This is a genomic window from Candidatus Njordibacter sp. Uisw_039 (assembly GCF_047730075.1).
Classification (GTDB): domain Bacteria; phylum Pseudomonadota; class Gammaproteobacteria; order Pseudomonadales; family Balneatricaceae; genus Njordibacter.
In genome coordinates this window covers 1072672-1188014 of the sequence record NZ_CP159831.1, presented here as the reverse complement: position 1 = coordinate 1188014, position 115343 = coordinate 1072672, and the positions used below count along the sequence as shown (strand labels likewise).

The window sequence follows — 115343 nt, the reverse complement described above, 5'->3', positions numbered from 1 at the left end:
ATTTCTTCTGTCATGTTGATTGCCTGCGCCACATCCACGGTTACAACTCGCGACACGCCTGCTTCTTGCATGGTGACACCTAATAACTGAGTCGCCATTTCCATAGCGATTTTGTTATGGCTAATATAAATAAACTGCACCTGGGCTGACATTTCTTTAACTAGCCGCGCATATCGCTCCACGTTAGCATCATCAAGAGGGGCATCTACTTCATCTAACATACAAAAAGGAGACGGGTTAAGCTGAAAAATAGAAAAAACTAAAGCGATTGCAGTTAAGGCTTTCTCTCCACCTGACAGCAGATGAATACTGCTATTTCTTTTGCCTGGCGGCTGCGCCATGATGGTGACACCCGTTGTAAGCATATCCTCGTCGGTAAGTTCTAGGTAAGCGCGCCCACCACCAAAAACTTTTGGAAATAATACATTTAAACTCTCATTTACCGTATCAAAAGTTTGCTTAAATCGTGCTCGAGTTTCTTTATCAATTTTATAAATAGCTTGCTCTAAACTATCCAATGCTTCAATTAATTCATCGTGCTGATGATCAAGAAATGTTTTACGTTCTTGTTGCAGTTTATATTCTTCAATAGCTACTAGGTTAATTGCCCCTAATCTCTTAATACGACTTTGGCACTGTTCCAGTAAATGACTTAATTGCAGTTGATTAATTGCCTCAGGTAGGATTTCAGCAAGCTTTTCTACCAGTACATTTTGCTCCATCATCGATTGTTTAATATGATCGGAGTTTACTTCTAACTCACGCTCAATTAAACGCTGATCTTGCAGCAGCGCATCGCTTTGCTGAATGTCATGTTCTTGCTTTTGTTGCTGTTGTTCAAGCTGACGTATTAACTGCTCCACCTGATTAATAGCATGCCGCCGCTGCTCCATGGCAGTCTCTGCATTTAACCTAAGGATCAGCAAAGCATCTAACTGATCGGTAAGGCTTTGCGCAGTATCATCTTCAGGGTGTTGTTGGTTGCCCCCCCTAGACTGAATTTCGGCTTGTTTATCCCGCCACTGGGTACGCTGCTCATGCAATCGCTCCACAGATCGTCTCAAACTAGTAATTTGCGCCAACACACTGTCCATTCGCGCCTGCACTTGAATCACTAGTTGTTGTTTGTGATTGAATTCGAGTTTTGCTTGGCCCAGCTGAGTTTCAATGGTTTCTTTTTTTGCCTCTAATTCTGGTATATTCAACTGTGCACTTTCCAACACCAACTGGTGCTCACTCAATTCCTCTTGCAGCAATGCCATCTCTTCGTCTAAGTGCTGCAAGCGCTGAATTTGTTCTTCGATACGGTGCCGTAAATTTTGTTGTTGCAACAGGCCTTGTTGACTTTGTAGCTGCAATAACGCCAATGCTTGTTGATGTTGTTGGTACTGGTTTTGGCCAAGCTGCCATGTTTGACGCATTTGGCTTAACACCTGTTCTGCTTCCAAGGCGCCTTCTCGTGCTTGTGTTAGCTTTGCTTGCGTATCTTGCTGAAGCGAGCGTAATGCCTCTTGTTGTGCAGCTAAAGCTTGAACCTGGTGCTTACGCCCTAACACTCCAGTAGTACTACCTTCTCTTGGGGGAGTACGAACCCAACCATGTCCCAGCCATAGACCGTCAGGTAAAACCACGCTGCCATAGACTGGCAAACTAGCCAATAGATTTTTAGCTTCATGGCAATCGTTCGCTATGTGCACTTGCCCTAACAAACCCTCTAAGCCAATAGGCACATCTACCTTATCAAGCAAAGTTGGGTAAGCGGTCATTGCAGCTGCAGGCTGTCCATCCAGGTGAGGCACCAACAATGTTAAACCTCTAACATCAGACAACTGGTCAAGGCTTTGATCAGGCAATTGAGCCAACAAATATCCTCCCAGCCAGTCTTGCAATACATGCTCTGTGGCTGCTTCCCACCCAAAGTCCACCTGCATAGTATCAATAAGCTTCTGACTCGCTTCTGCATGCCACCCCAGTGGTAACTCGGCTGCACCTTGTTCAGCTTCTTTTAGCAATAACTGCAAGGATGAGAGCTGACCTGCTAACATGCCCAACTCCTGCACTTGTCCGTCTAGCTGTTCCTGCTGCTCACGTTCCTGCTGCCTTAAGACTAACAGCTTCTGTTCCAAGGTTGACAGCTGCTCAGTCAAAAGATGTTGCTGTTGCTGTTGCTGCTCGACCTGCGCATCTAACAGGTCCATTTCTTCATTACTTGGAAGACTCAAGCCGTCCAACTCCGTTTCGCTTGCTTGCCGATCTTTTTGCACTTGGGCAGCTTGTTGCTGTTGATGTTGCAACCCCGTTATAGCCACTTCGATAATTCGTTTTAAGTTAGCTTGTTCAACACTTTTTTGCTGCCATAGCAGTTGCCAATTTTCACGATGTTCTTCCTTTTCTTGCAAGCTGGTCTCTGCTTCAAACAACTGTTCAGAGGCTAATTCAGAGTCTAATGCAAGCTGATCTTGCTGTTGGCTTAGGTGATTGAGTTCTTTACCATCTGTAGCACATGCTTCTTCGATACGGCTCAATTGCTGCTGCGCCTCAGACGCATCAGCCTGCCAACGTTGCTGTTGCTGTTGGTTGTGCTCTATGCTTTGTTCCAAGCGCGCAATGTCTGCACCCAAACTATAAAACTCACCTTGTTGCTGGGTGAAGTTTTCATTAAGCAGCGCCAAGTCGTCTTTTTGTACATCTAATTGCGCTAAACGGGTACCCTGTTCACTCCGTTGCAAAACAATTTGATCTTTAATACGGCCCATGCCAATACGCTGGTCTAATAACTTTTCTCGTAACTCCCGCCATTGCAGCGTCGCCAGCTGAGACTTATGTTGACGTTCGTTTTGTTTTAATTCTGTGTATTGCTCTGCTGCTGCTGCTTGCTGCTTGAGGGTCTCTAATTGGCGGCCAAGTTCTTCTCTAATATCTTGCAAGCGTGCTAAATTTTCTCTGCTGCGGCTGATGCGATTAGAGGTATCACGTCGACGTTCTTTATAACGCGAAATACCAGCCGCCTCCTCAATGTAGATGCGCAATTCTTCAGGACGTGATTCTATCAAGCGAGAGATCATGCCCTGCTCGATGATTGAATAGCTACGGGGACCTAAACCTGTGCCCAAGAACAACTCCGTAACGTCTCTTCGACGGCACTTTTGACCATTCAAAAAATAGGTAGATTGCCCTTCACGGGTTACCTTTCGCCGAATGGAGACTTCGTTGTAGCTGGCAAATTCACCAGCCAAGGTACGATCGTGGTTATCGAATACTAGCTCAATAGTGGCTTGGCCAACAGGTTGCCGACTAGAGGAACCGTTAAAAATAACATCCGTCGCATTTTCTCCACGCAGGTTTTTGGCGGAGCTTTCTCCCATCACCCAACGCACAGCATCGATGATATTAGATTTTCCACAGCCATTGGGGCCAACAATAGCACACAGGTTGCCTGGCAAGTGGACCTTAGTGGGATCAACAAATGATTTAAAACCAGCTAATTTGATGCTCTTTAGGCGCATCTATGGGCTCTCTAACTTGATGCTATTTAGGCGCATCTATGGACTCTGTTATTATTGTGGGTGGTAGGTTACTTCAGTATTTGATCTATGGTCAAATAAACTGTTTTATCTTCTGCAATGGTCACAACAAGGGTTTGACTGACCAAGTCTCCAGGCTTTTGGCCCGGCACTCCCGCCATAGCAATGTGTGCACTAAGGTTTAAGGTTTGATAATCAGCCAAGCGGGTGCCCTTTTGAAGCGCCATAGCATCAGTTAACAGTACATCTAGCGGTAGGTTGCCAGGGTTTAGTTTGGTTGCAAATAGTGGCATTGCTCTTTCAGCCTGTTTGGCATATACAAATAGCACAGCTTGCTGTGACCCAGGTATCGATAACCCGTTGGCTAAGGACACCTTTATGGGCAAGGCCACACCTAGGCCCTGACTTGGGTCTTCAGTAAGCATTTGCTGTGCACTATCGATGCCAGCTTGAAGTGAGGCTTTACCCTGACCCTCGCCTGCCCTAGGCAACGCACGCTGCCAAAATTGTATGGCTGCATCATAGCTTTCGTTCTCAAAGGCTTGAATGCCTAGCAAACTCAAAGCCGAGACATCCTTAGGGTCCTGCGCCATAGCTTCAGCTATAGCTTGGTTAACCAGCTGACTAAATTCGCCTTCGTCAAAAAACAAAGCCTGGGCATATTGACCAAGTAACGCAGAATGCTGACGGCTTCCAGTCTGCACGTAGTTTAACGCCTGCTCAAATGCAGCAATACCTAAAGCGGTTTGTTCCGCTTGCATGTAACTATTGGCCAATAAATACCAACCTTCTGGATTATTTGGTCGCTGTTCCAACTCACCCTCAAGACTGCTAATTAAAGGCGGCAATGACGTTGCAGACGCAGTAATTGATCGGGTATTTTGCAAGTTAAAACTCTGTTCCAAGCTGCTATAGGCTCCAAGCTGAAAGTAAGTCAGCAATCCAGCAACAGGGATCACTAATGCGACCAACAATAATAATAAACCACCCGCATTGTTAGGGGAGCTCAAGGGTAATGCGGAGTCTGATGTTTCTAACAATAGAGTACGCTGCATTTCAGCTAAACCTTGATCGTAGTCACTACGATTGATCTGTGCAGATGCAAGCTCTTGCTCTAGTTCCATTTGTTTAACGCGATAGAGCTCTACCACAGCGTCATTTCTATTGTTAGATACGGCCGAGGTTGGCAAAGGCCGCCACCAAGCCCACAGTACAAAGCCACTTGTCAGGCACAGTAAAAGAGCAATAGCAGCCCAAAGTTCAATCATTATTTAATCCCTACTTGGAGGCTGGTTATCGGCTAGAAGTTGATCCAATTGTTGTTGTTCCGAAGGTGTTAACATGGCACCTTGGTTGTGGGTTTTACGACCAAAAAACCATAGCGCCCATAAGCCAATAAGCACCATGCCAAATGGCATAAGCCAAAGCACCATTGTGGCTTTGTTAAACGGTGGGTCATACAAGATAAATTCACCATAACGCTGCACCATAAACTCAGTAATCTGGCGATCAGTTTGGCCTGTATTAATTAACTTTTGTACTTGTGCACGAAGGTCTTTAGCAATTATCGAATCTGAATCAGCTAAATTTTGATTTTGACATTTTGGACAACGCAAGACCGTGGTTAAGTCCACAAATCGTTGAGCCATTTCTGGTTCTGCAAATTCGTATGATTTAATATCTGCTTGGGCCAATGGCAATACAGCACTCGCCAAACAGAACAACATACTCGCTAAAGCAGCCTTAAACATCAGTTTGTTGCCTCGAGCAATTTGAGGTACTTACTGCGCAATGGCGGCCAAGTGCGCTCATTTAGTTCACCAGTTAGTTTATCAATCACCACGCCTTGTGCATCAATTAAGTAAGTTTCTGGTGCACCTACCACTCCAAGGTCAATGCCCAGGACACCTTTCGGATCAGATACAGAAAATACGTAAGGGTTACCTAATTCTTTTAACCATTGTTGTGCGGCAGTAAGCTGGTCGTGGTAATTAACCCCAAAAATCCTTACTTTTTCTTGTTTAGCAATACCAACCAAAAACTCATGCTCAGCACGACATGTGGGGCACCAAGTGGCCCATACATTGATTAGTGCTGGCTGACCAAGCATGTCAACTTGAGTGACATTTTTATTTGGCAACATTAGTGTTGGGGCATTAAATGCTGGAAGTGACTGGCCAATCAAACTTGATTCAATGTTATTAGGATCTTTGCCAATGCCTTGGTACAAGAACAAGCCTAGCGCAAAGGCCATTAGCATCGGTGACACAATCAATAATCGCTTAATTGTTGTGGTCATTGTGGAACTCCCTCAATTGGTAATTTTCTTCGCCGATAACGTTTATCCCATACGGCTAGCAATCCACCTAATGCCATCATAAGTGCACCAAGCCAAATTAGCCGAATCATAGGCTTTATATGCAAACGCATCGCCCAGGCACCATCAGCCAGCGGCTCTCCCATAGCCACATAGATATCGCGGTTTAGGGCTGGGTCTATCGCCGCTTCTGTCATGGTTTGACCTCGGCTAGTATATGTCCGTTTTTGGGGTAACAAATTAGCAACCACCTGATCATCTCTAACCACCTTCACTTGGCCCTCAAGGGCTATATAATTTGGACCTGTAACATTTTGAACACCTTCAAAGGTAAAGTGATATTGACCAAGAGTTGCTTGATCACCGATGGCCATACGTAAGTCTTTTTGTACCGAGTAATGGCTTACAACGGCAATCCCCAAGGCGGTGACACCGATGCCAACATGGGCCAATAACATGCCATAATAACCAGGATTTAATTGCCGCAAACCTCGCCACCACGTCTGGTGCCGCAACCTCCTTCTCAGATCCACCCAGGAAGCTAATAACAGCCACGCCAGTAGTGCTGCGGCTAACGCTGTTGAGGGATTAAATGTGCCGTTATAAGCATATGGAAATACAATTCCCAGCACCATCGCTATAAGCGCTGGCGAGCGTAATAATCGCCATAACTCATTAGGATTTATTCGTTTCCATTTAGAGCCCAAGCCTAAACCCATTGCAACAATCAGTAACACCATTAAAGGTACAAAAGCCGCATTGAAATAAGGTGGACCTACAGAAATTTTTCCACCACCCATAGCATCCAGGAATAAGGGATAGAGTGTGCCAAGCAACACCGTTAACGCAGCAATTACCAGTATTACATTGTTCGATAACAAAAATGTTTCACGGGACCAAAAGCGATAACCCACTCGGCTCTCTACAGTAGTGGCACGTAGAGCAAACAGCAATAAGGATCCACCCACTGTGATGGCCAGTAATACTAATACAAAGTAGCCACGATCTGGATCTGATGCAAACGCATGTACCGAGGTGAGCACACCTGAGCGCACCAAAAATGTACCCAACAAACTCAAACTAAAGGCTAGAATAGCCAGCAATAATGTCCAATTTTTGAACAATCCTCGTTTTTCTGAAACTGCCAAAGAGTGTAATAAAGCCGTGCCTACCAACCATGGCATAAACGAAGCATTCTCAACAGGATCCCAAAACCACCAACCACCCCAGCCGAGTTCATAGTATGCCCACCAACTCCCTAGAGCGATGCCTGCTGTTAAAAATGCCCATGCTACACTTGTCCATGGTCGCGACCACCGCACCCACGCTGCATCATAGTGGCCGTCTAAAAGAGCGGCTATAGCGAACGCAAAGGCCACAGAAAAGCCAACATACCCCATATACAGCATGGGTGGATGAACAATGAGACCAAAATCCTGTAACAAAGGATTTAAGTCTGCGCCTTGCAGGGCTGCTTCTGGCAATAAACGCCAAAAAGGGTTACTGGTGAGCAGGGTGAAGGAGATAAAACCCACACCTATCATACCCATCACCGCCAGAACGCGAGCCTGCATAGTCAAAGGTAAAGTTTTGCTCAGTAGACTTACCGCCATAGTCCACATACCAAGGATTACCACCCAAAGTAATAATGAGCCTTCATGACCTCCCCAAACCGCACTCATTTTATATTGCATGGGTAACGCGGTATTTGAATTCTCAGCCACATAACGCACACTAAAATCATCTTGGGCAAAGGCAATCATCAACATAGCAAAGGCAATAAGTAACATGACACCAAGACCCACGGCCAGAGGTTTAGCACTAAGCATAAGACGCGTTTGGCCAGTATATGAGCCTAGCATAGGCAAAAATCCTAAGCTCATTGCTAAAAATAAGGCCAGTATTAGGGCCACATTTCCAATTTCTGGAATCATTCGGAGTCCTCTTTTATAGCTTGAGTAGTTGCTGACTGAGGCTGTGCTTTCGTTGTCACTAAACTCGCAGACTGAGCCTCATTTAATGCTTGAATCACTTCTGGTGGCATGTAGTTTTCATCATGTTTGGCTAATACTTCGTCGGCTAAAAAAACACCATCATCATTGAGTTTACCTTGGGCTACAATGCCTTGGCCTTCGCGGAACAGGTCCGGCAATATCCCTGTATAGTCTACCTCAACATCTTCCACAAAATCAGTAATAATGAAGCGAACTTTTAAACTGTCTGGGGCACGCACTAAACTGCCCTCTCTTACCATTCCACCAGCCCTGATACGCTGATGTGCAGGTGCCTTACCTTGAACCATATCCGAGGGAGAGAAAAACAGATTTATATTCTGTGACAGTGCATAAAGCACCAAGCCTACAATCACACCCACACCCAACAACAGCCCGAGGATGAGTAGCAGCTTATTACGTCTTTTAGGGTGCATCAACATGGTTGTTTGCCTTTCAATTACTGGTTACGTCGGACGAGGGCTTTAGCTTGTTTCAGCGCCTTCAAATTTTGGCTTCGCGCATGCCATATGTTTATGCCTAATAGGGCAACAAATAGCCCATAACAAGACCAAACGTAAGGCCCATGCCCTGCCATGTTCAATAACGCATCTAAAGATTCAAAATACATAATTATGCTCCAGTGATATCTCGGTGCTGAGCCAGCCAACTTGTACCACTTTGAGTTTGTAATATTTGCGTCCGAGTGCGCATCAAAACTACTAACGCGAACAGACAGTAACTACCTAACACAGTTAACAATAAGGGCAAATACATATCGGCAGGCATACTTGGCTTTGAGGTTAAAGTAAAACTAGAGCTTTGATGCAGAGTGTTCCACCATTCCACAGAATATTTGATTATAGGGATATTGATGGTACCCACAATGGCCAATATGGCCGTGGCTTTGCCAGCAACTTGACGCTCGCTTATGGCTTGATTTAACGCCATTACCCCGGCGTACAGAAAAAGTAGCACTAAGGTAGAGGTTAGACGTGCGTCCCAAACCCAATACGCTCCCCAGGTTGGTTTACCCCAAATCGCACCCGTTAATAAGGCAATTATGGTGAAAGTTGCACCAATAGCTATACAACTGCGGGCAACCATAAAGGCTAGTTTCATCTTCCAAATAAGGCCGATTGCACCAGCAACAGCCATGCCTAAAAATATAGACTGTGACAAAATAGCCGCTGGCACATGCACATACATAATACGAAAACTGTTACCTTGCTGATAATCTGCTGGTGCATAGGCCAAACCCCACACCACACCCCACGTCAGCAGCACAAACGCCACAACTGCAAACCATGGCTGCAAGATACCCCCAAAGTCATAAAACCACTTAGGTGAACCCATCTGATGGAACCAACGGGGCATGCGCCATATAGACTGAGTCATAAATACCATCTCTTTAAATATATTTTTTTTCATTGCTTTATTTTATAGCTTTAAAGCCGAGCCTGCTGCCCAAGGCGTTATCATTAACGCAAATACAAACATAGCGGCTAATAAGGCGATGTAGCCATCTACTGCCATGCCCTGTGCCGCAGCAGCTACACTAGAAGAGCCAAAAATAATCACTGGCACATACAAAGGTAAAATAAGCAACGTGAGCAACATACCACCGCCCCTCACTCCAGTAACTAATGCAGCACCTATAGCGCCTAACAAACTAAGGGTTGGGGTGCCTAAAAGTAGGCTTAACATCAAAGCAGGTACAGCATGGGTTGGTAAAAACAACATAGTTGCAATTAAGGGTGATATTAATATTAAAGGTAACCCGCTCACCAACCAATGTACAAACACCTTGGCAAGAACCAAGGTCCAACTAGGATATGGGGCTAACAACAACTGTTCCAAGCTACCATCGTCATGATCCAGCTTAAATAACAATTCCAAAGATAATAGTGTCGCTAACATTGCCGCCACCCAAATCACGCCAGCTGCGACTTCAGATAAGAGTGAAGCTTCGGGGCTAACACCTAAAGGAAACAGCGCTACCACCAACACAAAAAACACCAGTGGGTTAATCATTTCTGCAGGCTGTCTAGCAACCAGTAATATGTCACGACGCACGATTGCCAACATAAATTTGATCATGTTAAAGGCCTATCTTCGCTGTAGGGACATTTGGATTATAACGGAGCATATTGACTCAAGTCTAAAATCTTAACTTGCGGCAAGCTTATTTCTTGATGACTGGTCATCAATACTGCACCACCTGCAAGGGTATGTTGGTTTAACCAATCCTGCTCGTCAACTATGCCTTGTTGATCAATTGATGTAAAAGGTTCGTCCAGCAACCATATATTGCCTTTACAAAGGTGCAACCGAGCTAAAGCCACTCTACGTTTCTGACCCGCCGATAGTTGCGCAACGGTATTCTCTTCGTAACCCCTTAGTCCTACTTTTTCTAGGGCAGCATATCGTTGCTGCTGTGTTGACGACCCATCTAACCCTGCTAACCAAGATAAATTTTCATCAGCTGTGAGCTGTTCTTTGAGACCCAATTTGTGGCCAATGTAAATCACCTTGGTCGCATGCCTAGGGTATAGCACCTTACCTGTATCCACTGGATGCAGGCCTGCAAGCTGGCGTAATAAGGTGGTTTTTCCTGCACCATTGCGACCTTTAATATGCCACAATTCTCCGGCCTTAACGGCGAAATTAAGGCCGCTATACAAAACTCTTAAATCCCTTTCACAAGCTAAATCGTCGGTACACAAAAGATGGAATATGGCAGAAGACGGAAAGGACACTAATCGCTAACTCATTTATATTAGGGAGAGTTATTATATCTGTTTGAGAGGAAAATGCGAATAAAGTTAAGCTACACAATAACCAACGTATAACGCACACCATTGTAATTCTGCCATTCCTCATTTCCCGTCGAATGTACTGGGCCAACAATAAGATCTACCAACACAGATTGCTGGGTTTGTTTGAGTTTAAGACTGTGGCCCCGCCAACTGCTTAGGTCATATGGCACTGCCGAAACGGTTAGGAATGCTCTCAAATCCAATAACACTTGGTCGCTATGTTTTTCGCCTTGCCAATGGGCACCACCCATTGCAATTAAAGGGCCGCATATGGCCTGCATACCCGATAAGTCTGCCAATGGCAGCAACAGGTCTTGCTCACCCACCTTAACCTGTAAACAGGCCTGGGGTTCGAGTGAGGGGATTAACCCTTCATCACTATTACACTCATCATCATGGGTAGCATCTGAGGGCATTAATAGCCCAGACAAGTAGTCCATGAGAACAGAATCATTTTCCTTTACCATTAATTCTCTCGCGACCATTGGGGTATTTGCTGTCGCTTTCGCTGCAACTGCGTAAGTAATAAATCATAGGCCTGAACACCACGGGCTAAATGGTTATACTCGCTGGGCACCTTGCCAGCCGAACTGGCATTACGGAATTGTGTATCAATGGGAATGAGTGCATGGGAGACTCGCTCACCAAATTCTGCCCGAATGATACGTAAACTCTGGATTGATGATTTAGTGCGACGATCGTACATGGTTGGCAGCACTAGCGCTTGCAATTGTTGGTGGCGTGTCTTTAATACTAAATCTAAACTTTTAGACATCCGCATCAAGCCCTTAATAGCAAGAAACTCAGTTTGAACCGGCATCAACAATAGTTCACATGCTGCTAGCGCATTAATCATAGCCACACCCAAAATTGGTGGACTATCAATAAGCACATAATCAAAGGTGGATTTTACTTGAACCAAGGCTTGCTGAATTATTAGACCCATACCTCCCAACTGCCCCGCTTGGCGTTCAAGGGCAGCCATGCGGCTACTGGCGGGAAGCAGGGTGAGATTATGCAGGTTAGTAGTAATAAAGAGCGCGGCAACTTCTTGCTGTGGGTTAACAAACAAATCGTAAACAGAGTTATTTATGGTATCTGGATCTAACCCAAAATAACTAGTAAGGGAACCATGAGGGTCCAGATCGACCACCAAAACCTGATGGCCTTGCTGGGCTAGAAGCCCAGCTAAAGTAACGACAGTAGTAGTTTTTCCTACCCCACCCTTTTGGTTAGCTACGGCCCATACTTGCATAGTCATTAAAATCCAGTACGTGGCTTTGGTAAACTACACAAATCCAGTATTTTTTGAGAAATTTTTGACAAAGGCAGTTCAAATTGAACTGCACCCATTTGCTTAGCTGCCCTAGGCATGCCAAAAACCACGCTAGAAGCTTCGTCCTGACCCACAGTTTGGCAACCAGCCTCACGCATCCGTAATAAACCTTTAGCACCGTCGGCGCCCATGCCAGTCAAGATAACACCTATCGCAAGGCTACCGACTTCCTTAACTACAGAATCAAACAATACATCCACCGACGGCCTATGCCTGTTAACTTTTCCCGTATGCAAAATTCTACAAATATAACCACGGCCCCGACGACGAACGGTTAAATGAAAATTTCCCGGTGCCAAATAAGCATGTCCGGGCAATATTTCGCTGCCATCTATGGCTTCCATTACCGTCATTGCAGACACTTCGTTTAGGCGTCGTGCCAAAGAGGTACTGAAGGTTGGTGGAATATGCTGAGCTATAACAACAGGAGGTGAATCAGCTGGCATAACAGACAATATTTGGTTTAGTGCTTCAGTTCCACCTGTAGAAGAACCTATCGCAATAATACTACCTGCTTTGACGACACCTGGATTAACTGGCTTTTTTAGTTGCTTACTATCGTCATCTGCTCTAACAAGCAAACTACTTTGAGCCAATGCATTAACATTAGCCAATGAAGCCATTTGCACTTTTTCTATCACTAGCATAGAAAACTTATCGATACCCCAGTCTTCTTGTAGGGTAGATTTAGCTACATAATCGAACGCACCCAATTCTAATGATTTGAGTGTGGCCGTAGCACCTTTTTCGGTAAGGGTGGAGACCATTACCACGGGCATCGGGCGCAAACGCATCAAATTGCGTAAAAAAGTAATGCCATTCATTTTTGGCATCTCAATATCGAGCGTTAACACATCTGGGTTGAGTCGCTTTATTTGGTCACGCGCCTCATAAGGATCTTCGGCTGTGCCAACCACTTCCATTCGTAGATCGCCATTTATTATGTCCGTCAGTAACTTTCGCATTAGTGCCGAGTCATCAATAACTAATACTGATATCAACTTCAAGAGTTAACTCTCCAACTGCTAAAAAAGGATAATGTCACCATCACGAGGCACCTTCTTAATATCTTGTAAATACGCAGCTTCACGACGCACAACTGTTGCTTGGTTAGTGCTGTGTAGTTTGCGCACTTTTACCTTACCTGTGTGAGGAAAGTAGAGCAACTTTCGAGGAAATCGATCGCCTACGTCATGAGCAGCTACCGCAATGCCCTCTTGGTGTAAAAAATTAAATACAAAATCAATATTGCGCTTGCCAATATCTATGGTCATTCTATCTAGCACTTTACCGCCACCAAATAACTTTACTTCCAAATCTCTTTTATTACCACCGTACTTCAGGATTTCATTAATCAGTACTTCCATCGCCCAGTTACCATACCGGGCTGCGGTTCCACCTAAGTCCAACATCGACACACCAGCCCCAATTTGCGGCAGCATAAAATGGTTCATACCGCCGACATTAGTTTTGGGGTTACGTATACAGGCCGAAACACATGATCCCAACACGGTCGTGATCATTTCATCTTTTCCAGAAACGTAAACTTCACCAGGCATCAACTTCGCTGATGAAATCGCCATGGCGTTATCCCAGTATCGCGTAATACCTTCAAAGCCTTTTAGGGCCAACGGCAGATCGCGGGGCTGGCCTGGCCCTGTCATTTAACTTTCCTGTATACGGTGTGGCCAACAGAGGTAAAACGATCCGACAGCTTATACATGCTTTCAGAGTGGCCGATCACTAAATAACCTCCTGGAACTAACATATCGGCAAACCGGTCAAACAGTAATTTTTGCGTGGGCTTATCGAAATAAATGACCACATTGCGACAAAAAATCATGTCGAACAGTCCTGACATAGGCCAACTCTGCAACAGATTAAGCGGTTTAAAAAAAATCGTGCGACGTAGACTTTTTTTTACCTGAACTTCATTTTTCCCATCAGTTGCTAGTTTGTCAAAATGTTGTGAAACTAGTTTCGAGCTAAGGCCACTAACACGGTCCCAGGCGTAGACCCCTGCTTTACCTTGAGCCACTACATTAGTATCTATGTCCGTCGCCAGTATTTTTGTATCCCACTGGCTGGGTATTTGGTTGCTTAGGGTTATGGCAATCGAATAAGCTTCTTCACCCGTAGAACAGCCCGCTGACCAGATCCTTAGTTTTTTCCTATTTGTACCAGACTTCCACTCATCAATCGCAGTGTTTTTAATAAAGTCAAAATGATGAGACTCACGAAAGAAGGACGTTAAGTTGGTCGTAATAGCATTAACAAAGTGTGTAAATTCAGCACTTTCTTGTTGCAGGGTCATGGTTAAATAATCATCAAATCCATGACAACCAGTTTTTCGAATACGCCTAGAAATACGGCTGTACACCATGTCTTCTTTAATATTTTTTAATACGATACCTGAGTGTTTATAAATCACTTCACTTATGGTTGTGAAGTTCTTTTTTGACATTTGAAATTGACGGGCATTAGGGACCATTTTGGATGTTTCTTTAATAAGCTGATTCACAATAACCATCTTCCTTGATTGTGGCCAATAGCAGCAGGCTAAAGGTTATTTTCCAAGTACAATAATCGTTCGCTATCTAAAAGAATAACCATTTTCCCCTTAACTTCAGTCAATCCCTCGATAAACTCACGACTAACGCTTTGATTAACACTTGGAGGTGGTTGTTTATCTGTGGGTGATAGAGTAAAAACGTCTGACACCGAATCAACTACGATGCCCATAATACGATTGACCCTTTCAGTAGTGACTTTAAGCACAATTACTACGGTGTTTTCATCGTAGTTAGAGTCTGACAATTCAAACAGTATACGTAAGTCTATAACGGGCACGATGGCCCCCCGTAGGTTAATTACCCCACTAACATAAGCTGGTGCATTGGGGATAGGAGAGACATTACCCCAACCACGAATTTCCTGTACGTTAAGTATGTCTACGCCATACTCTTCATCTTGCATAAGAAAGGTGAGATATTGCAGCTGATTTTCAAAATTTTGTTCATTGGCATGATCTGCCAAAGAGGCCGTATGCTTTAATAAACTTTTTGTATCTTCTTGCTTGGCAGTGCCCATTAATATTCTCCTAAGCTGCTGCGTCAGTCATTTTTTTTGCGGCGGCAATATCATTACCCGCTAAACTGGACAAACCTACAGCATCTACGATCATTGCCACAGTACCGTCACCCAAGATAGTAGCGCCTGAAACACCCAGAACGCGTGTGTAATTATCTTCCAAACTCTTAATCACTACTTGTTGTTGCGCTAACAACTCATCAACCACAACGCCAATTTTTTGCCCTTCAGACTCAACCACAACAAGGAGGCTACCTTGCAGAGTCCGTATTTCTTGACGTAAACCAAATAGCCGATCTAAATGAAGAATTGGAATATACTCTTCACGCAAGCTATATACATCACTGCCACCGGCGACATTGCTCACCTTGTTTCCATCAATTTGCAAAGATTCACTAATGGACACGAGTGGAAAAATATAAGTTTGGTCAGCAACAGTCACTAACTGCCCATCCAAAATAGCTAAAGTCAAAGGCAAACGAATACGGAAAGTGCTACCCACTCCCATTTCTGTTGACACTTCTACAGAGCCGTTAAGTTCCTGAATGTTGCGTCGAACAACGTCCATACCCACTCCACGACCTGACAAATCGCTGACTTTTTCCACGGTTGAAAGCCCTGGAGAAAACAGAAGCTCTAACTTTTGTTCTTGAGTTAATTGGTCTGACTCGCCTACGAGACCATTTGTACGCGCCTTGGCCAACAATCGTTCCGTATCAATACCACCACCATCATCAGTCATTTCGATAACAATATTGCCGCCTTGATGAAAGGCATTTAATACAATGGTACCCATTTCCGGTTTGCCTGAGGCTCTGCGTTGTGCAGGCATCTCAATACCATGATCTAAAGCATTACGAATCAAATGAACCATAGGATCACTGATTTTTTCCATTACTGTTTTATCCAGTTCTGTATTTTCACCACTCAGTTCTAACTGAACCTGTTTGCCTAACTGGATGCTAATGTCCCTGACCATACGAGGCAAACGGTTGAAAGTAAAACTAATAGGCAACATACGAATACGCATTACACTGTCTTGCAGTTCTCGAGTATTTTGCTCAAGTTGCACCAAACCTTCACGTAAGTTGACAATATGTTCGTCAGTTATACCATCACCTGCAGAACCCATTTGGCCTAACATGGACTGGGTAATTACCAGTTCACCCACTAGATTAATTAGGCTATCGACTTTGTCGATACCCACGCGTATAGAGCTCGCTTCAACTTTAGTGGACTTTGCTTTGACTGGGGTTTTAGCTTGGTCAGTCACTGTCACAGGAGGGGGAGACTGATCGGTGGACTCGGGGGGGCTAGGTAGTTGCAAGTCATCCAAACTAGGTAACGGACCTGAGGGCATAACTAAACGTTGCCCAGAGGTGGCGGAATTTTTTACTTTGGAGTCGTTAGGCTGATCTTGGGACTGGCTAGAAACGGCAGCTATTGAATCTTCCAGTATAGGTGTGATGGACAATTCACATTCATCCTCAACCCACTCGAACACTTCTTCGACATCGTCAATTGCACAAGTTGTCAGCAGTTCTATAGTCCAGGACAAATAACAATTATCAGGCACCAATACTTGCAGTGGTGGTAATTCAGTGGCGTCTGCCGCGGTTTTTATCTCTCCTAGCGTCGCCAACTCTCGCAACATTCGTACCGGGTCATTACCGCCTTTAAGCATGTCTAGTTCGGGTTTAAAATAAATTTTAAAGCCAATTTGTTGCCTACTAGCACCACGTTCTCGTTCATCAAGGGCTGAATCGTCATTAGTTTCAATGGTTTCCCCAACCACTGGCTCACCAACACTGGTATCCATTTTCACTACTTTAGCACTATCAGCATAAGTGCCTCCATCTAAGACCGCCTGAAACACTCCAGCTAATTCATCGGCACGCTGCGTGTCCAGCTCTTGTTTTGATTTCAAGGCCTCCAGCAGCTCCCTTAAACAATCAACCGACTGTAAAAACAGCTCAATGCCATCTGCATCAAGAGCCTGATCGCCATCACGAATCTTATCCAGTAACGTTTCTAATATATGAGTAAATTCAGTAACTTGCACAAACCCAAAGGTACCGCTGCCGCCTTTTATGGAGTGGGCAGCACGAAAAATGGAATTAATTTGTTCGCTGTCCGGGTTATCCACATCCAACTCGAGCAGCGATGCTTCCATTAACTCGAGGCCTTCAAAGCTCTCCTCAAAGAAGACTGCATGAAATTGGCTGAGATCAATACTCATGTCATAACCCTTTTATGATCTAGATGTGGACGACTAAACCAGCTGTCTGAAGTCTGCCCTTAAAGCCAAAGTTGCTTAGCCAATTACTTTTTTGATAGTAGCAAGCAGTTTATCAGGGTTGAATGGCTTAACTACCCAACCTGTGGCTCCAGCACCTTTACCTGCCATTTTTTTGTCGCCAGATGTCTCCGTGGTCAACATTAAAATTGGCGTGTATTTGTAAGCTTCTAACTGACGTAGTTCTCTTACTAACTCGATACCATCCATCACCGGCATATTAACATCACTTAAAACCAGATCAAATGATGCTCCCTTGGCAAGGTCTAACGCTTGTTGGCCGTCAGCAGCTTCAACGACTTCATAACCAGCGCTTTGCAAGGTAAACACCACCATCTGGCGCATTGACGCAGAATCGTCTACTGCCAGTATTTTTGTCATCGATGTAACTCCATTATAAAATAAATTAACTTAAGCATCATCAAACCTAACATGCCATTAGTAGGTAATTAAAAACTCTACTTTAACCCAGTTCTTGGCTTAAGCCTGATACTCGGATTAACTCTTGAATAGTTTTTGGTACATTAAATAACGCCACGGCCACATTTTTTTCAGCACAGCTTCTTTTAAATGCCCATAACAGTTGCAAACCTGCGGCATCAACCCGCTCTAATTGAGAGGCATCGATCATCACTTCGTTATCGGCCAACCCTGCATCTGCAAGGCGTGCAGACCAAACACCAACTTGGGCGATAGTTAATTCCGTTTCCAACTGAATAGTTGCAGAGCTGCCCATAATATTTACCTATTCTAACTTATCAAACTGAACATTAACGACCCCTATAGGTGATAATCAATGGGTGAACGACTACTGATGTTTAATTTAACGTGAAAGAAACTTAAATACCATTCAAAAACAACACATTATAAATTATGTCAAAAGACTAACTGAACACTTTAAACGGACATAAATAATGGCCGTAGTGATCGCATCACCAAGGGCTGTGTGGCGCCCTAACACGGGCACATCTAAACCTTTAGCAATAGCCTCAAAAGACAAATTAATTTGACAATCGACGCCACCCGTAAGTTGAGTCTTGTTTCGATACAAGTCCATCACGTCAACATATCGATTAGGCATCCCAAAATCAAACAACGGCCTCACATATCGATCTAACACAGCCAAATCGTAGCCTATGTTATACCCTACAATCGGACGGTTACCTATAAATTTAAGCATTTTTTCTAATGCCTCTACCACTGGTAAACCTTCATTTAGATCCATTCGGCGTAGTTTGTGGACCTTTACAGAATCCCTGGGCAAGTCTTTAGGCGGAGACAAGGTTAGGCATAATTTTTCGCTGCTTAATACCCGATTACCTTTAATAACCACCGCACATATAGACAATATCTGTGCTTTAGAAACATCTAAACTTGTTGTCTCAATATCCAAGGAAACCAGCTCTTCCCCCTGGTAAGGCTGAAAAAGATACAGCCACCGACTTTTCAGCCGACGCACCTTCCATACATCTTTAATACGTCGTATACGGCGTTTAATCATCATAAGCCCAAACCTAAACGATACCTTAAAGATAAGTGTTTCTTAAAATCTTTAACCACCTGAAAGGACTGCCTTAACAAATCCTTTTCTAAACGATCCAAAGCACCCAAATCAACATCATTATTGAGATCCTCTACGCTGCACTCCTGCTCCTGTTGATTTAGATGGTGGGATAAGCGAAACCACTGTAATAACGAAAAAGACTCCATCAGTTCACTGCCTAAACGCTGGGGCAGTACACCAAGCTTAACTAAACTTTCAATACGCTTATAGGTGTTAGTTTCCGCCACCTGGTATTGCATAGCTAGCACACGCACACCATGTACGATGGGGAAAATTCCACCCTTTTTAACATCAACCCCAGCTGCTCGATCTCTAATGCCACCCAAAAAGTTCAACGGTGTTTCAAATACCAATGCCACTTCCGCAAACGACGACAAAAACCGCTGCTGTTGCTGCAACTCTCTTAATAACCAGTTGCGACTGGTCTTAAATAAGGCTTTATTGCCTGCCACTGGGTATGCATCCATTGATATTGCTAAGTTAAGTAAACTATCACTGTCGGCCTTAGCAACCCAGTCACGCATCCGCTGAGTCCATGTACTAATGGGCTGCACCCAAAATGGATTATTCACCATCACCTGACCAGGGCACTTTGGATATCCTAGTCCAACCAACGCCTGAGTATAATGTTCCAAAGTTTGCTGACATTCAGGCCAATCTAGGCTGTCGCGCATAATGAGGCCGTTGTCTTGGTCAATTCTTACAATCTGTTCACCACGGCCTTCACTGCCCATAACCACCAAACACACATGAGGCAGTACGTTTTCTGGGACCACTAGATTAAACAACTTCGACATTAGCCTTTTATTAAGTGCTGCCAGTAAGTCCATGGCAAAACGAACTTTGACGCCTTGAGCGTATAGTGACCGAATTAAGTTACCCATATCTCCTGCAGCAGCCTTAAGTTCATCAATACTGGTGGCACGTTCTATACGCAATCCAACTACATGAGAGTGGCTTGAAAAATAGCTCAAGGTGTCCGCCAGATCAATAATGCCATGCAATTCGGAGCCTTGCATGACCACCACCCGATCAATTTGGTGGAGTGTCATTAAAATTAACGCATTAAAGAGGTAATCACCAGACTCAACAGTAATAAGCCGGTAATTGGCAATAACCTGCACATCCGCAGTCACTGGGAGCTTGTCTAATACAATCGCATTTAACAAATCTGTGCGGGTCACTATGCCATAACGTTTACCACGTTGCACCAAAGCACAATCAATCTGCTGGTCACTCATAAACTGAGTGGCATACTCTAAATCAGTGCCCTTTGGCAATAACGAGGCATCCCGCATACACGAACTGTCTATTCGGGCGAGCATAAACTCTGTCATGTTTAGTGAATCATTTTTTTGCTCTAACAACTCATTTTGTAATGACAAATTCTTATTAAAGAAACCACCAAAACTAGCATTACGATAGATAAGATCCAGCAGAATTTTGGTAGGAAGTATGTAACAAATGGTTTCTTCATCTGCCACGAAGTCATGAATTGCACTGCCACGTAAAGCCGACCATGCTCCAAAATAATCATCATTGGTATAGTGCACAAAGGTATGCCCATGGCGCTTATCCACGCTCTGCACATCTAGCTCCCTAACGCAGCCTTTAAGAATGATGTACAAGCCTTCTGGTACATCACCAGTACTGATAATTACTTCACTAGCTTGATAGTAACCAATATCAAGATTATCTTGCAGAAGCGTGTACTCGTCTTCGTCTAACAAATTAAACGGCAAGACATCAGCATTAAACGTATTGCTAGAGTGCATGATTCACCAAAAGACACCCATAAGAACTACCCTGTTGATCAATAGTATGCAGAGCCATTATTTCGTGGCACACGAATATTTTGCACAATTTGCTGAATATGTTTAGGCGGCTCAGGTGTTAGATGAGCCACCAGATAAGCCACAATAAAGTTCAATACCATACCTAAAGCGCCAAACCCTTCAGGGGATATTCCTAACAACCAATGCTCCGGTTCGCCTCCCATAAACTTAAAATAAACGATATAACATAGGGTGGAAATCAAACCTACCAGCATACCGCTTATGGCGCCATATTTATTCATCCGTTGGTAAAAAATACCCATGATGATAGCAGGAAAAAATGACGCACAAGCTAACCCAAATGCCAAAGCCACCACAGCAGCTACATAGTCTGGCGGATGCATACCCAAGTATCCAGCGATAAGCACCGCCACCATGGCTGCCAAGCGCGCAGCCAAAAGCTCTTGCCCATCAGTAATTTGCGGCCGAATAGTTTTTTTCAATAAATCGTGGGATACGGATGTCGCAATAACCAGCAACAATCCAGCTGCCGTTGATAATGCCGCAGCCATTGCGCCAGCGGCAATTAGGGCAATCACCCAGTCTGGCAGCTCGGCTATTTCTGGGTTAGCCAACACCATAATATCTGGATCAACGTATATTTCATTAGCAAAGGGTTGTACTTGTGGGTCAAACTCTCCACTACTTGGGTTAACCACATGACGTTGATTAAAATAAAAGTTCCGCGCCACTTTATCGTCTGCAGCACCCCAATAAATAGGCTTATGTTGACGGCCAGTAAAGGCGTCTCCAGCAGCATATTGGGTACGACCGTCGGCATTATGGTCATACCAAGCAATCAAACCCGCGTTCTCCCACTTTTTGAACCACTGGGGCATTTCTTCATATGGCGTGCCTTTGTTGTCTGCGCCGTTAACAGTTTCAATGAGGTTGATGCGGCCAAAAGCCGCCACCGCTGGTATAGTGGAATAAAGTATTGCAATAAACACTAGGGCCCAGGCTGCTGATATACGAGCATCTCGAACTCTAGGAACAGTAAAAAAACGCACAATGACGTGAGGCAATCCAGCCGTACCAAACATCAAGGCGGCGGTAATAAAAAACATATCTACTTTGCTTTTACTGCCTTCCGTAAAGCTTGCAAATCCGAGCTCCGACACTAAACCATCTAGATGATCCAATACTGGCCGACCATTGTCTAACGTCGCTCCTAAACCAGTTTGAGGCAATAGATGCCCCGTCATTGAAAAGGTCAAGAATAGTGCAGGAACCGTAAAAGCAAAAATCATCACACAATACTGAGCCACTTGCGTGTAGGTGATGCCTTTCATACCCCCTAACACCGCATACACAAACACTACTGCCATACCAATCATGATGCCAGTATCTATTTCTACCTGTAAGAAACGCGAGAAAACGATGCCAGTACCACGCATCTGCCCTGAAATATAAGTGAATGAAATAAACATAACACAGACCACCGCCACTACCCGCGCCACATTAGAGTAATAGCGATCGCCAACAAAATCAGGTACTGTGAATTTACCAAATTTTCGTAAATAAGGCGCCAACAATAGCGCCAAAAGCACGTATCCACCGGTCCAACCCATAATGTATCCACTGGCATCATATCCAGCAAAAGAGACAATGCCCGCCAAAGAGATAAATGACGCAGCTGACATCCAATCAGCTGCTGTGGCCATGCCGTTAGCCAAAGGTGTAACGCCACCACCTGCCACATAAAACTCTCGGGTGCTGGATGCCCTGCTCCAAAAAGCGATGGCAATATAGATAAAAAAAGACCCTACCACAAACAAGTAAGTGAGCTGTTCTAGGCTCATGTTGAATTCCTATTATTAATAAACGAGTAATTGACCACAACCATTACAAGGGCTTATTCGTGCACATCAAACTCATTGTCGAGGCGGCTCATACGCACTGCATAACCTATAGTCAGCACACAAAAAACCAAAATACTCCCTTGATTAGCGAACCAATAGCCCAGTTTAAATCCAAACAAATTGAATTGGTTGAGTTCATCAACAAAGACGATGCCACATCCGAAGGAAACCGCAAACCAAACTACTAGGTAGGAAAAGATAATTTGTAAATTACGGCGCCAATATTGCTCTGCGCTACTGGAATCTTGTTTCATAATAGGCCTTTTTTTATTATTTTTTTTAGGGTTACAATAATAACCATTTGGGGGGTTGAGGGCAACGACATTGTTGACTAAACACTATAACTATGGCTAATCTCTAATCCATAAAAAAATCATTAGACTTTAGTATAGAAACTCAGATAAAAAACATAGGTATATGATTTAAATACACTTTAACAAAAAAAGTTTTAAGGCATAAAACTAGCTAGCGTGTTATAAATACCCTGGGTCTCTTCATCCTATTTTTATACAGTAGGCATAACATGCTCGACATTTGGGTCATTCTATTCATTTCATTAGCCTATGTAGGTTTGCTATTCGGTATCGCTTACTACGGCGACAACCGCCGTCAACATGGTTCGAAATTACTCAGCCAACCCGTCATTTATAGCTTATCCTTAGCAGTATATTGCACTTCTTGGACCTTTTACGGCTCCGTATCACGGGCCACCCAAGGCTGGGACTTTTTATCTATTTACCTTGGCCCCATAGTACTTTTTATCTTTGGCTGGGGCGTAGTTTATAAAATAATAATCATTGCCAAACAAGAGAACCTCACCACCATTGCAGATTTTATCGCATCTAGGTATGGCAAAAGTCGTAGCTTAGCAATCGTCATTACAGTGATGGCTACCTTTGGCATACTTCCCTATATTGCCTTACAGCTAAAAGCCGTGGCCCAAAGTTTTACTATTATGGTGTCAGGTGGTGGCAGCGACGACTTTGGTTCTAGCAATACGGCATTAGTGATAGCCATATTAATGGCCGCATTTGCGATTTTATTTGGTACCCGTCAAATAGACACCAGTGAACACCACCGGGGTATGATGTTAGCCATTGCCTTTGAATCGATCGTGAAGCTTGTAGCTTTTGTTGCGGTAGGCATTTTTGTGACGTTTAGCTTATTTAATGGCATTGGTGACCTCAGCAACCATATAAACGACAGTGGGTTGCAGCAAAAACTAGATGACTTCAACCCATTAAGAATTAGTTTCCTCACCGAAACTTTGCTGGCTTTACTAGCTATGCTTTGCCTACCTCGACAATTTCAGGTGGGTATTGTTGAAAACACCAACCCCAATGACTTGCATACAGCGCGGTGGTTATTTCCTCTCTATTTAGTCATTTTCTGTATTTTTATGCTCCCTATTGCTGCGGCTGGCAACTTTCTTTTTGACGGCCTGGGCATCGCCACAGATACCTACGTATTAATGGTCCCACTTAGCCAGGGGGCCCACAGTTTAGCTACCTTAGCGTATATCGGTGGCCTTTCCGCTGCCACGGGCATGGTTATTGTTGCCACAGTTTCTATAAGTACAATGATTTGTAACGACATCATCATGCCTGTGATCTTCCATTTATCACCGCTACAAGCATCTGAAGATAAAAACATTGGTCGCTTATTGCTGAGGGTTCGCCGCGTGGTCATTATTGCTATGTTACTGGCAGCCTATGGCTATTTTTTGTTGATCGGCGACGGCAAAAGCTTAGTATCTTTGGGTTTAACGGCGTTTGTTGCAGTGGCCCAATTTGCCCCAGCGCTGATTGGTGCCGTGTTTTGGCGCCAAGGTAATCGCTATGGAGCATTAGCAGGCCTAGGTATCGGTTTCACCGTTTGGATTTACACCCTTATGGTTCCAAACCTCAGTGGTCTAGGATTTGATACCTTAAGTTTGGTAGAGCAAGGTCTATTTGGTTTAAGTTGGCTCAGGCCCACGTCTATGTTTGGGCTTAATGGGTTTGACCCAATCACTCACGCCACTTTGTTATCCCTGAGCTTGAATACGTTGGCCTTTGTATGGGTATCTCGATTGACTCAAACCGGCTTGCAAGATCGAATTCAGGCCGACCATTTTGTCGATTTAAGGTTAAGCCACTCTATCGTCACCCCTGAGACTGGTTTCGAAAACACTCGCTTTAGTGACCTTCAAATCCTTTGCGAACGTTTTTTGGGATCAAATCGCACCCATGAGGCCTTTCACCAATTTTCCCTTGCACAAAACCGAGAACTTAACCCCAACGACCCCATAGACCAACCTCTAGCCACCTACGCCGAACGTCTGTTAGCAGGTATTATCGGGGCATCCTCAGCACGAATCATTGTCGCTTCTAGCTTGCTGGGTACTGAAATGCACCTAGGTGACGTGGTATCCATTGCCGACGAAGCTTCAGCCCTTTACAAATTTAATCGTTCCATGCTGCAATCCACAATTGAACACATTGACCAAGGTATCAGTGTTGTGGACAAAGACATGCGCTTAGTGGTTTGGAACCAACGTTATCAAGAAATGTTTCAATTTCCTGAAGGTCTTATTACCATCGGCAGGCCTATTGTGGACGTCATTCGGCACAACGCTATTAACGGAGACTACGGCGCAGGAGCCCTTGAACAACGAGTTGAACAGCGACTAAACACCCTGCAACAAGGCATTACCAATACCCACCTGCGCTATAGAGCTGATGGTGCAGTGTTTGAAGTACGAGGCAATGCCATGCTAGGAGGTGGATACGTAAACACCTATATGGATATCACCAACCATAAACGTACCGAAGCTGCCTTAAAAGAAACCAACGAAACCCTAGAGCAGCGGGTAGAAGACCGCACCAAAGCGTTGGTAGTGGCCAACGATCAATTAAGCCGAGCCAAAATAGGGGCCGACCAAGCTAACCAAAGTAAGACACGATTTTTAGCAGCTGCCAGCCATGACTTAATGCAACCTCTTAACGCAGCAAAATTATTTTCTTCGTCTTTGGCGCAGCAGCATCCTACGGGCGAACTAGCCAATACCCTGCACCACCTAGATGATTCCTTAGGGGCTGCTGAGGAACTCATCAGCACTTTGATTGAAATTTCTAAGCTAGATGCAGGCACTCTTTCTCCCAAACTGAGCCATTTCCCAATTGACAAAATGTTACAGAAACTAGCCGCTGAACTCACCTTGTTATGCCAACAAAAAGGCATTCAGTTTAGCTACGTCCCATGTCATGCAACGGTTCACAGCGATGAACAACACTTACGTCGGATCGTGCAAAACTTTCTAACTAATGCCATGCGTTATACACCAAAAGGTAAAGTCCTACTGGGCTGCAGACTAAAGCAAAATGCCATCGAAATTCAGGTTTGGGATACGGGAATCGGCATTGCCCCACAAAAGCTCAATGAAGTATTTGAAGAGTTTAAACGCCTAGATCACCCTGCCACCCATAGTGTAAGGGGGTTTGGCTTGGGACTAGCTATAGCTGACCGTACTGCCAGATTATTAGATCATCCTTTGACGATCAAATCGTGGCAAGGTAAAGGTAGCTTATTTGGCATCATTGTACCTCTCGGCGATCGCCAAAAGGTTGTCACTAAAGCCACAACAAATAACCAATACGGTGGTGGGGAGGGAGGTCTAACAAATATGACCGTGTTGTGTATCGACAACGAAACATCCATCCTGCTGGGAATGAAGCAATTATTAAGTGGCTGGGGGTGCACAGTAATAACTGCCCTTAACATGTCTCAAGCATTGCAGCACCTAGTAGACGCAGACGTACAGCCTAATGTTATTTTAGCCGATTATCACTTAGAGCAAGGACAGACGGGTACGGCTGCTATTGCTAGGATCAGGCAAGTTTACCAAAGCCAAATACCGGCTATTTGCATTACTGCGGATCGCACTGAAGAAGTGGCTAAGTTTATAGCAGACGAAGATACGCTGCTACTGAACAAACCCTTAAAGCCTGCAGCGCTTAGGGCCACCCTAAGCCGCCTAAGGTAAAAACTTACTTAACAGGCTGATCTTGAGGGTGTTCAATACGTAAATGGCCAGCCATAATCACTGCCTGAGTTCTGCTATATACCCCAAGCTTGCGCAATATTGCGGTTACGTGGGCCTTAATAGTAGCCTCCGAAACACTGAGTTCATAAGCTATTTGTTTATTAAGCAAACCTTCTGTAAGCATTACCATCACCTTAAACTGCTGTGGTGTTAAGCTAGATAGCTGATCGGCAAACTTACTGTCCTGGGCATCCATTTGTTGGTTTACTTCTGGTAAGTCTGGCGGCAGCCATTGGCCGCCGTTAAGCACTATCTGAATAGCGTCAATAATATCTGTCATAGAAGACGACTTAGGAATAAAACCGGCTGCACCAAAATGCATAGCACGGTGAATGACACTGGCCTGTTCATTGCCTGAAACCACCACCACTGGCACGCTTGGAAAATGCGTACGCAAGTAAATGAGTCCAGAAAAGCCATTGGCACCAGGCATATGCAGATCTAACAGTACCAAGTCTATTTCATTACGCATTTGGTGTTCTAAGTGTTTCAGGTGCTCTGCTTCTAACACGTTAGCACCTTCCACTTGAGCACCAATAGCCTGAGTTAACGCCACCCGAAACAACGGATGGTCATCAGCTACGATAATGGTGTAGCTATTAGACATAAACGCACCTCCTAAAACATGTAAAACACTATTAAGCTATTTGGTGCAGCGATTATCAATGAGCTCAGTCACCACACTTGGGTCGGATAAAGTCGACGTATCCCCCAATTCACCATAATCGTTCGCTGCTATCTTACGCAATATACGACGCATAATTTTTCCTGAACGAGTTTTTGGCAAGTTAGGTGAAAATTGGATTAAATCCGGTGTCGCAATCGGACCAATCTCTGTTCTGACCCACTGCCTCAGTTCCTTCAGGAGTTCAGGGCTATTATCAACGCCATCTTGCAAGGTGACATAACAGTAGATACCTTGACCCTTAATTTCATGGGGATAGCCTACCACTGCAGCTTCACACACTGACTTGTGGGCGACCAAAGCACTTTCTATCTCAGCCGTGCCCATACGATGACCAGAAACATTGAGCACATCATCCACACGCCCTGTGATCCAATAGTAACCGTCTTCGTCACGTCGTGCACCGTCACCTGTAAAGTAATAGTTTTTAAAGGTTGAGAAGTACGTTTCTTCAAACCGCTCATGGTTACCCCAAATAGATCTGGCCTGGCCTGGCCAACTGTCTTTAATAACAAGGTTGCCTTCAGTTGCACCTTCTAGCTCACGGCCTTCATTGTCGACAATTGCTGGTTGTACACCAAAAAATGGCAAGGTTGCTGAACCTGGCTTAGTATCCACAGCCCCTGGCAACGGCGTAATCATGTGCCCACCAGTTTCCGTTTGCCAATAGGTATCAACTACTGGCACATCACCCGTGCTAAAGATGCGCCTATACCAAAGCCACGCTTGTGGATTTATAGGTTCGCCCACACTACCCAGAACACGAATACTAGACACATCAGAGCCTGATAAAACATCATCGCCATGTTGCATCAACGCACGTATAGCCGTTGGGGCTGTGTAAAACTGATTAACCTTGTGCTTTTCAATCACTTGACCAAAACGTGCATTAGTTGGATAGTTTGGCACACCTTCAAACATTAGTGTGGTGGCGCGGTTAGCCAGTGGCCCGTAAACAATATAACTGTGGCCAGTAATCCAACCAACGTCAGCGGTACACCAATAAATATCACCTGGCTTATAATCGAATACCATTTCGTGAGTCATGGCGCTCCAGACTAAATAGCCTGCCGTGGTGTGCTCTAACCCTTTAGGCTGACCGGTAGAACCCGAAGTATAAAGAATAAAAAGCGGGTCTTCTGCCGCCATCACTTCGGGCTCATGATAGGTGGCAGCGGGAGCAACAATATCACCATACCAAACGTCTCGGCCTTGCACCCAATTGATATCAGCCCCCGTGCGTTTAACCACGATTACTGTGTCCACACAATCAACATTGACTAGACCGGCATCTACGTTAGCTTTAAGGCCAATTGTTTTGCCGCCACGCAAGCCTTCATCAACGGTGATGACGATATTGCTATTAGCACCTTGTACTCGGCCAGCAATAGCATCAGGAGAAAAGCCACCAAAAATTACTGAATGTACAGCACCAATGCGAGCACAAGCTAACATGGCCACTGCCACTTCCGGAATCATTGGCATATATAAGGTGATGACGTCGCCTTTCTTCGCTCCTTGGGCCAGCAGTGCATTACTAAACTGACACACTTCCTGATGCAATTCTCGGTAACTGATATGGCGCGACTGACTTGGATCGTCGCCTTCCCAAATAATGGCAATTTCTTCACCATGGTTTTCTAAATGGCGATCTAAACAGTTCGCGGCCACGTTCAATTGACCGTCTGCATACCACTCTATGGAGACATCGTTAGGTGTAAACCGGGTATTCTTAATTTTAGTAGGCGCCTTAATCCAGTCAAGTCGCTTGCCCTGCTGGCGCCAGAATTCTTCTGGTTCTGCAACAGACTGTTGATACATCGCTTCACGTTTTTGTTGGTTCAAACCAGAGGTTTGAGCAATCAATGCATCTGCTGGATATGTCTTCACTTCACTCATTTAATGGTTCCTAATTTGTAGGGCAAGAGGTTTAACCTACTATTTATATCAAGTTGTGGGCCATATTAAAATACTACTTTGGCTTAATATTGGTCTTCATCTGCTAAACTTATCTTGCCTTGCGTTAAGGCATACGCCATCATTTGATATTATCTACTCTAATTATTATCCCTAATGCCTATGATCGATCTAAGCCTAGCGTTATTTATTGCTGTTGAAACATGTCCAGAACCACCTTACTACCCCATTGTAGCAGCTTGGACCCTGCCCGATGGGAGTATTAAGTCTAGCCTCATTTTAGCGGATGACAACTGGCCGCCACACCTGTGTTATAGCGATCATATCAGTGATGAAACCGTCACTGCCCTAGGCCACTCAGTAAAAGACGTTTTATTGGAGATGAATGACGACTTAGATGCCAGTCATGTGGTGGGCCATGGTGATTTCTCACCAGCCCAAGGCCTAGAACATTTAGTGGACGCGTTGGATATTGAACTAGCGTTTGAAATCTCCACCAGCCAGCAAGACATTAGGGAGCTTCTCGGCCATGACTGGCGTGATGAATTACAGGATTTAGCCCATGAAACGGGCTTAGACCTATTACAAGCCGAAGACCAAGTGCGGCTCATGCAACTGTGTTGGGCCAGACGTAGTGATATACTCTAGAGCTTTTTTATCAAGCCTACTTTTACTGTTAGTGAGTGCATGCAGCACCATAGGCGGAACCACTGGTAAACCGCACACGCCAGATAACGTGTGCGGTATTTTCGCGCAGTTTGAAAGCTGGCAAACCAGCGCCATTGCTTCTGAACAACAATGGCACATTGATCAGTCTATTAGTATGGCGTTCATAAAACATGAATCAGGTTTTAATGCCACAGCAAGACCGCCCCGCAAAAGGATATTAGGCATTATTCCAGGCCGCCATCTTTCCAGTGCTTATGGCTACCCCCAAGCAATTAACGGTACTTGGATATTGTACAAACAACTGACCGGTCATAGCGATGCTCAACGTACTAATTTTAACGACGCCATTGACTTTGTAGGCTGGTATAACAAGCGCTCCGTGCGTCTCAATAAAATACACCCAAACGATGCTTACAATCTGTACTTGGCTTACCACGAAGGCAATGGTGGTTTTGCCAAAAAATCCTACTTGGCTAAGCCCTGGTTATTAAACGTAGCCAAAAATGTTGCCAATCAAGCGCAGCGTTATCGCAGCCAGCTAGATTTTTGTTCACCTAAAAGTTAACAACGGATTTATTCATGATCGTGCCTTGGCAAAATATAAATGCAGATACTTTAAACCACTTATTAGAAGAGTTCGCTAGTCGCGATGGCACAGACTATGGCGCTTATGAGACCAGCTTGGCAGATAAGGTGGCTCAGCTGCAAATACAGCTACAACAAAAACGAATCATCGTGGTGTACAGTGAGCTCCATGAATCCGTAAATATCGTACCTGCCGAACAGTTTACTGACTAATCTGCTATTAGCTGATGTCAGCCACCTTTGCGAATAAGGTACTGGTACTGAGAGTCTGCTTCTCCCTGCTCAATTAATTCGTGGCCTAAAAACAAGCAAAATTTAGGAATATCTCGGGTCGTTGAAGGATCTGTAGCCAGCACTTTAACTACATCCCCAACTTTAATATCTTTAAAGGTGCTGTGCAGCATCATTACGGGCTCTGGACAAAATAGCCCTGTGGTGTCTAATAATTTGTCGATGTTGTGGGAGTCTTGCATCACTATTTATACTCTGCAATTACCAATGTTCAAATTTGGCCGTCATCAATTTAAACTCATTTACACCTAAGTGTCTCTGCATTTTAACGTGCACCGAGCCCATAGCTCAATGTCTAATACCGATCGTTCAATAGCCTGAATTTGACTATAGGGTGAAGCTTTAAACGGTTTAAAGCTATGGTCCACATCAGAAAGCCAGCACAAGTCGATGTGTGCAGGCAATTTGTAACCCAATACCTCATCATAACAGCCCAAACCATCTCGAGTACCCTGAACAATTAGCCCTGGTTTATGACTGGTTAACAGATGCTCTACTCGTAACGTTTCTGGTTTTCGCTGGGGGTGAAAAGGATAACCTAACGCAAACCAACCCAAAGCGTTTGTCTGTTCCACTATCAAACTAGCTACACGACCTCCCAAAGACTTACCCCCTATAATTAAAGGATCAGGTAAGGCCAGTTCGTTGAGCAATGCCAGTAACTCAAGTTCGAGCTTAGCTACTGCTGGCGGCGGCCGCTTAGTACCTGTCAGTTGGATTTGTTGCATATAGCCAAAATTAAACAAATACACGGTGAAGTCTTTTGAGACCATTGCAGCTACTACAGACTGCATAAACTCATGATTCATACCTATACCAGAACCATGAGCAAAAACCACATTAACCGCACCGGAACCATATTTCTGCACTGGGCCAAAACCTGTTTCAATACATTCCATAAACAACCCTTAAATGATACAAAACAATTAGCCAACAATAACGCCATCACATAGAACAGCTGCAGCTGCTTTAGCAATGGCCTCTGGTGCAGACAAGTATGTCAACTACTCCAGCACTATTACTTAGAGATGACTTCAACTTGATTCAAGTAGGATTGCGTAAAGCCCAACAAACCCATACTATCATGCAGCGAAACTTGACCCGGGCGCTGCTGTACAATTTAATCGCACTGCCCTTAGGCACCGCAGCCATTATTCCTCCTTGAGGAGTCGACATTGGTATGTCTGTGAGTACATTAATTGTTGTACTCAATGCCACGCGTTTTAAATCGATAAAACGCATTATAACAAGCACACAAAGGATTCATAATGAGCGACACCACACTCGTAAGCGCAGAACAACTCACCAGCCTAATACAAAGGGTGGTTGCCAGCCGCGGCTTTAATGTAGATGACCAAAACACTGCAGGCCACCGAGCTACTTTTGCCATGCAACACGGCTTGGCCAACAGCGATTTATTAGAAACCTCTTTGGCAGGCTTAGATGCCAGCATCCGAGCACCTAAATTACTAGTAGAGAGCAAAGACAGCCTTATTTATGATGCCTTTGGCCAACCAGCTTTAGTGCACATTGAAGCCATCTTTAAACATGCCGTAGACAAAGGCATCAACGAAATCCGTATACACAAAACAGCCTGTGGTGCTTTTGCAGTGCCTGCCATTGCCCGTTACTTAGAGCAACACGGAGCAAACGGTCAAAGCGTATGTATCTACTTCAACAACTTAGAAGGTGGCATGCGCCGTTTTGACCTAACATCACAAGGCCATCTACGAGGACTGCTGCAGCCGAGGGAACGTGACCTAGCTTGGAACGAAGTGCGCATTACCATAGGCCCCGCTCCAGCAGATTGCAAAACTGTTGCTGGCACTTCAGACATAGAAGCGTACCGCACTCGTAGTGATACTAATGGCATAGGAGTGCGCACCACGCTATGGAATCGCATGCAAGAATTGGCGGCAAGCCACTAACAGACTGTTGTATGGGCATATGCTAGGTGCTTAAAACGCTTCATCTTAAGTACAAACACTAACTGCAGGTCACTTTTAGGCTTTCTAGCCCTGCAGGGGGAATGATGTTGCGTTTTTTGAACTTGGGTAAACATATAGCTAGTTTAAATCTACCGCATATTTTTTAAGCAGGGCCATGGGCACAATCTCCAAAGCCCTGATATGGGTACTTTGAAGATATAGTCTTGGAGCCATACCATTTTTCTCTGCCTCTAACCATCGCCCAGCGCATACACACCAACTATCTCCAGGTCCTAAGCCTTTAAAATTAAATGCAGGCACAGGGGTAGATAAATCATTTCCTTTAGATTTTGAATATTCTAAAAACTCCTGCGAAGTTTCGATACAAACTGTATGAGAACCAAAGTCATCTTTACACGTATTACACGCGCCATCTCGGTAGAACCCAGTGATTGGATCTATTCCACAGATTTCTAATTTTTCACCAAATACGTTAATCGGTTCATCCATTTTCATTATTCTAATACCTTTGTTTTATAACTAATAGAAAACTAACGCCTAAATTTTTGGTAAATTCAAGTGCATTAGAAAGTGATTCCGAACATGCACTTGTTACGAATTTACTATAAATCGCGCTGATAGCGAGCCACCATGTCTGCTTGAGCTTCTGGCGTATCATTTACTGAAAGTTGGTCATTCATCATTTTCCCAATAGTCGGAAATGCTGCACGATCAACCTTTGATGAAGATGCCCACAGTTCCGAACGCATTAACGCCTTGGCACAATGCAAAAACACTTCCTTAATGGTTAGCTCGATACACGTTTTTGGAGGGTTAGGATAATTGGAAAATAAGTTTAAATATTCAGCTGAGGTGGAAATACGAGCCATCCCATTAACTCTGAGTGTTTCGTCAACGCCTGGTATTAAAAACAGGCAACCAAGATCACCCGTTTCAACGATATTAACGAGGCTATCTAAGCGGTTATTACCTTTTCCGTCAGGAAAAATTATGCAATTCTCGCTCAACACTTTAACAAATCCAGGCTTTCCCCCACGGGGAGAGCAATCGACTAAACCAGTTTTCGAGCGGCTAGAAATAGTGACAAATGGAGAGTGTGCTATAAAGTTAATGGAGTGCTGCTCTAACGAAGGTAGCTGTTTGTCTTTAGCACGCCCCTTTGGGATGCCATAAATTTCTCTAAGTTGTTTTTCTGATTCAATGTACATAGCTATCCATGATACTTAACAGTCTATTTACTAGGCTCCTTAGCCCAACACCATGACTTCATCATTATTAGAGCGGCAAATTGAGCAGTGCCAAATCCACTTCTTCACATACTTGCTCATTACTTAAGCGTTCTGTTTGTTTAAAGTTGTGCAGACGGGTATCCATAAGGTGAGACGGCACTACGTTTTGGAGTGATTTAGTCATACTTTCTATGCGACCTGGGTGATTTTTTTCCCAATCTCGCAACATGGCTTTAATGTGCTGGCGTTGAAGGTTATCTTGGGAGCCACATAGGTTACAGGGAATAATAGGGAAGCCCTTCAGTTGTGAGTACTCTTCTATGTCTTGCTCACGGGCATAAGCCATTGGACGAATTACAGTATTTAACCCATCATCGCTTAATAAACGCGCAGGCATAGCTTTAAGCTTGCCACCGTGGAACATGTTTAACAACAAGGTTTCTAAAATGTCATCGCGGTGGTGGCCTAAGGCAATTTTAGTAATACTGCGTTCTTGAGCAAAGCGATACAAGGTGCCACGGCGCATACGCGAGCATAAACCACAGGTGGTTTTGCCTTCTTCAATCACAGATTTCACCACACTGTACGTGTCGCGCTCAATAATATGAAAATTCACACCCACTTGATCTAGGTATTTTGGCAATATATGTTCTGGGAAATCGGGTTGTTTTTGGTCTAAATTAACAGCCAGTATATCAAAATCGATGGGGGCACTTTTTTGTAGCTGCATCAATATGTCGAGCATGGCATAAGAATCTTTACCACCAGACACACACACCATCACCTTGTCGCCCTGCTCTATCATGGCGTAATCATCGATGGCTCGGCCCACGTCATGGCGCAAACGCTTTTGTAGCTTTTGTTGACGTTTAGCATGGTCCTGAGCATTAACTTCTGGATAGGTCACGAGGGTTACCACATTAAATCATCTGGAATAACAAAATCTGCATAAGGATCATCTTTATCTGCAATGGTATCTGTTGCAGACTCAGCACGAATAATGAAGGTATCTGGTGCACGTTCTTCAATACGCAAGGCAACGTTTGCGGGTACCACAGAATAGTGATCATCTAACCCCACAATAACCAGCGAGCCACGGCTTAAGGCAGCTTGCTGCATGGCGTTAACGTATAGTTTTTTAATAGCTTTACCATCAACAAAATTGTAGGTGACTTCACCACCCGTTAAGTCTAGTCGACAGCGTTCTAACATTTGTTTAACTTGAGCAATCACCGCTCGGTCTTGATGTTGCGCGTCACGCTGGGCGTTCAGTTGTTTAGAGCGACTTGCTTGTGCTTGTTTTTCGCTAAAAGCACGTTGCGCTGCGGTTTCGCCCACATCAACACCTTTGCGCACATCTCGAGTTTGTTTCTTTTTTGACTTAGTAGCTTGCTTAGATTGCTTTTCGTTGGCCAAACCGGCCTTTAGCAACTGATCTTGTAAACTGGCCATTAATGGCTTCCTTTAGAATAATAGTATAAGCCTTTTCGGCTGATTAATAATTTTACCATAGCTGACTAGGTGTGTTGTTGAATTAAAGCTAAAAAGTCATCCCCGTAGCGGTCTAGTTTCTTTTCACCCACACCATGTACGTGGCTCATCTCCAAAAGCGACTGAGGTTTTGCATGCAGCATTTCTAACAAAGAAGAATCACTAAAAATCACGTAAGGTGGTACCTTTTGATCTTGTGCTAAGGCCATACGCAACTCCCTGAGTAACTGCCATAAATCCATATCGACATCGGCTATTTGAAGTCGTGCTTTGGCTGCTTTTGGTGTCTTAATAGACACCTTACGATCAAGCCGCAGTTGTAACTTTGCCTCACCTTTAAGTAACGGTCTGCAAGGTGGTAATAAGCGCAAACCACCATAGTTTTCTGGATCACTTGACACTAGGCCCAAAGCCAGCAGTTGCCGATACACCGAACGCCATTGTTTTTGGTCCAACTCCTGACCTAATGCGAAGGTGGATATTTTGTCATGCCCTGAGGCTTTAATTTTGTCTGTGGGCTTACCCATTAAAATGTCGATTAAATGGGCTACGCCATAGCGTTGGCCGCTGCGGAAAATACAAGATAGTGCCTTACGAGCCACTTCGGTGCCATCAAACGTAGCTACAGGTTCTAAACAGTTATCACAATTGCCACAACTACTGGAAGAGGTTTCGTTAAAATAGCTTAGAATGGCTTGCCTGCGGCAATGGGTAATTTCACACAAGCCTAACATGGCATCCAGCTTGGATTGTTCTGAACGCTTAATACCCGCGTCCATATCTGTTTGTTCTAGCCGTTGTCGCAGCCACATTACGTCTTGGAGGCCGTAAACCATCCATGCGTCTGCAGGTAAGCCATCACGCCCAGCTCGGCCTGTTTCTTGATAATAAGATTCAATACTTTTGGGTAAATCTAAGTGCGCCACAAAACGTACATTAGGTTTATCAATGCCCATACCAAAAGCAATGGTCGCCACCATCACTAAGCCTTCTTCATTGAGGAATCGCTGTTGATTATGAGCTCTTTTCTCTGGTCCCAATCCTGCATGATAAGGCAAAGCCGCAACACCTTGCTCTACCAGCCAAAGGGCCGTTTCGTCTACCTTTTTGCGCGACATACAGTATACGATGCCAGCATTACCTTGGTGCTGTAGTTGCACAAAGTCCAATAACTGTTGCTTACCTTTTTGCTTTTGCATTATACGGTAACGAATATTAGGCCGATCAAAACTGCTGATGTATTGTTGCGCTTGGTTCAGGCCCAAGCGCTTTACCATTTCCTGCTGCGTAGGCCTGTCTGCAGTGGCAGTGAGCGCCATTCTAGGGATATGTGGGAAATTTTGTTGCAAACATTCTAGCTGAAGGTATTCGGGCCTAAAATCATGCCCCCATTGAGACACACAGTGAGCTTCATCAATGGCAAATAACGCCACCTTACAAGACCTCAGTAAATTCATACATGCATCAGTCATCAAACGTTCAGGCGAGACATAAAGTAAGTCTAGATGGCCATTCAATGCTTGTTGTTCTATTTCATCCTGCAGCTGCCAATCAATACCAGAATGTAACGCCTGCGCATTCACTCCCAGTTGTTGCAAGCTGGATACTTGATCTTGCATTAATGCAATCAAAGGTGAGATCACTACCCCAACACCCTCTCTAATGAGTGCTGGGATTTGATAACAAATGGATTTGCCACCACCTGTGGGCATTAACACTAACGCATCGCCACCATCGATGACATGTTGGATTACGTCCAGTTGGTGGCCACGAAAATATTCGTAGCCAAAGAGGCTGTGCAGGAGCTGTTGCGGAGTGTCATTCATGGCGCGCTATTATCCTCGAAGGTAGCGCTACTGTCACCCTTATAACAAGCCTAGATGTGACTCAATGGCAAAAATGCAAGCTGGCTGACGACACAGCCTGCCCAGACTGGACTAGGCGCCTAGTTTGGTAGCTGTTAATGCCTACCATGAGTTACAATGGCTGACATTTACTTGATTGAGTGACACCACATGTCCAGCACTCGCGACCCGTTAACGGATAGCCAAATAGACCAGCTCGATGCATACCTTTTGTCAGACAAGGTGCAAGAAGAAGCCCTAGATTACATTGCCCTCCATGGTTACCTTTGCGCCTTGGCCATCAGTCCAGCGCCTATGTCAGAGCATGACTGGTTAGAGCAAGTTATGGCTGAAAAACCCGTTCTAGAAGACAGTGCTGAGCGCCATGAGATGCTCAACTTAATACGCCAAGAATTTGCCTTTTTGCAAGAATGTTTAGAATCTGACCAAGACATTGATCTGCCATGTGATCTCACCCTAGAACTAGACCAAGAAGACGATTGTTTACTAGAATACTGGGCTCAAGGATTTATGGAACTTATATTTAGCCAAGAAGATGTTTGGTTTTCTGAACAAGAAGAGGATGTAGCTGAATGCTTATTACCTTTCATGTTAGCAGCTAAATTAGATGAAGACGAAGAACTTGAAGAATTACGTCGCCAGCCTGAGTTTTGCCAACAGTTGTGTGAGCAAATTCCAGAATTACTACAAGATTTGTATTTGTTGTTTCGCGTACCTACCGACAAACCGAAAAGTGGTTACTCTGGCAAAAAAGCTTCGGGGCCAAGCAAACACTAAGACTCCCTAAATCTGGACTGTAAGCTTACCTGCGGCTAACAACCAGTGCTGATTACACAATTTAGTAAGGGCGTTGTCTTGATGGCAAGAGAGTAAAATGCCGGTGCCACGCTGGTGCAGGTCTTGCAGCATCTCTTCAATGCGCGTCACCGATCCTGTGTCCAAGTTACTGGCTGGCTCATCAAGCAAAACTAATGAAGGATCTAATACTAAGGCCCTAGCCAAAGCCAAGCGCTGACGCTCACCACCAGAAAGCAAATGGGCTTGACGATATTGCAAATGATCTAAGCCCGCCCAAGCCAAAGCTTTATCCACTTTCTTAGTATTTTTTTCCCGTCTCATACGTAAACCATATTCCACATTACTGCGAACATCCATGTCGAAAAGGTAGGTGTTTTGATGTAAATAGATGACGGCTTGTTGACGCACACTTTCCCCTACTATAGGAATACGCCTAACTTGACCTGAGGTAGGTTTTTGTATGCCAGCCATGATTTTCATTAAGGTGGACTTGCCTGCCCCGTTAGGACCATGCAGGTGCACTGCATCTTTACTAACAAGTTGCAATTTATCGATGACAAACAAGTCCTGTTCACCGTACCGATGACAAATTTGATCTAGCTCTAAGCGCATTAGGTGCCATGCCTCAGAACGCGACTGTGACTCTGCATCCAGCCTAGACTTACATTAAGTGTCAAAGCCAGCACCAAAAGTACAATGCCAAGGGCAACGCCTTGTACAAATTCACCTTTGCCTGTTTCTAGGGCAATGGCGGTGGTGATATTACGGGTGTGATGCAATATGTTGCCGCCCACCATCATGGCACTTCCCACTTCTGCAATAATACGCCCAAAGGCTGTGACCACTGCTGCAAGTAACGCAAAACGCACTTCAAATAATAATGTAATGAAGGCCTGCCACGGATTAGCACCCAGGGTTTTGGCAGTTTCTAATACGCGGTGATCTGCGGCTTGGAAGGCACTTAAACTCATTGCCACCAATAATGGAAAACACAAGAGGATCTGGCCAATAATCATGGCTGGTCGAGTGAATAGAAGGTTGAGATCACCCAAGGGACCAGCGCGGGACAAGAGCATATAGAGCACCAGTCCAACCACTACAGTAGGCACTGCCAATAAACTATTTAGCACACTAATGGCAGCCCAACGGCCAGGAAAACGAAAATAAGCCAACATAAAGCCCGTGCTCAATGCTGGCAATAAAGCAATCAATAAAGCGCTGGCCGAAACACTAAAAGACACTCCAACGATCCCCCACAGTTGAGGATCTCCACTCAAGAGTTGGGCGATAGCAGTACTACATGTAGTCCAAAGATCATTCATTGCGTTAGTTATTTAGCCGAAGGCACAAATAATACCTCACCATTAATACGGAAATTTCCAATCGCCTCTTGGCCTGCTGAACTCACCAGCCATTGGGCAAACTCACGAGCCGAATTGATATTAGCGTGACTATGACGTTTAGGGTTAACCAACATCACCTGATATGGATTAAGTAAACGTGGGTCACCTTCAAGTACTAAGGTTAATTCAAGCTTATCTTTTAGAGCCAACCAGGTACCTCGGTCGGTCATGGCGTAGGCACCCATTTCAGAGGCCATTTGCAAACTGTGGCCCATGCCACGGCCAGACTCAAGATAACCATCAAAATTTGGCAATGCACCAAGGTGTTGCCATAACTGCAATTCTTTTTTGTGGGTGCCTGAGTCATCACCACGAGAAATAAAACGCTTGTTAGATGCTGCTATGAGAGACAGGCCATCGGTCACCGTCTGGGCTCCAACGACGTTTGCTGCATCTTCTTTCGGGCCCACTAGCACAAAATCGTTATACATAACCCTACGAGCTTCAATACCAAAACCTTGATCAACAAAACGTGCCTCTGCAGAAGGTGCATGAGTCATTACTAAATCTACATCACCATTCTCACCCATTCTTAATGCTTTACCAGTACCTACGGAAATCACTTGCACCTCGGTATCACTAACTTGGGCATAATAGTTTAATAAATAATCCAATAAACCTGAGTTGTAGGTGCTGGTGGTAGTCGCCAATCGAATGCTGTCGGCCAATGCTATACCGCTTACAAAGATCAACACAGTGACTAACACAGATCGCATAAGCAGTAATTGCAGATGTTTCATGGTGTCTTATCTACTTAATAGCTGGAAGGTCATAATTAGTTGTACCCTGTTGCCCGCGTTGACGCAGGAAATGGTCCATTAAAGTTAACGCCATCATCGCTTCAGCGATAGGTGTAGCACGGATACCTACACAGGGATCATGTCGGCCTTTGGTAATCACTTCCACTGCATCGCCATGAATATTGATGGATTGCCCTGGCAAATGTAAACTTGAAGTTGGCTTAAGGGCAATTCTGGCAATAATATCTTGGCCACTGCTTATACCACCTAAAATTCCACCAGCATGATTGGATAAAAAACCACCTGGCGTCATTTCATCACGGTGCTCTGTGCCACGCTGGGCAACCACTTCGAAGCCATCACCTATCTCTACACCTTTAACGGCATTAATGCTCATTAGACCATGGGCTAATTCAGCGTCTAAGCGATCGAATACAGGCTCACCAATACCTGCGGCTACGCCCGTAGCAACAACGGTAACTTGTGCACCAATAGAATCACCCGATTTACGCAATGCATCCATGAACTGCTCAAGTTCTTCAAGCTTATCGGCTTGACCACAAAAAAACGGATTATCATTGACAATATCAGGTTCTGGGCAAGCCAATTTGATCGGGCCTAATTGCGATAAATAACCACTAATAGCAATACCGCGGCCAGCTAAAAATTTCTTAGCTACGGCGCCGGCGGCAACTCGCATAGCTGTCTCGCGCGCTGACGATCGGCCACCACCTCGATAGTCACGTACACCATACTTATGCATGTAGGTGTAATCGGCATGAGCAGGGCGAAACTGGTCCTTTATGTTGCCATAATCCTTAGATCGTTGGTCAGTGTTTTCAATCATTAGGCCAATAGGAGTCCCTGTAGTTCGGCCTTCAAACACACCTGATAAAATACGCACTTGGTCAGCTTCTCGGCGCTGGGTGGTGTGTCTTGATTTGCCTGGCTTACGGCGATCTAAATCAACCTGTAGGTCAGCCTCAGTTAACTCAACACCCGCAGGGCAACCATCAATTGTAGCGCCTAACGCTGGGCCGTGGCTTTCACCAAAAGTAGTGACCGTAAATAACTTACCGAAGGTATTACCAGACATGGACTTTTTACTCTAGAATTTTACAGGCTAAATTATAGCTGGTTAGTGGACTCAGCCGCAAACAATGGACTTATGAACGAGATTGATACCACGCATTAAATCTTTCCTGGTACTGTTTACATTGGAGCCCTGTGAGGCAAAAAACACCATTACCACCTTGACTGAATTCAAGCCACATAAACGGTATCTCGGGTAAAGCGTGTTGCAGTGCTACTTCGCTATTGCCTACTTCAATCACAAGAAGGCCTTCTTCTGACAGCCAATCTGCAGCTTGTGACAAGATCGCTGCCGTAAGGTCTAAACCGTCATCACCTGAGACCAGTGCCAATTTTGGCTCGTGGGAAAATTCTACAGGCATGTCATCGTAGTCGTTGGCATCCACATAAGGGGGGTTGCTAACGATCAAATCGTAGTATTTGGGGGGTAGACCAGAAAAAATATTAGAATCAAACACTTGCACCCTATCACCCACATCATGATCGTCGATATTTTGCTGACTCAGCAATAATGACGCTGGTGCAATGTCCACCATATCTACATGAGGAATATCCATGTGCAAGGCCATAGCAATACCAATACAACCACTGCCACAACACAGATCTAGAGCAGTTTTCGGGGGCTGCATAATAAAAGGTGAAAAATGTTTAATAATGAGTTCTGCTATTGGAGAACGAGGGATAATGACATCCTCATTAACCCTAAAGGGGATGTCCGCAAACCAAGTTTCACCTAACAGATAAGGCAAAGGCAACCGCTGTTGAATACGTTGATCTAACCAATCCTGAACCCGCAGTAGCTGCTCATTAGTTAGCACCATTTGCAATTGATCTTTTTGTGTTTGCAGCGACATACCGCAGGCTCCCAACACCAAAAAAACAGCCTCATCCCAAGCATTGTCAGTGCCATGACCAAAGTAAACTTGAGCTCCAATAAGCGCAGCTTCCACCGTTTCTATGGCCTGTGATAGTCTAGTGGTCATTGGTTTTTTTAATGAGAATAATTTAATGTCGCCATTGTAAGCTAAGCCTTGTCCCGATACCATATTGCCATGAATACAAACTGCGTTACTCAAACATGAATTCCTCTTCGGACCAAGACCCACAAGACTCAGCGCCAGAGTTAAAATTTGGAGCTGTGTTTGGTGAAGCTTCACCGTTAAAAAAAACTGGCCGCCAAACCACACCGGCTGTTATGGGTGCAGATGCCCAAAGTACGGCTGCCCGCAGAGCTGCTGCAATTGAACTTGTACAGGAAAAAGCAGCCCTTGGGGAGCAAGGGTTTGAAATGGTTCAATCGGAACAAAGTATTACCTATTCTCGGGTAGGGCTAGACGGTGGTAGCCTGCGCCGGCTCAGCAATGGGCATATGCGTCCAACCCTCACCCTTGATTTGCATGGCTATCGAGTAGAAACAGCACGGGATTCCGTATGGAACGCGGTTAAACACGGTCAAGCCGAAGGAGACCGCTGTTTGCTCATCATTCACGGCAAAGCTGGAGCGGGTTATAGAGACGAAAATGGTGAACTACGCGGCGCAGGCCAAGCCTTAATTAAGTCCCATGTGAACCACTGGTTGCAGCAGCTAGATGCTGTGCTAGCCTTTACTTCTGCCCTGCCGCAAGATGGTGGCACCGGTGCGTTATATGTATTACTTAAAAAGGTCCAAAAAAGAGGGTAATATAGCAGCTTAAGCCTTTACCTTAGCCACAGCTTCAAGTATTGTGCGCGTAAAATTTGAACTCTCTTTTATTATGACATTAATAATAAGAGCAGCAACGAAATTAGCTACGAGAAGGTCCATGGAAAAAGCATACGAAAAAATCCTTACCAGCATTGGCGAAGACTTAGATCGTCCAGGCTTAAAGGACACCCCTAAGCGGGCTGCTAAAGCCTTTAAGTTTCTTAATAACGGCTACGAAAAAAACCTTGATGACGTCATTAATGGTGCCCTATTTCCATCAGATAACGAAGAGATGGTTATCGTTAAGGACATAGAGCTATACTCTTTGTGTGAACATCACCTATTACCGTTTATTGGCAAGTGTCATGTAGCCTACTTGCCTTCGGGCAAAGTGCTTGGTTTATCGAAAGTTGCGCGAATTGTAGATATGTTTGCTCGGCGGTTACAAATTCAAGAAAATATGACCAAACAAATTGCTGATACTATTATGGCAGTAACGGATGCTAAAGGGGTGGGCGTGGTTATTGAAGCACAACACATGTGCATGATGATGCGCGGTGTACAGAAGCAAAATGCGAGTATGAAAACCTCAGTACTGCTTGGTAAATTACGCGAAGATGCACGCACTCGTGCAGAGTTTTTGACGTTAATTAAATCTTAATCAAATTTTTTGTTTGGCCTGCAGTGCCTCTTGCGCTGCATGTCGGCCAATTTCTATCATTTCTTTAGCTCGATAAAGTTCGAAGAAACTACAGGCGTTGCGGTCTATTTTTACCTCAACATCTGGTTCATAACCTGCCATTTTGTATTTTGCCATGGTCGCCTGCATGGTTTCAAAACACTGATTTAGCATTTCCATCTTATTCCATTGTAAATGACTACGCTGACTTTTTGAGGCGTTTACACTGGGTTCTTTCCAGTCATCACTATAACCCACCATATTAAAGTTTGAGACCTGAATAGGATGAGAGTTTTCGATATTGATATTTAAATTAACCGCAATAATTAAATCAGCCTGATCTGCCACTGTAGGCATAATAGGTACAGGGTTAAGTAACCCCCCATCCACCAAAAAGCGATCTTTCTCTGTGACAGGCATAATCATGCCAGGCACTGCAACACTAGCTCGTATTGCGTCCATCATCTTGCCAGACTGAAACCACACTTCTTGTTGTTTAACTAAATCTGTAGCGACCGCAGTGTAAGGTATTGGTAGGTCCTCAATCAACTGATCGCCTACTAAGTCTTCAAGTATGGCGTAGGCCTTTTCACCACGAATAGCACCCATGGACAACAACGACATATCCACTAAACGAAACACATCAAAACGAGACAAGCCTGAAACCCACTCAGTAAATAAAGGCAACTTACCAGCAGCGTACATGCCACCCACCACTGCACCCATAGAGCACCCTGAGACACTTACAATGTCAAAGCCTTGTTCTTCTAATACTTGGATCACGCCAATATGGGCGTTACCTCGGGCACCACCACTGCCCAGTACTAATGCCACGGTAGGCATGCTTATTGTCCTTTCTAGTTGTCCATTCCTTGGATCATCTCTAGGTGTAAATACACCTTTCTATTGCCGCGTTCAGTGCTATAAAGGGCATAATAATTTGGCCCATTCGTGGTGTCTTGTTTTAGAGCGGCGTATGATTGCTCACTGTCTAAACCATATAACCGCGATTGATGGAATACCTGATTTGCCCACTGATTGCTAGATCCACAGGGCCGACCGTGGCATTGATAGATCACTTTTGCGTCAAGTGTTAGGAGTTCTTCTAGGGCTTTATCATGGGCCATTTTAGCACTTACACCAGGTATCATTTCCCAAGTATAGGTCATGAGTTGGCCCGACAAATACGAGTTATATTCGGCACCAATTACACCATTAACCTTACGCATAGCACTGGTGGGTAGGATGTAGTATGGTGCGCTTAATTGTGTCTGCTCAATCAAACGGCTGTTTTCAGTGACGGTTAAAGTAACCTCTGCTTGAGCAGATAAAGACACACAAAGGCAACAGATCAAAACTTTAGCGTTGCCTGTTAAACGAGAAAAAATAGCCATATAATTTAACCTTATGGATGAAATAAATGTGTCAACCTAAGACACCCTGCCGCGGCCATCTCACCTTCCAATAAAGCCATAGAAGCTGGCATCATTGGCTCTCCTAAGTACTCATCAGCGTGACAAAAATGGCCAATCAAACCACTAATCAAAGGTTGATGGGTAATTAGAACGATGCCTTCATGTTGTTGCGCCAACAAGAATTTTTGCACTTGAGCGACCTCACTGTGCGGGGTAATACAATCGAGGGATCGCAAGCTTAAACCGTGTTGTTTATAAGTGTAGTTCTGCAGCAACAAAGAGGCCGTTTGCTGTGCCCTAACATAAGGGCTAACCCAAAGGCCGGTGAACTCATGCCAAGGCACCACTGGATTTTGGCTTTGTTGTATGACTAATGTACTACCCCGCTGGGTAAGTGACCGCTGAGCATCAGTGGTGGCATTGAAGCTTGCCTCACCATGACGCATCAGCAGCAATTTCATTAGTCTTCGGACTGCGGCAAATCTTCTGGCTCTGGCCAATCACTAAATGGAAAGGGTTTGCTTTCAGTTTGGTAAGACAAGAACCGATAGCTGTGAAGAATAAAGCGCCCTAAACTATTACTAAACTGCAGTATTGTATGGTGGCTGGATTCATTAAATAAACGATACAGAAACTGGCCAGCAACTAATAGTGTCAATATCGACGCTGCAATTTCTACCAACAACAAACTCAGCAACATAAACACTAAGCGCAGCCAAAAGGCTTCTGATGTCAGGTTATTTTTAAATGCTTGCATAGTTTTTACTCTGTTAGCTCCAATGCTTTTAACATAGGGGCTATTCATCCATATTTCAAGTGATTAACTTCGTTTTAGCACAAACTCAACATCTGAATTTTGATCTCGTGTCATGAGCGATTGTGCAACAGTAGAAACATCTGCACCTTGGTAAACTAATGCATAAAGGCCATCTACTAAAGGCATATTAATCTGTAACTGATCAGCTTTTTTCTTCACTAAGGCGAGGGTATTTACACCTTCGGCAACCTCTCCCAATTCGGCTATAGCCTCATCTAGGCCTTTACCTTGGCCTAAGGCGTAACCTACCCTGTAGTTCCGGCTCAAAGGAGACATACAGGTAACAATTAAGTCTCCAACCCCAGCCAGACCTAAGAATGTCATAGGGTTAGCGCCCATGTGCACCGCTAAGCGGCTCATTTCGGCCAAGCTACGCGTTAACAACATACTGCGAGTATTTTCGCCCATGCCCATAGCTGCACTAAGACCCGCAGCAATGGCATAGATATTTTTTAGTGCACCACCTAACTCCGTGCCGTAGCGATCATTGCTAGCATACACACGAAAAAAATGGCACTGCAATATGTCCTGTACTTGCTGACGTAGAGCTTCGTTATCACTAGCAATTACAGTACCTGTTAAGTGTTTAGCTGCCACTTCTTTTGCCAAATTTGGACCGCTGATCACACCAATAGGGTTATCAGGAAAGTAGACTTCTAGCACCTGGCTCATCAATAAAAAGTTATCTGGTTCAATACCTTTTGCCGTCGTAACCAAGTATTGCTGTGGGTTGATGTAGGCTTTAGCGTGCTCTAGTAAGCCCCTAAAGGCTTTGCTTGGCACCGAAAATATAACCGTGTCTGCATTACTAATGCACAAACTGAGATCAGTGACGATTTCTAGGTCTGCATGCAAATCTAGCCCAGGCACGTAGCGAGAGTTAACACGTGTTTGACGCATTTCTTCGGCTAGGGCTTGGTCACGTAGCCACAGACGTACGGGGAACCCATTATGGGCGACAATATTAGCCAATACTGTGCCAAAACTACCGCCGCCAATCACAGCCACTCGATGTTGAAAATTCATTGAGATTCCTATTACACTAGCAATGCACTAGGTGTAGGCTCACAGTCTAAACGTTTCCCCAACATTATTTCTAGATCAGGGATTATAAAAGCATCGTCTTCGGAGGCAAAACTAATGGAAATTCCAGAGGCACCTGCACGGCCTGTGCGCCCAATACGGTGCACGTAGTCTTCTAACTCTTCTGGTAGGTCGTAGTTAAAAACATGGCTCACTCCATCCACATGAATGCCTCGGCCCGCCACATCTGTGGCCACTAAAATAGGCGTATCACCACTGCGGAATCGTTCTAAGGTTTTAACCCTTTTTACTTGTGCAACTTCACCCGACAAAAGTGCACTTTTTATGCCGTCTTTCTGCAATTTCTCGGCCAAATCCCGGGTAATGTGGCGCCGATTAGCAAAAACAATGGCACGTTCTACGCCCATAGTTTTTAGACAATTGAGTAACACTTTATATTTATCAGCACGGGCTACAGAGTAAAAACGTTGCTCAACAGTCGCCGAAGCCAGTTCATCTGACTCAATTTCTACATGCACTGGGTTAAAAGTCCATTGCTCCGCTAAGCGTAATATCTGCTCACTAAAGGTAGCACTAAATAACAAAGTTTGGCGATCTTCTTTGTTTGGCGTTTGGCGTAAAATTGCCCGCACATCGGGGATAAAGCCCATACTCAGCATACGATCTGCTTCGTCCAAAACAACCACCTCTACTTCACGCAGATTGACATGGCCTCGGCGACAGAAATCTAACAATCGACCCGGTGTAGCGACCATGATGTCGGTGTGCCGTTTTTGTAATTGCTTTTGCTGAGCTTCAAAATCCATCCCACCAACAAGTTGCTGTACGTTGACATCACAAAACCGGGTAAGGTCTTCAGCATCACTGGCGATTTGCATCACCAGCTCACGGGTTGGTGCAATAATCAGAGCTCTTGGGGTGCCTAAGCGACGTGGACCTTCAATAGGAAAGTCTAAAAAATCGGTAATCATACTGAGTAAAAAAGCGGCAGTTTTACCCGAGCCAGTCTGGGCTCTACCAGTAACGTCTTTTCCGTCCAAAGATTGCGGTAAGGTTAGTGCTTGTATGGGACTGCAATATTCATACCCCAGGGCTGCAACACCTTGCATAACTTGGTCAGGTAAGTCCAAATCATGAAAGCGTGTTTTACCTTCCTCTTGCGGGACGACAAAATCGTCCAGTGACCAGTTCTGATCAGTGGCTTTTGAATCATTTGATTTCAAGGTGAATTTCCATTGAGAGGCGAGCACGCCCTAGTAAGATAAACTACAACGAAGCAGTATAGAGAGTTTAAGGCCATTACACAAAACACCTTGATTAGCCTTAATGGCTTATTAATCAAACCGCCGTTCATAAGGCGGTAAGGCCTGCAAAAGTTGTTGACCATAACGTTTGCTGAGGATACGCTTATCCAAAATAGTAATACGGCCTTTGTCGTCTTCTTTACGTAACAAACGACCTGTGGCCTGGACCAACCTAACACTTGCTTCGGGCACCGACAGTTCAGCAAAACTGTTACCACCAGACTTCTCAATCCACTCAGCAAGGGCAGATGGTACTGGGCGATCTGGCACCGTAAATGGCAACCGCGTTATAACCACATGAGTTAAATAATCGCCAGGTAAATCGATGCCTTCTGCAAAACTTGCCAAGCCAAACAAAACACTGCCTTCACCGTCATCGATACGTTTTTTATGCTGATCCAATAAACGCTGTTTAGAAGACTCACCTTGTTGCAAGATCAGATCTTGCCACTGCTCTCCAATACCTTCAAATACCAACTGCATCACCCGCCGTGAGGTAAACAATACTAGGCTAGCTTCAGCTTTATTTAGCTGGGCTTTGAGGCCTATAATTAGATGATCTACAAACACGGCCTCAGGCCCTGGTTCAATCGCCTCTTTAGGTACACATATCTGCGACTTGGCAAAATCAAAGGGACTCGCAAGCGCTAGCATGGTGCTGTGTGGATTTATCCCTGCGTGAGTTATTAAGCGGTCAAAGCGACCAAGGGCGGTAAGCGTAGCGGAAGTTAATAAGGCGCCATAACAACGTTGCCATAAATTCTCCTGTAAAAGTTCAGCAGCCATTATTGGGCTTGCTGAGAGTTCTAAGTCTACCCGCTCTGCTGTTTGCCAATACTGTAACCAGCGCGCCATAGGCACCTCGCCCTCTTGGTCTACTTTGGCATAGGCTTGCCATAACCCAAGTTGCTGCTCAGCATTTTGTTGTAATACCCCAAACGCCGCTAGGTAGTTTTCAGCTTGATCTTTAGGCAAGCCATTTTGGTCTCCTTTAACAACATCATCCATCATTTCATGTAATGCACCCAAATCTCTAGCCAAGCGTGCACTACTTAAGCCCATATCATGGCAAATTTGAACTAATTCAGACGGAATTATACCCTGTGAAAAACGATAATTTTCTTGTTGCTGATAACCATCCTCTGGCCTAAACGCAGACTGGTCTAAAAATTGTTCTAAACTAACCAATTGCAGCTCTAGTCCTTGTACATGGTCTTGAACCTGCCCACTAAGCTGTGCACCCTTACCTCCACCCTGCCATTCCTTTAAAAACTTTTTTAAGCCAGAGCGCGTTTGTCCGTACCAGCGGCTAAGCTGGCGAATACCTTGTTGGTGGGTGAACTGCTTTAACGTTTTATCAGCCAAATGATGGCCTTCATCAAAAATATAAATAGTATCTTCTGGCGCTGGCAAAATAGCACCACCACCTAGGGCTAGGTCTGCCAAAACTAAGTCATGATTAGTAACAATGCAGTCGGCCTGTTCTAGGCCTTCTCTAGCTTTAAAGAATGGGCACTGACTAAAATGGCTGCAACGTCTATTAGTGCAGCCTTTGTGGTCCGTTGTGATGGGTCGCCAATGATCTTCTGCCAAAGGGTCTTTCCATGCATCGCGGTCGCCGTCCCATTGGTTGCTGCCAAGCTGCACCACCATATCTTTGTACAATACTTGCTGCTGACCATCTAGTTTGAGTGCCAACTCGTCCTCAAACAAAGCTTGCGTGGGGTCAATAGAAGCGTTTTGAGAGAGCGCTTGATCCAGCCTAGATACACATAAATATCGTCGCCGACCTTTAGCTAAACGAAAATCAAAATCATAGCCGCCGTGTTTCTTAAGCGCCGGTAGGTCCTTTTGGACAATTTGTTCCTGCAGGGCAATGGTGGCCGTAGCGATCACCAACTTTTTTTCTAATGCTTTAGCAATCGGCAAACACGCTACCATATAAGCTAAGGTCTTGCCCGTACCTGTGCCAGCCTCTACTAAGCAAACTGGGTTATCGTCGCTACGGTGGCCATCACCATCAGTTTTAATTGCCAAAAAATGGTTAGCCACGGTCGCTATCATCTGCTTTTGGCCCCAGCGAGGCCTTAACTTTAACTGCTTAACAAGCTGGCGATAAAGTTGTTGGATATGTGGTTTTACAGCAGCAGAATCAGACACGTAGAAAGCTCATAGTTAGCATCAAGTAATCGGCGATAAGAGTACACCATTTTTGCCACAAAAGCTGACAGTAAATAGGCTAACAAAAATAAAACTTGCCAGCGGCAATAATACTGGTATTATATACAGTAACTGTACAAACAACCAGCAGACTCACTTTGTGTTAGGAGCAAGTAATATGATTAAGTTGACCCCCCGCCAAGATCAGGTACTCGACTGCATTCGTAGCTATATTATCGACACAGGTTATCCGCCAACTCGAGCAGAAATCGCAAAGGAACTCGGCTTTAAATCACCAAATGCTGCGGAAGAACACATTAAAGCCCTCGCCCGAAAAGGTGCTATTGAAATCATACCAGGGGCTTCTCGTGGCATACGAGTACCAGATATGCATGAAGTCGACTTGGGCCTACCAATCATTGGTATGGTGGCAGCCGGTAGCCCACTGCTTGCGCAAGAACATATTAGCGACTATTGTGCCATCCCAGAAAACTTATTCTACCCAAAGGCAGACTATTTGCTTAAAGTTAGCGGTATGTCCATGAAAGACATAGGCATTTACGATGGCGATTTATTAGCTGTACACAAAACAGATCAAGCACGAAATGGACAAGTTGTGGTGGCGCGCCTTGATGATGAAGTCACTGTGAAACGTTTTCAACGCAACGGTAACCAAGTACAACTTATCGCAGAAAACCAAGATTTTTCACCTATTGATGTCGATCTTACGCAACAGCACTTAAGCATTGAAGGTTTGAGCGTTGGTGTTATCCGCCGCGGCAACTAGACGTAAAACAGGAGCAAAATTATGTGGCAGCAAGAGCAGCAAACCGACAATAGTATTGATGGTATTTTGGCTGAACATCAACTAGACCTATGGGCTCAAGAAGACCAAGCACATGTGCAGAATTTGAGCCACATCACAGAAATAATTATGCGTGGTGAGTCCTGGAACAATGTACAGATGTTATTGCCATTGCTTGCACAACTAAGCCACGATCAGCGTTGGTTGGCTTGGGTAGCACCCCCTAAGTTATTACCTAAAGCCCAACTAAAGGCTGCTGGGTTTGACTTGAATAAAATTATTTTATTAAAGCCTGATGCCCAGCACGACACTATGAGTCTTGCCCACCAAGCTCTAAAGAGTGGCACTTGTCATGCTGTTATTAGCTGGTTTGGCGCCCTTGCTGATGATCAACTTAATGACTTAGCCCAAGCCGCAGAGCTCGGCAATAGTCGCGCTTTTTTGATCAGGCACCAATAGTCCGGTACTAAACAGTCATCTCCGTTTCAAAAAACTTCTGTAGTAATTTGTGGGTAGTCTGCGCATCGTCACTGCCCGCAAGTTCGCGGATGGAGTGCATTGCAAAAGTAGGCACACCCAAGTCCAGAGTCCGCACACCTAGTTGAGCTGCAGTAATTGGCCCGATAGTGCTGCCGCAACCCATATCACTGCGCACCACAAAGGTTTGGATTGGCAAATCCACTTGTGCAGCCAACTCTTTCACCATTGCACTGGTGACCGCATTGGTAGCATAGCGCTGGTTTGCGTTGACCTTAATCACTGGCCCCTGATTTAACTTAGGCCCATGTTGGTTGTCGTGTTTATTGGTAAAATTAGGATGTACCCCATGAGCATTGTCTGCGGAAATAAAAGTGGACGCATTTAATACTTGATGCAACAGTTCAGCCGTTGGATAAATACGCTGCAACACAGACATTAAGAAACTACCCTGAGCGCCTTCTGCCGACTGACTTCCCACTTCTTCGTGGTCATTACAGATTAATAACATGCCTTGATCCGTTTGAGCACCAATCATTGCTGTTAACCCTATATAACAACTCAACAAATTATCTAACCGAGCAGCTGCCAAAAATTCTTGCTTTATTCCCACTAAGGCAGGGGCCTGAAAGTCGTAAAAACTCAACTCATAATCAATCACCTGATTAACTTTGTGACCATTAGCCTTTAACTCATCTGCAAGCAGCGAACGCAGGCTAAAATCATCACCCAGTGATTGGCCTAATAGAACTGGCAAATCTGTTTGTGGGTTCACACTATGGTCTTTGTTAGCTTCTCGGTCTAGGTGTATAGCTAAGCTTGGAATACATGCCACAGGGCGTTTAAAATCAAGCAAATGTCTTACCAGCTGACCTTTAACATCCCGGCTAACAACCCGGCCCGCCAAAGACAAATCACGATCAAACCATGGATGTAATAATGCACCACCATAAACCTCAACACCCAACTGCTGATAGCCTTTACGTCGTATTTCTGGGTTCGGCTTAACCTTCAAACATGGGCTATCCGTATGAGCACCCACCATGTGAAGGCGTTGCAAAGCATTTTTTTGGGGCAACTGGAAGGCTAATATGGTTGAATCATTGCGGGTAATAAAATAGCGCCCTCCCGCCTCTAACTGCCATGTATCTGACACATCAAGTTGGCTGTAGCCAGCCGCTCTGAATTGGCTCACCATTGAAGCTACTGCATGAAAAGGAGTGGGTGAATCGCTAATAAAACTCATCAATCCGTCAAGGTAGGTTCGTTGTGGCATAATGTTTCTTATTCCATTGTTTTAAAGGTTTAGCTTTGTCACATTCTGGGTTGCAAACGTAACGATTCTGTAAAGCATTAGTAAATTACCTTACATTGACCTGAGACGTTTGAAAAACTCACTAAAATTAGGCTAGTATAGCTTAAACTAAGCTTTTGATGCTCAACCCTACTTGCCAGTTTAAAGGCCACGCTCTTATCTATGATTCCTGATACTCTTTTCACCACTTTGTACAGCTTTTCCGTAGCCATATACTGGCACCGACTATTGGCTAATTTGTTACTCATAGCAAGCTTTTTTGTAGCGCCACTTGTAACGGCACAGACTAATTCTAATGATGCCCTGGTGGAAATTAGATTCACTCAGCAGCAGGGTTTGTTAACCCAAGAAATTATTCAGTTGTTAGATCGCCAGCATTATCAACACAGAGAACTTGACGACCAGTTTGCCAGTGATGTTTTTTTCCGTTATTTAAAGTTACTCGACCCTCAGCATATTTACTTTAGCAAAGCAGACCTAGCCCCATTTAACTATCTCAATAGAGAACTTGACGACCTACTGGTGAAAGGTGATTTGGTGCCTATGGCTCAGCTTTACAATCTCCTGCAACAAAGGCGCCTGGCGTTTATCGACTTTAATTTAACCGCGTTATCTAAATTGGAACCGATGTTTAACTTCGAACTGCTAGAAGATATCAGCACATCACCCTTTAATGATCCTCGCTTAAGTAATCTAGCAGCAATCAAAGATAATTGGCGTAAACAGTTAAAGAATGTCTTTATTAATGGGCAACTGGACAATGAAACCGTTGATGAAATTAAGCAACGTTTAAAAAAACGTTACACAAGTATGCGTAAACGAGTGTTGCAAGTGCAGCTTAAAGACGCATATCAAGCAGTAAGTAACAGCATCACCACAGTTACAGATCCGCACACCACCTATCTTTCACCGCGTAATGTTGAAGACTTTAATATTGACATGAGCTTATCCTTGGAAGGCATTGGTGCAGTGTTGCAGCGCGACGATGATTACACTAAAGTTGTTCGCCTAGTGGTAGGAGGGCCAGCTGATAAAGCTGGCGACCTCCAGGCCTCTGACTATATTGTCGGTGTGGCCCAAGATGGTGAGGCAATTCAGGAAATCTTGGGATGGCGTTTAGATGATGTAGTTGATCAAATCAGAGGACCAAAAGGCACTTTAATAAATTTACAAATTATCCCAGGTGGGGATTTACAACAAACCAAAAAGACCATCCAAATTCGCCGTAACAAAGTTACCTTAGACGATCAAGCTGCAAAAAAATCAGTGATTGAAATAGAAACTGAGCAGGGCATCAGAAAAATTGGCGTCATCACTTTGCCAACTTTTTATATGGACTTTGCTGCCGCGCAAAGCGGTGACACCAACTATCGCAGCACTACTCGTGACGTATACGACCTGCTTCAGGAGCTGAAAGGCGAGTCTATTAATGGCATTGTCATTGACCTGCGCAACAACGGTGGTGGATCGTTGCGGGAGGCCAATCAACTCACAGGGCTATTTATCGAAACAGGCACTACGGTGCAGGTTCGTTACGCCGATGGTGTGATCCAAAAACAAATGGACCGCAACCCTTTGTTAGCTTACAACGGGCCTATGGTTGTCCTCATCAATCGCTATAGTGCCTCAGCCTCAGAGATTTTTGCAGCCGCAATGCAAGATTACAAACGCGCCTTAATCGTCGGCAGTCAAACCTATGGCAAGGGTACAGTGCAAACGTTTGGCGACCTGTCTAGTGGCCAGATCAAATTCACTCAAGCCAAGTTTTATCGTGTGTCTGGGGCCAGTACCCAACACAAAGGTGTTGTGCCAGATGTGGTTTTGCCCAGTTTAGATGACCCGACTAAAGTTGGTGAAAGCACCCAAGATCATGCCCTTAAGTGGGATCAGGTTAAGGCCATTGATCACAAAACTTATTTTGCATTTGAACACATTATTCCGCGACTGCAAGCGCAACAAGACCTGCGTAACCAGCGCAGTGCTGACTGGCAGTACACGTTAGCTATAGCTGAGCATGAGCGCGATAGACCAAAACAGCTTAGCCTTCACTTAGGTCAACGCCAACAATACTGGCAGGAGCAACAAGATTGGTATTTGACCCATATAAATGAATTGCGTCTTGGCCACCAGTTAGCCCCTGTAACTGATATCGAAGACCACGATTTTGACTATGATGACGCGCAAAAAGACCCTTATATATTAGCAGGTGCGAAGGTTATCGGTGATTGGATTGACATGGCTCACTAAGCCTTAGCTACACCACCCCATAACAGCATCATGGTGCCACCACTTGCATCACCTACTAAGGTCAATGGTGCTGTAGGTTTTTGATCGGCTAGCATCATACCTGTTAACGAACACGGCCCAATACCTTCAAACTCTACCACCGTAACGCCTGATAAGGGTTTCTTGTGCAGGTGATATCCTAGTTAGACGTCTGCTGAGCAACTGATAAACTCTTTCATAATGTTGTTAGTGCTCACAAAAAAATTGCCCGCGTGAATCTGAAAATTGATTAAATCAATTCCATTATCGGTTCATTGAGTGCCGACAATTGCTCTCTTAATTCTAAAATATGCTCGCCCCAATAACGCTCGGTATTAAACCATGGGAAGCTGTGGGGAAAGGCTGGGTCTTCCCAGCGACGAGCTAACCATGCAGCGTAATACATCATCCGTAAAGTTCGCAGGGGCTCTATTAGCGCAAGTTCTCGTGGTTTGAAGTCATAAAACTCATTATAACCTTCCACTATTTCAGACAACTGTATGCGCTGTCGATCGCGATCGCCAGACAACAACATCCATATATCCTGAATAGCTGGGGCCATTCGTGAGTCATCAAAGTCGACAATATGGGGTGCATCATCGCGCCACAGCAAGTTGCCACCGTGACAATCTCCATGAACTCGAATGTAGCTCACTCCTTCAGCTTGCGCAAAAGCAGCATCAATGTGCACTAACAAGTCAGCAGTTAAGCTATCGTATGCGGCCTTCAGTTCTGTGGGTATAAAATATTTACTCACAAAGGCAACACTATCGTGACCAAACGTTTGAGGATCCATAGCGGGTCTGTATTGGTAGGTTTCTACAGCACCAAGGGCATGTATTCGTCCCAACAACCGACCCATTGTGTAAAGATTATCAAGGTCATCAAGTTCTGGTCCGTGTCCACCCTTGCGTTCAAACAAAGCAAACTGAAAGTCTTCATAGTTCAACAAACTAGCACCTTGGCTATTAACCAAAGGTGGTACCACCGGTAGTTCATATTCCGCTAAGGCCATACTAAAGTGGTGTTCCTCCAATATTTGATCGGCAGACCACCGCTGGGGCCGATAGAACTTAGCAATGACAGGGACCTGTTGATTTTCAAGACCAACTTGATAGACACGGTTTTCATAACTGTTGAGGGCTAATATTCGCCCATCACACACATAGTCTTGGCTTTCAACCGCGTCCATGATGTAGCTTGGGGTTAATACTGAAAACGGGTGTATTTCGTTGCTCATAGTAGTCATTTGATAATAATGCAATGCCTAAGTATATCCTAAGAGCAACGGGTCATCTTGTAACTGCGCAGTCTAATAGTCCCCAAAGCTTGACAATACTCCTCCATAACCACGACATTGGAGTTTATACACAAATTAATAATGTAATTTACCATGTCCTTAAGCTACATTTGTGATGCTGATACCCCAAGGTCTAAGGTCAAAGAGGCAAACATATTCATAGTTATGACGATAATCAAAAGCTGACGAAAACCTTTGTATAATATAGGTTTAGCTCCGTATAATATGGCCCTTATTAAGCCTGTTAAATCAGGGGAGTTCCAATGACTGCTACCAACGCCCTCCAGTTCCCCATTAGTGAGGCACCCGCTATGGGCCAACCTTTGGCCGTTGCCGAAGGTGTTTATTGGTTACGAATGCCATTACCCTTTTCGCTTAACCATATAAATTTGTGGTTATTGGAAGACGATATAGGCTGGACCATTGTAGATACTGGGATCAATACCACCGCCTGCAAGGAACTATGGCAGCAGGTGTTTGATAACCACCTTAACAACAAACCCGTGCATCAACTTATTGTCACTCATTTACACCCCGACCATGTTGGTTTAGCGGGTTGGATCTGTGACCTTTGGAGTTTGGAGTTGCACATGTCCCGCACAGACTACATGGCCTGCCGAGTGCTTATGTCAGACACAGGTAAACCTGCACCTAAAGCAGCCATCAATTTTTACCGCCGTGCAGGTGTGACCAATCAACAATTAGAATCATACAAAGCCAAATTTGGTGGTTATGGCAAAAGTATTTATACCATGCCTGATAGTTTTGTGCGTTTACAAGATGGTGGGTCATTAACTATGGCTGGCCAAGAATGGAAGATTATTGTCGGTCGTGGCCACGCACCAGAACATGTGTGTCTGCTGTGCCCCGCACTCAATGTTTTTATCGCCGGTGATCAGTTGTTGCCCTCTATTTCTTCCAACGTTAGTGTGTGGCCTACGGAGCCTCACTCAGACCCGTTAAAAGACTGGCTTGATTCATGTGCAATGTTGCAACAACGAATCCCTGCTGATGTGCTAGTATTGCCATCCCATGGGCAAGTTTTTTTTGGCGCCCATCAACGTTTACAAAGGCTTATTGATGGCCATGAAACGGGGCTCGTTAAAGTACTTGAGGCGTGCCAACATCCGCAACGCAATGTGGATCTATTTAGCCAGCTTTTCCGACGCCCTATTAACGACGACGTACTCACGCTAGCTGTAGGCGAAACTCAAGCCCATCTGAATTACTTAGTTAACAAAAATAAACTCCAAAGCAGCACTGACAACAAGGATGCTGTTTGGTATCAATCTGTTTAGAAGAAGACCATTTTATGCACATGATTACTATCAATTTTGAACCTGTCGAATTATTTAAGATCCTAAAATTTGAATCTATTGTAGGCAGTGGCGGTGAAGCCAAACAAAGAATTGGCGAGGGCCTAGTTAAAGTTAACGGTGAAGTAGAAACCCGCAAAAGCCGTAAAATGATTAGCGGTGACACTATTGAGTTTGAAAAACGTCATTACGAACTAAAACTTCCTTAAGCTATGAATATTGGTCGTTATTTTAATCCTGCCCATATAAGCTCAGGTTTTATTGCACCCTTAGTCGGCTACACCAGTTCTGCCGCTATTATTTTTCAAGCTGTCAATAGTACGGGTGCCAGTGATACCGTGGTAACCGGTTGGTTCTGGGCATTGGGTTTGGGCATGGGATTGTCAACAATTGGCCTGTCGCTATTTTATAAACAACCAATTCTCACGGCATGGTCGACTCCAGGTGCTGCTATTTTAGTGACTAGTTTAGCTGGAGTACCATTGGCCGAAGCCATTGGTGCCTTTGTATTATGTTCTCTATTAATCACCTTAGTAGGGTTATCTGGCTGGTTTGATCGCATCATGGACTACCTACCTCAATCTATCGCAGCCGCCATGTTGGCAGGGGTATTAGTACCCTTTGCAATGCATATGATTATGTCCCTAGAGTCTCAATTAGCCTTAGTTCTAGCCATGATGATAGCTTTTTTTATCAGCCGTGTGATTTGGCCCAAGCTTGCTGTCATGATCACCTTGATAGTGGGCATTTTTATTGCTGCCTGGCAGAATTTAATTGTTTGGCAAGATGTAAGCTTACAAGTGTCAAGCCCCATTTGGACCACACCAGAGTGGTCTTTGTCAGCGGCGATTGGTATTACTATTCCACTGTTCATTGTGACTATGGCTTCGCAGAATGTACCTGGTATAGTGGTATTGCGCAGTCACGGTTATGATGCACCCGCAGCCCCGCTGATCACATGGACAGGCATTACTGGTGTTTTGATGGCCCCGTTTGGAGGTTTTGCCTTTAATCTTGCCGCCATAATGGCGGCAATTTGCATGGGTAAAGAAGTGGACGCAGACCCAAAACAAAGGTATCGCTCTGCAATTTGGGCTGGTTTATTTATTATAGCCGCAGGGGTTTTTGCTGGTAGTTTAACAGGCTTATTTAACAGCATGCCCCAGGCGTTAGTAGTGACTATCGCCGGTTTGGCGTTATTGGGAACCATAAGCAGTAGCCTTAGCACTGCACTTGCCGGAGAAGCCGAACGCATTCCCGCCGTGATCACGTTAGTCACTACAGCTTCGGGTGTAGCCATGTGGGGCATCGGTAGCGCCTTTTGGGGCTTAATATTGGGCGCCTTAGCACTGCTAATTCAGCGCTCTTGTTCTCCTAAGCCCGCTTCAACTAAAATCTAGGACTGAAACTCCAGCATACATTTTTAGGCCTATTTACAGCAATAAACCGTTAATGTTCTGAGTTTAAGGTGCATAGACTTAAGGCACATATTACCGCTACTATCTAAACCTACATAATTCAAAACTTCCTTCTATGAAAACTGTTTACTCGCCCGACCACATTCTACGCAATGCCAAAACAGAACTCGCTGGAGGCCAATTGGTCACGCCTTTTGAATGTCATCAACGAGCAGATTATGTTGTAGCCGCTATTAAATCCCAACAGTTAGGTCAGATAGTCCCTCCTACACAGTGGCCACGCCAATATGTAGAAAGCATACACGACCCAGGCTACCTCACTTTTTTAGACACCGTTTGGCAACGTTGGGTAAACGCAGGCAACCAGGGTGAAGCTATCCCTAATGTTTGGCCTTCTCGCTCTATGCCTAGCCAACGCATCCCCAGACATATTGAAGGCCAATTGGGCTATTACAGCTTAGCTGGTGAAACCAGTATTAGTGGAGGTACCGCAGAAGCGGCATGGGTTTCTGCTAATGTGGCTTTGTCTGCTGCAGAACTATTGAATCAGCATGAACATAGCGCTTTTGCTCTTTGTCGCCCACCGGGACATCATGCCTCAAACGACCAATATGGGGGTTACTGTTTCATCAATAATGCAGCCATAGCCGCTCAAAAACTACGTTATGACGGCGCTCAAAAAGTGGCTATATTGGATGTGGATTTTCATCATGGTAATGGTACCCAAAAAATATTTTACCAACGCGATGACGTGTTATTTTGCTCTATCCATGGCGATCCTATGGTGGCTTTTCCTTATTTCTTGGGATTTGCCGATGAAACGGGCGAAGGCCCTGGTGCAGGCCACAACCTCAACATTCCCCTGCCACCTGGCACACCCTACTCAATATGGCGCGTAGCACTTTGCAGAGCGATAACAAAAATACTTGGTTATGGAGCAGATGCTATAGTAGTTTCTTTGGGGGTTGATACCTTCGAAAATGATCCTATCAGCTTTTTTAAACTCAGAAGTGATGACTTTATTGACATGGGTAAGACCATCGCTAGTATGGGCTTGCCTACCTTGTTTATTATGGAGGGAGGATATGCCGTAGAAGAGATTGGTACCAATACTGTCAATGTTCTTAAAGGTTTTGAAAACCTAGCTGGATAGTCGCTATATGGCCTATGATTAAATCATCAAATAAGGCAAGATGGGTTTTTACATCTTACAAATAAGAGAATAATTCCATGCTTTCAGTCAATTCCTACTTCGACGACAATGTTAAGTCGATCGCTTTTCAAGGCAAAACTCTAACCACTACGGTAGGCGTCATGGATGTAGGTGAGTTTACCTTTGGTACTAGCCAATATGAAGTCATGACCATCATTGATGGAGAGCTTGAAGTTAAATTACCTGACACGGAAAGTTGGAACACCTTTACTAATGGTGACCAGTTTGAAGTAGAAGCGAATAGCAGCTTCGAAGTTAAAGTTGTACGCCAAACGGCTTACCACTGCACATACGAATAAATCCTTCAGCCAGCATTGCAATTGCAGCGTTCGACACATATTTGAATTAACTAAATAACATTCACTAGAGTCTAAGCTGATGCCCACCATTACCAGCCGCTGCCCCCATTGCCAAAAGAATAACCGCTTGCCTGCAGAACGGGTTAAAGACAATCCTAATTGTGGTGTTTGTAAACGTACTTTATTTACTGGCAAACCTGTTGCCGGCACCAGCGCCAACTTTAACGCTCTGATTGAAGGTGATAAACCCGTTGTAGTGGATTTTTGGGCGCCATGGTGTGGCCCCTGCGTTGGTTTCGCACCCGTATTTGAGCAAGCAGCTCAAGCAAGCTCTGATCAACTTCTCTTTGTAAAAGTAGACACTGAAGCTGAGAAAATGCTTGGATCTCAATTCAATATACGTAGCATTCCTACCTTAATGGTATTTAAAAATGGTAAGGTCGTAGATCAACTCAACGGTGCTTTACCACTGCAACAATTCGAGCAGTGGCTAAATGCGGCGGTGAGTAAATAAGGTTAAATTTGAACCTATTGGAGCGAAACGGACGATGAAAAAACTTAAGAATGAAAAAGAACTCCTCAAGAAAGCCATCACTCTAGGAGCGGTTTACGCCAATAAACGTGGTGTTGCACAATTTGAAGCCACCGACTCTGCGGCCAATAAAATAGAATATATCTACCGACTCCTGGTACATGACAATCTTATCCAACCGCTGCCAGAAAATCAGGTTTCTCAACCTAGCATGCAACACAAACTCGCTTTATGGGTAGATCGTCAAATGAACTCGTAAGTACATTATAAAGAACTAGAGGAGTCTACCTATGTTCCAAGATCCACAACCCTACATCATTGTAGAACATCACTATCAGTGGTTAGAGATCACACTCAACCGTCCTGCCAGTTTCAACGCTTTGTCTCAAGAGATGATGCACCACCTAAAAGTGGCCATTGATCAGGTACATCAAAACGATAACCTTAGCTGCATTATTATCAAGGCCACCGGCAAAGCATTTTGCGCAGGCCATGACATCAAACAAATGCAGGCTAATGCCAAGCAAGACTACTACCAAGAATTATTTCATCAGTGCAGCCACCTTATGCAATCCATAGTGGAGTGCCCCATACCAGTGATTGCTCAAGTACAAGGTATAGCAACTGCCGCTGGCTGCCAATTAGTAGCCAGTTGTGACCTTGCAATTGCATCTGATGATGCTCGCTTTGCAGTATCCGGTATTAATTTAGGCCTTTTCTGTGCCACCCCAGCAGTCGCTCTTAGCCGCAATATTCACCCAAAGCAAGCTATGGAAATGTTGTTAACAGGGGAGTTTATCAGCGCCACCAAAGCTCAAAGTCTAGGTTTAATTAATGGTGTTGTGGCAAATGATGAACTTACGGCAGCCACGCGGGAACTAGCTACAAAAATAAGTCATAAGGCCAAAGCAGCTGTGCGCACGGGCAAAGCAATGTTTTACCCTCAATTAGACATGACGCTAGGGCAAGCCTACGAATATGCCACGGGACACATGGTAAACAACTTAATGGATGCGGAAACTCAAGGTGGCCTTGATGCCTTTGTAAACAAAAAATCCAAGGATTAATCGTGCAAGAACTCATACAAATCATCAATTTTGTGAAAGAAATTGATCAACTTAAATCTGTACTTAGAAAAACCCGTCCATTAGGCATGGAACGTTACGAAAACTCCGCTGAGCATTCATGGCAAGTCACCCTAGCCGCACTGATGTTGAAAGACTACGCAGCAGAGCCTGTGGATATTAATCGCGTGCTCCGCATGCTCCTAATCCATGATTTATGTGAAATTGATACCGGCGATGTAATTGTATATGACGCAGTAGGAAGCGAGCACGAAGAAGCAGAGGCTACTGCCACGCAACGCATCTTAGGTATGTTACCAAACGATATGGGGGATGAATATATTGCCCTTTGGCACGAATTTGAAACCGCTAAGAGTTCTGATGCACGCTTTGCCAAGGCCTTAGATAGAGCTTTACCCTTGATCCATAATTTAAATGATCAAGGCCACAGTTGGCAAAGTCATGGCATCACCAAGGAACAAGTGAAAACCGTTAATGGTGGCCGTATTAAAAAAGGCTGTCCACAACTGTGGGAACTACTTGAACCATTAGTCGACGAAGCCGAATTAAAAGGTTGGTTATGTTAGACCTAACAGGCATCAAGCTGGTAAACTACGCGCCCTAAATTCCCTATCAGCACATGTCCCTTGATTACTACCGCAAATATCACCATGCAGTTTGGCGCTAAGCCACTATTCGAAAACATTTCAGCCAAGTTTGGCCACGGCAATCGCTATGGTCTCATTGGTGCCAATGGGTGTGGTAAGTCCACCTTCATGAAAATACTCAGTGGTGAGCTAACACCAACTGCTGGCAATGTCTCCTTTTCACCTACTGACACCGTTGGCACCTTAAGCCAAAATCAGTTTGCCTTTGAAGACTACACAGTAATTGATGCAGTGATCATGGGCGATGTGAAGCTCTGGCAAGTCAAACAAGCCCGCGAAGCCATTTATAGCCAACTAGAAATGAGCGAAGACGATGGCATGAAGGTGGCGGAATTAGAAGTTGAATTTGCAGAAATGGACGGCTACAGTGCCGAAAGTCGAGCTGCAGAAATTCTGACTCAAGCAGGTATTGATGAATCCTTCCACTGGGGCCTGATGTCACAAGTGGCACCAGGTTGGAAATTACGTGTACTGCTGGCCCAGGCTTTGTTTGCTGATCCTGACATTTTGTTATTAGACGAACCTACCAACAACCTTGATATCACTACTATTAATTGGTTGACAGAGGTATTGGGGCAGCGTCGCAGCACCATGATCATAATATCTCACGATCGCTATTTCTTAAATTCTGTGTGTACCCACATGGCCGATATCGACTACGGTGAATTGCGCGTTTACGCCGGCAATTACGAAGCCTATACTGCCGCTTCTAACTTGATACAAGAACAGCTGCTTTCGTCAAATGCCAAAAAAAGCGCTGAACGTGAAGAACTACAGCAGTTTGTAGCACGATTTTCTGCCAACGCATCGAAAGCCAAGCAGGCTTCATCTAGGGCCAAACGATTAGAAAAAATCCAGCTAGATGAAGTCATTGCCTCTAGTCGGATCTCTCCCTATATTGGCTTTAGCGCCCATAAGAAACTCCATCGCCAAGCCTTAGTGCTAGAACAATTAAGTCACGGATTTGAAGATAGTGATCTATTTAACAAGGGCGAACTTATTCTAGAAGCTGGTGCAAAGTTGGCCGTTATTGGTGAAAATGGTGTGGGTAAAACAACATTTTTGCGCTGCTTATTGAATCAACTCAAGGTCAACAAAGGCGTCATTAAGTGGTCCGAAAATGCCGTACTGGGTTACTGCCCGCAGGACAGCAGTGACGATTTCAACTGCAATTTGACTCTCTTTGATTGGATGTCCCAGTGGCGCACTCCAAAACACGATGACCTTACGGTAAGAAGCATGTTGGGACGTTTACTGTTTACTGCCGACGACTACCTAAAGAAAGTAGCAGTATGTTCAGGTGGGGAAATGAACCGTTTATTATTTGGCAAGTTAATGATGCAAGATACCAACGTGTTAATTATGGATGAACCAACTAACCATTTAGACATGGAAGCAATTGAGTCACTTAACAAAGCCCTTAAGACCTACGATGGCACTTTAATATTCGTCAGCCATGACCGCGAATTCGTGTCTTCATTGGCCACAAGAGTGCTAGAAATAAAAGACCAAACATTAGTTGATTTTCATGGTACTTATGCCGAATACCTCGCCAAACAAGCGTTAGATAATAGTTAACCTTGCCGCCTTTAGAGACCACAGAAGCGCGCAGTGATACAGCTACCACCCAAGGCGTAAGTTAATAATCCGTCACCATTTATACTGGGAGTTAAGGTAAAGGTATAGCCGCCCGCTGCTGTGGTTCCAGTACCAGTGATCTTACCATTAACAGCGGATAGCTTAATGCTTTGGGTATTGCCACTGGACTTGGGTGCAGGTACAGCCAGCTCTGCAAAGGTATCGCAGGCGCTTACATCTTCCCCTGCTTGTAACAAACAAGCAGATTGGGCAACGCGTAAGGCATGACTATGTTGCACCACTTCCATAAACCGCGTTTTCTGAAGATAAGTTTGATAGGTGGGTACTGCGAAAGCCGCCAAAATACCAATTAAGGCCACTACAAGGAGTAATTCGAGCAAAGAAAATCCACTTATAAGACGCTCCTGTTTAACGTCTGAATTAAGACGACTATCCATTACATGCCACATATCACGTTCCTGTGATTATTTTGATATTCCCTAAATATAGTTCAAATGTAGATTTTTGCGGATGGCAGCTAAGACTAAACCCTACGGTTTCTTTTGATCTAATCTTGTTGATCTACCGATTCCAACAACGCGCTAGAAAAATCGTTCTCCAACTCATCACCAGCTATAGCATAATCGCCACTTGCCCAAGCACCTAAATCAATTTGCTGGCAGCGTTCGCTACAAAAAGGTCTATGGAGGTTTTTTGGGTTCCAAGTGAGGTTTTTTTGACACTGGGGGCAAGGGTACTGACTCATAGTTGATGGTCCGTCAAATAGCAAAGGTGGTGATGCAATTGTAATACTTGTTCACTGAGGTGGCTTAGATCATGCTGATTGTCCAGCACCCAATCCGCCTTATCCAAACGTTGCTGGCGCGGCATCTGAGTGTCAATTATGGCATCAATTTGATCCGCTTTAGCGCCGTCTCTTTGACACGCTCGCTGACGTTGATGCGCTTCACTGGCGTCTACAACCACCACAAAATCTATATTTTTATGTTGTGATGTTTCTAACAATAAAGGCGATTCTAAAACAGCATAGGTACTGGAGGCAACGGCAAGTTGCTCACCGATAGCAGCACCTATAAGCGGATGCAATAATGATTCTAACCATTGCCTTTGTGTTTTATCAACAAATATTTGCTGGCGTAAAGCAGCTCGATTCAAAGTGCCATCTTGGAGTAATATTTGGCTGCCAAAATGTTTAGCGATATGGCTGAGAGCAGGACTATCAACTAGCACTACATCTCTGGCAACCTGATCAGCATCAACCACCGAAATGCCAAGGGCTTTCAGCTGCGCACTCACGGCGCTTTTGCCACTACCAATGCCACCCGTGAGACCCACTATCATATTCGCAACCCACTAAAAAACAACAGAAGCCATTATATCAGTACTCTAGTGAGAGTCACATCATTTGCCCCATTTGAAACAACGGCAAATACAGAGCCAGCAAAATCAAACCCACGAAAATGGCCACCAAAATGAGCAATACAGGTTCTAGTAGCTGCTCTAACCACTGACTTTGACTTACCACCTGAGCTTCATAATAGCCTTGTAAGTGGTTAAAACTCAAGGCTAAGTCACCCGCTGCTTCTCCTACACGGATCAGCTGCAAAACTTGGGGTTGCCATGCCATTTGGGTTAATATCTGGCTTAATCTTCGGCCTTGGTGAAGCTCCACAATCGCCCTTTTTAGATCTCTAGATATATGTTCCCAGGTACTGCCATTGGCGGCCAGCGTTAGGCAGTCTAACAATGGCACACCTGCCTTAAAGGTGAGAGACAGAACTAAAAACACTTCTGCATGGCTGTGTAAATACATCAAACGGCCAAGGCCTGGAAAATGCCATAGCACCCACTCTAGTTTCACTCTGGTCTTGGGTATAGACCAGAGCCAAATCAAAGCTATATAAGCCAATATAAAGGCCACTAATATGCCCCCCATACTCGCCTTAACAGTATCGGAGAAAGACAATAACCACCGAGTCAGAGTAGGTAATTCATATACCCCTGCAGCATATAAATTAACCACCTGTGGCACCACCCAATAGACAATCAACAAGCTCACAGCCAAACCGCTCAATAGCGTCACCAAAGGCATAAACAAGCTGCGCTTAAAACGACGTTTTAGGTTTGTCTGACGTGAGCGCTGTTGATGAATTTGAGTCAATAACTCTGCTAACTCCCCACTCGCTTCACCAGCTGCGACTAGTTGCACTATAGTTTGTGGAAATATTCGGCTTTGGGACAAGGCTTGGGAAAAACTTGCTCCCGTCAATAATGCGTTTTGAAGCTGTATTAGTTCATAACGCAACCGCACTGGTGCCTGCTCCAAACGAACTAAAGTGATGCAAGACAGTAAGGGTAACCCGGCACACAGCAATTGAGACCACTGCCCCAGTAACGCTTGCAAGTGCTTGTGGTCGATAAGTTTGGGCCAGTGGCGCTGCCAAGGCCACAAGTGCTGGGCTGTATTTAATTTAATACCTTCAAATGCTAGCTGAGATCGCAGTAGTTGACGGCTAGAACACTGGCGCACACCACTGCTTTGAGCATGCTTGGCATCCAAGCCATACCACAGCCACCAATGCCACATTACCAAGTAACTCGATTCACTTCAGCGGTGCTGGTATGTCCTGCAAGGACGCGCCATAGACCCTGACGACGCACCCCGGCCCCATACTCTAGTTCCTGTACTTGCCGCTGAGCCACTGAGTCACGTTTCGACTGATCCATCACCATAACATCAAATACTCCAAGTCGTCCCCTGAAGCCCCCATGGCAAGCCTCACAGCCCACAGGTAAACATGGATTTACTACTCCAAAACAAAACTCGTAGGTAGCCACTGCATCACACCACTCTTCACTGCCCATTGCAGCTAACTGTAATTCAGTCATCGGCTGCTTACATTCATTACATAAGCGGCGCACCAAGCGTTGATTTATAATTAAACTCAAACAGTAACTTAGTGCCAACATATCCACACCTAAACCATGGCAGCGATGCATGGCTTCGCTAATACTGCTTGTATGCATGGAGGTCAGTAGTAGATGTCCTGTTTGTGCAGCCTTTAACGCAACGTCTGCGCTATCAAAATCACGCAACTCACCAAGCATAATTACATCGGGATCTTGACGGAGCAAAGCCCTAAGAATGTGGCTGAAAGATAGGTTAATCGCATTATTTACTGCTACTTGATGTACCCCAAGTAGCGCAATTTCCACTGGGTCTTCTGCACTGACAATATTGATATGGGGTGCCTGGATTTTTTTTAGGCAGCTATACAAAAACATCGTTTTACCGCTGCCCGTCGGACCTGTTACCAAGATAAGGCCTTGCGGTTTGCTCAGCTGACGATTAACAATTTGGAGCTGCTGAGGTGAGAGACCTTGTTGGCAGATATCAATATTTTGTTGTTGCCATTGCAACCGTAACACCAATTTTTCCCCCCAATGTCCAGCCAAGCTACTGCAGCGTATATCTACCCACTTGTCGTTCAGTTGCCATTGAAAGCTGCCATCTTGCGGACGACGAGACTCACTGATATCCATTTCTGATAGCAGCTTAATACGTACAACAATGGCGTCAGCAGCAGATGCTGGTAGTTGATCGAATGGGGACTTAAGTAACTGCATAAGGCCATCGACCCGCATACGTATACGCATGCTCTGGGACAATGGTTCCAAATGTAAATCGGAGGCGTCCGCGACAGCGGCAATTTCTAATAACTGGTCCGTCAAAGCAATAACGTTGTTAAGAGAGACGGGGCTATAAAAGGGAATATCAGACATCGACGCGTCCTTGCGTTATTTATCCATCCCTTAAGCTTAGGTTATATTTTAACAATAGCGCCTAGTTTATTGTTTTACTTCATTTCCCCACTAAGCTGGCGTGCTAGATCGACAGCGTAGTTATCGGTCATACCGCCAATAAAGTCCATGGTGCAGCATAAGGCCTGATACGCAGTTGCACCCTTTTCAGGACGATGCGCTCCCATCAGTGCAAGGTGTTTTTCGGCTTTAAAAGATAACCGTTTGTCTCCCAATTGTTGATCTAAGGATAAGGCTGCAGGAACAAACCCATCAAGCAATTTCTCTAGCACCGAGTAGGCTGCCAACTCCGTACGATGGCGCTCAGGAGCTAAGAATATGCGATTTTTTGCTAACGCTTTAGCATCGCCAATAACTTGCTGAGTAACGGGGTCACAATGGGAAATTAAATCGCCCTCTAACCGACCCTCTAATAAAGCTGGTATATGCTGCATAAATGCATGTGCTGCAGACTGCACTAGATAATCAATGACTTTGCCACGCAATAACGCCAAGCGACGAGTCGAGTAATATACATCGACCATTGCCGTGCGTTCAGGAACTGCAAGGGCCCCAGTAATTGGGGCTAACAACTCCAACACATCCTGTTCGCCTATCATGCCTAGCTCTACACCGTCTTCTAAATCAATAATGGCGTAACAAATATCATCGGCAGCTTCCATTAGATAGACCAATGGATGACGACACCATTCAAAATCTGCTCGCTGTAATAAACCTAAACGACCAGCAATGTCAGCTAATATATGTTTTTCTGATTGCAAGGCTCCGAACTTAGCCTTTCTCTCACACTGCATTGAGTTCGATAACCATGGGTATTTCAGAAAGCTTCCCAAGGTAGCGTAGGTGAGGCGCATCCCGCCATTAAACTGATGATATTCTAACTGCGTAAGGGTACGTAGACCTTGGGCATTACCTTCAAAATTAAGTAGGTCGGCCTGTTCTGCAGAGCTCAACCGGTCCATTCCTCCTTGCTGTGTATAGCTAGCGAACCAATGGCGAATTGAGCTCTCTCCAAAATGACCAAACGGGGGATTACCTATGTCGTGGGCTAAACACGCTGACTGTACGATAGCACCTAGGTCATGGGGTTCGATCCAATCTGGCCAATGGGCCTGATTTTTCAAACTGTTGCCTACTTGAATTCCTAAACTACGACCAACACTAGACACCTCTAAACTATGGGTTAAGCGATTATGTACGTGATCATTATGAGACAATGAGTGGACTTGGGTTTTGTGCCCCATCCGCCTAAATGCACTGGAGAATATCAGCCGATCATAATCTTTGTGAAATGGGGTGCGGCCTTGGTGGTGCTGTTCGGTATAGGGCTTGCCAAAACGCTGATCAGCTAACAAACCTTGCCATGTCATGGCCATTGTTGATGTCCTTGTGGATAAGTAACAAATATTGCTGTTACTTGGGACGGATATAGTGCCCTAAGTACAAGGTCACCACACCCATCATAGGGTAAGTGATAACTACTCTAGCACGATTATAGAACGAATGCGTGCGAGGGTAGCGTCGCCGATACCTTTGACATCAAGCAATTGCTCTAGGTTGGAAAAACCTCCAAGCTGGTCACGCAATGTGATAATAGCAGCAGCCCTAACCTCACCAACGCCATCAATGGCCTCAACAAGTTCAACAGCGGTGGCTGTATTAATGTTAATAGGCAATGTGTCTTGAGCTAGGGAGAGGGTTGAAAAGGACCCAAAGGTGATGGCAGCGGATAATAGCAACAAGGCTATTTGACGAGTTAGCTTCATGATCTACTCCTTGATTAAAAAAATGAGTCTCTAATTCCATGAGACTCATTAAGCCTAGCACAAAATAACAGAAGTGCTAGGCAAGTTCTTGCTCAATCAGTTCCAAGGCTTTCATTGGATCATCTGCTTGAGTAATAGGCCTGCCAACTACTAGGTAGTCACTACCTGCTGCAATTGCTTGGGCAGGCGTCATGATACGTTTTTGATCCCCAGCCACAGAAAAATATGGGCGGATACCTGGCGTAATCAATTTAAACTCTCGACCTAATTCCATCTTCAATAGTGCCGATTCTTGGGCTGAACAAACAACACCGTCAAAACCAGAGTCTTGGCTCAAGCGAGCCAGTGAAAGCACTCGTTCCACTGGTGATTGGTCTATGCCTGTAGTTTTCAAACCCACAGCATCCATACTTGTTAATACCGTCACTGCAATCAATAAGGGTTGATGACCACCTTTAGCCTTAAGCTCAGTTCGAGTCGTCTGCATCATCTCTGCACCACCACTGGCGTGCACATTGACCATCCACACACCCAGACGCGCTGCGGCCAATACGGCTTTAGCTACGGTGTTTGGAATATCATGAAACTTAAGGTCTAGAAATATTTCAAAGCCGTGTTGTTGCAGTTGTTGCACCAGCTGTGGACCAGCAGCGGTAAAAAGTTCTTTACCTACTTTTAGACGACAGCGTGTTGGATCTAACTGGCGTGCCATTGCCATGGCTTGGTCTGCAGAGTGATAATCTAAAGCCACAACAATGGCTGAATCCTGCCTCAAGTTACTCTCCTTCTAATCCATAAATGGGCTTGGTGCTGCCCCACTGATGGCAACTAGGACATTGCCAATGCATGGAGTTACCCGCAAAACCACATTGTCGACAACGATACTGTGGCTTACTACTTTGAAGCGCCACTGTCAGGCCCTTTAGTACTTGCAAACTATCTTTCGCATTCGCAGATGCCCACTGCATGTGCAGATCGATGAGGTAATTAAAGCCTCTTAAAGATGGCCTTTGACGAAGATTTTCGGTCACATAGGCCGCTGCTGCAGAATCATTTTGCTGGCCTATTTCTTGGGCTTGAGCTAATAGCAGGCTAGTACTTGGGTGTTGCGACATAGTCTGGCTCAACCAATCTCGCCACCCATTTATATCAGCAAGCTTAGTAAAGCATAAATGCAACGGTTGAATGATTTCAGACACCAACTGCAGGTCTTGCTGGGCCATGATCAACAAGTGCCTTTTGGCGTCTATGTAGTTGTCTTGCTGCATGCTTAATTTAGCTCGCAAAAAGCTTACTCTCGGATTATCAGCATTATGGCGCTTAGCACGCTTTAAGTAGGCAAGGCATTCTTGTTCTTGATTTGACTGCAATGTTTCTTCGGCCAGTTCGCAGCAAAAGTGAGATAGCCGCTGAGCTAAATCGACGGTGGCCGATACGTTAGCAGCAGATCCTACTTCTAGGGCTTTGTGCCAATCCTGCTCACGCTGGTAAACGTCAACTAATAACTCTGTAGCTTTAGCTTTTTGCCGATTAGGCTGTTGAGCCACATCGAGCAATAGTTCTTCTGCGCGGTCTAACAGACCAGCTTTGATAAAATCGTGCGCTAATTCCAGTTCGGCCAGCATCAATTGTTCTTGGTCTAGGTCTTTGCTAGACAAGAGATTTTGATGAATCTGAATGGCTTTATCAACTTCACCACGGCGCCGGAATAAACTTCCCAAAGCCAAGTGAGTATCAACAGTTTGTGGATTAACCTCTAGGGCGCGAATAAACAATTCTAGCGCTTCATCTGTTTGTTGGTTTAACAAGTAATTAAGGCCACGGTAATAATCAGCTTGTAGGCCCAACTGAGAATTTTGTTTTTGTTGATTTTCTCTTTGACCTAACCACCAACCGATGCCTAAGGCCGCTATTAATACAATAAGTAAGGAGGCGTCCATGTTTATCGAGTAACCTTATTTCCAGATTGTGTTTGATTCAATTTAGATAACTGGCGCTGCAACTGCGCATTGTGACGCTTCAATTTAAAGGTTACAAAACTGTAAATAAATGCGCAAAAAAGCATACCCATAGCCAAGCTTAATAACAGCCAGATAGCCATACTAGTTGGGGGTAATTGAAAAAATATAAGATCTAAAGAGACAGCCTGACTATTGCGAGTGCTAAACAACACACCAACAACCAAGGCCACCATGGTGATGACAACGAAGAGTAGGGCCTTTATTAATTTCACGTGCTTTTACCTAATCAGGATGGTTGAATCGAAGCCCACCTTTACCAACGATAGTCCATTATAGACTATCGTTTACCTGATCGCGTAACTCTTTACCTGGTTTAAAGTGAGGAACGTACTTTGCCGCTAAATCTACCGAATCGCCAGTTTTTGGATTGCGCCCAGTTCTTGGTGCTCGATAGTGTAAACAAAAGCTGCCAAAGCCTCTTATTTCAATTCGATCACCAGCAGCCAACGCATCAGCCATATGGTCAATAATGGCCTTAACCGATTGTTCCACATTCTTTACAGGAATGTTTTCGAAGCGATCAATTAAATTTTCAATCAGTTCAGACTTACGCATAGTCTATCCTTTTTGTTATTTTTTTTGCTGTTCCTTAATAAGGTCACCAATGGTAGTCGGGCCTCCGGATTCAACTGGTTTAGTCTTCAGCTCCTGCATTTGCACACGCTGCTGAGCAGCCTCTTGAGCCCGAACTGCTAGACTAATAGAGCGGCCTTTACGATCTAAGCTAGCAACAAAGCTGGTAATAGATTGACCTTCCTTAAAGTCTGCTAACTCTTGGCCTTGTGCCAATTCGCCGCGTTTTAAGAATCCTTGCACACCTTCAGCTAAGTTAACCAACAAACCACCAGAAGTAACTTCTGCAATGGTACCAGTTACCTCCGTGCCTTTAGCGTTAGCAGTAGCATAGTTCGAGAACGGGTCACCTGCCATTTGTTTGATACCAAGAGCAACACGTTGACGCTCTGTATCAATAGACAAGATCACTGCTTCAATTTGTTGGCCTTTTTGGAAGCCTTCTAGCAAGCTTTCATCGCTCTTATTCCAATCCACATCCGATACATGAACAAGACCATCAATGCCATCTTCTAGGCCTATAAATAGACCAAAATCAGTCTTAGAGTTTAACTTACCGGAGACCTTATCACCTTCTGAGTACTGCTTAGAGAAGGCAACCCACGGGCTTTCGCTACACTGCTTCATGCCTAAAGATAAACGGCGTTTTTCACCATTAATATCTAAAATCATAACTTCAATTTCTTCACCTACAGTTACCATCTTAGATGGGTGTAAGTTACGCTTCATCCAGCTCATTTCAGAGGCGTGAACTAGGCCTTCAATACCATCAGAAACACGAGCAAAACAGCCATAATCTGTCACAGTGGTCACAGTGGCTGGCAAACGGCTACCTACAGGGTAAGTATCTGTAAAGCTGGTCCAAGGGTCCTGTTGAAGCTGCTTCAAACCTAATGAGACGCGTTGTTTTTCGGCATCAAACTTCAAAACTTTTACTTCAATATCAGCGCCAGCAGTTAACATTTCGCTTGGGTGTTTAATGCGACGCCAAGCGATGTCGGTAATATGTAGCAAGCCGTCTAGGCCACCAAGATCGATAAACGCACCGTAATCAGTCAAGTTCTTCACAAAGCCTTTCACAACTGCACCTTCTTCAAGGGTCGACAGGACTTGCGTACGTTGAGCTTTGTTGGCTTCATCCATCAAAGCACGGCGAGATACAACAACATTGTTACGTAGCATATCAAGCTTGATAATTTTAAATTCTAGGTCAATACCCTCTAAATGAGAAACATCTTGTAACGGACGAGTATCAATCAAAGAACCCGGCAGGAAGGCACGGATACCACCTAACTCAACGTTAAAGCCACCCTTAACACGGGCACTAATAACGCCGGTAACGGTTTCGTCATCTTTTTGGATTTTTTCAAGTTGATGCCAGCGTTCCATTTCACGAGCACGTTCACGAGATACTTGGGTTGCACCTAAGCCATCTTCGATTTCCTGCAGGGCGACTAACACGTCATCACCAACGGCAACTTCTAGTTCGCCAGCTGCATCGAGAAATTCACTGCGTGAAACCACGCCTTCAGACTTTAAGCCAACATTAATGGTGACGACTTCACTATCAATAGCAATGACTACACCAGTAATCAAAGCACCCTTCTTCATCTCTACCTGTTCAAGACTTTCTTCAAACAGATCTGCGAAACTTTCGCCCATGGACATACTCGATGAGGTTAACGATGCGCTCGGAACTGACTTGCAGTATGGGCGTCTCGAGATACCTCTAGTTAGTTAATATTACGCAACGATGTTATAAAGCACCTTTACTATGAATAAATGTAAGGATCTTTTGCTCCACATCTAAAATGCTCATGTGGGTACAATCGATCACTAACGCATCGTCGGCAGGTTTCAAAGGGGCGATAGTCCGATTTTCGTCACGCTCGTCCCGCTGCTGAATATCCGTCAGTATGTCCGACAGGCTAGCACTCAAGCCCTTGCTTTTCAACTGTTTATAACGTCTATCCGCTCGTTCTTGTGCACTTGCCGTTAAGAAAACCTTGACTGGGGCTTCTGGAAAGATCACTGTTCCCATGTCGCGCCCATCTGCAACTAAACCAGGTAATTCTGCAAAAGCGCGTTGCCGGTCCTGCAAAGCCTTGCGAACCAAGGTAAGACTTGCCACCTTTGAAGCGTTCATGCCGCACGCTTCCGTACGAATGGAAAGGCTCACGTCCTCCCCTTCTAACACCACCTGGACACCATCACCGTGGGCTTTAAATTGCACATCTAGACAGCCGGCAATATCCGCTACAGCCAACTCGTTTTCAGTGCTTACACCGTGATGCTCTGCAGCCAAAGCCACTAAACGATACAAAGCACCACTATCGAGCAAATGGAAACCCAAACGGTCTGCAAGTAATTTACATAGCGTACCTTTGCCAGAGCCACTAGGTCCATCAATTGTAATAATGGATACATTTTTCATGACTGAAATTCCTCTTCAAGGGTCATACCTACCGCTTGCGCTAGTTCCACAAAGTTAGGAAAAGATGTGGCCACATGGGCACAATCTAGAATTTTTATAGCAGCTCCACCCCGTAAACCAGCGATGGTAAAGGCCATGGCAATACGATGGTCGTGATGAGTGACAATCTGCGCAGGACCAAACTGAGTATCTGCACCCATACCCTCAATAATGGCACCACCAGCTGTGCCTTCAATGGATACTCCCATTGCGCTTAGGCCATCTACCATAGCTTGGATACGGTCACTTTCCTTTACCCGCAACTCTTCAGCGCCAGTAATTATGGTGGTACCACTAGCACAAGAGGCTGCAACCATCAGCGCTGGAAATTCGTCAATAGCCAATGGCACTTGATCTTCGGGCACATGGATACCTTTAAGTGGCGCATACTTTATATGCAAGTCGGCTACTGGTTCGCCGCCAACTTCTCGCTCATTTTGAACCGTCAAATCTGCACCCATTAAACGCAGGATATTAACTACCCCAATACGAGTTGGATTCATGCCCACATGTTCAATAACAAGGTCTGAATCTGGGCAAATAGCTGCAGCCACTAAAAAGAAAGTGGCTGATGAAATATCTGATGGCACATCTATGTCAGTGGCCATTAGTTGCCCTTGTCCCAAAATAGAACAAGTATCTACAGTACGCTCAACCCCGTAGCCAAACCCTTTAAGCATACGCTCCGTGTGGTCACGGGTTGGTGCAGGTTCGGTAACGCTGGTATGACCTTTAGCGTACAAACCAGCCAACATAACGCAGGATTTTACTTGCGCACTTGCCATAGGTAAGTCGTAGTGAATGCCGGTCAACTGTTGGCCACCTTTAATTTTCATGGGCGGGCAACCTCCCTCCGCTGTGTCAACTATAGCACCCATTAAACGTAATGGTTTAGCCACCCGCTCCATAGGACGCTTGTTTAGCGACACATCACCACTAAGTTCTACATCAAATGCTTGGCCTGCCATTAAACCCGCCATTAAACGAATGGTGGTGCCAGAGTTTCCAACGTAGAGGGGGCCAGGTGGCGGCTTGAGTCCATTAAGACCGACACCATGCACCACAACCTTCCCTTCTGCAGGGCCTTCGATAACGACGCCCATATCACGGAACGCTTGCAACGTTGCCATGGCGTCCTCGCCTTCTAAAAAGCCACTGATATGAGTGGTACCTTGCGCCAATGCACCGAGCATTATGGAGCGGTGAGAAACGGACTTGTCTCCAGGAACGCGGATGCGTCCTCGGACTTGACCACCTGGATGTACGTTAAAGTGTTTTGTATTTGTCATAGTTCCAGTATAGGCAGAGCTTGCCAATATTTTTTCAAAATGATGTCGTGCACTTCGTGCTCTGGTTAAGATCCCCATCATGGTTTGACTGTCACCCGAGGCCACAGCATCCCTTAAATCAGCCAAACCTTTGGTAAACTGATCTAACGTTTTAAGGCAGGCATCACGGTTGGCTATAAATACATCATGCCACATGGTTGGATCACTACCTGCAATACGAGTAAAGTCTCGAAAACCACCCGCTGCGTAGCGAAAAATGTCTTTATTGTCTGTATTTGATGCTAACGTGTCCACTAGCGAAAAGGCCAAAAGATGCGGTAAATGGCTCGTTGCAGCCAATACTTCATCGTGCCGTTCAACCTCCATCAGTAAAATTTCGCTACCTACACCGGACCACATATCACCTAACACCTCTATGGCGTGGGGATGGCTAGTAGGCAACGGGGTGATAATAAATTTGTGATCAATAAATAAGTCAATATTCACCGCATTAATGCCGCTGCGCTCAGACCCAGCAATGGGGTGTCCGGGCACAAAGCCTGGTGGAGGGGTGACAAAAATATCATAGGCTGCGGCAATAATATTGCCTTTTACGCTCCCTACATCTGTTAACAACGTATGAGCACTTAGGTGAGGTGCCACTAGGGCCAATACCTTTTCCATGGCTTTCACGGGAACAGCTAACACCACCACGTCCATTTGACCAATAGTGGCTGCCAGATCCGTCACCTGATGGTCTATTACGCCTCGATCCTGTGCCTGCTGCATACTCGTTTGGTCTAGGTCGTAGCCCCACAGTTGGTGCTTTTGGGTGCGTCGCAATGCCGCAGCCAAAGAACCACCTATCAGGCCTAAACCCAGTACTAATACGTTGCCATGGCGAAAAGACAAAGGTGTCTCAGGTGCCAAGGCCATTAGAGTACCGCCTGCGGGTATGACCCTAATAAACGCACTTCTACAGAGTCTTGATCTAGGTCTTTTAGCACTTGCTGTACTTTGCTATCGCTATGATGGCCTTCAAAATCAATATAGAAAACATAACCCCATGCGCCCTGTCCCGAAGGCCTTGACTCAATACTGGTCATACTCACATTATGACGATGGAATGGTTCCAATATATGATACAAGGCGCCTGGTTTGTTACGAGCCAACACTAATAAAGAGGTTTTGTCTTGGCCAGAAGCTGGCACTGTAGCGTGGCCAATAATCAAGAAACGTGTAGTATTATCTGGCTGATCTTCAATGTTTTCGTGTTTAACGTCTAATTCATACAGGTCTGCTGCCATAATGCCTGCAATAGCGGCCACTTTACCTGCGTCAGCACCCGTCTGTTGTGCCACCCGACGAGCCGCCTCCGCATTGCTACTCACTGCAAAACGTTCTGCTTGGGGCATATGGTTATCCAACCACGAACGGCACTGAGCTAAAGACTGGGAGTGGGAATATATACGCTCCACTTGAGATAAATCCGTACCCTGCTTCACCAATAAATTTTGGTGAATGCGCATCTCCACTTCTCCAGAAATGACCAAGGAAGAATGGCGAAAGCTATCCAAAGTATGGTTGATCATACCCTCAGAGGAGTTTTCGATAGGTACTACGCCATAATGAGCACTCTTCGCTTCTACTTCACGGAACACCTCATCGATAGAACCTAAGGGTGCGCTGATCACCGAATGTCCAAAGTGTTTCAGTGCTGCTGCTTGAGTAAAGGTGCCCTGAGGCCCAAGAAAGGCAATTCGCATAGGCTGTTCGTGGGCCAAGCATGCCGACATCAACTCACGAAAGAGGCGTGCCATCTCCTCATCATCCAGTGGGCCTTGATTACGCTCCATGACCCTGCGCAGCACTTGCGCCTCTCGCTCTGGTCGATAAAATACGGCGTCATGGCTACCTTGATACAGCTGTTTAACTTCTGCAACTCGCTGTGCACAAGTTGCTCGTTGATTAATAAGAGTTTGTATTTGTTGATCAATTTGATCAATATCTTGGCGCAATTGGCCAAGTTCTTGTTCTTGTGTTAATGCCGGCTTGGTCATAATTTTTAAGCCCAGTGTCGTGTTTCAAAATCTTTCATAAAGGCGACCAGTGCAAACACTGCCGCTTCGGGAACTGCATTATATATGCTTGCTCTCATACCACCCACACTACGGTGACCCTTAAGGTTAAGCAAACCATTCGCTTGCGCCTGCTGTAGAAATTCAGCATTCAAAGCTTCATCCTCCAATATGAAAGTGACGTTCATTTTAGAGCGATTAGCAATAACAATATTATTTGAATACAACCGACTTTCATCAATTGCTTGGTAAAGACGGTTTGCTTTGACAGCGTTTTTTTCAGCCATAACCCCAAGACCACCTTGTTGCAAGAGCCAATCGAACACCAAACCAGCTAAATACCAGCCATAGGTTGGAGGGGTATTTAGCATGGAATCATTAGCCGCTTGTAAGGCGTAGTTGAACGGGTTGGGTGTTGTTTTACTGGCGCTGCCCAATAGGTCTTCCCGAACAATCACTAAGGTCAGTCCCGCTGGGCCAATATTTTTTTGAGCACCCGCATAAATAACTCCAAACTGAGTCACATCAATCGGTTCTGAAAGAATGGTTGACGACATGTCCGCTATAAGCGGCACTGCACCGGTATTAGGCACATAATCAAACGCCAAACCACCAATTGTTTCATTCGGACAATAGTGCACATAAGCAGCGTCTTTATTGAATTTCAGCTGCCCTTGACTAGGCACATTGAGGTAGCCACCAGATGCACTTGATGCAATCTCTGATGCTGCACCATAGGGCGCCATAGCAGCGATAGCTTTGGCTGACCAAATTCCAGTATCTATATAATCTGCATGGGTTTTAGTCCCCAGCAAATTCATGGGTAATAGAGCAAATTGGGCCGTAGCTCCACCTTGCATAAACAACACTTTATAGTTGTCTGGAATACCCATCAACTGACGCAACTTAGACTCTGCTTCTTGAACCATTGCCATATAGGCAGGGTGCCGGTGACTAATTTCCATCACCGACAAGCCACGCCCTTGCCAATCTAACAATTCCGCTTGCGCCCGCTCTAACACGGCCGTGGGCAGTGCGGCAGGACCAGCGCAAAAGTTAAACTGACGCGTGCTCATGGACCGCTACTCCTTTTCCGGTGCATCCGTCGTCGTCAAAGCTTCATCCGTGTCTGCCTCAGGACTACTTTCTGTAGACTGTTGCATGCTTTGCTCTGCAACTTCCTCAGAATCCTCTTCCATGGTTTCAGCAACTCGTGCAACCTGCACCAGCTTTTCGCCTTCTTGAACCTTAATTAAGGTCACACCTTGAGTATTACGACCCAACACAGAAACTTCGCTAGTGCGCGTACGTACTAGAGTACCTTGGTCACTGATGAGAATTACTTCATCACCATCAAACACTTGAACTGCACCGATAAGGGCACCGTTACGTGCAGACATTTGAATAGCAATAACACCCTTACCACCACGACCACGGACAGGGTAGTCTTCATTGCGGCTTTGTTTGCCATAACCATTTTCACTAGCAGTCAGTATACGGCCTTCAATTTGAGGCATAATAAGACTAATGACGATGGCATCTTCAGCAAGACGTATGCCACGCACACCACGAGCGGTCCGGCCCATGGGACGTACATCGCCTTCATTAAAGCGCACAGCCAAACCATTGCTCGCAAATAACATGATTTGCTGATTACCATCGGTCACTGTTGCTCCAATAAGGGTGTCACCTTCATCCAAACCAAGAGCAATTAAGCCACTAGTACGAGGACGTGCAAAGGCAGTTAGTGGCGTCTTCTTAACAGTACCACTAGCAGTAGCCATAAATATGTAATGACCTTCTTGATAGCCACCCTCTGGCAACGGCAGTATAGTGGTTAATCGCTCTCCCTCTTCCAACGGCAAGATATTAATAATGGGGCGCCCACGGGCCGTTCGACTGGCTTGTGGGATTTCAAACACCCGCAGCCAATACACTTTACCGCGATTACTGAAGCATAATATAGTGTCGTGAGATGAGGTCACCAGGAGGTGTTCTACAAAGTCGTCCTCTTTGACTCCCGTGGCTGCTTTACCACGACCACCTCTACGCTGAGCTTGGTAATCACTCACAGGTTGAGTCTTAGCGTAACCACCATGGGAAATAGTTACCACCATATCCTCTTCAGGGATTAAGTCTGCTACAGTAAGATCTTGACGTGAAGCGACGATTTCTGAGCGACGCTCATCGCCATAGGCCTCTAACACTTGCACTAATTCTTCACGAATTACTTCTAACAAACGTTCAGCAGACCCTAGTATTTCTAACAATTCTGCAATGCGCTCTAACAACAACTGGTATTCAGTAACAAGTTTATCTTGTTCTAGCCCTGTTAAACGATGTAAGCGCAGTTCCAAAATAGCCTGCGCCTGCCCATCAGAGAGTTGGTACTCATCACCATGCAGACCAAATGCGGCACCTAAGGTATCTGGCTTACAAGCATCTGGTCCAGCGCGTTCAAGCATAGACACTACTCGGCCAGCAGGCCAACGTTGGGCAACCAACTTCTCACGAGCTTCCGCAGCATTGGCGGAGGTTTTAATAAGCTCGATCACTGGATCTATATTAGCCAAAGCCACCATCAGCCCTTCAAGAACGTGTCCTCGCTCACGGGCCTTACGCAATTCGAATAAAGTACGACGGGTCACTACTTCACGGCGGTGACGCACAAAGGCTTCAAGCATTTGTTTAAGGTTTAATGTACGTGGTTGCCCATCAACCAGAGCCACTACGTTAATGCCAAATACATTCTCCATCTGCGTTTGGGTATACAGATTATTGATAATGACCTCGGGCACCTCGCCACGTCGCAATTCAATAACCATACGCATACCGTCTTTGTCAGACTCGTCACGCAGCTCGGTAATCCCTTCAATTTTCTTATCTTTAACAAGCTCCGCGATTTTTTCAATTAAACGCGCCTTGTTAACCTGATAAGGCAACTCCGTAACAACAATGGAAGCTTTATTGTTCTTTGGGTTTTCTTCTACATGATAACGGGCACGCACATAGATGCGCCCACGGCCTGTCCGGTAGGCTTGCACAATGCCTGCACGACCATTAATAATACCAGCTGTTGGGAAGTCTGGACCCGGGATGTGCTGCATTAACTCATCCACTTCAATATCGGGATTCTCAATGAGGGCTAAACAACCACTCACCACTTCATTAATGTTATGGGGTGGAATGTTAGTCGCCATGCCTACAGCAATGCCCGAAGAACCATTAACTAACAAGTTAGGCACACGCGTAGGCAATACATCAGGAATCATTTCCGTGCCATCATAGTTAGGCACAAAATCAACCGTATCTTTTTCTAAGTCGGCCAACAAATCATGAGCAATTTTCTTCATACGGATTTCCGTATAACGCATAGCTGCCGCAGAATCACCGTCTACTGAACCAAAGTTACCCTGACCGTCAACCAAGGTGTAACGCATAGAGAAAGGCTGGGCCATCCGCACGATAGTGTCATATACCGCAGTATCGCCATGAGGGTGATACTTACCGATAACGTCACCCACCACGCGGGCAGATTTCTTGTAAGATTTGTTCCAATCGTTGCTCAACTCATTCATCGCGAACAATACACGCCTGTGCACGGGCTTTAAACCATCACGAACATCGGGCAGCGCGCGCCCAACAATTACACTCATGGCGTAATCTAAGTAGGATTGTTTGAGTTCATCTTCAATGTTTATAGGCGATATTTCTTTAGCCATTTCAGCCATAATTATGCCAATTTCCTTTTGCGATTAACGCTTCGAGCTTACCTTTCGGCGCCCTTATGAACAACACCAAAAACCGGCGTCAGATAAAGCATAATTTTAGCACAATTAGACGCCAATTTGCCACCTACTCAGCCATCATTAACAGGTACTACCAGTGCTAATTTTCAGATGCAGTTAATGAATTTACGCGTTATACTGAAGGCCAATTTTTATTAGCTTGAAGCTCTATTGTGAACCAAAATGTAGACCCTGCAGAAATAGCAAAATTTGAAGCCCTTGCCGCCCGTTGGTGGGATTTAGATAGCGAGTTCAAACCCTTACACGCTATCAATCCGTTGCGTATTGGCTGGATCGATGAACGTGCCCACCTACATGGCAAAAAAGTAGCCGACATCGGTTGTGGTGGTGGCATTGTCGCCGAAGCGATGGCGCAACGCGGCGCAACAGTAACGGGCATAGACATGGGAGAAGCGCCACTAAAAGTGGCACAACTGCACAGCTTAGAAAGTGGTGTAGATGTTGATTACCGGCAAATGACTGCAGAGCAACTGGCAGATGAAGAAGCCGGTTTGTATGACGTAGTGACCTGCTTAGAAATGTTAGAACACGTACCAGACCCTAGCGCCATCGTTGCAGCCTGTGCAAAACTACTCAAGCCAGGTGGCCAAGCGTTTTTTTCAACCATCAATCGCAATCCAAAATCATATTTATTTGCAATTATTGGTGCAGAATACCTATTAAAAATGCTCCCCAAAGGCACTCATGAACATAAGAAATTCATCAAACCTTCTGAGTTACACGAATATATGCGTTTGGCAAATTTGTCTGCACAATCCATGACTGGCATGACCTACAACCCGTTCACTGAAACATACGCCTTAAAAACTCGCGATGTGGACGTTAATTACCTCGTCTATGCCACAAAACCTCAAGTTGACCAACCATAGGTCGATAATTAAACCTTAGACTGCATAGGTTTCACTTATTTCAGGACGATACTTTTCATGTTTGATTACACGGCACCAGAAAAACTACTCAAAAATCGAGTGATCTTAATCACCGGAGCTGGCAATGGTATCGGTCGCGCAGCGGCCATGGATTGCTCCCGATTAGGTGCAACCGTTATATTACTAGGTCGTACCTTAGAAAAGCTTGAGGCCGTATACGATGAGATTGAAAGTGCTGGGCACGGCCAGCCCGCGATATACCCTTTAGACCTGCGTAATGCCAAAGATGAAGATTACATCGAACTTGCAGAAATACTTGAAGGCGAATTTGGCCATTTGGACGGTTTGCTGCATAACGCATCAATACTTGGCCAACTCACACCAATCTCCAACTATGAATCCCGTACTTGGCGTTTAGTCATGCACGTTAACGTCACCGCTCCGTTCATGATGACGCAGGCACTTCTGCCTTTATTAGAGAAATCCGAAGATGCCTCTGTAATCTTCACTAGTTCAAGCGTAGGCGTCCAAGGCAAGGCATACTGGGGGGCTTACAGCGCATCTAAGTTCGCAACGGAAGGTTTGGCCCAAGTGCTCGCAGAAGAAACTGAGAACACAAGCAAAATTCGTGTCAACATTATTAACCCAGGGGCCACTCGCACCAACATGCGGGCCCAAGCCTACCCTGGTGAAGATCCAGCACTAAACTTAGCACCAGAAGACATCATGCCAGCATACCAATACTTGCTTGGCCCAGACAGCCTAGGTATTACTGGACAGCGTTTTAACGCCCAAGAGATGCCCAAGCCACAAAAAGAAGAAGCCAAAATCACTGACGAAGACAGCAAAGTTACTGACGATAAAAGTAAAAAGTCATAGAGAAAAGGTTAAACCAAAGAACCCTAGACTCGCCCCTTAATCCCACCTGAGTAGTTGGCACTGCTCAACTATTGGCATTACTAGCAGAATAAGCCTCAACTAATTGCAATTTTTTCTGCCGTGTTAATTTCTTCAAGGCGGCTTCGCGCTTGCTAGCAATAGATCGATTCAGCTGAGGTTCCACAAACACCATAGCGTAAGCAGGGTCCGTACGAAAAAAACGCGCGCCTAAATTACCCCCATCACAATGCTCTTTGAAGCGCCGTTCTGGATCTGTGGTAATGCCAGTATACAAACGTCCACCTCGTGTCTGCACCATATACACCCACCAGTGTTTTGGCTCCAAGGCTCACACCCCACTGCGTAAAACTTGATACAATACGCGCCATCTTAACCTAGGCCCGCGAGTAGACCAAATGCAACCCATGGAAACTTTGAGCGATCTTCTGCAGCAATTACAAGGTCAGTACCGTGTATACGACATGGGCTGTCGCCTCAGCAAACTTTCCGCAGCCGACTTTAAAGCGTTTGAAGAAGGGCGAAAAGCCTACCCATTACCATGGTTACGCCATGCCTGGGTGGGAATTCTATCTTGGTCACCAACAACATCTAGCAACAAAGCGTCCACACCTACAATTTGGTTTCTTAAACTGCCACTGGATGAGCGTGGCCAGCTGGTTCAAGCCGCACGTGATGAATTCCTTAATCAGTTGTTAGAGACCATTGGTACCAACATGTTAGACCAACAGGCTTCTACCGAGTGGGCCGAACAGCTAAAGCACAGCAACCTTGCCTTTACTCCAGACGAGGCCCGCATGGCAGCGTTTCATGCCCAAGCAAGTCTCACCCTAGAACAAGCTGCTTCTAGCTTTTATCCAGCAGTACGTCACTACATGAGTAGTGAAAAGACCCAACTAAGCTGGCAGGAATTAGGTTTACAAGGCTTTGCTGATTTTGCCATGAGACTAGACCAACAACAGCAATGGCGACAAAAAATCAGCCAATTGCCTGCTCCGGTACTGGACACTATTGCCACGCAGCTCGAGAATCAAAAGTTAGATCACTCGTTAGCTAAGGCGTTTATCTTACGAGGTAGAGCCAGTGCAGAAGACGGCGAAAAAGTAGCGTGCTTACGAGCTATTAGCCAATCCCCAGATTCAGAATCACGCCAGCAATGGTTAAAACAAATTATGGGCAAGGATAATACGGTGGGGGTTGAACTACTTGCCACCATCACTAGCAAGTGCAGTGAGGACTTATTGACGGCAGAGCTGATGGAGTTATTTGTCCATCAATGCGCTGCCGATCAGGGTGTATTTAATGGCTTAGTGCAAGAACTTATGTACCAGCCTAAATTACGCATGCAAGTCCTAGAGGCCTTTAGAGCCAATGAGCGCAGCCCTGCACTTATACTGGCAATTGGCTCACTTATGGGTCAAACACAGAGCTAAGGGGAAATTAGCCCGGCCCTGCCCCTGCGCGCGAGGCTTCAGTTTCTGGCACAAATGAAGCCTGTATCATTTTTTTTAAACGTTCTAACAAAGCTGCCTCTAGGTATACACCTTGATCTAAACACCGCTCGCGCCAACCCAACAAATCAGCACCGTCAGTTATGAGTACCCCTTCGATGTCGGCTTGACCCATACACAATAACAGTTCATCCGTTGCCACAACTTGGTGCAAGGGTTGGTATAAACCTAACAATTGCCCGTCTGCTGCGATAAGCACACAGCGTTGCGCACCGCTGTGATGGCTAAAATAAAGGGCATAGCATTGCTGTGATATAGGACGACTCAAAGGTTGAGCCAACCAGTTCATTAAACAAGGTACGGCAAAGGCCGCCGCGCCAATGTGATTAATACGCAGCTGAGGCACAGCCTTAGCGAAAGCTAAACCTAGCGCCAACTCAACCTGCACAAGAGCAGATTGACCTTGTGCATCAAACTGCATTTCCTGATCATTGGACGCAATTAATATAGGCGCGTTAATGTCACTGCTAAGGGCATCTAAACCTTTGCCCAACAAATTGCTGTTGGCCAGTCCTAATTGAAAAGCAGCCGCAGCTTTTAAACCTGCCGACAACTGATCTCCAGGAGAAAAACCTAAACCTTCGACACTGCGCTTCACCAAAAACTTGAGCTCATTGGCTGATATTTGTATCAATTCAGACATTCAGTGGATCTTGGTTACCTAACATAGGCGCCACAGGAAAATACCAATCATCATTAAACTCATTGCTTAAGTCGCTCACAACAGGTGCGCCTTGGAACATAGTATTGCGCACCCACAAGGCAGATTTAGGATCAAACTTACTCACTCCAAAAAAGGCTAGCTTGCATCGCAACAAGTGCATTGGCAATACATCTTTATGTAATAGGTTAGCTCGAATCTCGCCATATCGAGTCTGGGCCATAGTTGCAATACGGTTGACTATTCCAAGATGTATTGGCTTTTGTAATAAGAACTCCGCCACACTAGCATCATAGGATTGCTCCATCACCGTTAGCAAGTCATCGTGGCACGCTTGCACAGCCTTAGCGATACCCAAGAACATTTGCACCTCAGCACCATCGTCAATCCCAGTCTTGCCAAGTCTTGGCTCAATTTTTTCTTGTGAGTAATACCAAAAGGTTTCATTCTCGTCTGTCTGACTAAAGTCATAGTCAAATACCCAATCATAACTTTCTTGAATACTGTCAGCCAAGTTTTGAGCCGATTGGGTTGGATCATAAGTCAGGCTTTCATTAATGGCCAAATGATCTTCTTTTGGATTAACAATGCTTGGATGAAGTTCAAACAACAAGCTCACTAACAACTCTTGGGTTTCTAGGCTGTAATGCTGCTGAGCCCATTCATGGAGTTGACGCCAGTCACTGACTTTTCCTTCGTCACTTTGTAACCAATCACTTAAATTTTGAGCATCAACCAATAGCTTTGCATTATTATTACTTTGCCATTCATCAAACGTACTGACTTCTCGCACATGCTGCATAGCTTGAACCAGCACACGTTGCAGTTTAACAACTTTGTCTTGCTCAACAGGTTCAGCCAAAACTTCCGCATAGGCCTGCTCTCGCTGACCAATCCATTGGCTCATCAATAAGGGGTGATTAATCAAATAGGGCGCCATCCCCAGTCCAGTAGAGTTACCAATACCTAGGTAACGCTGTAAATTAACATCCAAATCCACAGCCTTAGGGTAATCAGGCTGATGTACCATATGATGCAATTGATCCAAACTAAATTGGCGCAATAGATAACACACCAACATTTCGGCAGAAAAAGGCCGCGCTAAGTCTGGATGGTGGCGGGCAATTTTACCCCAGTCACAAGCACCAAATTTACCGGACCCATACACTGCTGTAGTGCGGTACAAGTAGCCTACTTCGGCTAGTTTTTTAGGGTCTGGTTGTCGGCCACTGCGAAGTTGGGCCAACAAAGAATCAAATATCCGTGCACTACGGTTTCCACGGGATAGGCATAAACTACGAGAATCTATGCGGCCGGCTTCTTGCAATGGCACATTGGCAGCTAGGCGTTCTAGCCACAGGTCGTCTACCTCTCCTTCTACCAAGGTCATGGTAAGATCCCACTTTTCTGCAATCACCCGATCATTGCGATCTTCAGGTGCTAAGTATTGAGAAAACACCACTAAACTCAGTTGGCTGTGGGGCATTTTAATATCAAAAACAGCATGCCCATAACCTTCTTGATCTAACTCAAACTGGCTATAACTAATGTTCCATTGGTCTTTCACCATGTACCGAACTAAGGTTCGCATAAAGCTTAGGTTACTAGAAAAACCCGCACCTAACCGTTCTAGGTCCATTGCTTGTGAAGCTGGACGCAAGATAATTTGACTCATACTAATACCTCAAAACATACTGCGTTGTGGGTGCTGGGAGAGGGCCCAAATGTAAGCCCTAGTGCTAAGGCAAATGCTTAGCAGCTATTTTGGGCCAAACCCTGCGGCACAAAAATCTAACCAGTTACGGCCCATGATTTTTTCTACTTCCATTTCGTTAAAGCCTTTGTCGCGCAAGCCAACGACGATATTTGGAAAGTCTGCACTAGTTTCAAACCAAGACAAAGACTCGGGCCAAGAGGCATTGCTTGCAGAACCTTCACCATAGTCCATTTGTTTAGTCCAACGGCCGTTACGCATCCACTCTAAAACAGAAATTGGTTGATTTAAACACAAGTCACTGCCCATACCTACACGATCAATACCCATCAGATCAACAGTTTTTGCAACCATGGTACAAAACTCATCTAAACCACACTTAGGACCATTTTTAAGATGAAAAGGATACATACTAAAACCTAACAAACCTTCACTTTCAGCCAAAGCAGACAACACTTTATTTGATTTGTTACGCTTAGCAGGCTCAAAGAATGTTGGGTTAGCATGGCTAATAACGATAGGACGCTGCGAAATCTCAATAGCTTGCAAGGTGCTTTCTTCAGCACTGTGAGACATATCAATGACCATGCCCACACGATTCATTTCAGCAATAACAACCTTACCAAAACGAGAAACCCCAGAGTCAGTGGCCTCATAACAGCCGGCACCCAAGAGACTTTGGTTGTTATAGGTTAACTGCATAATACGCACACCAAGCTGGTGAAAAATAGCTACTAGATCGATATCGTCCTCTATTGGTGAACAATTTTGGAAACCAAAAATAATGCCCACTTTGTTTTGAGCATAAGCAGCTTCAATGTCTGCTGCAGTGTGAACAGGAATAATTAAATCGCTATGTATTTCGAACATGCGATTCCATTGCCCAATATTCTGCAATGTTTCGCGACTAAGTTCGTGGTACGCAATGGTCACATGGACTGCGCTTAAGCCACCGTCACGCATCTGTTCAAATACTTCACGACTCCAATGGCTGTATTGCAAGCCATCTATCATCATCATTTTGCTCATATTCTATGCTCTCTGGTTACACATTGGTTGCGCATCAACTTTTCAAGTTGCTCTGGCCTTGCTGACAGAAATTAAGCTTTCATGTATGTGGTCTTCACTTCGGTGTAGAACTCTTCTGCATACTTCCCCTGCTCACGTGAACCAAAGCTAGAATTCTTACGACCACCAAATGGCACGTGGTAATCAGTTCCAGCTGTAGGCAAATTAACCATGACACAACCAGTTTTAGCATTGCGCTTAAAGTGAGTGGCGTACTTTAGAGAAGTAGTACAAATACCACCCGTTAGACCGTACTCAGTGTCGTTCAAAGTCGCCAAAGCTTCGTCGTAGTTTGCCACCTTAATGACACATGCTAAAGGAGCAAACGCTTCGTCACGGTTAATACGCATTTGGTTAGTGGTGTTAATGAATAAGGCTGGCGTCATGAAATAGCCTTTGCTGTCATCAAAGTCACCACCACATACGAGTTGACCACCTTCGTCTTGCGCTAGCTTAAAGTACTCTCTATTTTGTGCGAATTGCTTAGCGTCTGCTGCTGGGCCAATAGTTACACCCTCTTCCAATGCACCGCCAACCTTAAGTTTGGCCATACGTTCTTGTACTTTAGCAACAAATTCATCATGTACACCGGCAGTCACAATTAAGCGTGAAGAGGCCGTACACTTCTGACCAGAACCACCAAAGGCACCATTAACAGCACAATCTGCTGCGTTGTCTAGATCTGCATCGTCTAGTACTACCAAGGCGTTCTTACTGCCCATTTCTAGCTGGAACTTAGTAAGGTTGCTAGCTGCAGCTACTGCTACACGCTTGCCAACGGCCAATGAGCCAGTAAATGTAATGGCATCAATACCATCTGAAGTGATCAGTTTTTCACCCACACTAGCACCGGAACCCATCACTAAGTTAAATAAGCCTGCAGGAATGTCTTGCTTGGCAATAATTTCAGTAAGCAACACGGCGCTGGCTGGCGTTAGGTTAGCTGGTTTCCAGATCACTGCGTTGCCAAAGGCTAAGGCAGGCGCAATTTTCCAGGAAGCCGTAGCGGTTGGGAAGTTCCAGGGGCTAATTACAGTCACAACACCCATAGGCTCACGACGTACTTCTATTTCCACACCGGGACGCACAGAGTCGGCAGTGTCGCCCATCTGACGCAACACTTCAGCGGCATAATATTGGAAGAACTGGCCGGCACGGTAAACTTCACCACGGCCTTCTGCACGAGGCTTTCCTTCTTCACGAGAAAGTACTTCGCCAAGTTCATCACAACGCGCAATCATTTCGTCGCCAATGGCTTGTAACACACGCTGTTTGGCTTCTAACCCTGTAGCCTGCCACTCAACCTGTGCAAGACGCGCAGCAGCAATGGCTTGATCCACTTGTTTAGCTGACGCTTGAGCAAACTCACCCACAACTTCGCTATGGTTTGAAGGGTTAATATTGTTAACTGTTGATTCACCGACTACCCACTGACCAGCAATGTAGTTCTTTTGTACTTGGCTCATTTTGTCTCCCAGGTTGCCTTAATTGGCCTACTATTGTATTAGTTGAACCTATTTTAAACCTACAGGCTTGATAATAATAATTAATTGAATGTATCATTTGATAAGTTTAGATGTAAACATAAGAACAAGGTTAACACCATGCTGCCAGACATAAAAATAGCTCAAATCAACACCTTTCTTACGGTGGCCCAATGCAAAAATTTTCGCCAGGCTGCGAGCATTTTATGTAGATCTCAGCCCGCCGTTAGCTTGGCCATTAAACAGCTGGAGCAATTATTGGGCGCAGGGCTATTTGACCCTGATCGTCATGGAGAACTCAGCGCCTTCGGCACCGCATTTTTACCCGAAGCTAAGGCCCTTTATAAGCATTACGAAACTACCTTGCAAAATGTTATTAGCATGGCACAAGGACAATCTGGCAGCATTAAATTGGGTGTTTTGCCATCCATCGCAAAAACCGTATTGGCCCAAATTATTCGCGCTTTTCTAGCCCAACACCCACATGTGCACCTACAAGTACAGGATGATAATGGTGATAACTTAAGGGACAAGGTACTCGATGGGCGGATTGACTTAGCGATTAGCAGTATTTGGCAAACTGAATTGGACCTTCACCATACTCATCTATGCGCAGACCGAGTAGGCATTGTAGCCCGCAAAGGTCACCCATGGATGCAAATGGGCAATGACATCAACTGGATGGAGCTAAGTCAGCAGAAACTTATTCGTAATGGCACCACCCCTTTAGTTGACAATACTCCAGCACAGGAGTTTTTATTCGCACCAATGCAAGTAACCAATATGACGTCGTTGGTCGCCATGTTAGAAGCAGGCGCTGGCATTACCACATTGCCCTGGATGGCTTTCCCAAAAGACAGCAATGAATTAGCTTTTAGGTTAATTGAAGAACCACCTATAAAACGTCAGATCGCCCTACTACAATCCCGTCATCATCAACAAATGCCGGCTACCTCGGCCCTTGAATGCATTATTATTGAAACCTTTAAACGTAGGGGAAAATACCTTGAAAGCCCCAAACAACTAATCACCTAATCTACACCAAGACCCTATTAGGGCTCGCTTAAACACTCACTATACGCAAACAGGCCAGGTGCACCCCCAGTGTGTAAAAATAGAACACGCTCCGAAGTGTCAAAATAGCCATGGCGAACTAGATCCAACAACCCTGCAAAGGCTTTACCAGAATAAACCGGATCCAACAAAAGCCCTTCCAAGCTAGCAGCAAGACGCACGGCCTCAACCATTTGTGGTGTTGGATCACCATAGGCCGAGCCATAATATTTATCAAAACATATGACATGATCTTCGTGTAACTCAGATTGTTCCAGTAAACCTTGCACTTCGTGTAATAAAGCCAACACCTTCTGGCATTGTTCATCGCTAGAGCGACTTACAGTAACCCCCAATACTGGAATATCAATCCCGGCCAAAGCCAAGCCCGCCAACAACCCCGCCTGAGTTCCTGCGCTTCCCGTAGCTAAAACAATGGCATCAAAACTGAGCTGATACTGTTGTAATTGTTGCGCCAATTCTAAACCGCAATCCACATACCCCATGGCACCAATAGCGTTACTACCACCTACAGGCATCACGTAAGGCACTTGGCCTGAGGTGCTGAGGGTTTGGGCGCGAAGAGCCATGGCCGCATCTAAATCTTGGCCTGCAGGAAGCCGATGCAGCCGCGCACCAAGCAATTGATCCAACAATAAATTACCTGAGTGACTGTAATCTGCTTCTGAAATGCCCTCAACTTGCTCCAGAAACAACTCACAGCCAAGGCCCACGCGAGCCGCAGCTGCAGCCGTTTGTCGAGCATGGTTCGATTGCACACCACCAGCAGTCAAAAGTGTAGTCGCTCCCCTTAGCTGAGCGTCGGCTAGCAAGTATTCTAGTTTTCGGGTTTTATTACCGCCAAAAGCAAGGCCTGTACAATCATCTCGCTTTACCCATAACTCTGGTCCTTTATGCATTTCATTGATGCGCAACATAGGCTCAAGGGGCGTGGGCCAATGGCCTAACTGAATTTTTGGATGCGACAACTGATGCATGCAATAGTCCCTTAAGTTTATCTAGTTTGATTACTCTTTATTTGCCAGAACAAGAATTTGGGCCTTTAGCTCAGCTAACAATCGACTTGTGTTCTGACGAAAAGCATTTACAGACTCAGCAGATTGTTCCACCAAATAAACTCGCTCATCCATTTCACTGGCATTTTGTTCGATGGCAGTTAACACCCGAGATTTATTCTCAAGCGTTCCAAGACGGCTTGTGAGAAGGTCTATTTCGTCACCAGCAGTAGAACTCCCCACTAGTTCCAATAGGCCTTGAACAGTAGTATCCAAAGTTACTAAATCTTTAGCATGCTGCTGGGCAAGCTGGGCTTGGCCAATGTCAGTTTTATGCTGGTCTGATAAGGCTTTGTCTTGTCCTGCAACCTGCGTCAACAAGCTGGTCAACTTATCTTGCAACAGTTGCACTTTGTATAGTTGGTCTTGCACATTCTGCATTGCTAGCTGGCTAGTTTGGCTGGCCTCTTGTATTTTAGCTTGCTGCTGGACAATAGACGACGATTGCTTTTCGACTCGCTCACTTTGGGTTTTCAGGTTTTCTTGATGTTGTTTTACCGTGGTAGTGTTGTTGTCAATTGCCTTTTTATTTTCCTCTATCGCAGGGCGGTTAGTTCGGTATGTAACACCCCATAACTTGTCAATTTCTGTATCTACAAATTTATTGCGTTCTTTAACTCTAGTATCAATGAGCCTCACCTGCGCTTGGACAACGGTGCCTGATTTATTTGAGTTAACGTCCGTTGCTACAACAAGTGCTTCTAACTCACCAATGCGTTTACGAGCGTGATTAAGTTCTCCCCGAGATACGGTTAACAACAAATCGACATCTGTTAGTTTGTTGTAAGACCAATAACCCCCACCCAATACACCAACAAACATGATCACCACTAAAAACCATAAAATTCCACTGTTCTTCGCCACTATTTGGTTAGAGGTTGACTGCATAGCAAGGGGGGCAGCTATTGGCCTACCACCATTTCTGCCTCCTACCCTAGAAGATCCGTCGGCACCTTCAGCACGGGTATCACCACCCTTATCAGCTGAAAAAGACTGTTTTCTAGTCCCTTTTATTTCATCTGAATCAGGCATTAAACTAGGCAAATCACCGATATCGTCATTTCTTGGCATCTACTGAGCGTCCATATTATTAGCATCAAATTTATAGCACTAAACATAGCACGATATGAGCCATTTGTTGACACTGAGTTAGCTGTAATTCTCTACCAAGCCCACATTTTTCACAAACTCCCTACTTTTTATGAGTTCGGGCAATTGACAGGGGACTTTTTTTTAAAGTATAATTTAATTAGTAAATTCTAATATATAGGTTTAAATCATGTTTGAAACATTCCCCTCACAAGCCCTCATCGGTGGTATTTTGATAGGCATTAGCGCAGCATTATTGTTGGCTTTTAATGGCCGTATCGCTGGTATAAGCGGCATCCTATACAACTTACTGTTCAACCCACTCAGCAGTGCTGAACGCGGTTGGCGTGCAGCATTTTTAATCGGCCTTATGGGTGGCGGATATTTGGCGCTACCTGTTGAATTTGAATTGCGCCAAGGTTATTCGCCAATTTTGCTCGTCATCGCGGGTTTAGCCGTAGGCATAGGCACCCGCATCGGCAATGGTTGTACTAGCGGACACGGGGTTTGTGGTATTGGTTTGATGGCAGGCCGGTCAATGATTGCAACCGCCACCTTTATGGTTAGCGGCATTATAACAGTTACCGTTTTACGCAACTTTATCGGATAAGGAAGACACTCAAATGCAACGTTTAATCATCGCTCTAATGTCAGGTCTTATTTTTGGTGCTGGCCTAGTGATCTCAGAAATGGTCAACCCTATTAAAGTACAGAATTTCCTCGACCCATTTGGCAATTGGGACGCAAGTTTAGCCTTCGTCATGGGAGGAGCTGTAGCTGTCACTTTATTCACATCACGCTTTATTATGAAACGCAAAACACCAATATTTGCTGACCGATTCTACATGGCCGCTAAAACCAGCATTGATGGTCGTTTAGTTTTAGGGGCTAGTTTATTTGGTATCGGCTGGGGACTCAGTGGTTACTGCCCAGGCCCTGGCATAATTAATGCCCTGATCAACCCAGCTGAAGCCATAGTGTTTTTGCCAGCATTAATCATTGGTGGTTGGGTTGGTCAACGTTATTCAGCATAAACCAAACGCTTATGGCATAACCACAAGGTTTATGCCGTAAGCAAAATATCCATTCGCTTGATACTACCCAATAAGCCTTTAATAGTACCCTCTAGGTCTTTAAAGGCCTCTTCTGCCATTGGGTAAATACCGCTTTGATGGGGTAATTGACTCTTTGTTTCTAACAAATAACTCAGTCTAGGAATAAAAATCCACTGCAGCCATTCTGCAAAGCCCATGAGGTCACAGCAAAAAGGCTGGGTGCTCAGTAGGGCTTCTTCAGAGGGCGCAAGGTCGCTCCATAGGCCAAGGGTTTGCATTTCTAATTGCAAAATATCAAGTTCACGAAGAACATTTTGATGCAAACTAGCCATAAACAAAAGTATCTCAATAAAACGGACTAATAGTCTACCTTACCACTGATTCAACGATTAGAGCATTTAGCGAATATCAACCCCCTACTAAACTAGAGGTGCAAGGCTATTAAACCGTCCTTATCGCAAGTGACCGTCGGTCTTGCCAAGCACTCCAGAAACTGGCACTCTTGCAGCTGAAATCAGGCATGGAGTATAGCTATGGTGGATTGTTTGAAGTCACTCTATGATAAAGATGGGTTTTTAACTGGGGTGCCCATTATTAGCCCTGCGAAGGCCCTAACCCATCGTTCTATTTTGGAGGCCGTTGAAGCCGAGCGTGGGCCAATGCATTACCAATTCAAAGCCCACACAGCCATGAATTCGCCCTATCAACTGGCAACTTTACCCAATCTCCTCGATATAGTTGAGCAGCTGATTGGCCCTGATATATTACTTTATAGTACATCTTATATCGTTAAAGAAGCCTACAGTGAAAGCCACGTAAGTTGGCACCAAGATCTGACTTATTGGGGCTTAGATTCGGACGCCCAAGTAAGCGTTTGGCTGGCGTTATCTGATGCCAGCGAAGCAAGTGGTTGTATGCACATGATAGCTGGCAGCCACAGAAATGGGCAACAACACCACCACCATACTCAAGACGAAAATAATGTGCTGCTAAGTGGGCAAACTATTAATGATATAGATCCTAACCAAAGCGTAGTTGCTAGTCTGACAGCCGGCCAAGCTTCGTTCCATCACGGATGGACCGTTCATTGTTCCAAACCCAACGTAAGTGATGACCGCCGAATTGGTCTTAACATTCAATACATTAGTCCCACGGTAAAACAAATTAAGCAGCAACAAGATTCTGCCATGTTAGTACGAGGCGTCGATAACTATGGCCATTTCCAAACAGATCAACCCGCTGTGGCTAATTTCGATGTGCATGCATGGAAAAAACAGCAAGCCTTAGATGTTAAACTTAAAGGCATTCAAGGCGATAGCGCCTAATAGAACTGGAGCATATACGATGGACACTGTTAGTTTTACCCAAATGAAATATGGCACCCACAAAGATTACGCAATGCTGCAAGAACTCGAGCACTCGTTCCGTGCCAAAACGGCTCAACGATTATTTAATGAACTCGAACGGCAAGGCCAAGACAGTATAGAAGGTTACCGTATCAGCCGTTTGGAGCACAGTCTACAATCTGCCACGAGAGCGTGGCACGAGGGGGCTGATGATGATTGGATAGTGGCTGCACTGTTACATGACATAGGTGATGGCTTGGCACCACAAAATCACGACAGCATGGCTGCAGAAATCATCCGCCCTTTTGTAAGTGAGGAAGTGACTTGGGTAATTGAACACCATGGCACCTTTCAAATGATTTACTACGCCCATCATTTAGATGGTTGGAACCCCAATGAACGCGACCAATACCGTGAACATCCTTATTATCAAACCGCCGTGGATTTTTGCGAACGTTGGGATCAGAACTGCTTTGATCCAGATTATGAGAGCCAACCATTAGAATTTTTCGCTCCATTTTTAGAACGGGTCTTCGCACGTAAAGCCTATGCGCCAGAGGTTATTAAAACTGGTGGTATATCGGGATTACCTACAGTAGCCTAAGGCATAGTAAGGCATATAAGACTGGAAAACCTTAAACACAGCATTAAAAACGTTGCGGCGAAAACGCTGAAATATCAACACTAGTAGGCTTACCATCAATCAGTTCGCTAATCAACTTGCCAGTAATACCTGATAAAGTCACACCAATGTGGCCATGACCAAAGGCGTAATAGACACCTACATCTTTGCTTGACTGACCAATGACCGGCATGGAATCGGGCATGGAAGGCCTAAAGCCGCTCCACTCACTATCGTGGCTTTGAAGTTGCGGCAATAGGGTTTTCACTGTGTCTGCAATGAGTTTTAGGCGTCGTGGATTAGCTGGGTTGTTAAGGCCAGCCAATTCAACTGTACCGGCTGCTCGCAAACCATCGTTCATAGGCGTCATGTAAAAACCCACATCAGCCCAACCAACAGGTCGGTTGAGCAATTGTTCTGCTCCCTTATACATCAGGTGATATCCCTGCTCCGTATCTAACGGCAATCTATCCCCCACCTGTTGCGCCAAGCACTTTGACCAAGCACCGGCAGCCACCACCACCCTACTCCCTACCACGCTTGTACCTTGCAACTGCACCTTGAGTTTATCTGCACTGACTCGTTCAATCGCAAGTGCCTTGTTAGTGATGATTTGGCCACCCTTGGCAATCACTGAGTCAGCCATACGCTGCAACAAACCTATGGGGCTAAGCAGGTGCTGCGCATTTTCAAAAAATAACCCTCGCTCATAGATCGGGTTCAAATGAGGTTCTAGGTCTCTAATTTCAGCCTTAGTCAGGGCTGTCACTGGGATACCATTACGGCGTCTTAATTCAATGTCTGGCCTTGCCTTAACAAAACCAGCCTCACTCCCATACAAATACAAAGTACCATTTTTGGTGACTAAATCATGGCCTTGAACAGCTTCAATCAGAGGCGTTAAAGCACTGTGCGCATGGCTCAACAACACGCCTAACTGATAGCCAATATTCGCCACCTGAGAGGGTCTGCTAGCCCAAAAAAAACGCAACAACCAAGGCGCAAGCCAAGGCAAATAGGACCAATTAATCGACAAAGGACTGTTAGGATTGAATAATAACTTAGGAATTTGTTTTATGGTGCTAGGCGTGCCTACAGGAATGTTAGCATAGGTTGCAATGGTGCAGGCATTACCAAAATAGGCCCCTTGCGCAAACGGTTCTGGATCCACTAGCGTGACTTTATGACCGCTTCTTTGTAACCACATGGCAGTGGCAACACCTACAAAACCGGCACCAATAATCACCACGTCTTGTGGTTCTAAGCGAGCGTCCTTCATACTTGTATAGCTCTCCTTAGCCGTGGCGTTCAGCCAACACCATGGCAGCACCACGTTCGGCAATCATCATGGTTGAAGCCGAAGTATTACCGCTGGTCAAACACGGCATAATGGACGCGTCCATAACCCGTAAATTATCCATACCTGTCACTTTTAATGTTGCTGGATGCACCACTGCCTGTGTGTCAGTGCCCATTTTACAGGTGCCAACTGGGTGGTATACCGTGGTGGCGGTCTGGCGCAGATACTCAAGAATCTGAGCATCCGTTTCGACCTCTTTACCAGGCGCCATTTCTTCACCTCGTAAATGATCAAATTCTGGCGCAGCAAGTATTTCACGAGCTTTTTTCACCCCCTCTACCAGCGTTTGTTGATCTTTTTCGTGGGCAAAAAAGTTGAAGTCAATCAGTACATTGCGTTTACTACCATCATTAGCTAATTTAACACTGCCTGCACTGAGTGGACGTAACACACAGGTAAACACTGAATAACCGTGTCCCCATTCAAATCTCTTACCCCTATGGCTACGATACAAAGGTGTAAAATGAAATTGCACGTCTGGGTCAGTATCGGCGGCCACAGCCAACTTTGTTTTTGCAAACCCCCCCGCCTCTACATAATTGGTCGTCCACCAGCCCTTGCGGCTCAGCCAATACTTAAACGGTGCAGTCAATACGTGAGGTATTAAGGTTTTAAAGGATACACCGATACTTTTAGACTGTGAGGACCTGACGGTAACCATGCTATCTATATGATCTTGTAGGTTCTCACCCACACCTGGCAGATGATGTTTGCACTCGATATCTAACTGTTGCAGCTCATCTCGATCGCCGATACCTGAGGCTAATAAGATCCGCGGTGACAAGATGGTGCCCCCACATAGTATGACTTCTTTATTACAATGCAACTGCTGTTGCACGCCAGCACATTCAATCGACAGACCCAATACTGTGTCACCTGCAATCTTTAGGTCCACCACTTCAGTGTGAGTCATAATAGTGAGGTTGCTGCGGGACTCAATAGGCTGCAAGAAGGCCGTATAACTGCTCACCCGCTGACCACGATCTTGTTTGACGTTATATATGCCTAACCCCAATTGTGATGGGCCATTAAAGTCTGTATTTTCTGGCAAACCAGCCACTTGACCAGCAGCTACAAAAACTTTGCCAACTGCGTTTGCATCCTGCTGTCTAGAAACCTTTAGCTCACCATCAAAACCGTGATATTCAGCACTTTGGCCAACTTGATTAGCCTCCATTTTCTTAAATACAGGCAGCACATCGTTATAGGACCAGCCATCACAGCCTAAGGCTACCCAACCGTCATAATCGTTACGGTTACCTCTAATATACACCATACTATTAATTGCACTGGAACCGCCTAGAGCTTTGCCCCGATTAACATCCACAAGCCGATTATGGAGATTCTTCTGCGGCACGCTGACAAAGCTATAGTCGTATTTTTTGTTACCATACAAGCCAAAAATACCCGCTGGAATACTCACCCAAGGACTTTTTCCATTGCCCCCAGCTTCGATCAAGCACACACTAATTTGCGGGTCAGCACTAAGTCTATTAGCAACCACACATCCAGCCGAACCCGCACCAACAATAATATAATCAAAGGTAGTCATAATTAGCTCTATAGCTTAGTTTTAATATGGTAAGACTTAGGCTGAGTTAAGGCTTCAAAACCTAAGCTCGATAAGGTGCAGCCTCGACCAGTGTTTTTGACACCCGCCCAAGCTAACGCAGGGTCAAGATAATCACATCGATTGATAAAGAAAGTGCCTGTTTCTATCTCATCACCCAGTGCAATACCAGTATCCATATCTTGGGTGAAAATGGCCGCGGTTAGACCTAAATCACTATCATTCATCAAGCCGATAGCTTCCTCATCATTAGCCACTTTCATTATGCCCACCACGGGCCCAAAACTCTCCTCGGTCATCACCCGCATAGTATGATCAACCTGAGTAAGTACTTGGGGTGCCAGGTAAGGGCTCCCAGGTCGATCCATAGTAAATTCATTGGCATTGATCTGTGCTACCGCTCCTTGCTCGAGCGCCTCAACAATTTGTTGGCGTACAAAATCAGCTGCAGAAGTTCGCACCATGGGCCCCAGGGTAGTATTTGGATCATCAGAACGCCCAAGATGAAAACGCTTTACTAAGGCAACAAAACCTTCTACATAAGCATCATACACTGACTCATGTACGTATATACGCTCTAACCCACAGCATGACTGTCCCGAATTAAAAAACGCGCCATCTACCGTGGATTCGATGGCATAATCCAAATCTGCATCGGCACGGATATAGGCGGGGTCTTTTCCCCCCAACTCCAGGCCTACGCCAATAAACTGGCCAGCAGCAGCCTGTTCAATCTTGCGCCCGGCAGAGACAGAACCCGTGAAGGCAACATGGTTGACCTGGCCTGAGGCCACCAGGGCTTCTGTGGATTCATGGTCCATGTGTAAGTATTGCAGCACTCCCTCAGGCAGGCCTGCTTCTGCAAAAGCTTGGCAGATTCGTTCAGCGCAAAGTGGGGTTTGGCTAGAATGTTTTAAGATGACACAGTTGCCTGCCAGTAATGCCGGCACAATGACGTTAATCGGTGTATGTAAAGGGAAGTTCCAGGGTGCGATAACCAAAACTACGCCCACAGGTTCGCGGCGAATATAGCGGATAAACCCCGCTTTTTCGTCTTGCTGCAAGGGTACGAGGGCTGTATCAGCAATTGAGATCATATACTCTGCCCGTTCAGCAAAGCTGTTCACCTCCCCTGCTGCATACTTAATCGGCCGCCCCATTTGCCAGCATAGTTCTTGGGCAATTTGGTCTTTGTTTGACACAAAGGCTCGCACTGCGGCGCTGCACAGAGCTTTACGTTCCACTAATGGAACCTGACGCCATTGCCTTTGTGCTCTATGAGCCAACTCTAAGGCCACACCAACCTGTTCAGGCTGAGCATAATCGCGCTCAAGATAAACACTACCGTCGATGGGTGAAATAGTCTGTTGCTTGTTTAACATTTATATTCTCTCTAGAGCCAACACTATGTGTTTAGTAAGGTAGGCTGCCATTTGTTTCTGCTGTGTAGATGATTCGATTAGGTCATTACGGATTTCTAGCATGACATTAGCTAAGCCACCAGGTAAAGCATGATGTTTTAATGTGTGGGTTACACCATCGGTGGGGGCATAAGGCTGGTTGCGCTGAATATTGAACTGAGCATCAGTTAACACTTGTTGCAAAAAAGCATCAGCAAAACGAGAATCTTGATCATGTAACACGCCAATTTCAACTTGCCGCTGTTGCCCCAAAAATACTGGAGTAAATGAGTGAACTGTGATTATAAGAGGCGTTCCCATTGATGACACTTGTTTTGCCACAGCAGCTTCAAAAGGCCGATAGTAATCTGTCACTCTCTGCTGCCTTGCCTCCATAGAGAGGCCGACGTTGCCCGGTATTGGCTGATTCTCTGATGTAAGGGGAATCGCGCTAGGCGATTCTGGTGGCCGATTGCAGTCATAGAGCAGGCGTGACACTTGGGATGCAACTAAGGTTGCATCAAGCTTTTTAGCCATAAGTTTTGCAGTACTAAGAGCGCCAAGATCCCACGCTATATGACTTTGTAATTGTTGCCTACTCAGTCCCAAACCATTGAAATTGGATGGGACAACATTGGACGCATGTTCACAAACAAGCACGATGCGCCGCTTTGCCTTGTCATTAAACACCTTGACCCACTGTTCAGTCGAAGTACTCATAGCAAAACGGTCAGGCAGCACTGGTACGCCAACTGAACGAACCCAATTGAATTACCATCGCTAAATGGATGTTCAGCTTTAAATGTATCAGCATTATATTGTTTCAAAATTTTAACCACCTTGGCCTTTGTTTCAGTTTCTGCCGCAATTCCAACCCAAAACTTTATCACCGCACCTTATACCGTACTCTATTCTTTATTTTGAATAGTGGTTAAGTGCATTCGGTCCATTAACCCAGAGTAAGGCCTCGCCTAACTCAATACCTCAACAGTATCACCAATAGCTATCGGCCCAATCCGAGAAACCGTAAGATTAATTCCAAAGCCAACACCACCATCTTTTAGACGCCTATATGTTGCTAAAGTCCGCAGGGGTTCTTTTTGGTCATGCTTAATGAGGGAGACGGGATCAATAGTGGTCAATACGCATCGCTCGCATGGGTATGACACCTCTAGCTCGCATGCACCAATACGAATTCGCTTCCAATCATCTTCTATATCTGCAATAAGGTTATTCACCACCAAATTAGCGCGAAATCGTTCCATACCCAGAGTCTCATCTAATCGTTCGTTCAAGGCCGCTAGTGAAGCACTCGTCGTCAGTAATAGAGGTTGTGCATCTGCAAAGGAAGCCGCATGGTTGGGATCTTCTGCCTGCAAACTAGCACTGTAGACCAAACGACATGCAAGCCCTAAATAGTCACTTAGGGCTGCATCTAACTCAGAATTTTGTAGCCACGCAGGCACTGGACTTTCAGCCCAATGTTTAACCAAAACTGGGTTAGTAGGCTGTGGGACTAAGGGCAAAAGAAAGTCCTGCTGTGGCAACATGACACGTAAAGTAGACCCTTCAATACGGCTGGAAATATGCAGTAGCTTAGGATGTTTGCGCGAGGTTAACATAGCGTTATTCTCATCTATCAACATCCAATTTCGATCAAAACCAATCCCTGTAGGAAACAAGTAACCAGTCTTCATTGATATAGGATGGGTGGACTTAATTGGGTAGGTGTTGATTTCTGATAGGTACATTACGCCTCTCCTTGGTTACCCAATAGTATGCAGCATGGAGGAATAAGTCTAGGTGTGAATTGACAGTATTAATGTAACAGAAATAGTTACATCAACTGTGCTGGTATTAGGATATTTCTGCGCGAGCGACATTGATTATTTAATTAAATGCATCCCAAAAGCCACATGGCCTTAGATCTAATCGTTAGGTTGCTAGTATTATGAACTAACCACACGTTTGTGAGTGCGATAAGATGTGTAAGTGGACAATCACTTTAGGAACTTCACTAGTTCATGAGGTGATGAGCACCCTAGTTGATTCATTACTTGCTCAAGTTCGCTATAAAGTATATCGATACACTGATTGGCCCCTTGCCTCCCAAACGCACCAACACCATACATATAGGGTCTACCAGAAAAAACCATGCTGGCACCTAAAGCCAAGTATCTAGCAATATCAACGCCCGATTCAACGCCACTATCTACAAAAACTTCAAGCTTATCCCCCACGCTATCAATTATTTCCTGCATCATCTCCACCGGAGAACAGGCTACATCCAGCTGACGCCCACCATGGTTGGACACAATAATGGCGTCAGCATTGATGGCGGCACAGTGTTTTGCATCTTCTACGTTAAGAACACCCTTGACGATCAAGTTTCCTGGCCATTGCTGCCGCAACTTCTCTAGCATAGAAAGATCCACAGGCTCCTTTAAAGTGCTACGAATATAATTAGCGACATCCTTAAGGTTAGATAGCTTATTCATATAGGGCTGCATGCTGGCAAACTGTGGCATGCCGTTGAAGGCAGTAGCTACTGCCCACGATGGTCTAGATAAGGTTTGATAAATGCTATTGAGAGTGATTTTAGGTGGCACCGATAAACCATTCTTAATATCGTTTGGTCTTCTTCCGGCAACAGGAACATCAATAGTGACGACTAAATTATTACAGCCGACCTGCCGTGCCCTTTGCATAAGGTCAAGTCTGATCTCCTGTTCTTTAGGTGGATAAAGTTGAAACCAAAGATTACTTCCTGCACACGCAGCAGCATCCTCTATAGATGTGCTTGCTAGGGTGCTTAATATATACGGAATATTGGCTGTTTTTGCTGCTGAGGCATGATATTCCGCAGCTTTGGGCCAAATCAATCCACTTAACCCCAGTGGAGCAATGCCAAATGGTGCATCATACTCCACCCCTAAAGCGGTTGCTTTTAGGCTAGCGACTTGAGTTCTAGAAAGGTACGAAGGTTGTAAAAAAACATGATCTAATGCTTCTCTGTTGTGCGATACAGCTCGATCATTATTACAGCCTCCAACCAAATAGTCATAGGCAAACTTAGGTATGCGCTTTTTCGTAAGCAACTTGAGATCTGCAATGCTAGCAGCCCTGCTGTCTAATTTGTTAACCATAGAACCTAACAACCACGGTAGTTATTATTGAGGCCTCTAATGCCTTGAGTGTGCCTTTCATGCTTGCACTGACTGCATGAACCGGTGCCTAATCACCACAGGATCCAGGGTGATTACTGGCACCGGTATATTGCCTGAGACGCATTTACAAATAATAATAGTCATTTGTTTGCTAGCAATGGCTTTTTCAACAACGCTTACCGCCTCATCAGCCTGGCATTCAATTACATTTTCACAACCACATGCACTGGCCACTGCCGCCAAAGAGGTTTTTTTACCGGCATAGGTGGGTTGATCACCTGTTGAGCCATAACTTCCATTATCTATAACTAACAGAATAAAGTTATCTCGGACGTTGTTGGCAATGGTTGGCAAGGTGCCTAAGTTAGTCAATACTGATCCATCACCATCGATGGCAATCACAGTTTTGTCCTGCGCTAAAGCTAAACCAAGTCCAATAGATGAAGACAGTCCCATAGTACCTAACATATAAAAATTGCTAGGCTGGTCTCCAAATAAATGCATTTCCTGACTTGGCAGGCCAATATTACAAACGACTAGTTGGCCGGAAAGGACTGGCACCAAATTTTTAATAATCTCGGAACGTATCATATCACTCTCCTTTCCAAAATGAAGCGTCAGTCAAAATCGCAACAGGTTTGTTGCACATAAAGGTATATTTCAATATCTCATCCAACTCATGAACGTCATCAGGATTATGGAAATGATAGGTTGGAATGCCCAGTTGAGCCAACAGAGCCTTGGTGTGGACTGCCATTTCAACCTGACAAGCCACGGGTTCCCTTAATTCTCCACGAAAGCTAATTAACATAGGCAAAGGCAAGCGATAAAACTGAGTTAGAGTCACCAGAGTATTGATGGTTACACCAATCGCTGTATTTTGCATGATAATAGCGGATCTCTTGCCACCCATAAATGCACCTGCGCATATGCCCATACCTTCATCTTCTTTGTTGGCTGGAATATGCATCATGCTGGCACGCGCTTCCAACTCGGCAATTACACCGCTCAATTGTTTACAGGGCACCGTAGTAACCAATTCAATATTGTTCTTTTCAAATGCATCTATAACGATTTTGTCCAACAGCATGCTCACCTCCAAAGTTATTCTCAGAAAAGAATGATCTAGTATAATAAATTGTAAAACAATGCATATTTATTTTACTATTAGTAAAATTTTTGTTTACCATGTATTCTAAAAATAACTTATTCTCAAAAGGTTGGTTTAACTATGTCCATCAAACAATTAAGGTCGTTTTTAGCTTTTCAGGAAAATGGCAGCTTTTCTGCTGCTGCTGATGAGTTATGCATTACCAAAGCAGCTGTAGGCCAACAAATGAAGCTATTAGAGGAGTCACTACAAACACCATTGTTTGATCGCAATGGTTATAGACCCAGCCTTAACGCTGTAGGTATATCATTTGCAAAAGAAGCCCAAAAAGTACTAGATAACTATGACAAATTATTCAATAGTCTTGATGAGGATGACGACTATTCTGGCACCATTAGCGTGGGTTCAGTGCCATCTGCAATATTAGCACTGGTACCTTTATCAGTTAAAAGCATGATGATAGAAGTCACTAACACAAAGATTCGTATTGTCCCTGGCATGTCTACAGACTTATATGACCATGTACTCAATGGTTCCATAGACGTTGGTATATTAAGCCAACCACAAAGAATTGAGCCTAGCCTCCAGTGGGTGGTTCTTGTAGAAGAGCCGCTTGTGCTGCTGACATCCAGTAGCTTTAAAGGAACCGACCCGATAAAGATTTTACAAAGACAACCCTATATCAGATTGGCACAACGAACTTCTGTTGGCTTATTGGCAGATCAGTGGCTAACAAAAAACAAAATAACAGTTAAGGAAACCATGATCATGGATTCTATGGAAACACTAGGCTGTATGGTGGCGCATGGTCTCGGTGTGTCTGTAGCCCCTGACCTTTGTAAACCTGACCCTATCTTTTCGAATCTAAGAAAAATTTCTCTTCCCAACAGCACCGATGCACGCGTTCTAGGTATGTTAACGAGAAAAGATAACCCTAAACATAAGATCATCATGAAGCTTAAGCAACATATTAATAACACCATTAAAGCAACGTAATTTTAGTCAATGCTGCCTATATTACGGAACGTTATTGGTTGCCATATCTGCAGCCAAAAATAGCCTAGAGTAATTAAATTGAACATAGACCTTTCACAGAATCTTAGGCATATTGAAAGATATAATATAAAAATTGTTGGCGAAAAGGTAAAATACAATGAATTATAAATTATTTTATGCGAGTGGAAGTGCGGCTGAAGGAGTTCGTGTAATTATAGAAGAACTTGGAGTGCCGTATGAATTAATTAAATCTACTATAGATAGGAGCAAGCAACGCCCACCTGAACAATTAAAGATAAATCCAAATGGATGGGTGCCTGTTCTTATGTATGAAGATACTGGCATATACGAATGTGCCGCTATTACCATATTTCTGTGTGATCGACATTCAGATGCGCATCTTGCGCCCAAGTTCAATGACCCAACACGCGGATTGTATTTACAAACTTTAGTGTATCTTTCTACTTCTGTACAAACTGCTTTTCAAACTTATTATTACCCAGATCGTTTTGTTGATACATCTGCAAACGAAGTAAGCGCGAAAAAGCGGGGAATCAATCGGTTGCGGGAAACCTGGAAAGTAATTGATGATCAAATTGGTGACAATGACTGGGTGCTGGGCAGATGCTTTAGCGCAGTGGATATATATCTTTTCATGTTAACCACTTGGCTAAATCCAACCCTAGGACATCCGAGTACCGAAGAGTTTCCTAATATTAAGCGAATTGCAGAAGCCATGATGTCTCGCCCAAGCATACAGCTTGTTTATGCAGAATGGATTTCTGAGAATGTTTAAAAAACTATAACTATGGGCAAATAATATGGACAGAAATAACTAGAAATCGTCTATTGCTCCCACTAAGTTAAACCCTTAATCTAAGTAAACAGATTTACATTTGGAAACTGAGGGTGGGTTACATAAACTATAACCCTACTAATAATAAAACTTAAAGATATAGCAATGCTATCTTTTTGGGTCACTGCTGTATAAGTCAAAAAATATCTCTTTGCAGAAAAAATTGGAGGGGAAATATGGCCTGGATAATACTCGTATTGGCCAGTTTGTTCGAAATTGGATTTGCTGTTGGACTGAAATATACAGATGGATTTACTAAGCTTTGGCCATCTATTTTTACATTAACGTCTATGACTATAAGTGTTGTGTTAATTTCGATTGCGCTTCGCGATATCCCACTAGGTACAGGTTATGCTGTCTGGGTGGGACTTGGCACAATCGGTGCCGTAGTTTTTGGTATTGTCTTTTATGCTGAACAAACAAACTTAGCGCGTATTCTCTGTTTAGTGATGGTTATAGGAGGGATAATCGGCTTACAACTGTCTAACTCAGACTAACGCTGTGCGTTTAACAAACCACAATGCGCTAGAATTTGATTCAAACTTAATGTGCCGCCAGCGAAGCTGAGGCTTTTTGGTCTAGGTTAATGGAGTGCTTTAACATGTGTGGTCGCCTCAATGTATCTGATAATCCTTATGTTCAGGCACTAATGAAGGACCTTGGTATGCCCATCTTTCCTGAATTTCAGCCACGATGGAACATAGCACCTGGAACATTAATCAATGTGATCACTCAAAAACAAACCACGACGGTGCGCTGGGGTATCAACTTCAATGGCTTTTCCCACCCTAACTCTCGTACTAGTACAATTATAAAACGACCAGACCTTCGAGACTGGCTCGCCCGTTATAAATGCCTGGTGCCGGTAAATGGGTTTTATGAATGGCCTGATGCTAATCTATACCCTCAATGGCGCGGGCGTGACACTCGATTTCACATATCAACACCCCAAGGCGCAATGTTCTTGGCAGCATTTGCTAAACCCTCCGATACAGGCTGGCAGGCAAATATCATCACCACTGACCCTACTGCAGAAATTGCAGAGTTTCATCATCGATCACCCGTAATATTGAACCCTAGCCAGGCTATTGAATGGTTAAAGCACTCCGACTCTCAGCCACTGCTAGACATGTGCCTGCCATACACAGGAGAATTGAAATTGTATGAATGCTCATCATTTGTCGATGACGCGAGGCATGAAGGTGCCCAATGTGTAGCCCCAGCAGGTGAGTATGCAGATCAGATCAGCTTGCTATAAAAGGCAAAAAGTGTAGCTATCGAAAAGACATATGCTACCCATGCGCTACCACAGGCTATTACAAACAAAAACAGCCACAATACGTTAACCGTAAGTAGCTGTTTTTATAAAATTATATGGTAGGACTAGGCGAATTCGAATCGCCGACCTCATCCATGTCAAGGATGCGCTCTAACCAACTGAGCTATAGTCCTAGAAAGTCTAGAGCGCGAATAATACGGAGTTTAGGCCTTGATTTCAAGCGGTTTTCCCGTATTACTCGCCATTTAACGACTCATGAACTGACCTTTGAGTTGATGTAACTGATCACGATAACGTCCTGCTTGTTCAAACTTCAAGTTCTTCGAGGCTTCGTACATAGCATCCTCTGTTTTATTGATGAGTTTAGACAGCTGCTTACTGTTGAGTTGGCTACTGTCAGTAGTATAATCCAGCTTGTCTTCAGCCACTTTTTTACCCGACCTGCCATCTCTATTTTTTCCAGAACCCGGTGTATAAGCACCTTCCATTATATCTTGCACCGACTTAATTACACCTTTAGGTACAATATTATTAATCCTATTGTGCTCAATTTGCTTTGCTCGACGACGATCCGTTTCATCCATAGCTCTTTGCATAGAGCCGGTAATCTTCTCAGCATACAGAATAGCCCTACCGTTCAAGTTTCGTGCAGCTCGACCTATGGTTTGAATGAGAGAACGTTCTGACCGCAAGAAGCCTTCTTTGTCTGCATCTAAGATAGCCACAAGAGAAACTTCGGGCATGTCTAAACCTTCTCTCAGTAGGTTGATCCCTACCAAAACGTCAAATTCACCAAGGCGTAAATCACGAATAATTTCCACCCGTTCTACGGTATCAATATCCGAGTGTAAATAGCGCACTCTAACACCGTGCTCGTGGAGATAGTCTGTTAAATCTTCAGCCATACGCTTAGTTAATACGATGGCCAACACTCGTTCGTCTTTAGCCGCACGAATACTAATTTCTGACATCAGGTCATCTACTTGGCTCGTCGCTGGACGTATTTCAATCTCTGGATCAACCAAGCCCGTTGGTCTAACTACTTGCTCTACTACTCTGTCCGTATGATCTTGTTCATAAACACTCGGTGTTGCTGATACAAATATCTTTTGCGGTGCTATGTCTTCCCATTCTTCAAATTTCATAGGTCGGTTATCTAGCGCTGTAGGCAATCTAAAGCCATATTGCACCAGTGTTTCTTTACGGGATCGGTCGCCTTTGTACATGGCACCTAATTGTGGCACGCTGACATGGGATTCATCCATTATTAACAGAGCATCTGCCGGTAAATAATCGAATAACGTTGGTGGGGGTTCGCCAGGTTTACGTCCAGACAGGTAATGGGAGTAATTTTCTATGCCTGAGCAAAAGCCTAGTTCACGAATCATTTCTATATCGTAACGGGTACGCTGTTCTAAACGCTGTTCTTCCACTAACTTGTTGTGGTTGCGAAAGTACTCCAAACGATCTTTGAGTTCAATTTCAATTTCGTCTATGGCTGCCAACAAGGTTTCCCTTGGCGTTACGTAGTGGGTTTTAGGGTACACCGTTAGCCGCGGCACTTTACGTAATACTTGACCGGTGAGCGGGTCAAAGTAGCTTAGCCGCTCAATCTCATCATCGAATAATTCTATACGTACAGCTTCTTCGTCGGATTCTGCTGGAAATATATCAATAACATCACCACGTACACGATAAGTGGCGCGATGAAAATCTAGGTCGTTTCGTTTGTACTGCAATTCCGCAAGGCGCCTGACAAGGTCGCGCTGCTCCCACTTATCACCGCGATTGAGGTGCAATACCATCTTATGGTAAGACTCTGGATCACCCAAACCATAAATGGCAGAAACAGTGGCCACAATAATAGTATCGGGGCGCTCTAACAGCGCTTTAGTAGCCGACAGACGCATTTGCTCTATATGTTCGTTGATGGATGAATCTTTATCAATAAAGGTATCCGAGGCTGGCACGTAGGCTTCTGGCTGATAATAATCATAATAAGATACGAAGTATTCTACGGAGTTATTAGGGAAGAACTCCTTAAATTCGCCGTATAGTTGGGCCGCCAAGGTTTTGTTATGGGCCATAACAATGGTTGGCCGCTGTACCTTATTGATCACTTGGGCGATGGTGTAGGTTTTACCCGAACCCGTTACGCCGAGTAATGTTTGAGCAGCTAAACCAGCATCTATACCCTCTAGCAACTCTTTGATGGCTGTGGGCTGATCACCAGCAGGCTCAAACTTCGATTTTAATTCAAATTGAGGATTCATTATTTACTTCATTTGGATTCATTATGTAGGGTCCAGCGTGATACCCTATCCAGCAAACACAACAGTATAACGGAGTTATGCCAGTGACGTGGCCTCTTTCGCAACGAATACAATCTTTTAAGCCTTCTGCTACCGTAAGCATTAGTAACCTTGCATCAGAAATGAAAGTCGACGGTGAAGATGTCATCAATCTAGCCGTAGGTGAACCAGATTTTGACACCCCTAGCCACGTCATCGGAGCTGCAATTACGGCTATGCAAGCGGGCCAAACTCGCTATACCCATGTGGCTGGCACCTTAACACTGCGCCAAGCAGTGTGTGATAAGTACCAAAGGGACAACCAGCTTAGCTACCAGGCCAACCAAGTACTGGTGAGCAACGGTGCTAAACAGAATATCTACAACCTTACAGTTGCCTTACTAGATACTGGGGACCAAGTGATTATCCCTGCACCTTACTGGGTGTCCTATTACGCCATGGTGACCATGGCTGGAGCCGAATGTGTCATTATTCCTTGCCCAGCGTCTCAAGCTTTTAAACTCACAGCTGCACAATTATCAGCTGCCATCACGCCTACTACCAAACTGTTAATGCTCAATAGTCCAAGCAACCCTAGCGGCCAAGCCTATAACGGCGCCGAATTGATGGCCATTGGCGAAGTGCTGCGCTTACACCCACAAGTTATCATTTTAAGTGACGACATATACGAACACATCTATTGGGGCCAAGAACCTTTGGTTAACCTGCTGAATGTATGCCCAGACTTAGCTAACCGCTGCGTGTTAGTGAATGGTGTATCTAAAGCCTATGCCATGACTGGCTGGCGGATCGGTTATGCCGTTGGTCCAGAACTCATTATCGCTGCCATGACCAATGTGCAGGTAGAGTCAAGCTCATGCGCAAGCAGTATTAGCCAAGCCGCTGCAGAAGCCGCCTTAAATGGCCCACAGCACTTGTTAAAGCCAATGGTCAGCGCTTATCAACAAAGGCACGATTATGTTGTTGAGCAGCTTAATATGATGTCAGGACTTGAGGCATTGCCTAGCCAAGGGACCTTTTATAGTTTTGTAAATTGCAGTGCAGCGATAGCCCAGTTGAGCTATGAAGATGATGTGAAACTTTTAGAAGGCATACTCACTAGCACCGGCGTGGCATTAGTGCCAGGCAGTGCTTTTGGCTTGCCCAACCACTTTCGTCTTTCCTATGCCACAGACATGGCAATCTTGCAGCAAGCCTGTGAGCGGTTAAGGCACTTCTTTAACCGTTAGTTGTCTGCTGCATATGCCACAACCTAGCATAGTGGCCACCTTGGGTGAGTAACTCTTGATGGCTGCCCTGCTCCACTAGTTCACCATTATCTACCACCAAAATTCGATCTGCATCGACAATAGTGGACAACCTATGGGCAATGACTATAGTCGTTTTGTTAGCAGATATGTCCGCCAAGGCTTTAAGAATACTGCGTTCAGATTCTGAATCCAGGGCCGAAGTCGCCTCATCGAATAGCAATATAGATGGGTTCTTTAGTAACACTCTAGCGATAGCAATACGTTGTTTTTCACCGCCAGATACCTTTAAACCACGTTCACCAACGATGGTTTCTACACCATCTGGAATCGACTCCACAAAAGTCCGTAGCGAAGCCATATCGATGGCTTTCCAAATGGCTTCATCGCTGGCTTCTGTGCATCCATAAGCAACGTTGTTCCAGATAGTATCATTAAATAAAACGGTATCTTGGGGCACCACGCCTATGGCTTGTCTTAGGCTGAGCTGTTGGACATCTCGCAAATCTTGACCATCGATACGAATGGCTCCAGCATTAATGTCATAAAAACGGAACAGCAAGCGTCCAATGGTAGACTTACCAGAACCACTGGGGCCTACAATCGCCACTTTCTCACCAGGAGCTACGCTAAAACTGAGTTGTTTTAGAATTTGCCGTTGGTTTTGGTAACTAAATTCAACCTGCTCAAACTCTATCGCTGCGTGCTCAACTTTTATGATCGGCGCTTCAGCTTTATCTTGCACTGTTGACTGGCGTTTTAATAAACCAAACATATTCTCTATATCAGAAAGTGCGCGACGTATCTCACGATAAATAAACCCCAAGGCATTCAATGGCACAAACAACTGCAACAAATACAGGTTTACCATTACCAAATCACCAATAGTCATAGTTTTTTCAGCCACGCCTTTAGCCGCCAGGTACATTAAGCACGTCACACCTAAGCCAATAATTAACGCTTGCCCGGAGTTAAGCAGCGCTAGGGATAAACGATTATCTACCCGAGCCTGTTCCCAAGCCTGTAAATTGCCATTGTATTGTTTAGCTTCAAAGGCCTCATTATTGAAATACTTCACCGTTTCGTAGTTTAACAAGCTATCTACAGCACGGGTGCTGGACTTACTGTCTAGGCGGTTAGCTTCCTTCACAAAGCGTGTACGCCATTCTGTGGTCTTAATACTAAATACAACATAAACCACTACGCAGACTAAAGTCACGGCAGAAAACCAAACATCAAAGGCAAACAACAAGATGAGCATAACGCCAATTAGTTCAAGAATGGTGGGTAAAATGTTAAACACCATAAAGCGCATCATAAAGTTGATGCCATTAGTGCCACGGTCGATGTCACGGGAGATGCCGCCAGTTTGGCGGCTAAGGTGAAAATCAAGTTCAAGTTGGTGCAAGTGAGCGAAGACTTCTAAGCCCACTTTACGCATAGCGCTTTCGGTAACTCGGCTAAACACTGCATCACGAAGCTCACCCAAAAATACAGAACCAAAGCGCAGGCCTCCGTAAAGAAGTACAAAACTTAAGGGGATCACCAATAGCTGTTCTGGACTGCCACCATCTAAGGCATCCACAATATGTTTGAATGTCCAGGGAATGACGAAGGCGACGCCTTTCGCGCCTACTAACAAGGCCATTGCAATGATCACCCGTGCCTTATGGATCATAAGATAGGGCCACAAGGTTTTTAGAAGAACTATTAACTCAAGCTCTTTTAAATCCTTAATTTCTTGCTGACCATAGCCTTGTTGAGCGCTGCTTTTCAAGAGTCTAAATGTAAAATAGCTTCGATTTCTACTTGCACGCCTTTTGGTAATGCGTTTACACCAACAGCAGCACGAGCTGGATATGGTTGGTCAAAATAAGTGGCCATGATCTCGTTTATAGTGGGGAAGTTGGCAAGATCAGTCATAGAGATGTTCAATTTAACAGCATCCGCTAAGGAGCCGCCACTTGCTTCAGCCACTGCCTTTAAGTTTTCAAACACCTGCTTGGCTTGGACTGCAAAGTCGTCACTAACTACTAACATAGTTTCTGGAACAAGAGGAATCTGCCCAGAAATATAAACCGTATTGCCTACCTTAACAGCTTGAGAATAAGTACCAATGGCCGCTGGGGCTTTGCCTGTTGAAATAATGGTCTTTGCCATGGGAAGTGCACCTTTATGATGAATGAGATAATTAAATGAATGATAGCAGGCCAAGACTCACAATGGCCACACTAGAGTATAAGAAAAGCGACAACACGAAACTACTATAGCTTATGACCAGAGGGCCACAAGGTCAGCAATGGAATCCAACACCAAATCGGCTTCAGGTTCTAATTCAAACCTAGTACTAGTGCCCGTAAGCACCCCCACGTTAAAACCCGCTGCAGCACTTTGGCCCATGTGTAAATCATGGGTATTATCACCTACCACCATGACTTGCTCAGGCCTTAACCCGGTCTGCTGGCAAAAACCTAACACCATACCTGGGCCAGGTTTGCTGCCAAAACCAGAATCATAACCTACGGCATAGTCAAACAAGTGCATACATCCAAAGCCACCAAGGGTGGCTTCAATTCCTGCTTCACAGTCCATCGTAGCCACACCAAGAACTAATCCTAGATCCGCTAAATTCTTTAAGCTTGGTGTGAGATCTTTAACAGCTATGCTGTCACCATAGTCAGATACTACAAACATTTTATTCAACAATGCTTCCACCTGATCAGCGGGTTTATTTGCTAGCGGTGCCCACACTAAACTAATATCTCGATTATTACCCGCCGCTAAAATAGAACCTCCTAGCACGCGATTTTCATCAGTGTCGTAGCCCGTTGCTTGCAACATAGTCAACGCGAGAGTTTGGTCTCCATCAGCTACAGCAATGACTGCGGCAAGTGCTCTGGGTGTCCATGTAGCGTGAAAATCTAATAGAGTTCCGTCTTTATCAAATACGATGCCTTTGATCTTGTTAGCATTAAATGGGCGTT

General features: G+C 44.9%; 119 protein-coding genes and 1 tRNA gene (2 of these 120 only partly in view). 35 read left to right on the top strand and 85 right to left on the bottom strand.

Annotated features, from left to right (window positions below; all coding sequences use genetic code 11):
- The 23 genes from smc to ABXT70_RS05525 form a co-directional block, all read right to left on the bottom strand.
- A protein-coding gene (gene smc, locus ABXT70_RS05635; protein ID WP_443642196.1) for a chromosome segregation protein SMC crosses the window boundary here: on the bottom strand, positions 1 to 3506 show its 5' portion. It extends 13 nt beyond the left edge of the window; the window shows 3506 of its 3519 coding nt (coding positions 1-3506); the start codon lies at positions 3504 to 3506; its stop codon lies off the left edge, out of view.
- A gap of 68 nt (positions 3507 to 3574) precedes the next feature.
- Positions 3575 to 4792, bottom strand: coding sequence for a c-type cytochrome biogenesis protein CcmI (gene ccmI, locus ABXT70_RS05630; protein ID WP_443642195.1), 1218 nt, complete (start codon positions 4790 to 4792; stop codon positions 3575 to 3577).
- Positions 4793 to 4795: 3 nt separating this feature from the next.
- On the bottom strand, positions 4796 to 5275 hold the full coding sequence (locus tag ABXT70_RS05625; protein ID WP_443642194.1) for a cytochrome c-type biogenesis protein: 480 nt from the start codon (positions 5273 to 5275) through the stop codon (positions 4796 to 4798).
- The gene (locus ABXT70_RS05620) at positions 5275 to 5823 is read right to left on the bottom strand and encodes a DsbE family thiol:disulfide interchange protein (RefSeq protein WP_443642193.1); all 549 of its coding nucleotides are present in this window, start codon (positions 5821 to 5823) and stop codon (positions 5275 to 5277) included. The genes ABXT70_RS05625 and ABXT70_RS05620 overlap by 1 nt, the downstream gene beginning before the upstream one ends.
- Positions 5820 to 7775, bottom strand: coding sequence for a heme lyase CcmF/NrfE family subunit (locus tag ABXT70_RS05615; RefSeq protein WP_443642192.1), 1956 nt, complete (start codon positions 7773 to 7775; stop codon positions 5820 to 5822). The genes ABXT70_RS05620 and ABXT70_RS05615 overlap by 4 nt, the downstream gene beginning before the upstream one ends.
- On the bottom strand, positions 7772 to 8269 hold the full coding sequence (gene ccmE / locus ABXT70_RS05610) for a cytochrome c maturation protein CcmE (RefSeq protein ID WP_443642483.1): 498 nt from the start codon (positions 8267 to 8269) through the stop codon (positions 7772 to 7774). Before ccmE ends, ABXT70_RS05615 begins: the two co-directional genes overlap by 4 nt.
- 23 nt (positions 8270 to 8292) lie before the next feature.
- Positions 8293 to 8463 carry a heme exporter protein CcmD gene (gene ccmD, locus ABXT70_RS05605; RefSeq protein WP_443642191.1) on the bottom strand — a complete coding sequence of 57 codons (171 nt, stop codon included), beginning with the start codon at positions 8461 to 8463 and terminating at the stop codon, positions 8293 to 8295.
- Positions 8464 to 8465: 2 nt separating this feature from the next.
- Positions 8466 to 9230 carry a heme ABC transporter permease gene (locus tag ABXT70_RS05600; RefSeq protein ID WP_443642190.1) on the bottom strand — a complete coding sequence of 255 codons (765 nt, stop codon included), beginning with the start codon at positions 9228 to 9230 and terminating at the stop codon, positions 8466 to 8468.
- Positions 9231 to 9272: 42 nt separating this feature from the next.
- Positions 9273 to 9932, bottom strand: a complete 660-nt coding sequence (gene ccmB, locus ABXT70_RS05595; protein ID WP_443642189.1) for a heme exporter protein CcmB — start codon at positions 9930 to 9932, stop codon at positions 9273 to 9275.
- A 35-nt stretch (positions 9933 to 9967) separates the two neighbouring features.
- Complete coding sequence (gene ccmA / locus ABXT70_RS05590) at positions 9968 to 10591, bottom strand: cytochrome c biogenesis heme-transporting ATPase CcmA (RefSeq protein WP_443642188.1); 624 nt, start codon at positions 10589 to 10591, stop codon at positions 9968 to 9970.
- Between the two features lie 71 nt (positions 10592 to 10662).
- Entirely contained in the window at positions 10663 to 11118 is a 456-nt protein-coding gene (locus tag ABXT70_RS05585; RefSeq protein WP_443642187.1) for a hypothetical protein, read from the bottom strand.
- Positions 11118 to 11912: a ParA family protein gene (locus ABXT70_RS05580; protein WP_443642186.1), complete on the bottom strand. Its 795-nt coding sequence runs from the start codon at positions 11910 to 11912 to the stop codon at positions 11118 to 11120. Before ABXT70_RS05580 ends, ABXT70_RS05585 begins: the two co-directional genes overlap by 1 nt.
- On the bottom strand, positions 11912 to 12994 hold the full coding sequence (locus tag ABXT70_RS05575; RefSeq protein ID WP_443642185.1) for a protein-glutamate methylesterase/protein-glutamine glutaminase: 1083 nt from the start codon (positions 12992 to 12994) through the stop codon (positions 11912 to 11914). Before ABXT70_RS05575 ends, ABXT70_RS05580 begins: the two co-directional genes overlap by 1 nt.
- 18 nt (positions 12995 to 13012) lie before the next feature.
- Positions 13013 to 13651: a chemoreceptor glutamine deamidase CheD gene (cheD, locus tag ABXT70_RS05570; RefSeq protein ID WP_443642184.1), complete on the bottom strand. Its 639-nt coding sequence runs from the start codon at positions 13649 to 13651 to the stop codon at positions 13013 to 13015.
- Entirely contained in the window at positions 13648 to 14508 is an 861-nt protein-coding gene (locus ABXT70_RS05565; protein WP_443642183.1) for a CheR family methyltransferase, read from the bottom strand. The genes cheD and ABXT70_RS05565 overlap by 4 nt, the downstream gene beginning before the upstream one ends.
- Before the next feature lie 38 nt (positions 14509 to 14546).
- A complete protein-coding gene (locus tag ABXT70_RS05560; protein WP_443642182.1) occupies positions 14547 to 15077 on the bottom strand; it encodes a chemotaxis protein CheW in 531 nt (176 codons plus the stop codon).
- A gap of 10 nt (positions 15078 to 15087) precedes the next feature.
- Positions 15088 to 17316, bottom strand: coding sequence for a chemotaxis protein CheA (locus ABXT70_RS05555; RefSeq protein WP_443642181.1), 2229 nt, complete (start codon positions 17314 to 17316; stop codon positions 15088 to 15090).
- A 75-nt stretch (positions 17317 to 17391) separates the two neighbouring features.
- Positions 17392 to 17754, bottom strand: a complete 363-nt coding sequence (locus ABXT70_RS05550) for a response regulator (protein WP_443642180.1) — start codon at positions 17752 to 17754, stop codon at positions 17392 to 17394.
- An 82-nt stretch (positions 17755 to 17836) separates the two neighbouring features.
- Entirely contained in the window at positions 17837 to 18109 is a 273-nt protein-coding gene (locus tag ABXT70_RS05545) for an STAS domain-containing protein (protein ID WP_443642179.1), read from the bottom strand.
- Between the two features lie 135 nt (positions 18110 to 18244).
- Positions 18245 to 18877, bottom strand: coding sequence for a 3'-5' exonuclease (locus ABXT70_RS05540; protein ID WP_443642178.1), 633 nt, complete (start codon positions 18875 to 18877; stop codon positions 18245 to 18247).
- A complete protein-coding gene (locus ABXT70_RS05535) occupies positions 18874 to 20712 on the bottom strand; it encodes a DUF294 nucleotidyltransferase-like domain-containing protein (protein ID WP_443642177.1) in 1839 nt (612 codons plus the stop codon). The genes ABXT70_RS05540 and ABXT70_RS05535 overlap by 4 nt, the downstream gene beginning before the upstream one ends.
- 38 nt (positions 20713 to 20750) lie before the next feature.
- Positions 20751 to 22574 carry a sodium:solute symporter family protein gene (locus tag ABXT70_RS05530; protein ID WP_443642176.1) on the bottom strand — a complete coding sequence of 608 codons (1824 nt, stop codon included), beginning with the start codon at positions 22572 to 22574 and terminating at the stop codon, positions 20751 to 20753.
- Positions 22575 to 22627: 53 nt separating this feature from the next.
- Entirely contained in the window at positions 22628 to 22888 is a 261-nt protein-coding gene (locus ABXT70_RS05525) for a DUF4212 domain-containing protein (protein WP_443642175.1), read from the bottom strand.
- 269 nt (positions 22889 to 23157) lie between these two features.
- On the opposite strand from ABXT70_RS05525, the gene ABXT70_RS05520 reads away from it, so the two are divergent.
- The gene (locus ABXT70_RS05520) at positions 23158 to 26658 is read left to right on the top strand and encodes a NahK/ErcS family hybrid sensor histidine kinase/response regulator (protein WP_443642174.1); all 3501 of its coding nucleotides are present in this window, start codon (positions 23158 to 23160) and stop codon (positions 26656 to 26658) included.
- A gap of 4 nt (positions 26659 to 26662) precedes the next feature.
- On the opposite strand, the gene ABXT70_RS05515 is transcribed toward ABXT70_RS05520, so the two are convergent.
- Together ABXT70_RS05515 and acs are read right to left on the bottom strand one after the other, a co-directional pair.
- On the bottom strand, positions 26663 to 27325 hold the full coding sequence (locus tag ABXT70_RS05515) for a response regulator (RefSeq protein ID WP_443642173.1): 663 nt from the start codon (positions 27323 to 27325) through the stop codon (positions 26663 to 26665).
- 36 nt (positions 27326 to 27361) lie between these two features.
- Positions 27362 to 29302: an acetate--CoA ligase gene (acs, locus tag ABXT70_RS05510; protein ID WP_443642172.1), complete on the bottom strand. Its 1941-nt coding sequence runs from the start codon at positions 29300 to 29302 to the stop codon at positions 27362 to 27364.
- A gap of 174 nt (positions 29303 to 29476) precedes the next feature.
- Between acs and ABXT70_RS05505 the strand changes: the two genes are divergently transcribed.
- Genes ABXT70_RS05505 through ABXT70_RS05495 form a run of 3 tightly spaced genes read left to right on the top strand, consistent with a single transcriptional unit; the run spans position 29477 to position 30787 of the window.
- Positions 29477 to 29968, top strand: coding sequence for a hypothetical protein (locus ABXT70_RS05505; protein ID WP_443642171.1), 492 nt, complete (start codon positions 29477 to 29479; stop codon positions 29966 to 29968).
- The gene (locus tag ABXT70_RS05500; RefSeq protein ID WP_443642170.1) at positions 29955 to 30554 is read left to right on the top strand and encodes a transglycosylase SLT domain-containing protein; all 600 of its coding nucleotides are present in this window, start codon (positions 29955 to 29957) and stop codon (positions 30552 to 30554) included. The genes ABXT70_RS05505 and ABXT70_RS05500 overlap by 14 nt, the downstream gene beginning before the upstream one ends.
- A gap of 14 nt (positions 30555 to 30568) precedes the next feature.
- Positions 30569 to 30787 (top strand): YheU family protein, encoded by a 219-nt coding sequence (locus ABXT70_RS05495; protein WP_443642169.1) that lies wholly within the window; start codon positions 30569 to 30571, stop codon positions 30785 to 30787.
- Between the two features lie 17 nt (positions 30788 to 30804).
- On the opposite strand, the gene tusA is transcribed toward ABXT70_RS05495, so the two are convergent.
- Both tusA and ABXT70_RS05485 read right to left on the bottom strand, forming a co-directional pair.
- Complete coding sequence (gene tusA, locus ABXT70_RS05490; RefSeq protein WP_443642482.1) at positions 30805 to 31047, bottom strand: sulfurtransferase TusA; 243 nt, start codon at positions 31045 to 31047, stop codon at positions 30805 to 30807.
- 66 nt (positions 31048 to 31113) lie between these two features.
- Entirely contained in the window at positions 31114 to 31764 is a 651-nt protein-coding gene (locus ABXT70_RS05485) for an alpha/beta family hydrolase (RefSeq protein WP_443642168.1), read from the bottom strand.
- Between the two features lie 98 nt (positions 31765 to 31862).
- On the opposite strand from ABXT70_RS05485, the gene ABXT70_RS05480 reads away from it, so the two are divergent.
- Together ABXT70_RS05480 and ABXT70_RS05475 are read left to right on the top strand one after the other, a co-directional pair.
- Positions 31863 to 32030 (top strand): hypothetical protein, encoded by a 168-nt coding sequence (locus ABXT70_RS05480; RefSeq protein WP_443642167.1) that lies wholly within the window; start codon positions 31863 to 31865, stop codon positions 32028 to 32030.
- 103 nt (positions 32031 to 32133) lie between these two features.
- Complete coding sequence (locus ABXT70_RS05475) at positions 32134 to 32793, top strand: hypothetical protein (protein WP_443642166.1); 660 nt, start codon at positions 32134 to 32136, stop codon at positions 32791 to 32793.
- Positions 32794 to 32931: 138 nt separating this feature from the next.
- Here ABXT70_RS05475 and ABXT70_RS05470 read toward each other — a convergent pair whose 3' ends face one another.
- From ABXT70_RS05470 to recQ, 5 genes are all read right to left on the bottom strand, one after another.
- Positions 32932 to 33309: a DUF2237 family protein gene (locus ABXT70_RS05470; RefSeq protein WP_443642165.1), complete on the bottom strand. Its 378-nt coding sequence runs from the start codon at positions 33307 to 33309 to the stop codon at positions 32932 to 32934.
- Between the two features lie 107 nt (positions 33310 to 33416).
- Positions 33417 to 34022, bottom strand: coding sequence for an MSMEG_1061 family FMN-dependent PPOX-type flavoprotein (locus ABXT70_RS05465; protein WP_443642164.1), 606 nt, complete (start codon positions 34020 to 34022; stop codon positions 33417 to 33419).
- A 67-nt stretch (positions 34023 to 34089) separates the two neighbouring features.
- Positions 34090 to 34950 carry a tRNA 2-thiocytidine(32) synthetase TtcA gene (gene ttcA / locus ABXT70_RS05460; protein ID WP_443642163.1) on the bottom strand — a complete coding sequence of 287 codons (861 nt, stop codon included), beginning with the start codon at positions 34948 to 34950 and terminating at the stop codon, positions 34090 to 34092.
- 5 nt (positions 34951 to 34955) lie between these two features.
- Entirely contained in the window at positions 34956 to 35495 is a 540-nt protein-coding gene (locus ABXT70_RS05455) for a DUF2058 domain-containing protein (protein ID WP_443642162.1), read from the bottom strand.
- A 65-nt stretch (positions 35496 to 35560) separates the two neighbouring features.
- Positions 35561 to 37360, bottom strand: coding sequence for a DNA helicase RecQ (gene recQ, locus ABXT70_RS05450; protein ID WP_443642161.1), 1800 nt, complete (start codon positions 37358 to 37360; stop codon positions 35561 to 35563).
- Positions 37361 to 37549: 189 nt separating this feature from the next.
- Here recQ and ABXT70_RS05445 point away from each other — a divergent pair, with 189 nt between their 5' ends.
- Positions 37550 to 38176: a YecA/YgfB family protein gene (locus ABXT70_RS05445; RefSeq protein WP_443642160.1), complete on the top strand. Its 627-nt coding sequence runs from the start codon at positions 37550 to 37552 to the stop codon at positions 38174 to 38176.
- Positions 38177 to 38182: 6 nt separating this feature from the next.
- On the opposite strand, the gene ABXT70_RS05440 is transcribed toward ABXT70_RS05445, so the two are convergent.
- The 5 genes from ABXT70_RS05440 to prmB all read right to left on the bottom strand — a co-directional run bounded on the left by ABXT70_RS05440 (position 38183) and on the right by prmB (position 42508).
- On the bottom strand, positions 38183 to 38809 hold the full coding sequence (locus tag ABXT70_RS05440; RefSeq protein WP_443642159.1) for an energy-coupling factor ABC transporter ATP-binding protein: 627 nt from the start codon (positions 38807 to 38809) through the stop codon (positions 38183 to 38185).
- Positions 38809 to 39519: an ABC transporter permease gene (locus tag ABXT70_RS05435; RefSeq protein WP_443642158.1), complete on the bottom strand. Its 711-nt coding sequence runs from the start codon at positions 39517 to 39519 to the stop codon at positions 38809 to 38811. The genes ABXT70_RS05440 and ABXT70_RS05435 overlap by 1 nt, the downstream gene beginning before the upstream one ends.
- An 8-nt stretch (positions 39520 to 39527) precedes the next feature.
- Positions 39528 to 40340 carry a substrate-binding domain-containing protein gene (locus ABXT70_RS05430; RefSeq protein ID WP_443642157.1) on the bottom strand — a complete coding sequence of 271 codons (813 nt, stop codon included), beginning with the start codon at positions 40338 to 40340 and terminating at the stop codon, positions 39528 to 39530.
- A gap of 10 nt (positions 40341 to 40350) precedes the next feature.
- Positions 40351 to 41436, bottom strand: a complete 1086-nt coding sequence (aroC, locus tag ABXT70_RS05425; protein ID WP_443642156.1) for a chorismate synthase — start codon at positions 41434 to 41436, stop codon at positions 40351 to 40353.
- 70 nt (positions 41437 to 41506) lie between these two features.
- The gene (prmB, locus tag ABXT70_RS05420; protein ID WP_443642155.1) at positions 41507 to 42508 is read right to left on the bottom strand and encodes a 50S ribosomal protein L3 N(5)-glutamine methyltransferase; all 1002 of its coding nucleotides are present in this window, start codon (positions 42506 to 42508) and stop codon (positions 41507 to 41509) included.
- A 2-nt stretch (positions 42509 to 42510) separates the two neighbouring features.
- Between prmB and ABXT70_RS05415 the strand changes: the two genes are divergently transcribed.
- Together ABXT70_RS05415 and folE are read left to right on the top strand one after the other, a co-directional pair.
- Positions 42511 to 43113, top strand: a complete 603-nt coding sequence (locus ABXT70_RS05415) for a Smr/MutS family protein (protein ID WP_443642154.1) — start codon at positions 42511 to 42513, stop codon at positions 43111 to 43113.
- Positions 43114 to 43234: 121 nt separating this feature from the next.
- Entirely contained in the window at positions 43235 to 43777 is a 543-nt protein-coding gene (gene folE, locus ABXT70_RS05410; RefSeq protein WP_443642153.1) for a GTP cyclohydrolase I FolE, read from the top strand.
- Here the strand turns inward: folE and ABXT70_RS05405 are convergent, their stop codons facing one another.
- From ABXT70_RS05405 to dinG, 7 genes are all read right to left on the bottom strand, one after another.
- Positions 43778 to 44638: a patatin-like phospholipase family protein gene (locus ABXT70_RS05405; RefSeq protein ID WP_443642152.1), complete on the bottom strand. Its 861-nt coding sequence runs from the start codon at positions 44636 to 44638 to the stop codon at positions 43778 to 43780. It abuts the gene before it with no gap.
- A gap of 14 nt (positions 44639 to 44652) precedes the next feature.
- Positions 44653 to 45189, bottom strand: coding sequence for a DUF4892 domain-containing protein (locus ABXT70_RS05400; protein ID WP_443642151.1), 537 nt, complete (start codon positions 45187 to 45189; stop codon positions 44653 to 44655).
- Between the two features lie 11 nt (positions 45190 to 45200).
- Complete coding sequence (locus ABXT70_RS05395; protein WP_443642150.1) at positions 45201 to 45671, bottom strand: SixA phosphatase family protein; 471 nt, start codon at positions 45669 to 45671, stop codon at positions 45201 to 45203.
- Positions 45671 to 45967, bottom strand: a complete 297-nt coding sequence (locus ABXT70_RS05390) for a DUF4389 domain-containing protein (protein WP_443642149.1) — start codon at positions 45965 to 45967, stop codon at positions 45671 to 45673. Before ABXT70_RS05390 ends, ABXT70_RS05395 begins: the two co-directional genes overlap by 1 nt.
- Positions 45968 to 46030: 63 nt before the next feature.
- The gene (locus ABXT70_RS05385) at positions 46031 to 47053 is read right to left on the bottom strand and encodes an NAD(P)H-dependent glycerol-3-phosphate dehydrogenase (RefSeq protein ID WP_443642148.1); all 1023 of its coding nucleotides are present in this window, start codon (positions 47051 to 47053) and stop codon (positions 46031 to 46033) included.
- Positions 47054 to 47064: 11 nt separating this feature from the next.
- The gene (locus ABXT70_RS05380) at positions 47065 to 48294 is read right to left on the bottom strand and encodes a DEAD/DEAH box helicase (RefSeq protein WP_443642147.1); all 1230 of its coding nucleotides are present in this window, start codon (positions 48292 to 48294) and stop codon (positions 47065 to 47067) included.
- Between the two features lie 111 nt (positions 48295 to 48405).
- Positions 48406 to 50535 (bottom strand): ATP-dependent DNA helicase DinG, encoded by a 2130-nt coding sequence (gene dinG, locus ABXT70_RS05375; protein WP_443642146.1) that lies wholly within the window; start codon positions 50533 to 50535, stop codon positions 48406 to 48408.
- 178 nt (positions 50536 to 50713) lie between these two features.
- Here dinG and lexA point away from each other — a divergent pair, with 178 nt between their 5' ends.
- Both lexA and ABXT70_RS05365 read left to right on the top strand, forming a co-directional pair.
- The gene (gene lexA, locus ABXT70_RS05370) at positions 50714 to 51322 is read left to right on the top strand and encodes a transcriptional repressor LexA (RefSeq protein ID WP_443642145.1); all 609 of its coding nucleotides are present in this window, start codon (positions 50714 to 50716) and stop codon (positions 51320 to 51322) included.
- A 21-nt stretch (positions 51323 to 51343) separates the two neighbouring features.
- Positions 51344 to 51799, top strand: coding sequence for a cell division inhibitor SulA (locus ABXT70_RS05365; RefSeq protein ID WP_443642144.1), 456 nt, complete (start codon positions 51344 to 51346; stop codon positions 51797 to 51799).
- Positions 51800 to 51806: 7 nt separating this feature from the next.
- On the opposite strand, the gene ABXT70_RS05360 is transcribed toward ABXT70_RS05365, so the two are convergent.
- Entirely contained in the window at positions 51807 to 53093 is a 1287-nt protein-coding gene (locus ABXT70_RS05360; protein WP_443642143.1) for a M18 family aminopeptidase, read from the bottom strand.
- Positions 53094 to 53294: 201 nt separating this feature from the next.
- On the opposite strand from ABXT70_RS05360, the gene ABXT70_RS05355 reads away from it, so the two are divergent.
- Positions 53295 to 55379, top strand: coding sequence for a carboxy terminal-processing peptidase (locus ABXT70_RS05355; RefSeq protein WP_443642142.1), 2085 nt, complete (start codon positions 53295 to 53297; stop codon positions 55377 to 55379).
- On the opposite strand, the gene ABXT70_RS05350 is transcribed toward ABXT70_RS05355, so the two are convergent.
- On the bottom strand, positions 55376 to 55519 hold the full coding sequence (locus ABXT70_RS05350; RefSeq protein ID WP_443642141.1) for a hypothetical protein: 144 nt from the start codon (positions 55517 to 55519) through the stop codon (positions 55376 to 55378). The two genes, ABXT70_RS05355 and ABXT70_RS05350, sit on opposite strands and share 4 nt — an antisense overlap.
- A 128-nt stretch (positions 55520 to 55647) precedes the next feature.
- Positions 55648 to 56637: a serine/threonine protein kinase gene (locus ABXT70_RS05345; RefSeq protein ID WP_443642140.1), complete on the bottom strand. Its 990-nt coding sequence runs from the start codon at positions 56635 to 56637 to the stop codon at positions 55648 to 55650.
- 323 nt (positions 56638 to 56960) lie between these two features.
- Between ABXT70_RS05345 and ABXT70_RS05340 the strand changes: the two genes are divergently transcribed.
- The 10 genes from ABXT70_RS05340 to ABXT70_RS05295 all read left to right on the top strand — a co-directional run bounded on the left by ABXT70_RS05340 (position 56961) and on the right by ABXT70_RS05295 (position 64785).
- Positions 56961 to 57995, top strand: a complete 1035-nt coding sequence (locus tag ABXT70_RS05340) for an MBL fold metallo-hydrolase (RefSeq protein WP_443642139.1) — start codon at positions 56961 to 56963, stop codon at positions 57993 to 57995.
- A gap of 14 nt (positions 57996 to 58009) precedes the next feature.
- Positions 58010 to 58222 carry an RNA-binding S4 domain-containing protein gene (locus tag ABXT70_RS05335; protein WP_443642138.1) on the top strand — a complete coding sequence of 71 codons (213 nt, stop codon included), beginning with the start codon at positions 58010 to 58012 and terminating at the stop codon, positions 58220 to 58222.
- Positions 58223 to 58225: 3 nt separating this feature from the next.
- Positions 58226 to 59413, top strand: a complete 1188-nt coding sequence (locus ABXT70_RS05330) for a benzoate/H(+) symporter BenE family transporter (RefSeq protein ID WP_443642137.1) — start codon at positions 58226 to 58228, stop codon at positions 59411 to 59413.
- A 133-nt stretch (positions 59414 to 59546) separates the two neighbouring features.
- Positions 59547 to 60584: a histone deacetylase family protein gene (locus tag ABXT70_RS05325; RefSeq protein WP_443642136.1), complete on the top strand. Its 1038-nt coding sequence runs from the start codon at positions 59547 to 59549 to the stop codon at positions 60582 to 60584.
- A 77-nt stretch (positions 60585 to 60661) separates the two neighbouring features.
- Positions 60662 to 60943 carry a pyrimidine/purine nucleoside phosphorylase gene (gene ppnP, locus ABXT70_RS05320; RefSeq protein ID WP_443642135.1) on the top strand — a complete coding sequence of 94 codons (282 nt, stop codon included), beginning with the start codon at positions 60662 to 60664 and terminating at the stop codon, positions 60941 to 60943.
- 79 nt (positions 60944 to 61022) lie between these two features.
- A complete protein-coding gene (gene trxC / locus ABXT70_RS05315) occupies positions 61023 to 61457 on the top strand; it encodes a thioredoxin TrxC (RefSeq protein WP_443642134.1) in 435 nt (144 codons plus the stop codon).
- Between the two features lie 34 nt (positions 61458 to 61491).
- Complete coding sequence (locus ABXT70_RS05310; protein WP_443642133.1) at positions 61492 to 61734, top strand: DUF5062 family protein; 243 nt, start codon at positions 61492 to 61494, stop codon at positions 61732 to 61734.
- A 31-nt stretch (positions 61735 to 61765) separates the two neighbouring features.
- Positions 61766 to 62542, top strand: coding sequence for an enoyl-CoA hydratase (locus ABXT70_RS05305; protein WP_443642132.1), 777 nt, complete (start codon positions 61766 to 61768; stop codon positions 62540 to 62542).
- Between the two features lie 2 nt (positions 62543 to 62544).
- The gene (locus ABXT70_RS05300; RefSeq protein ID WP_443642131.1) at positions 62545 to 63126 is read left to right on the top strand and encodes an HD domain-containing protein; all 582 of its coding nucleotides are present in this window, start codon (positions 62545 to 62547) and stop codon (positions 63124 to 63126) included.
- Between the two features lie 60 nt (positions 63127 to 63186).
- Positions 63187 to 64785 (top strand): ABC-F family ATPase, encoded by a 1599-nt coding sequence (locus tag ABXT70_RS05295; protein WP_443642130.1) that lies wholly within the window; start codon positions 63187 to 63189, stop codon positions 64783 to 64785.
- A gap of 11 nt (positions 64786 to 64796) precedes the next feature.
- Here the strand turns inward: ABXT70_RS05295 and ABXT70_RS05290 are convergent, their stop codons facing one another.
- The 17 genes from ABXT70_RS05290 to gyrA form a co-directional block, all read right to left on the bottom strand.
- Complete coding sequence (locus ABXT70_RS05290; protein ID WP_443642129.1) at positions 64797 to 65255, bottom strand: pilin; 459 nt, start codon at positions 65253 to 65255, stop codon at positions 64797 to 64799.
- Positions 65256 to 65353: 98 nt separating this feature from the next.
- On the bottom strand, positions 65354 to 65551 hold the full coding sequence (locus ABXT70_RS05285) for a DNA gyrase inhibitor YacG (protein ID WP_443642128.1): 198 nt from the start codon (positions 65549 to 65551) through the stop codon (positions 65354 to 65356).
- Positions 65548 to 66147 (bottom strand): dephospho-CoA kinase, encoded by a 600-nt coding sequence (gene coaE, locus ABXT70_RS05280; RefSeq protein WP_443642127.1) that lies wholly within the window; start codon positions 66145 to 66147, stop codon positions 65548 to 65550. The genes ABXT70_RS05285 and coaE overlap by 4 nt, the downstream gene beginning before the upstream one ends.
- 55 nt (positions 66148 to 66202) lie before the next feature.
- The gene (locus ABXT70_RS05275; RefSeq protein ID WP_443642126.1) at positions 66203 to 67393 is read right to left on the bottom strand and encodes a type II secretion system F family protein; all 1191 of its coding nucleotides are present in this window, start codon (positions 67391 to 67393) and stop codon (positions 66203 to 66205) included.
- Positions 67393 to 68589, bottom strand: coding sequence for a GspE/PulE family protein (locus tag ABXT70_RS05270; protein WP_443642125.1), 1197 nt, complete (start codon positions 68587 to 68589; stop codon positions 67393 to 67395). Before ABXT70_RS05270 ends, ABXT70_RS05275 begins: the two co-directional genes overlap by 1 nt.
- Before the next feature lie 74 nt (positions 68590 to 68663).
- The gene (locus tag ABXT70_RS05265; protein ID WP_443642124.1) at positions 68664 to 70004 is read right to left on the bottom strand and encodes a deoxyguanosinetriphosphate triphosphohydrolase; all 1341 of its coding nucleotides are present in this window, start codon (positions 70002 to 70004) and stop codon (positions 68664 to 68666) included.
- 102 nt (positions 70005 to 70106) lie between these two features.
- Positions 70107 to 70394 (bottom strand): ComEA family DNA-binding protein, encoded by a 288-nt coding sequence (locus ABXT70_RS05260; RefSeq protein WP_443642123.1) that lies wholly within the window; start codon positions 70392 to 70394, stop codon positions 70107 to 70109.
- Between the two features lie 76 nt (positions 70395 to 70470).
- On the bottom strand, positions 70471 to 71169 hold the full coding sequence (gene pyrF / locus ABXT70_RS05255; RefSeq protein WP_443642122.1) for an orotidine-5'-phosphate decarboxylase: 699 nt from the start codon (positions 71167 to 71169) through the stop codon (positions 70471 to 70473).
- Position 71170: 1 nt separating this feature from the next.
- Positions 71171 to 72334, bottom strand: coding sequence for a lipopolysaccharide assembly protein LapB (gene lapB / locus ABXT70_RS05250; protein ID WP_443642121.1), 1164 nt, complete (start codon positions 72332 to 72334; stop codon positions 71171 to 71173).
- A gap of 2 nt (positions 72335 to 72336) precedes the next feature.
- A complete protein-coding gene (locus ABXT70_RS05245; RefSeq protein WP_443642120.1) occupies positions 72337 to 72627 on the bottom strand; it encodes a LapA family protein in 291 nt (96 codons plus the stop codon).
- A gap of 58 nt (positions 72628 to 72685) precedes the next feature.
- Positions 72686 to 72970 (bottom strand): integration host factor subunit beta, encoded by a 285-nt coding sequence (gene ihfB, locus ABXT70_RS05240; RefSeq protein WP_443642119.1) that lies wholly within the window; start codon positions 72968 to 72970, stop codon positions 72686 to 72688.
- A gap of 15 nt (positions 72971 to 72985) precedes the next feature.
- A complete protein-coding gene (gene rpsA / locus ABXT70_RS05235; protein ID WP_443642118.1) occupies positions 72986 to 74650 on the bottom strand; it encodes a 30S ribosomal protein S1 in 1665 nt (554 codons plus the stop codon).
- A 94-nt stretch (positions 74651 to 74744) separates the two neighbouring features.
- Positions 74745 to 75422, bottom strand: a complete 678-nt coding sequence (gene cmk / locus ABXT70_RS05230) for a (d)CMP kinase (RefSeq protein ID WP_443642117.1) — start codon at positions 75420 to 75422, stop codon at positions 74745 to 74747.
- Positions 75419 to 77665: a bifunctional prephenate dehydrogenase/3-phosphoshikimate 1-carboxyvinyltransferase gene (locus ABXT70_RS05225; protein WP_443642116.1), complete on the bottom strand. Its 2247-nt coding sequence runs from the start codon at positions 77663 to 77665 to the stop codon at positions 75419 to 75421. Before ABXT70_RS05225 ends, cmk begins: the two co-directional genes overlap by 4 nt.
- A complete protein-coding gene (pheA, locus tag ABXT70_RS05220) occupies positions 77665 to 78789 on the bottom strand; it encodes a prephenate dehydratase (protein WP_443642115.1) in 1125 nt (374 codons plus the stop codon). The genes ABXT70_RS05225 and pheA overlap by 1 nt, the downstream gene beginning before the upstream one ends.
- 5 nt (positions 78790 to 78794) lie before the next feature.
- Positions 78795 to 79883 (bottom strand): 3-phosphoserine/phosphohydroxythreonine transaminase, encoded by a 1089-nt coding sequence (serC, locus tag ABXT70_RS05215; RefSeq protein WP_443642114.1) that lies wholly within the window; start codon positions 79881 to 79883, stop codon positions 78795 to 78797.
- A gap of 6 nt (positions 79884 to 79889) precedes the next feature.
- Positions 79890 to 82538, bottom strand: a complete 2649-nt coding sequence (gyrA, locus tag ABXT70_RS05210; protein ID WP_443642113.1) for a DNA gyrase subunit A — start codon at positions 82536 to 82538, stop codon at positions 79890 to 79892.
- 230 nt (positions 82539 to 82768) lie between these two features.
- Between gyrA and ubiG the strand changes: the two genes are divergently transcribed.
- Complete coding sequence (gene ubiG / locus ABXT70_RS05205; RefSeq protein WP_443642112.1) at positions 82769 to 83485, top strand: bifunctional 2-polyprenyl-6-hydroxyphenol methylase/3-demethylubiquinol 3-O-methyltransferase UbiG; 717 nt, start codon at positions 82769 to 82771, stop codon at positions 83483 to 83485.
- A gap of 57 nt (positions 83486 to 83542) precedes the next feature.
- Complete coding sequence (locus ABXT70_RS05200) at positions 83543 to 84364, top strand: YciK family oxidoreductase (protein WP_443642111.1); 822 nt, start codon at positions 83543 to 83545, stop codon at positions 84362 to 84364.
- A 64-nt stretch (positions 84365 to 84428) separates the two neighbouring features.
- Here ABXT70_RS05200 and ABXT70_RS05195 read toward each other — a convergent pair whose 3' ends face one another.
- The gene (locus ABXT70_RS05195) at positions 84429 to 84689 is read right to left on the bottom strand and encodes a GIY-YIG nuclease family protein (RefSeq protein ID WP_443642481.1); all 261 of its coding nucleotides are present in this window, start codon (positions 84687 to 84689) and stop codon (positions 84429 to 84431) included.
- Between the two features lie 91 nt (positions 84690 to 84780).
- Here ABXT70_RS05195 and ABXT70_RS05190 point away from each other — a divergent pair, with 91 nt between their 5' ends.
- Entirely contained in the window at positions 84781 to 85815 is a 1035-nt protein-coding gene (locus tag ABXT70_RS05190) for a DUF3549 family protein (RefSeq protein ID WP_443642110.1), read from the top strand.
- A gap of 7 nt (positions 85816 to 85822) precedes the next feature.
- Here ABXT70_RS05190 and ABXT70_RS05185 read toward each other — a convergent pair whose 3' ends face one another.
- From ABXT70_RS05185 to ABXT70_RS05170, 4 genes are all read right to left on the bottom strand, one after another.
- Entirely contained in the window at positions 85823 to 86536 is a 714-nt protein-coding gene (locus ABXT70_RS05185; RefSeq protein ID WP_443642109.1) for a hypothetical protein, read from the bottom strand.
- Positions 86529 to 88229, bottom strand: a complete 1701-nt coding sequence (locus tag ABXT70_RS05180; protein WP_443642108.1) for a hypothetical protein — start codon at positions 88227 to 88229, stop codon at positions 86529 to 86531. Before ABXT70_RS05180 ends, ABXT70_RS05185 begins: the two co-directional genes overlap by 8 nt.
- Positions 88230 to 88313: 84 nt before the next feature.
- Positions 88314 to 89297, bottom strand: coding sequence for a membrane dipeptidase (locus tag ABXT70_RS05175; RefSeq protein WP_443642107.1), 984 nt, complete (start codon positions 89295 to 89297; stop codon positions 88314 to 88316).
- Positions 89298 to 89368: 71 nt separating this feature from the next.
- Positions 89369 to 90802 carry an aldehyde dehydrogenase family protein gene (locus ABXT70_RS05170; RefSeq protein ID WP_443642106.1) on the bottom strand — a complete coding sequence of 478 codons (1434 nt, stop codon included), beginning with the start codon at positions 90800 to 90802 and terminating at the stop codon, positions 89369 to 89371.
- A 138-nt stretch (positions 90803 to 90940) separates the two neighbouring features.
- Between ABXT70_RS05170 and ABXT70_RS05165 the strand changes: the two genes are divergently transcribed.
- Positions 90941 to 91855 (top strand): LysR family transcriptional regulator, encoded by a 915-nt coding sequence (locus tag ABXT70_RS05165; protein WP_443642105.1) that lies wholly within the window; start codon positions 90941 to 90943, stop codon positions 91853 to 91855.
- A gap of 17 nt (positions 91856 to 91872) precedes the next feature.
- On the opposite strand, the gene ABXT70_RS05160 is transcribed toward ABXT70_RS05165, so the two are convergent.
- Positions 91873 to 92871 carry a D-cysteine desulfhydrase gene (locus ABXT70_RS05160; protein WP_443642104.1) on the bottom strand — a complete coding sequence of 333 codons (999 nt, stop codon included), beginning with the start codon at positions 92869 to 92871 and terminating at the stop codon, positions 91873 to 91875.
- Positions 92872 to 92901: 30 nt separating this feature from the next.
- On the bottom strand, positions 92902 to 94020 hold the full coding sequence (locus ABXT70_RS05155; protein WP_443642103.1) for a hypothetical protein: 1119 nt from the start codon (positions 94018 to 94020) through the stop codon (positions 92902 to 92904).
- Between the two features lie 208 nt (positions 94021 to 94228).
- Between ABXT70_RS05155 and ABXT70_RS05150 the strand changes: the two genes are divergently transcribed.
- Positions 94229 to 94648 (top strand): YeeE/YedE family protein, encoded by a 420-nt coding sequence (locus ABXT70_RS05150; protein ID WP_443642102.1) that lies wholly within the window; start codon positions 94229 to 94231, stop codon positions 94646 to 94648.
- Between the two features lie 13 nt (positions 94649 to 94661).
- Positions 94662 to 95072, top strand: coding sequence for a DUF6691 family protein (locus tag ABXT70_RS05145; RefSeq protein WP_443642101.1), 411 nt, complete (start codon positions 94662 to 94664; stop codon positions 95070 to 95072).
- 29 nt (positions 95073 to 95101) lie between these two features.
- Here ABXT70_RS05145 and ABXT70_RS05140 read toward each other — a convergent pair whose 3' ends face one another.
- Positions 95102 to 95425: a YqcC family protein gene (locus ABXT70_RS05140; RefSeq protein ID WP_443642100.1), complete on the bottom strand. Its 324-nt coding sequence runs from the start codon at positions 95423 to 95425 to the stop codon at positions 95102 to 95104.
- Between the two features lie 213 nt (positions 95426 to 95638).
- Here ABXT70_RS05140 and ABXT70_RS05135 point away from each other — a divergent pair, with 213 nt between their 5' ends.
- On the top strand, positions 95639 to 96418 hold the full coding sequence (locus tag ABXT70_RS05135) for a phytanoyl-CoA dioxygenase family protein (RefSeq protein WP_443642099.1): 780 nt from the start codon (positions 95639 to 95641) through the stop codon (positions 96416 to 96418).
- A 19-nt stretch (positions 96419 to 96437) separates the two neighbouring features.
- Positions 96438 to 97043: an HD domain-containing protein gene (locus tag ABXT70_RS05130; protein WP_443642098.1), complete on the top strand. Its 606-nt coding sequence runs from the start codon at positions 96438 to 96440 to the stop codon at positions 97041 to 97043.
- A gap of 43 nt (positions 97044 to 97086) precedes the next feature.
- Here ABXT70_RS05130 and ABXT70_RS05125 read toward each other — a convergent pair whose 3' ends face one another.
- The 8 genes from ABXT70_RS05125 to comD form a co-directional block, all read right to left on the bottom strand.
- The gene (locus ABXT70_RS05125) at positions 97087 to 98340 is read right to left on the bottom strand and encodes an NAD(P)/FAD-dependent oxidoreductase (protein ID WP_443642097.1); all 1254 of its coding nucleotides are present in this window, start codon (positions 98338 to 98340) and stop codon (positions 97087 to 97089) included.
- Between the two features lie 16 nt (positions 98341 to 98356).
- Positions 98357 to 99973, bottom strand: coding sequence for a GMC family oxidoreductase (locus ABXT70_RS05120; protein ID WP_443642096.1), 1617 nt, complete (start codon positions 99971 to 99973; stop codon positions 98357 to 98359).
- 8 nt (positions 99974 to 99981) lie between these two features.
- On the bottom strand, positions 99982 to 101373 hold the full coding sequence (locus tag ABXT70_RS05115; protein WP_443642095.1) for an aldehyde dehydrogenase family protein: 1392 nt from the start codon (positions 101371 to 101373) through the stop codon (positions 99982 to 99984).
- Entirely contained in the window at positions 101374 to 102111 is a 738-nt protein-coding gene (locus ABXT70_RS05110; RefSeq protein ID WP_443642094.1) for an N-formylglutamate amidohydrolase, read from the bottom strand.
- Positions 102112 to 102362: 251 nt separating this feature from the next.
- Entirely contained in the window at positions 102363 to 103142 is a 780-nt protein-coding gene (locus ABXT70_RS05105; protein WP_443642093.1) for an MOSC domain-containing protein, read from the bottom strand.
- A 249-nt stretch (positions 103143 to 103391) separates the two neighbouring features.
- On the bottom strand, positions 103392 to 104537 hold the full coding sequence (locus tag ABXT70_RS05100) for an alpha-hydroxy acid oxidase (RefSeq protein WP_443642092.1): 1146 nt from the start codon (positions 104535 to 104537) through the stop codon (positions 103392 to 103394).
- Between the two features lie 57 nt (positions 104538 to 104594).
- Positions 104595 to 105149 carry a sulfopyruvate decarboxylase subunit beta gene (gene comE, locus ABXT70_RS05095; protein WP_443642091.1) on the bottom strand — a complete coding sequence of 185 codons (555 nt, stop codon included), beginning with the start codon at positions 105147 to 105149 and terminating at the stop codon, positions 104595 to 104597.
- A 1-nt stretch (position 105150) separates the two neighbouring features.
- Positions 105151 to 105648, bottom strand: coding sequence for a sulfopyruvate decarboxylase subunit alpha (comD, locus tag ABXT70_RS05090; RefSeq protein ID WP_443642090.1), 498 nt, complete (start codon positions 105646 to 105648; stop codon positions 105151 to 105153).
- A 141-nt stretch (positions 105649 to 105789) separates the two neighbouring features.
- Here comD and ABXT70_RS05085 point away from each other — a divergent pair, with 141 nt between their 5' ends.
- The 4 genes from ABXT70_RS05085 (at position 105790) to ABXT70_RS05070 (ending at position 108779) form a co-directional block, all read left to right on the top strand.
- On the top strand, positions 105790 to 106665 hold the full coding sequence (locus ABXT70_RS05085) for a LysR family transcriptional regulator (protein ID WP_443642089.1): 876 nt from the start codon (positions 105790 to 105792) through the stop codon (positions 106663 to 106665).
- A 157-nt stretch (positions 106666 to 106822) separates the two neighbouring features.
- Positions 106823 to 107461, top strand: a complete 639-nt coding sequence (locus ABXT70_RS05080) for a glutathione S-transferase family protein (protein WP_443642088.1) — start codon at positions 106823 to 106825, stop codon at positions 107459 to 107461.
- A gap of 236 nt (positions 107462 to 107697) precedes the next feature.
- On the top strand, positions 107698 to 108018 hold the full coding sequence (locus ABXT70_RS05075) for a DMT family transporter (RefSeq protein ID WP_443642087.1): 321 nt from the start codon (positions 107698 to 107700) through the stop codon (positions 108016 to 108018).
- 89 nt (positions 108019 to 108107) lie between these two features.
- The gene (locus ABXT70_RS05070) at positions 108108 to 108779 is read left to right on the top strand and encodes an SOS response-associated peptidase (protein WP_443642086.1); all 672 of its coding nucleotides are present in this window, start codon (positions 108108 to 108110) and stop codon (positions 108777 to 108779) included.
- A 117-nt stretch (positions 108780 to 108896) separates the two neighbouring features.
- On the opposite strand, the gene ABXT70_RS05065 is transcribed toward ABXT70_RS05070, so the two are convergent.
- Both ABXT70_RS05065 and uvrB read right to left on the bottom strand, forming a co-directional pair.
- Positions 108897 to 108973, bottom strand: a tRNA-Val gene (locus tag ABXT70_RS05065).
- 72 nt (positions 108974 to 109045) lie between these two features.
- Positions 109046 to 111073 (bottom strand): excinuclease ABC subunit UvrB, encoded by a 2028-nt coding sequence (gene uvrB / locus ABXT70_RS05060; protein ID WP_443642085.1) that lies wholly within the window; start codon positions 111071 to 111073, stop codon positions 109046 to 109048.
- An 83-nt stretch (positions 111074 to 111156) separates the two neighbouring features.
- Between uvrB and ABXT70_RS05055 the strand changes: the two genes are divergently transcribed.
- Positions 111157 to 112341, top strand: a complete 1185-nt coding sequence (locus ABXT70_RS05055) for a pyridoxal phosphate-dependent aminotransferase (protein ID WP_443642084.1) — start codon at positions 111157 to 111159, stop codon at positions 112339 to 112341.
- Here ABXT70_RS05055 and ABXT70_RS05050 read toward each other — a convergent pair.
- From ABXT70_RS05050 to ABXT70_RS05040, 3 genes are all read right to left on the bottom strand, one after another.
- Positions 112331 to 114037: an ABCB family ABC transporter ATP-binding protein/permease gene (locus tag ABXT70_RS05050; protein ID WP_443642083.1), complete on the bottom strand. Its 1707-nt coding sequence runs from the start codon at positions 114035 to 114037 to the stop codon at positions 112331 to 112333. The genes ABXT70_RS05055 and ABXT70_RS05050 overlap by 11 nt on opposite strands.
- Before the next feature lie 95 nt (positions 114038 to 114132).
- The gene (locus ABXT70_RS05045; RefSeq protein WP_443642082.1) at positions 114133 to 114519 is read right to left on the bottom strand and encodes a RidA family protein; all 387 of its coding nucleotides are present in this window, start codon (positions 114517 to 114519) and stop codon (positions 114133 to 114135) included.
- Between the two features lie 111 nt (positions 114520 to 114630).
- A protein-coding gene (locus tag ABXT70_RS05040; protein WP_443642081.1) for an HAD family hydrolase crosses the window boundary here: on the bottom strand, positions 114631 to 115343 show its 3' portion. 13 nt of this gene lie beyond the right edge of the window; the window shows 713 of its 726 coding nt (coding positions 14-726); the start codon falls outside the window, past its right edge — the gene reads right to left on this strand; its stop codon occupies positions 114631 to 114633.

What these genes read in the sequence shown, in the direction of transcription:
- ABXT70_RS05185 (WP_443642109.1), bottom strand. Translation starts at nt 86,536, where the DNA reads ATGTCTGAATTGATACAAATATCAGCCAATGAGCTCAAGTTTTTGGTG.
- ABXT70_RS05455 (WP_443642162.1), bottom strand. Translation starts at nt 35,495, where the DNA reads ATGGCCAGTTTACAAGATCAGTTGCTAAAGGCCGGTTTGGCCAACGAA.
- ABXT70_RS05165 (WP_443642105.1), top strand. Translation starts at nt 90,941, where the DNA reads ATGCTGCCAGACATAAAAATAGCTCAAATCAACACCTTTCTTACGGTG.
- ABXT70_RS05335 (WP_443642138.1), top strand. Translation starts at nt 58,010, where the DNA reads ATGCACATGATTACTATCAATTTTGAACCTGTCGAATTATTTAAGATC.
- recQ (WP_443642161.1), bottom strand. Translation starts at nt 37,360, where the DNA reads ATGAATGACACTCCGCAACAGCTCCTGCACAGCCTCTTTGGCTACGAA.
- ABXT70_RS05600 (WP_443642190.1), bottom strand. Translation starts at nt 9,230, where the DNA reads ATGACTCAGTCTATATGGCGCATGCCCCGTTGGTTCCATCAGATGGGT.
- ABXT70_RS05155 (WP_443642103.1), bottom strand. Translation starts at nt 94,020, where the DNA reads ATGCCAAGAAATGACGATATCGGTGATTTGCCTAGTTTAATGCCTGAT.
- ccmE (WP_443642483.1), bottom strand. Translation starts at nt 8,269, where the DNA reads ATGCACCCTAAAAGACGTAATAAGCTGCTACTCATCCTCGGGCTGTTG.
- ABXT70_RS05515 (WP_443642173.1), bottom strand. Translation starts at nt 27,325, where the DNA reads ATGTCTAATAGCTACACCATTATCGTAGCTGATGACCATCCGTTGTTT.
- comE (WP_443642091.1), bottom strand. Translation starts at nt 105,149, where the DNA reads ATGATACGTTCCGAGATTATTAAAAATTTGGTGCCAGTCCTTTCCGGC.
- ABXT70_RS05400 (WP_443642151.1), bottom strand. Translation starts at nt 45,189, where the DNA reads ATGGCTATTTTTTCTCGTTTAACAGGCAACGCTAAAGTTTTGATCTGT.
- ABXT70_RS05270 (WP_443642125.1), bottom strand. Translation starts at nt 68,589, where the DNA reads ATGTCTGATATTCCCTTTTATAGCCCCGTCTCTCTTAACAACGTTATT.
- lapB (WP_443642121.1), bottom strand. Translation starts at nt 72,334, where the DNA reads ATGGACGCCTCCTTACTTATTGTATTAATAGCGGCCTTAGGCATCGGT.
- ABXT70_RS05145 (WP_443642101.1), top strand. Translation starts at nt 94,662, where the DNA reads ATGCAACGTTTAATCATCGCTCTAATGTCAGGTCTTATTTTTGGTGCT.
- ccmD (WP_443642191.1), bottom strand. Translation starts at nt 8,463, where the DNA reads ATGTATTTTGAATCTTTAGATGCGTTATTGAACATGGCAGGGCATGGG.
- ABXT70_RS05525 (WP_443642175.1), bottom strand. Translation starts at nt 22,888, where the DNA reads ATGAAACAAGATTCCAGTAGCGCAGAGCAATATTGGCGCCGTAATTTA.
- ABXT70_RS05305 (WP_443642132.1), top strand. Translation starts at nt 61,766, where the DNA reads ATGTTCCAAGATCCACAACCCTACATCATTGTAGAACATCACTATCAG.
- ABXT70_RS05415 (WP_443642154.1), top strand. Translation starts at nt 42,511, where the DNA reads ATGAATTCCTCTTCGGACCAAGACCCACAAGACTCAGCGCCAGAGTTA.
- ABXT70_RS05340 (WP_443642139.1), top strand. Translation starts at nt 56,961, where the DNA reads ATGACTGCTACCAACGCCCTCCAGTTCCCCATTAGTGAGGCACCCGCT.
- ABXT70_RS05470 (WP_443642165.1), bottom strand. Translation starts at nt 33,309, where the DNA reads ATGAAAATGGATGAACCGATTAACGTATTTGGTGAAAAATTAGAAATC.
- ABXT70_RS05290 (WP_443642129.1), bottom strand. Translation starts at nt 65,255, where the DNA reads ATGTGGCATGTAATGGATAGTCGTCTTAATTCAGACGTTAAACAGGAG.
- ABXT70_RS05555 (WP_443642181.1), bottom strand. Translation starts at nt 17,316, where the DNA reads ATGAGTATTGATCTCAGCCAATTTCATGCAGTCTTCTTTGAGGAGAGC.
- ppnP (WP_443642135.1), top strand. Translation starts at nt 60,662, where the DNA reads ATGCTTTCAGTCAATTCCTACTTCGACGACAATGTTAAGTCGATCGCT.
- ABXT70_RS05475 (WP_443642166.1), top strand. Translation starts at nt 32,134, where the DNA reads ATGAGCGACACCACACTCGTAAGCGCAGAACAACTCACCAGCCTAATA.
- ABXT70_RS05075 (WP_443642087.1), top strand. Translation starts at nt 107,698, where the DNA reads ATGGCCTGGATAATACTCGTATTGGCCAGTTTGTTCGAAATTGGATTT.
- pheA (WP_443642115.1), bottom strand. Translation starts at nt 78,789, where the DNA reads ATGACCAAGCCGGCATTAACACAAGAACAAGAACTTGGCCAATTGCGC.
- ABXT70_RS05465 (WP_443642164.1), bottom strand. Translation starts at nt 34,022, where the DNA reads ATGTACATTGAATCAGAAAAACAACTTAGAGAAATTTATGGCATCCCA.
- ABXT70_RS05110 (WP_443642094.1), bottom strand. Translation starts at nt 102,111, where the DNA reads ATGAGTACTTCGACTGAACAGTGGGTCAAGGTGTTTAATGACAAGGCA.
- ABXT70_RS05365 (WP_443642144.1), top strand. Translation starts at nt 51,344, where the DNA reads ATGTGGCAGCAAGAGCAGCAAACCGACAATAGTATTGATGGTATTTTG.
- ABXT70_RS05180 (WP_443642108.1), bottom strand. Translation starts at nt 88,229, where the DNA reads ATGAGTCAAATTATCTTGCGTCCAGCTTCACAAGCAATGGACCTAGAA.
- ABXT70_RS05080 (WP_443642088.1), top strand. Translation starts at nt 106,823, where the DNA reads ATGAATTATAAATTATTTTATGCGAGTGGAAGTGCGGCTGAAGGAGTT.
- ABXT70_RS05190 (WP_443642110.1), top strand. Translation starts at nt 84,781, where the DNA reads ATGCAACCCATGGAAACTTTGAGCGATCTTCTGCAGCAATTACAAGGT.
- ABXT70_RS05625 (WP_443642194.1), bottom strand. Translation starts at nt 5,275, where the DNA reads ATGTTTAAGGCTGCTTTAGCGAGTATGTTGTTCTGTTTGGCGAGTGCT.
- ABXT70_RS05115 (WP_443642095.1), bottom strand. Translation starts at nt 101,373, where the DNA reads ATGTTAAACAAGCAACAGACTATTTCACCCATCGACGGTAGTGTTTAT.
- ABXT70_RS05045 (WP_443642082.1), bottom strand. Translation starts at nt 114,519, where the DNA reads ATGGCAAAGACCATTATTTCAACAGGCAAAGCCCCAGCGGCCATTGGT.
- ABXT70_RS05620 (WP_443642193.1), bottom strand. Translation starts at nt 5,823, where the DNA reads ATGACCACAACAATTAAGCGATTATTGATTGTGTCACCGATGCTAATG.
- ABXT70_RS05545 (WP_443642179.1), bottom strand. Translation starts at nt 18,109, where the DNA reads ATGGGCAGCTCTGCAACTATTCAGTTGGAAACGGAATTAACTATCGCC.
- rpsA (WP_443642118.1), bottom strand. Translation starts at nt 74,650, where the DNA reads ATGGGCGAAAGTTTCGCAGATCTGTTTGAAGAAAGTCTTGAACAGGTA.
- ABXT70_RS05175 (WP_443642107.1), bottom strand. Translation starts at nt 89,297, where the DNA reads ATGAGCAAAATGATGATGATAGATGGCTTGCAATACAGCCATTGGAGT.
- ABXT70_RS05160 (WP_443642104.1), bottom strand. Translation starts at nt 92,871, where the DNA reads ATGCATCAGTTGTCGCATCCAAAAATTCAGTTAGGCCATTGGCCCACG.
- ABXT70_RS05330 (WP_443642137.1), top strand. Translation starts at nt 58,226, where the DNA reads ATGAATATTGGTCGTTATTTTAATCCTGCCCATATAAGCTCAGGTTTT.
- ABXT70_RS05485 (WP_443642168.1), bottom strand. Translation starts at nt 31,764, where the DNA reads ATGGAATGTATTGAAACAGGTTTTGGCCCAGTGCAGAAATATGGTTCC.
- trxC (WP_443642134.1), top strand. Translation starts at nt 61,023, where the DNA reads ATGCCCACCATTACCAGCCGCTGCCCCCATTGCCAAAAGAATAACCGC.
- ABXT70_RS05130 (WP_443642098.1), top strand. Translation starts at nt 96,438, where the DNA reads ATGGACACTGTTAGTTTTACCCAAATGAAATATGGCACCCACAAAGAT.
- ABXT70_RS05275 (WP_443642126.1), bottom strand. Translation starts at nt 67,393, where the DNA reads ATGTGGCATTGGTGGCTGTGGTATGGCTTGGATGCCAAGCATGCTCAA.
- ABXT70_RS05530 (WP_443642176.1), bottom strand. Translation starts at nt 22,574, where the DNA reads ATGAGCCTAGAACAGCTCACTTACTTGTTTGTGGTAGGGTCTTTTTTT.
- ABXT70_RS05170 (WP_443642106.1), bottom strand. Translation starts at nt 90,802, where the DNA reads ATGAGCCAAGTACAAAAGAACTACATTGCTGGTCAGTGGGTAGTCGGT.
- ABXT70_RS05560 (WP_443642182.1), bottom strand. Translation starts at nt 15,077, where the DNA reads ATGGGCACTGCCAAGCAAGAAGATACAAAAAGTTTATTAAAGCATACG.
- ABXT70_RS05140 (WP_443642100.1), bottom strand. Translation starts at nt 95,425, where the DNA reads ATGGCTAGTTTGCATCAAAATGTTCTTCGTGAACTTGATATTTTGCAA.
- ABXT70_RS05430 (WP_443642157.1), bottom strand. Translation starts at nt 40,340, where the DNA reads ATGAAACATCTGCAATTACTGCTTATGCGATCTGTGTTAGTCACTGTG.
- ccmB (WP_443642189.1), bottom strand. Translation starts at nt 9,932, where the DNA reads ATGATCAAATTTATGTTGGCAATCGTGCGTCGTGACATATTACTGGTT.
- folE (WP_443642153.1), top strand. Translation starts at nt 43,235, where the DNA reads ATGGAAAAAGCATACGAAAAAATCCTTACCAGCATTGGCGAAGACTTA.
- ABXT70_RS05260 (WP_443642123.1), bottom strand. Translation starts at nt 70,394, where the DNA reads ATGAAGCTAACTCGTCAAATAGCCTTGTTGCTATTATCCGCTGCCATC.
- ABXT70_RS05105 (WP_443642093.1), bottom strand. Translation starts at nt 103,142, where the DNA reads ATGTACCTATCAGAAATCAACACCTACCCAATTAAGTCCACCCATCCT.
- ABXT70_RS05585 (WP_443642187.1), bottom strand. Translation starts at nt 11,118, where the DNA reads ATGGTAAAGGAAAATGATTCTGTTCTCATGGACTACTTGTCTGGGCTA.
- ABXT70_RS05480 (WP_443642167.1), top strand. Translation starts at nt 31,863, where the DNA reads ATGTCAACTACTCCAGCACTATTACTTAGAGATGACTTCAACTTGATT.
- ABXT70_RS05085 (WP_443642089.1), top strand. Translation starts at nt 105,790, where the DNA reads ATGTCCATCAAACAATTAAGGTCGTTTTTAGCTTTTCAGGAAAATGGC.
- cmk (WP_443642117.1), bottom strand. Translation starts at nt 75,422, where the DNA reads ATGAAAAATGTATCCATTATTACAATTGATGGACCTAGTGGCTCTGGC.
- ABXT70_RS05265 (WP_443642124.1), bottom strand. Translation starts at nt 70,004, where the DNA reads ATGGCCATGACATGGCAAGGTTTGTTAGCTGATCAGCGTTTTGGCAAG.
- aroC (WP_443642156.1), bottom strand. Translation starts at nt 41,436, where the DNA reads ATGTCTGGTAATACCTTCGGTAAGTTATTTACGGTCACTACTTTTGGT.
- ABXT70_RS05120 (WP_443642096.1), bottom strand. Translation starts at nt 99,973, where the DNA reads ATGACTACCTTTGATTATATTATTGTTGGTGCGGGTTCGGCTGGATGT.
- ABXT70_RS05150 (WP_443642102.1), top strand. Translation starts at nt 94,229, where the DNA reads ATGTTTGAAACATTCCCCTCACAAGCCCTCATCGGTGGTATTTTGATA.
- ABXT70_RS05495 (WP_443642169.1), top strand. Translation starts at nt 30,569, where the DNA reads ATGATCGTGCCTTGGCAAAATATAAATGCAGATACTTTAAACCACTTA.
- ABXT70_RS05535 (WP_443642177.1), bottom strand. Translation starts at nt 20,712, where the DNA reads ATGCACTCTAGCAATACGTTTAATGCTGATGTCTTGCCGTTTAATTTG.
- ABXT70_RS05100 (WP_443642092.1), bottom strand. Translation starts at nt 104,537, where the DNA reads ATGGTTAACAAATTAGACAGCAGGGCTGCTAGCATTGCAGATCTCAAG.
- ABXT70_RS05070 (WP_443642086.1), top strand. Translation starts at nt 108,108, where the DNA reads ATGGAGTGCTTTAACATGTGTGGTCGCCTCAATGTATCTGATAATCCT.
- gyrA (WP_443642113.1), bottom strand. Translation starts at nt 82,538, where the DNA reads ATGGCTGAAATGGCTAAAGAAATATCGCCTATAAACATTGAAGATGAA.
- acs (WP_443642172.1), bottom strand. Translation starts at nt 29,302, where the DNA reads ATGAGTGAAGTGAAGACATATCCAGCAGATGCATTGATTGCTCAAACC.
- ABXT70_RS05125 (WP_443642097.1), bottom strand. Translation starts at nt 98,340, where the DNA reads ATGAAGGACGCTCGCTTAGAACCACAAGACGTGGTGATTATTGGTGCC.
- ABXT70_RS05435 (WP_443642158.1), bottom strand. Translation starts at nt 39,519, where the DNA reads ATGAATGATCTTTGGACTACATGTAGTACTGCTATCGCCCAACTCTTG.
- ABXT70_RS05325 (WP_443642136.1), top strand. Translation starts at nt 59,547, where the DNA reads ATGAAAACTGTTTACTCGCCCGACCACATTCTACGCAATGCCAAAACA.
- ABXT70_RS05395 (WP_443642150.1), bottom strand. Translation starts at nt 45,671, where the DNA reads ATGAAATTGCTGCTGATGCGTCATGGTGAGGCAAGCTTCAATGCCACC.
- ABXT70_RS05355 (WP_443642142.1), top strand. Translation starts at nt 53,295, where the DNA reads ATGATTCCTGATACTCTTTTCACCACTTTGTACAGCTTTTCCGTAGCC.
- ABXT70_RS05285 (WP_443642128.1), bottom strand. Translation starts at nt 65,551, where the DNA reads ATGAGTCAGTACCCTTGCCCCCAGTGTCAAAAAAACCTCACTTGGAAC.
- ihfB (WP_443642119.1), bottom strand. Translation starts at nt 72,970, where the DNA reads ATGCGTAAGTCTGAACTGATTGAAAATTTAATTGATCGCTTCGAAAAC.
- serC (WP_443642114.1), bottom strand. Translation starts at nt 79,883, where the DNA reads ATGAGCACGCGTCAGTTTAACTTTTGCGCTGGTCCTGCCGCACTGCCC.
- ABXT70_RS05440 (WP_443642159.1), bottom strand. Translation starts at nt 38,809, where the DNA reads ATGCGCTTAGAGCTAGATCAAATTTGTCATCGGTACGGTGAACAGGAC.
- ABXT70_RS05550 (WP_443642180.1), bottom strand. Translation starts at nt 17,754, where the DNA reads ATGACAAAAATACTGGCAGTAGACGATTCTGCGTCAATGCGCCAGATG.
- ABXT70_RS05385 (WP_443642148.1), bottom strand. Translation starts at nt 47,053, where the DNA reads ATGAATTTTCAACATCGAGTGGCTGTGATTGGCGGCGGTAGTTTTGGC.
- ABXT70_RS05200 (WP_443642111.1), top strand. Translation starts at nt 83,543, where the DNA reads ATGTTTGATTACACGGCACCAGAAAAACTACTCAAAAATCGAGTGATC.
- coaE (WP_443642127.1), bottom strand. Translation starts at nt 66,147, where the DNA reads ATGATAGTGGGTCTCACGGGTGGCATTGGTAGTGGCAAAAGCGCCGTG.
- uvrB (WP_443642085.1), bottom strand. Translation starts at nt 111,073, where the DNA reads ATGAATCCTCAATTTGAATTAAAATCGAAGTTTGAGCCTGCTGGTGAT.
- ABXT70_RS05310 (WP_443642133.1), top strand. Translation starts at nt 61,492, where the DNA reads ATGAAAAAACTTAAGAATGAAAAAGAACTCCTCAAGAAAGCCATCACT.
- ABXT70_RS05505 (WP_443642171.1), top strand. Translation starts at nt 29,477, where the DNA reads ATGCCTATGATCGATCTAAGCCTAGCGTTATTTATTGCTGTTGAAACA.
- ABXT70_RS05390 (WP_443642149.1), bottom strand. Translation starts at nt 45,967, where the DNA reads ATGCAAGCATTTAAAAATAACCTGACATCAGAAGCCTTTTGGCTGCGC.
- comD (WP_443642090.1), bottom strand. Translation starts at nt 105,648, where the DNA reads ATGCTGTTGGACAAAATCGTTATAGATGCATTTGAAAAGAACAATATT.
- ABXT70_RS05445 (WP_443642160.1), top strand. Translation starts at nt 37,550, where the DNA reads ATGTCCAGCACTCGCGACCCGTTAACGGATAGCCAAATAGACCAGCTC.
- ABXT70_RS05540 (WP_443642178.1), bottom strand. Translation starts at nt 18,877, where the DNA reads ATGATGATTAAACGCCGTATACGACGTATTAAAGATGTATGGAAGGTG.
- cheD (WP_443642184.1), bottom strand. Translation starts at nt 13,651, where the DNA reads ATGACAGGGCCAGGCCAGCCCCGCGATCTGCCGTTGGCCCTAAAAGGC.
- tusA (WP_443642482.1), bottom strand. Translation starts at nt 31,047, where the DNA reads ATGCAAGACTCCCACAACATCGACAAATTATTAGACACCACAGGGCTA.
- ABXT70_RS05050 (WP_443642083.1), bottom strand. Translation starts at nt 114,037, where the DNA reads ATGATCCATAAGGCACGGGTGATCATTGCAATGGCCTTGTTAGTAGGC.
- ABXT70_RS05615 (WP_443642192.1), bottom strand. Translation starts at nt 7,775, where the DNA reads ATGATTCCAGAAATTGGAAATGTGGCCCTAATACTGGCCTTATTTTTA.
- ABXT70_RS05520 (WP_443642174.1), top strand. Translation starts at nt 23,158, where the DNA reads ATGCTCGACATTTGGGTCATTCTATTCATTTCATTAGCCTATGTAGGT.
- ccmI (WP_443642195.1), bottom strand. Translation starts at nt 4,792, where the DNA reads ATGATTGAACTTTGGGCTGCTATTGCTCTTTTACTGTGCCTGACAAGT.
- ABXT70_RS05405 (WP_443642152.1), bottom strand. Translation starts at nt 44,638, where the DNA reads ATGCCTACCGTGGCATTAGTACTGGGCAGTGGTGGTGCCCGAGGTAAC.
- ABXT70_RS05360 (WP_443642143.1), bottom strand. Translation starts at nt 53,093, where the DNA reads ATGCCACAACGAACCTACCTTGACGGATTGATGAGTTTTATTAGCGAT.
- ABXT70_RS05225 (WP_443642116.1), bottom strand. Translation starts at nt 77,665, where the DNA reads ATGGCCTTGGCACCTGAGACACCTTTGTCTTTTCGCCATGGCAACGTA.
- lexA (WP_443642145.1), top strand. Translation starts at nt 50,714, where the DNA reads ATGATTAAGTTGACCCCCCGCCAAGATCAGGTACTCGACTGCATTCGT.
- ABXT70_RS05580 (WP_443642186.1), bottom strand. Translation starts at nt 11,912, where the DNA reads ATGACTATGCAAGTATGGGCCGTAGCTAACCAAAAGGGTGGGGTAGGA.
- ABXT70_RS05345 (WP_443642140.1), bottom strand. Translation starts at nt 56,637, where the DNA reads ATGAGCAACGAAATACACCCGTTTTCAGTATTAACCCCAAGCTACATC.